This window comes from Serratia sp. DFXYC6, from assembly GCF_057196085.1.
This window is the reverse complement of the sequence record NZ_JBXUNV010000001.1, coordinates 731,082-845,635: the sequence shown is the minus strand read 5'-3', so window position 1 is coordinate 845,635 and position 114,554 is coordinate 731,082. Positions and strand designations below refer to the sequence as shown.

Below are 114,554 nucleotides of genomic sequence, written 5' to 3'. Positions count from 1 at the left end.
TTAACATAGCTTTGTTGCAACGGCGCCAGCTCGAACAGGCCGCTGATGGGAAAGACGGCATCCACCAACGCATGCTGCTGCCAGAGCGCCGCCAACTGCCCGCCGGCGGAATGGCCGCACAGATAAACCGGATGGGCATAGTGCGGCGGCAGGCGGCGCTGAATGGCATCCAGCGCCACCCCGATCTGTCGGCATATTTCGTCGAGATCCACCGCCGGCGCCAGCGCATATTCCACCAACACCACGTCAAAACCCAACGCCAGCGGCCCGGCGGCGATAAAGGCGAAATCCGCCTTATCGCAGAATTGCCAATAGCCGCCGTGAATAAAAATTAACGTCCCCTGATGCCGCTTTGCAGAATAGAGCCAATCAAATGTTTCTCGTTCGCCGTTGCCATAAGCAATATTATTTTCATGGCGCGTCTGTTTATAAATAGCCGCGCTGCGAGTTTGAAATGAAGTCAAAATAGCCGCTTCATTGTCCACCGTGGCGCCGTTATCATAACTCCCCGCAAGTGGTTTCATATATTAAACTTCGTTTATTATTTAAAATGTAAATTAACTATTAGCACCGGCAACATTATTGTCAAGACGGGCGCATCAGCAATGCGCGCCCGGTAAAATAAAACCTGATGAATAATGAAAAAGTTTAACCCATGAAACTTTTTGCGCTTATTTCCCCCGCCCGTCCGGCTGAATTTGCGGCAAGGCGCTGAGCCGTTCAAATGCATAATCCCAAAAGGCGCGCACCTTCAGCGGCATGTGCTGCGCCTGCTGCGCCACCAGCTGTACCGGCATCGGCAACGGCTCATGATCCGTCAACAGCCGCACCAGCGTACCGGCGGCCAAATCGTCCGCCACCTGATACGAGAGCAACCGGGCGACGCCCTTGCCGGCGCGCACCGCCAGCAGTTGCGCTTCCACGTCGTTGAGCAACAGCCGGGGAGTCAATCGCACGCGCTCGCCGTTTTCCTGCGGGCCGAAGCGCCATTCGCGCAGCGACGGCCGCTGGGTGCCGACGATGGTGGCGTGCTCCGCCAGCTGCGCCGGCGATCGCGGTTCACCGCAGCGCGCCAGGTAATCCGGGCTGGCGACCGTCACCCGGCTGACCTGCCCCAGCCGCCGCGCCACGCGGGAAGAGTCCTGCAGATGACCGATGCGCACCGCGATATCCAACCCTTCGTCAATCAGATCGAGATTGCGATCGTTCAATACCATTTCGATCTGCATCTGCGGGTAGTCATCGAGAAACGCCATCACCACCGGCGCCACGTAGCGGCGGCCGAACTGCACCGGCGAAGTAACGCGCAGCAAGCCGCTCAGCTGCGCTTCTGCGGTATCCTGCACCACCGCCTGATAATCCTGCAGCAGCTGTTGCGCGCGCTCCAACAGCCGCGCGCCCGCTTCGGTAGGCGCCAGCCGCCGGGTCGTGCGCTCCACCAATCGGGTGCCGAAACGCTGTTCCAATGCGGCGATCGCCCGGGTGACCGCCGGCGCCGAACGCCGCAGTTTGCGCCCGGCCGCCGCCAGGCTGCCCTGCTGCACCACCGCCACGAAGATGGCCAACTCGTCTAGCCGATCCATAGATTCTTCCGAAAAGTGAAATTATCAATTTCCACATTGCCGGATTTCGCTCGTTCAACGCAAGAGTATGCTGACAAAAAGCACTGAGGAGAAACGCCATGTCCACCATCACACTCTACGGCACCCCGCTTTCCGGCCACGTTCATCGCGTGGCGTTGCTGCTGCGCATGCTGGCGCTGCCCTATGCATGGGTCGAAGCCTCGGCGGAGGTGCGGCAGAGCGCAGCCTTCCGCCGGCTCAACCCGTTCGGCCAGATCCCGGTCTTGCAGGATGGCGATCTGACGCTGGCCGACAGCAACGCCATTCTGGTCTATCTGGTGAAGCGCTATGCGCCGGACAGCCACTGGCTGCCGGAACAGCCGGCGGCGGCGGCGCGAGTGCAGGCCTGGCTTTCCAAAGCCGCCGGTGAAGTCCGCTACGGCCCGGCCTCTTGCCGACTGATCGCCCAATTCGCCGTGCCGGAGGACTATCAGGCGGCGCGAGCAATCAGCGATCGTTTTCTGCCGCAGATGGAACAGCACCTGAGCGAGCGCGACTACCTGGCCAGCGAACACCCGACCATCGCCGATCTGGCCTGCCACAGCTACGTGGCGGTCGCGGCCGAAGGCGGCATTTCGCTGTCGCCTTACCCTGCGATACGTCGCTGGGCGGCGCGCATCGCTGCACTGCCCGGCTTCTTTGCCATGCCGGCCCTGCCGGAACCGGCGGGGAGCTGACGCCATGATCCCGCAACTGTTCCATCCCGATGAGCTGCGCGCGCAGACGCTGGCCGGGTTTGGCGGCGTAGGCGGTGGCATCTACCCTGCGATGCCGGATCAGCACCGCGCGTTTTTCGCCGCGCTGCCCTACCTGTTCGTCGCCACGCTGGATGAACAAGGCTGGCCCATCGCCACCCTGTTCACCGGCCCGCCCGGATTTTTACGCACGCCGGACGACACGCACCTGCGTATCAGCGCACCGCGTCGCAGCGACGATCCCGCCCAGGCGCTGTTGCTGCCCGGCAAACCGGTCGGCGCGCTCGGGCTGGATTTCAGCAACCGGCGGCGCAACCGCGCCAACGGCACCGTCGGCCGCACCGACAAAAACCGGGTGGAGATCGTCGTTCAGCAAAGCTTCGGTAACTGCCCGCAGTACATTCAGCGCCGCGAACTCTACCCGGTGGACAGCCGGCCACAGCCGGTTGAGCATTTAGCCTCGCTGGATGCGGCGGCGCAGGCGCTGATCCGCACCGCGGATACCAGCTTCGTTGCCAGCTGCGCGCACCTGGCACTGGCGCAGGGCGGCGTCGATATTTCCCATCGCGGCGGCCGCCCCGGCTTTATCCACCTGGAAGGTGACACGCTGTGGATGCCGGACTTTCGCGGTAACCGCTATATGAACACGCTGGGCAATCTGCTGGCCGAACCGCGGGCGGCGCTGCTGTTCATCGATTTTGAACGCGGTGACGTGCTGCATCTGCAGGGGGAGACGCAGATCCTCTGGCAAGCAGAGGGGCATCCCGGCGTTGAAGGCGCAGAACGCTATTGGCGGTTTGACGTTCGCCGCGCCTGGCGTTTTACGGCGGCGTTGCCGTGGCGGGGGCGTAATCTGGAGTATTCGCCGGCGACGCTGGCGACCGGGGTGTGGCAGCGCTGAAATGAAAAGCCCCGCTGCGGCGGGGCTGGTTCGGAAATTACAGGCTGTGTTCGGCCGCCGATGCGGCCTGATAAAGCTGACGAAAATAATTCAACCGCGCAAAGAACAGGCGGCTTTGCTGCTCCGACATATTGCCGGCCACCTGCCCGGCGTCAATCTGCCGCCCTTGCCATTCCATCAGGGCGATGCTCGACGCCAAAAAATCCATTTCGCTGCCGTAGGCCGCGAGATGTCTGTCCACTGATTTCATCATTCGCACACTCCTTTTAATTACATCGAAAAGGGTCATATGCCTGCTCTTTCAGTATCGGCCCGGCGAAGGATATTTTTTGTACAGAAGGTGCGCATAAAGAAAACCACCATCTTGTTGCCGCGTGGGCAAACGGCGGCGGCAAAATTTGCTAGGGTAAAGGGTAGCCGTATGGGATAGACCACTCTGTTGAACTCAGCAAAGGAAGAGACTCATGAGCACCAGTATCTGCGCTACCCTCAAGGATCCCACGCTGTTCCGCGAGGCCAACTACATCGACGGGCAATGGTTGCCGGCCCAGGAAGGCCGTTCGATCGCCATTCATAATCCCGCCAACGGCGAACGGATCGGCCACGTCCCGGCCTTCGGCGCCGAAGAAACCGCACGCGCCATCGCCGCCGCCAAAAAAGCGCTGCCCGCCTGGCGCGCGTTAACCGCCAAAGAGCGCGCCGGCAAGCTGCGCCGGCTGTTTGAATTGATGATGGAAAATCAGGAAGATCTGGCGCGCATCATGACGGCGGAACAGGGCAAACCGCTGGCCGAAAGCCGCGGTGAAATCGCCTATGCCGCCTCCTTTATCGAATGGTTCGCCGAGGAAGGCAAGCGGGTGTATGGCGACACCATTCCACAGCCCCAGGCCGGTCGCCGCATCATCGTGCAAAAAGAGCCGATCGGCGTGTTCGCCGCCATCACCCCGTGGAACTTCCCGGCGGCGATGATCACCCGCAAAGCCGGCCCCGGCTGGGCCGCAGGCTGCACCGGGGTGATCCGCCCCGCCAGCCAGACCCCGTTCTCGGCGCTGGCGATCGCCGTGCTGGCGGAGCGCGCCGGGCTGCCCGCCGGGGTATGCAACGTGATAACAGGCCCCAGCAAAGGCATCGGCGGCGAACTCACCGCCAACCCGGACGTGCGCAAACTCTCCTTCACCGGCAGCACCGAAGTCGGTGCGCAGCTGCTGGCCCAGTGTGCGCCCACCATCAAGAAAACCAGCATGGAGCTGGGCGGCAACGCGCCGTTTATCGTGTTTGACGACGCCGATCTGGACGCCGCCGTGGCCGGCGCGGTCGCCTCGAAATACCGCAACGCCGGCCAGACCTGCGTCTGCACCAACCGTTTTCTGGTGCAGGACGGCGTATACGATGCTTTCGCCGCCAAACTGAAAGCCGCCGTCGCCAAGCTGAAAGTCGGCAACGGCCTGGATGACGGCGTCACCATCGGCCCGTTGATTAACCCGGACGCGGTGGAAAAAGTGCGCGAGCATATCGCCGACGCCGTCGAGCACGGCGCCTCGGTGCTGCTGGGCGGCAAGCCTGACGCGCTGGGCGGCAATTTCTTCACCCCGACTATCCTGACCGATGTGCCGCGCACGGCGAAAATCTTCCGCGAGGAGACGTTCGGCCCGGTGGCGCCCCTGATCCGCTTCAGCCAGGAGGCCGACGCAGTCGAACTGGCTAACGACACGCCGTTCGGCCTGGCCGCTTACTTCTACAGCCGCGATATCGGCCGAGTGATGCGCGTGGCCGAAGCGCTGGAGTACGGCATTGTCGGCATCAACGAAGGGTTGATTTCCACCGAGGTGGCGCCGTTCGGCGGCATGAAACACTCCGGTTTGGGCCGCGAAGGATCGAAGTACGGCATCGAGGACTATCTCGAAATCAAATACCTATGCCTTGGCGGCGTGGATGCCTGATGCGTTCGGCCCCCGCACCTGCGGGGGTTCTGTCTGGCGTTTGCTATCTTTAGGTTAGGCATCTTTGTGCGGTTAAAAGGGATTGTCTCTATGCGGCCCATCTCGGTACATCTGCCCGGCTTTTACGTCGCCGGCCAAACAGTCAGAACCACCAACCAGAACGAAACCCAAGCCGAAACGGCAAAGATTCCCGCGCTGTGGTCAGATTTTTTCGCTACCTCACCCGCCCTGCCGGTATACGGGGTCTATTCCAATTACGCTTCCGACGCCAGCGGGCCGTTTGACGTCACCGCCGGCAGTGAGGCACAGAGCGGTTTACACATCCAACCCGGCCGCTATCTGGTCTTCTCCGCCCGTGGCGCGATGCCGGCGGCGGTCATCGCAAGCTGGCAGCGCATCTGGGCCTACTTCGAACAACACCCTGAGATCGAACGCCGCTTCCTGACCGACTTCGAAGCCTATACCGGCCCCGACGCGGTCGATATCCACATCGGCTGCCGCTAACGCGACAATGAGGTCAACGATGATCACCTTCTCGCCCGCCATTCCGATCCTGCGTATCTTTTCGGTCGACAAGGCCAAAGAGTTTTACCTGGATTTTCTCGGTTTCACGCTGGAATGGGAGCACCGTTTCAGCGAAGACCTGCCGCTGTACATGCAGATTGCCCGCGCCGGGCTGACGCTGCACCTGAGCGAACACTACGGCGACAGCACGCCCGGCGCCGCCATTTTCATTCCGATGCAGGACATCGATGCGCTGCACCGGGAGCTCACGGCCAAAAACTACCGCTATGCACGGCCGGGCCTGGAGATTGTCGATTGGGGCAAGGAACTGAACCTCACCGATCCGTTCGGCAACCGCCTGCGGTTCTGCGAACAGAACCGCAGATCCTGAGCGCCGTTATTGCCGGTACTCCGCCTCGCTGACCGGCTCCAGCCAGGTCACCGGAGTGCCGTCCAGCGCTTCGGCGATGGCGATATGAGTCATGGCGGAGTCCGGCGTCGCACCGTGCCAGTGTTTGACGCCAGCCGGGATCCAGACGATATCGCCGGGGTGCATTTCCTGCGTGGCCTCGCCCCACATCTGGATCCAACCGCGCCCCTGAGTGACGATCAGCGTCTGGCCGAGCGGATGCGTATGCCAGGCCGTGCGGGCGCCGGGCTCAAAGGTGACGGTTGCGCCGCCCACTCTGGCCGGCGCTTCGCCGGCGAACGGCGCGTCGATGCGCACCTGCCCGGTAAAATAATCCGCCGAACCGCGCTGTGATGGGATCGAACCGCTGCGTTGTATTTTCATCTGTTTTATCCTCCGCGCCGGCTCTCACAACCGGCGCTGATAGTCATAAGTGAGTGATGCCAAGATAGCGCCATGCTTTTCCGCCGACTAGCGGGTAAAATGCGCAAGGAGCTATGAGCTAAATTCATAAATCTACGCGCAGCCGCGCCCTAACCTTGCTCTTCGGTGCCGATATGTTGAAAGAAAACGTTAACGACCTGATCGCTTTCCTGATGGTGGCCAGAGAACGCAGCTTCACCAAAGCGGCGGCGCAGCTTGGCGTTTCCCAATCGGCGCTCAGCCACGCTATACGCGGGCTGGAAGAGCGCCTGGCGCTGCGCTTGCTCACGCGCACCACCCGCAGTGTCGCCCCTACAGAGGCCGGTGAGCGGCTGCTCAACAGTATCGGTCCGCGCTTTGCGGAGATAGAAAACGCGCTGAACGCGCTGGGTGAAATGCGCGATCGCCCGGCCGGCAACATCCGCATTACCGCCGGCGAACATGCAGTGGATGCGGTGCTGTGGCCGGTGCTGCGCACTTTCCTCATCGATTACCCGGACATCAACGTGGAAATCACCGTCGACAATAGTCTGGCCGACATCGTCGCCGGGCGTTTCGACGCCGGCATCCGGCTGGGGGAACAGGTGGCGAAGGACATGATCGCGGTGCGCATCGGGCCGGACATGCGCATGGTGGCCGTCGCCTCACCCGCCTATTTCGCCCGTCACGGCCTCCCCGCCACGCCGCAGGCATTGCAAAACCACCGTTGCATCAACATGCGTTTGCCCACCCTCGGCGGGCTGTACGCCTGGGAATTTGCCCGCGATGGCCGGGAGATCAAAGTACGTGTGGAGGGGCAACTGACCTTCAACAGCCTGCGCCAGCGGATCGACGCTGCGCAGCTCGGCCTCGGTATCGCCTTTGTGCCGGAAGACAGCGTCGCCGAGCCGTTGGCCGACGGGCGGTTGCAGATGGCGCTGGACGACTGGTGCCCGCCGTTTCCCGGTTATTACCTCTATTATCCAAGCCGCAGGCAACACACCACCGCCTTTGCGCTGCTGATTGAGGCGTTGCGGCGCGGGGCTTAACGCCCGACGTTTTTCTGCAGATGCGCCGGGTAACGATCGCCGATCACGTCGATAGCGGAGAGCGCGCGCTCAATCTCGCCCAGTTCGTCCGCCGCCAACACCACCGACGCCGCCGCGAGGTTCTCTTGCAGCCGATGACGCTTGGTGGTTCCCGGAATTGGCACGATCCACGGCTGTTGCGCCAACAGCCAGGCCAAGGCGATCTGCGCCGACGTCACGCCCTTGCGCTGCGCTATCTGCCCCAGCACGCTCACCAGCGCCTGATTGGCCCGGCGTGCTTCGGCGCTGAAGCGCGGCACCAGGTTGCGAAAATCGCCGCTGTCAAAGGCGGTGTCTTCGGTGATGGCGCCGGTGAGAAAGCCCTTGCCGAGCGGGCTGAACGGCACCAGACCGATGCCCAATTCCGCCAGCGTCGGCAAGATTTCACGCTCCGGCTCGCGCCACCATAGCGAATATTCGCTTTGCAGCGCCGTAATCGGCTGCACCGCATGGGCTCGCCGGATGGTTTGCGCTCCGGCTTCCGACAAGCCGAAGTACTTCACTTTCCCTTCGCGAATCAGTTGCTGCACCGTACCGGCCACCTCCTCGATAGGCACTTCGGGATCGACGCGATGTTGATACAGCAAATCGATCGTCTCTACCCGCAGGCGCTTCAACGAACCTTCCACCGCCCGGCGAATATGCTCCGGACGGCTGTTCAACACCTGTTGCCCCGCCGGCTGCGGCAGATCGAAACCGAACTTGGTGGCGATGACGACCCGATCGCGCACCGGCGCCAGCGCTTCGCCCAACAATTCCTCGTTGGTGAACGGACCATAAATCTCGGCGGTATCGAAGAACGTCACGCCCTCGTCAACCGCGGCGCGGATCAGATCGATCGCCTGCCGTTTGTCGGTGGCCGGGCCGTAGCCAAAACTCAGCCCCATACAGCCCAGACCCAACGCCGATACTTCCAGCCCTTCTCGCCCTAACTTGCGTGTTTGCATCTTCACTCTCCCACTGAATGATACCGGCTCCGCCTGACGCGACGCCGCTCCGGTGTGGTGACTGTAAAAGGCGGCTGCCGCCATGACTATGGGGCAAAATACGCTTGAGCTTATGAACCAGGCTCATGAATCCGTTAACCGTTGCTGGGACCAGCGTTTTTGCGGGAACGTTCCTGCCCGAGATACTCTATACTGATGTCAGGATGCCTTACCCTTTTCGTTTAGCGTCATGTAGATGGAGCGACAGATGGCTAACTCTGAATCGACCTGCGATTCCCTTTCAATACCAGTGGCAGATTTATTCCATGACCAATAAGAAAAGCGCCGTGCTTACCCCGGCTGCAATGCTATTGCTACAACCCATGTTTGCCAGCCAGGCACTGGCGGCAGAAAATAATGAAGAGAAAAGCGACACCCTGGTGGTGATGGCGCAACCCATCGGATTGACCGAGCTGGGATCGCCGGTGTCCGTCAGCGTGATCGACGGGCAAGACCTGCGCAACGCCGCCCCGCAGATTAACCTGTCGGAAAACCTCGGCAGCGTGCCGGGCCTGCAGCTTCAAAACCGGCAAAACTATGCGCAGGATCTGCAGTTGTCGATACGCGGGTTCGGCAGCCGCTCGATGTTCGGCGTGCGCGGGGTGCGCATGTACGTCGACGGCATTCCCGCCACCATGCCCGACGGCCAGGGGCAAACCTCCAACATCGACATCAACTCCGTCGAGCGCATCGAGGTGCTGCGCGGCCCCTATTCCGCGCTGTACGGCAACGCTTCGGGCGGGGTGATCAACGTTGACACCCAGACCGGCGCCCAGCCGCCAACGCTGGAGGCCGGCAGCTATTTCGGCAGCGACAACACCTGGCGCTACGGGGTGAAAGCGACCGGCGCCACCGGCGACGGCACCCAGGCCGGCGACGTCAACTACGCCATCTCGGGCACCCGCTTCACCACTCAGGGCTATCGCGATCACAGCGCCGCGCGGAAAAACCTCGGCAACGGCAAGCTCGGCGTGCGGCTGGACGACGTCAGCACCCTGACGCTGATGTTCAACAGCGTCTCCATTGACGCCGGCGATCCGGGCGGCCTGACCGAAGCGGAATGGAAGGAAAACCCGCGCCAGGCGCCGCGCGCGGATCAATTCAACACCCGCAAATCGCTCGATCAGACCCAGGCCGGCCTGCGCTATCAGCGCCAGATCAGCGAGCGCGACGAACTGACGCTGACCGCCTACCACGGCGAGCGCCACACCACGCAGTACCAATCCATTCCACGCGGGCCGCAGCTCAACCCTACCCACGCCGGCGGGGTGATCGTGCTGGAAAGAAAATATCAGGGCATTGACACTCGCTGGAAGCATGAGGATACTCTCGCCTCGTTACCGGTAACACTGATCGGCGGTCTGGATTATGAAACCATGACCGAACGCCGGCAGGGGTTTGAAAACTTTATTCTGCGAGACGGCACAGTGGACTACGGCGAGAAAGGCGACCAGCGGCGCAACGAGAAAAACCGCATCTGGAACCTGGATCCTTACCTGCAAACCTCCTGGCAACTGACGCCGCACTGGACGCTGGACGCCGGCCTGCGCTACAGCACGGTCAGCTTCGACTCGACCGACTACTACATCACGCCGCGCAACGGCGACGACAGCGGCAGCAAACGCTACCACCAGTGGCTGCCGATGGGTTCGCTCAACTATAAAATCAATCCGGCGTGGAACGTTTATCTCTCCGCCGGCCGCGGCTTTGAAACCCCGACCATCAACGAACTCTCCTACCGCCCCGACGGCCAGGCCGGCCTGAACATCGGTCTGCAGCCGTCCACCAGCGACACCGTCGAACTGGGCAGCAAACTGCGCCTCGGCAACGGCCTGGTAAGCGCCGCCCTGTTCCAGACCGATACCGACAACGAGCTGGTGGTGGCGGAAAGCAGCGGTGGGCGCACCAGCTACGCCAACGCCGGTAAAACCCGGCGGCGCGGCCTGGAACTGGCGCTGGATCAAGAGTTCGCGCTGGACTGGCGCCTGCATATGGCCTGGACGCTGCTGGACGCCACCTACCGCAGCGAAATGTGCGGTAAATCCGGCTGTACCTCCGCCGGCAATCGCCTGCCGGGCATCGCCCGCAACATGGGCTACGCCTCGCTGGCCTATGCCCCGCCGGAAGGCTGGCACGCCGGCGCGGAGCTACGCTACATGAGCGACATTCAGGCCAATGACGCCAACAGCGCGCAGGCTCCCTCTTACACCGTGGCCGGCGTAAACGCCGGTTATCGCTTTACCTGGAACCGCTGGGCGCTGGACGTGTTCAGCCGGGTGGACAATGTTTTCGATCGCCGATACGTCGGTTCGGTGATCGTCAACGAAGGCAACGGCCGCTACTTCGAGCCGGCGCCGGGGCGCAACTGGGGTGGCGGCGCCACCTTGTCTTATCGCTTTGAATAAGGCAAAGCACCTTAAGGTTAAAAAACGGGATGGGTTTTACGTCACCCTAGCGGCTTCTCGCTGAAATAATAGGGAGAAACCGCGTGTTTTTTCCGATTTGGCTTAATCTCTAAATCGGGGACTTTCATTTTTGGTAAGGGTATTGCTATGCAAAATAAAGCGTCACTATCGCCGCTTATCGTCATAACGGCGCTGTTTGCCGCGCTGAGCGGGCTTTATCTGCTCGGCGGCGGCATCTGGCTGGCCAAGTTGGGCGGTTCGCTGTATTACATCATCGCCGGGCTGGTGCTGCTGGCGACCTCCTGGCTGCTGTTCCGCCGCCGCGCCACCGCGCTGCTGCTGTACGCGGTATTTCTGTTGGGCACCACTATTTGGGCCCTGTGGGAAGTGGGCCCGGACTTCTGGGCGCTGACACCGCGCCTGGACGTCACCTTCTTCTTCGGCCTGTGGCTGGTGCTGCCGTTTATCTACCGCAAGCTGGTGGCCAACGGCAAATTCGCCTACGGCGCGCTGAGCGCGGCGCTGGCGATCACCGTCATCGCGTTGGCCTATGCCGTGTTCAACGATCCGCAAGAGATCAACGGCACGCTCGACGCCGCGCAGGTACAGCCGAAAGACGCCACCGGCGCCGACTGGCCGGCCTATGGCCGCACCCAGGAAGGCACCCGTTACTCGCCGCTGAGCCAGATCAACGACAAAAACGTTGGCCAGCTGCAAGAAGCCTGGCGTTTCCAGACCGGCGATCTGAAGACCGCCAACGATCCGGGTGAGATCACCAACGAAGTCACGCCGATCAAAATCCGCGATACCCTTTACATGTGTACGCCGCACCAGAAGCTGTTTGCGCTGGATGCCGCCACCGGTAAAGAAAAATGGAAGTTTGATCCGCAGCTGAAGTACAACCCAACCTTCCAGCACATCACCTGCCGCGGCGTGTCTTACCACGAAACCGCCGCAGCCGCAGGCGCCACAGGCGATGCCGCACCGGCGATGTGCGCACGCCGCATCATTCTGCCGGTCAACGACGGCCGTCTGTTCGCACTGGACGCCGAAACCGGCAAACCCTGCCCGGACTTCGCCAACAACGGTGAGCTGAACCTGCAGAGCAATATGCCGTATGCGACGCCGGGCCACTACGAGCCGACCTCGCCGCCGGTGATCACCGATAAAGTGATCGTCATCGCCGGCGCCGTGACCGACAACTACTCCAACCGCGAGCCTTCCGGCGTGATCCGCGGCTTCGACATCAACAGCGGCAAGCTGCTGTGGGCCTTCGATCCGGGCGCGAAGGATCCGAACGCCATCCCGGCGGACGAGCACCACTTCGTGCCGAACTCGCCGAACTCCTGGGCGCCTGCCGCCTATGACGCCAAGCTGGATATCGTTTACCTGCCGATGGGCGTTTCCACTCCGGACATCTGGGGCGGCGATCGCACCCCGGAAATGGAACGCTACGCCAGCGGCCTGCTGGCGCTGAACGCCTCCACCGGCAAACTGGCCTGGTTCTATCAGACGGTCCACCATGACCTATGGGATATGGACGTGCCGGCGCAGCCGACCCTGGCAGACATTACCGACAAGAGCGGTAAAAAAGTGCCGGTCATCTATGTGCCGACCAAAACCGGCAACATCTTCGTGCTGAACCGCACCAACGGCGAGCTGGTAGTGCCGGCGCCGGAGAAACCGGTACCGCAGGGCCCGGCCAAAGGCGATCGCCTGTCGCCGACCCAGCCGTTCTCCGAGTTGACCTTCCGTCCTGAGAAGAAACTGACCGGCGCCGACATGTGGGGCGCGACCATCTATGATCAGCTGGTCTGCCGCGTGATGTTCCACAGCCTGCGTTATGAAGGCACCTTCACTCCGCCTTCCGAGCAGGGCACGCTGGTGTTCCCGGGCAACCTGGGCATGTTCGAGTGGGGCGGCCTGGCCGTCGATACCGATCGCGAAATCGCCATCGCCAACCCGATCGCGCTGCCGTTCGTCTCCAAACTGATCCCGCGCGGCCCAGGCAACCCGATTGAGCCGCCGGAAGGCGACAAAGGCGGCAGCGGCACCGAGTCCGGCGTACAGCCGCAGTATGGCGTGCCGTTCGGCGTTACCCTGAACCCGTTCCTGTCGCCGTTCGGCCTGCCGTGCAAACAGCCGGCCTGGGGTTACATTTCCGCCGTGGATCTGAAAACCAACGACATCGTGTGGAAAAAACGCATCGGCACCGTGCGCGACAGCTCACCGCTGCCGCTGCCGTTCAAAATGGGCATGCCAATGCTGGGCGGCCCGGTGACCACCGCCGGTAACGTGTTCTTCATCGGCGCCACCGCAGACAACTACCTGCGCGCTTTCAGCGTGACCAACGGTGAAAAACTGTGGGAAGCGCGCTTGCCGGCCGGCGGCCAGGCGACGCCGATGACCTATGAGGTCAACGGCAAGCAGTACGTGCTGATCTACGCCGGCGGCCACGGTTCCTTCGGCACCAAGCTGGGCGACTACGTGGTCGCTTACGCTCTGCCCGATCAGAAGTAACCACCGCCGTTAGTACCCCGCAAAGCACGCCGCAAGGCGTGCTTTTTCTTTTCCCGCCCGCCGGCTGTCCCCTCGCAATACCCTTAATTTTTTCACTCGCATTATTGATAATGGTTATCATTCGCAATATTATACCTCTGCGGCCCCGGCAGCGGCTGCGATCCTCTCCAGCTTAATGGGCAATACAACGATCGGCCGCCTTCGGGCGGCCCTATTCGGAGGCGCATGGTCGACCATACTCGGAAGCATCGAAAGAAGATCCTGCAAGCGGCGGTGAAGACACGGCGTGCCGGTCTGCCGTTCACGGCGGACTCCCCAGCCACCCCGCCCTTTATTGGTTTGCCGCATCAGCCGAAGGCGGTGCTGGTGCATCTGGTCGGCCATGATAGCGCACAGGAGGAACATGAATGAATCTGCAGCCCTTTACCGCCATGTTGATGTTCGCCTATGTGCTGCTGATGGTGCCGCTGCTCTACGTCATCGACAGCCGCCTGAGCGCCAGCAAGCTGGTGCGCAAAGCCACGCAAAACCTCATCATCATCGCGTTGACGCTGCTGTTCTTCAGCGCGATGACGCTTTTATACTGAGGCCATCTCGCCGGTGCCCCGCGGCCGACGTTACCCGGCCTCCCGGCGTTTGGCCCGCGGATATTTCCACAGCCAGCGCCCGCTGACCATGCGCCAGTAGAACAAGGCGCCGCGCACCGCCCAATCGAGGAACATCCCCAACCAGACACCCACCACGCCCATGCCCAGTTCGATACCCAGCACGTAGCCCGCCACCACGCGGCAGCCCCACATGCCAAGCATCGTCACCCACATGGCGAAGCGGGCGTCGCGCGCGCCTTTCAGCCCGGCGGGCAACACCCAGGAAGCGGCCCAGATCGGCATAAAGGCGGCGTTGAGCCAAATCAGGGTTTTCACCACCGTTTTCACGTCATCCTGCGAGGTATAAAACGCGGCGAATACCCCGGCCAACGGCGCCGTACCCCAGGCGATAGCGGTCAACCCGAGGGTAGACAGCCAGAAAATATGGCGCAGCTGCCGTTCCGCCTGACCGATCTCGCCTTTGCCGAGCCGCCGGCCGACGATGATGGTCGAAGCCGAGCCCAGCGCGTTGCCCGGCAAATTGATCAACGAAGCGATGGAGAAGGCGATAAAGTTACCGGCGATCACGTTGGTGCCCATGCCGGCGACGAACATCTGCGTCAACAGTTTGCCGCCGTTGAACAGCACCGACTCGACGCTGGCGGGAATGCCGATCCCCAGCACTTCCCACAGGATGCTCATCTTCAGCGGCGTGAAATAGCTTTTCAGCGTGATGTGCAGCGCCGGATTAAAACCGATCGCCAGCACATAGAGGATGGCGATGGCGCCGATATAGCGGGAAATCGTCAGCCCCAGCCCGGCGCCGACGAAGCCCAGGCCATGCCAGCCCAGCATGCCGTAAATCAGGATGCTGCTGATGATGATATTGAGGATATTCATGCCGCCATTGATAAGCAGCGGGATCTTGGTGTTGCCTGCGCCGCGCAGAGCGCCGCTGCCGATCAGCGCAATCGCCGCCGCCGGGTAGCTCCACACCGTGGTTTGCAGGTAAGAGAGCGCCAGCGCTTTCACCTCCGGCGAGGCCGCGCCGGCGATCACATCAATGATCGGTTCGCCCGCCAGGTGAATGCCCGCCGCCAACAGCAGCGCCACGCCGGTCATCAGCACCAGCGACTGACGCGCCGCCGCCCGCGCCCGCCGGCGATCGCGCTTGCCGAGGCTGAAAGCCACCACCACGGTGGTGCCGAGATCCACCGCGGCAAAAAAGGCGATGATCACCATGTTGAAGCTGTCCGCCAGCCCCACCCCGGCCATCGCCTCTTTGCCGAGCCAACTCACCAGAAAGGTGCTCAGCACCCCCATCAACAGAACGCAGGCGTTCTCCAGAAAAATCGGCACCGCCAGCGGCGTGATTTCGCGCCAGAACAGCACGCGGTAGCTTTTCCGTTTGGCGTACCAGGGCGTATTTTCCACGCGCTGACGCAGTGCGGCATACAGGTTCAAGGTGGGCTCGATGGATAAAAGTGAAACATCATTTCAAATGATGAGCGATAAATCGTTATCCTGCAAAGAATTTTTGGGCGCCCGTGGCGAGCGCCCGACAGGCACACCGTAGCGCTACTCCATGTAGTCTTCCTGATCGGCCTGCGCCGCCGCGATAAAGCGCGCGGTGCTGCGGCTGAGCGTGGCGCATTTGTCCGTCAGCAGCTGATTGTCCTGTTGCAGAGTCAGGTAACGCGCCTGGGTGAGCGCCGGCAACTGCCGATACCCTGCCGCCTGCGTATCCCAGCCGCGGTGCTGCGCTGCACGCATCGCGGTGCGTTGCAGCTTCACGTCGTCCGGTATCTCGCTGCGCCCGCAGTCCACGCGCAGGAAATGCCCACCGGCCAACATCAAAGCGATGTGATCCAATTGCGCCTGCAGCGGCAGCGGCGGTTGATGCGCCGTCTGCTGACAACCCGCAAGCAGCAACAACGCCGCTACGCCGCAAAGAGACGCGCGAAACAGAGTAGACATGGACGCTCCCAGAAACCTGTGGGTGATGCAATGATCTTAGGTGAGCGGATGCCGGGCGGCAAGGCGGGCAGCACGCTTAGCGCCGGCCGCTGCTGACCTTAGTAGCGCGGGCGGGGTTGCCGGCGACGAATTCCAGCGTGGGGGAATAGTAAAACGGCAACCAGGCGTTATAGCCGCTCTCCCACTCCCATTTGACCGGGCAAGGCCACAGCATGTCTTCATGCAGGATGTAATAGATCCACCGCCCGGGCGGGCGGCGCGGTTTGCGCGTTTTCATAGCGGGTTCGACGGCCTGATGGAGTGCGATAGGGTCAACTGCTGCATTTTACCGCGATTTGGGCTGCGGGGACAGCCTGCGTTGCCGGCTTCGCCTCCGGCGCCGGCAAGCGCCCTTTATTCACCGCCGCCTGCCGGCGCGCCGCTCCCGGCCCCCAGCACCACCACCCTGTCGGCCGAGTCGATGGTCGACTTTCTGTGGGCGACGATCACGCGCGTAATATTCAGCGAAGATATCGCCCGGTTGATCGCCGACTCATTCTCAACGTCCAGATGGCTGGTCGCTTCATCCATAAACAGCACGCTCGGGCGGCGATAGAGGGCGCGCGCGATAAACAAACGTTGCTTTTGCCCGCCGGAGATGCCGTTGCCCAACTCGCCGATCAGGGTTTCGTAGCCCATCGGCATCTGCATGATTTCATCGTGGATATTGCTGTGTATCGCGCAGGCCATGATCAGCTCTTTATTGGCATTGACCTCAAACCCGCTGATGTTTTCCGCAATGGACCCGGAGAACAGCCGGTCGTCCTGCAGCACGCAGGCGATCGCGTTACGGTAGTTATTCACCCCGACTTTATGGATATCCATCGCGTCGGCCAAAACCTGGCCGGAAGTGGGGCTGAGCAAACCGCACATCACCTTCAGCAAGGTGGTCTTGCCCGCGCCGGAGGCGCCCACGACGGCCACGCTTTCACCGGCCGCAATGCGCATGTTCAGGTCTTTGAAGATCGGCCGCGACAGCGCGTCATATTGATACGTAAGATTTTTTACCTCAATGGCAATCCCCGTGCCCGAGGGGAAAACCTGTCGCGGCGCGGACTCCGTCTCCGCATCGGTAAAGACGATGTCGGATATCCTCTCATTGTGCAGCGACAGCATGCGCAAGCCGATCGCCAGGTCGATCAGGCTCGAGGCCCGCTGAGAGAACTGGCCGCGATAGGCATTGAACGCCATGAACATGCCGAGCGTCATGGAATTGTCGATGACCATCATGGCGCCAAGCCACAGGATCGCCACCTGATCGAGCGTCGTGATAAAGGTATTGATCCCGCCGAACATCATATTGAATCGGGTGATTTTGATATTGGTATTGGCGGCGTCGACGTTCAGATTGAGCCAATAGCTGGAGCGCGTTTCCTTGATGCCCAGCGCCTTGACGGTCGAGATGCCGTACAGCGTCTCCATGAAATGCGAGTTGGCCTTGGCCGCCTTGACGATCTGCTCCTCCGAGAATTGACGGTAGGTTCTGTAAGTCATCATCCTGATGAGGATGTAGATCAGAGTGAAGCCCGCCACGACCCAGACCAGCCAGCCGCCGTAGACCATCATCATCGCGAACAGCCCGACCGTCATGATGCCGTCGATGATCCCGCTGACGATATTATTGGTAAAGGTGGTTCTGATCGCATCCAGCGAGGAAAAGCGCGATTGAATGTCCCCCAGGTGCCGTTTTTCGAAAAAATCCAGCGGCAGCTTCATCAGGTGTTCAAACAGCGTCGTCTTCCACTGAATATCGGTCAGCGTCCCGAGCACGATGGAGATCCAGGCCCTGGCGATGCTGACCACCGCGCGGAACAAGGTGAAGAAGATCAGCCCCAAACAGATGACCGTCAGCAGGCTGTAGTCATGCGCCTGAATGACATGGTCGGTCACCAGTTGCGTTCCCACCGGCAGCAGCAGGTTGACCGATTCGATGACTATCGATAACGCAAAGATCTTGAGCAGCGTCCCCGGCAGGCCCTCGATGTTTTTCATCAAATCCAGCAGGCGCAAACGGGTCTTGAGGGTCTCTTTTTGAAATGCCCTGTCGGGCCACAGCTCCAACGCGATGCCGGTAAAATGATTCGACATCTCCTGCAGCCCGATCACTCGGCGCCCGAAGGCCGGATCGTGAATGACAAAACCGGCGCGCTGCACCTTAACCAACACCACGAAGTGGTTCATATTCCAGTGCAGTATGCAGGGCGTTTTCAGCTGATTGATTTCGTCGATGTCCAAGGACAAGGCGCGCGTCTTCAGCTGGATTTGCGACGCGATTTGAGAGATCGTCCCCAGGGTCGCGCCCTGGGTGGAAATGCCGAATCGCTGCCGCAGGCTCAGCATATCCACATTAAACCCGTAATAGGAGGCGATCATGGCGAGGCACGCCAGGCCGCATTCCGATGATTCCGACTGCAAGATGCTCGGCACCCGCTTGCGCAGTGAGAAGGTTAACTTCTCGTTGATCCGTTCAAAGAGATTATTGTCCTTCATCGACTCGCCCCACAACGCTGTTTTTTATGTCATACAAAGGCGCGACCGCCCACTGATAAAGCGGTTTCTTATCCAGGAAGACGATGACCCTGGCCTGCAGCCCGCTGCTGATTTCGAGATATTTGCCTTTATCGCTGAATTGCGTGTCGCTGATGGACGCCAGCACTTTGTAGTAGGCGTTCCTTTCCCTTTTATTTCCGCTGCTGTATTCCGACATTTCCTGCGGGGAGGCGGGGACCGACGAGATGGATTCTATTTTTCCCGGAAACTGACCGAATTTATCCGACGGGAAGGCTTCATAGCGAATGTTGATGCCATCGCCGATTTTCACGTAGGGCAAACTGTTATTCGGCAGCCATAAAACCAGATAATATTTGATGTTATCAATCGGCTTGATTTGCGCCAGACTGCTGCCGCTCTCGACCACCTGCCCGGCGGTCACGCTCAGCGACTCGATTTTCCCCTTGAGCGGCGCTTTGATAATGACCTGGCCGCCGGCATTGGACTCCGCCAGCTGGCGTTGTAAATCACTGCGTTGCGATTCGCTTTGCGATATCTGATTGTCGTAATCGGCGGCGCGAATCAGCAAATCGCTGCGCAACTGCGACAGCTGAATATTTTGCTGGATCTTTTGGCTGTAGAGCGCCTGATACGAGCTTTGCTGTTGTTGAAAGAGCGAACGCTGATAATTTAACTGATCTTTGGTGATCAGGCCTTTCGTCAAATAGTGTTCGTAATTTTTCAGGCTATCCCGCATTTTATCCATCCCCTCTTTGGCGCTGAGGTTCAGTTTCTCGGTTTCTTTATAGGCGTTTTCATAGCTATTGATCTGTTTGCGCAAATTATCCAGCATGGCGGTTTTATTTTTATTCAGCTTGCTGATTATCGAATCCAGATTGCTAATCTGTTTGCTTATTTCGCTGGCCGCGATATGGCTGACATTGCCGGACGTGGTGCTTCTCGAGACATCAATCACATACAGCGGCTCGTCCTTTTCCACGATGTCACCGGCTTTATGGAATGCCTGGCTCACGTAACCGTATTGGGAGGAAAACACATTGGTGGAATGCGGGATGCTGATCACCTCGCCTTCAACATCGACCCGGCGCGTGTACTCGCAAAAATAGAGTGCGCCCGCCAGGATCAGAATAAAAGTGAAACAGGTGGCGGCAATCACATGGCTCGACGCGCCGGAAATTAACAGCGCTCTGCCGGTCCATCTTTGACGTTGATAATTGACCGCCTCCTGGCGGAAAATATTCCTGCTCTTATTATCACTCATAGGAAGAACCTGCGCTTGCCTGACCGGGAGACAGCCGCAGCGAGAGCGCTGCGGCTTTGGACCGCATATGGATTTAGCTGATGGTGCCGTTAATCAGCCCATCGAGGCCTTTTTTGGAGTATTCCAGCGTGGTGTCCCAGCCAATAACGGCTGCGGCCACGCCGCTGGCTACGCCGCCCAGAATGCCGCCGGCGACCATGCCGACGCCCTGGCCAATCGAGCCGACGCCCAGCAGGCCGCCGCCGTCGCCGCCGTGCTTACCGCCGATGACGGCGCCCGCCATGCTGCCCACGGAGGCGCCCAGAGCGATGGATGAAACGGCTTCCGCGGCATTGGAAACGGCGCTGCCAATCAGCCCCGACAGTCCATTGCTCATATCCCAGGAATAAGCGCCTGACACTTCATTCATTTCGATAACAGACAGTTCTTTCATTGGTTAATCTCCATATTTAAACGGACAAACACGGCCATACATGCGTGTTGTCATTGCATTGGCATCGGCCTGCAGCGCCTGATGCCACCAATAATGTCGCGCGAACAGACGACATTATATTTTTAATGGGGGTCTCTTTAATTCTGCGTAATGGTGAATGTCATCACCGCGTCGGCCTGCCCGGGGCTAATGGCTCCCGTTTGCTTATAGCGCGCCATCAAGGGGATCCTGATCTCTTTTTCAGCCGCGGTGTGGTAATTGATCGGTCTGGAAAACGTTAATGGATTACGGTTCTCATCCAACACTTCCACGGCGACGCCCTTCGCCGCATCGGCACCGTCGGCGATATCAATCATTCCCACGCCTGGCGAATTTCCGGCCGCCTCGAACGTGACCTGAACCGGAATATTGTCCTCCTGACATTGCAGAACCACGGAAAAATTGCGTTCGGAAGACGCCGCCGTGCTGCCGACGCCGTTAAACTCGCTGCGTTTAGGGCTGCCCAGATTCACCGTTTGATTTTTATAGTTCAAATCAACCAGGCAACTTTTCTGAATGACCTTCATGCCGGAAATACTGAGATCCAAAATGGAGGTCGAATCCAGATAATATCTGGCGATAATTTTCCCGCCCATATCGCCGCCGGTTTTGATCGGACCGGTTTTAATAAACGTCAGCCGAACATCGTTTCGATTGATCCATGGCGTCAGCAAGTTGGGCGAAATCGCCGTGTTGACGGGCACGTTCTTATTGCTCTGCCATAAGTCTGAAATCGTCACCCCCACGCCCTCGATGCCCGTTTCAAATACGCCGGGCAGCGCGCTCGGCGTCAGCGGCGACATGGAGCGATAGGCGACCGAGCCGGAACAAAGAAAAGAAAACGTCGTGCCGTTCATGCTGTTCTCGGTTCGAACAGCCAGCTGCTCGCCGACTTCGATGCGCGGATCCACGGCCAGCGTCAGCAACCCCATGCGGGCGGTTTTCGCGTTGGTGGTACAGGTGCCGGCATAAACCGCCGTCGTGAGCGTCGCCAGCCACACCAGGGCGCCGTAACCGAATATCCTGAGAAAAACGTTCATTTTCACTCTCACTTAAAAGTCATGATGGAGATAGAGCGAGATCTATTGGCAAACGCCATTTAGGGTTTGGAGACCCGCTGACGGCGGCTCCGCCGGCAACTGGTAACGGATGCGGCATTGGTTCTCGCCATTCCTGCCCCACTGCGCGATGAGCAGGCCCTTTTCCGCCATGCCGCTCAGATAGACCACGCCGTCGCCGCCGACCAGAAACGGCTGAGTCGCCCCCTCGGCAAGACGCAGGCTGGCGCCCAGCGGCAGAGGAGCCCCCTGCGAGTCCGTCACCTTCATCAAAATCCGTCTGCCGACGTTGGCTTTGAAATTCGCCCGGCTCACCGCGCCGCGAGTCGGCGTGACCGACTGGTTCGTCAACTCGAGATCGACATCATCCGGCAAGCTGTCGACATCGAGGCGAATCGAATTGTTGCGATAAGGCGTGGCGTAAGGAACGATCGCGTAGCCGCGCCAGTCGGTTTTCACCCCGACCTGATTGCCGACCGCCACATCGCTCGCGCCGGCTGCCTGTACCAGGGCGACGGTTTCGCCGAACGGTTGACCGAAGGTCACGCCGTCTTCATGGGCGATCACCCCGCCCTTCACCCCGTAGTTGACGCGCTGTTGACTGCGATCGTAGGCGTAGCCCGCCGTGAGTTCGCCGTACGTCGCGCGCCAGTCGGCGTTGGCGTTGCCGCTGTTGCCCTGGCCCTGGCTGCCATACCCTTCCTGTACGCTCCAACTGAGGTTGCCGCCGGCCAGCGCCGTGCCGTTGAGGCCCGCCGTATGGCTGGTATTGCCTTTTTTGCTGGTGTTGAGGTTGTAGGTGGCGTAGGTGTTGCTCAGCCATTTCTCTAATGGCACGCTGATGTTGAAAGCGAAGATCTGATCGCGATCGTAAATGCGCCCGCGGTTCGAATCGCCGTAAATAGCCTGTGAATTCCGGCTGTAGCTGTAGTTAAAACCGTAGCTGATGCCATTCCAACTATTGTTGTAACCCGCGCTCAGCGACTGCATATTGCGCTCGGAGCCCCAATAGTCTTCGGAGACCGCGCTGAGTGAAAGCGACCCCGCCCCTTCCCATAAATTCTGGTTCAGCGTGATTTCGCCGCGATTTTTGCGGCGGTCTATCGGGGCGTAACGGTTGCCGCTGCGATAGGTGTCCAGCACTTCCTGCAGCCCATAGTAGCCGCTGGTCGAATAGCGGTAGCCGGCGATGGCGAAGTTCGTCCCCGTCTCGACGATATTTTTGCTGTAGCGCACACGCCACGACTGACCATCGCTTTTCGGCTGATGCTCCTGCTTTGCCCACGCCTGGGTGACGTCGGCCGACAGGGCGCCGAACTCGCCCAGGTTCTTGCCCAGACCCAATGCCAGCGATTGATACGGCCCGGCGAATTGGCCGCCGCCATACAGGGTGAAACCGGCGGGCAAGCCATAAATCAGGCTGGCCTGCGAGAAGATCTTTTTATCCACGCTGTGATCGTAAGTGCGGTATTGCCCCGAGGTCAGCGCATATTTCAGCCGCCCTTCGCGTTGCAGCACCGGCAGGCTGGCGAAGGGAACGGTCAGGTGCTGTTCGCTGCCGTCCGCCTCCTTGATAGTCACCTCCAAATCGCCGCTGCCGCCGGTCGGGTACATGTCCGAAATTTCAAACGCGCCCGGCGCAACGTAACTCTGGTAGATGACATAGCCGTTTTGGCGAATGACCACTTGCGCATTGCTGCGCGCGATGCCGCGCACCACCGGCGCATAACCACGCAGGCTTTCCGGCAACATGTCGTCATCGGAAGCCAGCTGCGCGCCGCGAAACGACACGCTGTCAAACACATCGGACGGGCTGCTGCTTTCGCCGAGCGTCAGCAAGCTTTTCAGGCGGATGATATTGCGCTGGGCGTAGGTATAGACGGAGTCCCAACGATCCTCCGACGCTCGCCCGCCGCCGGCGCTGTTGTAGCTCCAGGTGGTGTAGTTGCGCACTCGCCAGGCGCCCAGGTTGAAGCCCGGCCGCAGGTTGAGGTAATAACTGCTTGCGCTCTGGGTGAATCGATCGCGCCCCTTGCTGTTGCTGCCGGTGAAGCCGTAGTTCAGCAGCATCGCCGGCAGGCCTTCATCCCATTGTTCCGGCGGAACGTATCCGCGCACCTTATTTTCCAACGCCGCCTGGGGGATACTCAGCATCAGGCGTTGGCGGTTAAATTGAAATTGCGCCGAGGCCTGTGGGATCGCGGCCAAATTCGCGCAGCGATCGGCGCCGGCCAAACCGGGAAACAGCTCAACTTTCACCCCAAGCCGTTTCAGATCTTCCCGCGTCAGACAAGGCTGCAGATCGGCCTTCTCGTCGCTGCCGGCCCGCAGAACGAACGACACCTCGCGCGTTTCCAGCAGCATGTCGTTCACCCAAATATCGACCCGATACGTGCCGGGAACCTGCTGGCCATTTTCAAAAATCGACAGATCGACGTGCTGCTGGCCTGAGCGCCCGGTTTCCAGCAACGCCGGATTAAAATAGTCACGAGAGAAGGCGGGTTTAGCCATATTGCCGCATACCGCCGTTGTTACCGTGAATAAGGCTATGCGTTTCAGCCAAGCATCCCGCTTCGCTAATATACGCTTTTGAGTTATCATTCATTAGCTCCATTATTGAAATGTTTTATCCCTTTTTCTGCCTTCCCTTACAGATTAAATACCTGACTGATGTTCTTTACCTGTGCCGCCATAATCATTAATTAATTTCCAGCTTACCGACGTTGCGCCCGCCACGGGCAATGCAAACATTTCGCTGCTCATCGGCGCGATATACGCCACCTCTTTCATTTCCCGCCCCCCGATACGGACATAATGGAAGTTCATATAATAAGGCGTTGGGTTGGTGAGTTTTAATTCTGAACCGACACGCTGCCATTTCAGCTGCTGCGTCACCTCTTCGGGTACCTGACGGAGCAGCGGCGCCGGCCGATAAATCAATTTAATGCGGGTCTTGACCGCTATTTGCAGCGTATTCGATTTACCCGTCTGGGTTGTTGAAGGAATGGATTTAATATTCATCCAATACAAGCTTTCTTTATCTTTCGGTAAGTCATCGCCCACTTTCACGATGCGCAGCATATTTTCCTGGTTGCCGTCCAGCCGAAATAAAGGCGGCGTAACGATAAACGCGATTTTATCCACCCCGCTTTGTTGATTCTCCAGCCAGGACTGAATCAAATACGGTTCTTTATCCGGATTCTCCACGCTGATTGACGCTTCTTTTTTTTCGCCGTTGAATATCACCCGCGTCCCGCCAATCACCACGCCGGCGTGAACCGTAGACGCAAACAATAAAATAATGAAAGCCGCTAAGGCGCCGTAGCGATTAAAACGCATAATATTATCTCCGAGGCAATACAGCCCGCTGTGAACCAGCGGGCAAGAAAATATTATCAGTTATAATTCAGCGTAAAGGTGGCGACGCTATTGGCTTTACCGGCGGTCACATCTGCCTGCGTGGAAATATAGCGGGCGGTAAAATCGAGGTTATTTTTTACGCCGCTGCCGGAAGCCAACGGATAAGCCGTCGACGCCGTGTAAAGCGGCAGAACACTGTTAGAAATATCAGACAGTTGGATACCGACGCCGGTAGCGACATCCGTTTCCTGGGTCAGCTGCAATACGTTGCTGTCGCCGTTATCGGCCGCGCCGTCAAACTTAACGGTGGCGCTGTTTACCGTATCCGGACAATCGGTGACTTCCAGCGTGAATTTTGTCGCGCTGGACGTTGATCCCTTGCCACCCGCAAATGCCGTTCGGGCCACATCACCCAAAACAACATTTAATGGATTACTCAAGTCATTCGTGACCTTGCACGCAGCATCGACAATATTCCCGGTAAAATTAACCTGACCATCTGCTGCCAGAGCAGGTAAAGCGCTTGAACAGGCTGCCGCGACAAATGCCAACATAATCACTTTTTTTTCCATCATGGGTACTTCTCCTTTTGATTAGACAGACTTCAAAATATCCCCGCCACAGAGATCCCGGACAGGGAGAATAGGAGCCCCGCTCCTTTCACAGTTAATTATGCTTAGCTTTCCCCCTTTAGCAATACATAAAATCAATGTAAAGATGAGAAAAGATAATTACCCCAAATAGAATTAGCATCATTCTTAATTTTATTTTGAAAAAACCGCCAAATCGGCGTTTCTTGATTCATTCATCTGGCAGCAAGAGAATTTATTCTCGCGCTATTCGAAGGCGCTTTCGCCAGATCCTCCTCATTTCCCCCTCAGGCGAAAAATCAGGTGACATCGCCGTAAAATGAAAACCGGGCGAAAAAACTCGCACTGAAATAAATGACATTTATATTACGAAAGACATCACGACGCGGCGACAGCAAGAGGGGAAGCAGAATAGCAAAAGCATGGCGATAAAGGAGGGAGAATAAGGAATTCGCCGTTCGTGAAACCGGCGCGATCATATGACAACGAGAAAATGGCGTTACGCAGAAATATTCTGTCTGGCGCCGTTCACTATTTCGATAATAAGGCGACAATGCGCTCTGTCGCGCATAATAACGCATTGCCGCCTTATTGTTTTTCGGCGCCGCTAATTAATCGTCATGGCGATAATCTTCACCCAGCCCTCTGCCGGGTAGGGTTTCACACGCCAGGCCATCGCCCGCGGGAACGGCGGACGGATAGTTATCGTCCGGCGTGATAAAGACCGGCGTGGTCGCGATAAACCCATCGTTGAACACCGCCTCGATAAAGGTGGCCTCCCAGCCTTGCGCCGGGACGGCCAGACGAAACTCGCCGCGATCGGCCTCCGCTGCGGCCAACGGCTCCGGGGTAAAGCGTACGCCGCACGAATAACGAAAATCTCGCGCCGTGCGGTTGTGCGCGCTCCAGCGCCGCACGGTGGCCGGCGGTTCGGAAAAACGCAGCGTGCGCACCGCAGCATCCGCGGCGCTGCCTTGCACCTCGATCGTCGGCAACGCGATATCGCGCTGGCGGCGCTTGATCATCGCCAGTATGGCGCGTTCGGCGGCCGGCCGGCTTGCCACGCGATCCCCGTCGGCAATCGCGCGCAGCGAAGCCTCTCCCGCTGAGGCGCTGAAATAGAATCGCGTGCTGTCCGGCGGATAACGTTCGTCGCCGCTGGCGATGATGACATATTTCGGTACAGCTGGCCGCGCTCCCGCCGTCGGCGGCGGATAAGCGGTGGGATCCGCTATTTGCATCAGTTTGTCGAACGCCGACGTCTCTATGCGCCGATCGATGCCGAGTTGGTAATAAGGATGAAACGCCAACGGCCAACGGCCGCCATACGTACGATAGGTATGCTTCAAGACCTGCCGCGCCGCGACCCCATCCGGGAACATGGCGACGACGGCATCGATGCGCTCATCCGACAATGACGCCAGCCACGCCGCGGTTGCGCCGCTCGCCGCGCCCGCCACGATGAATTTATCTATCCCCCACCGGCTCAATTCGCGCTGCGCCAGCGTCATGGTTTGCGACAAGGCCGCCGTCATGGGGATCGCCAGCGGCATCATCAAGTATTCATCCGCATCGTCCAGGAACAATCGCCAGCCTCTGGCCTGGCTGTCCTCCCCCGCACGATGCCGCCCCTCATTTTGATATTCCAGGTACGGATAAGGTAACCGGTTGACGACAATCACGATGGTGTGACTTTCCGCCGCCAAGGCCGCTGGCGTAGTGACGGAAAACGCCGCATTTTGCTTGCCTGCCCCGCTCGCCCCTGCGGCGGCGCAAGCGCAGTCATCGCTCATCAGCACCAACGCTTTACGGGCAAGCGCCCCGTTGGGGATATAAATATCCACATCGTGCCACCATTGCGTCGGCCGGATGGCGTCTTGCGGCGACCAGGATTGCGACATCAACCGATAATGACGTATCGACACGTCATGGCCGTTATCCACGCCCTTTAACGAATATGACAGAGGCAACATCGCCAACTGATTGTTATAACAAGGAATAACGGTGTGCAAGGCGGAATGTTCGTCCGCAAAGCAGCGATCTTCCTCTGCCGCCATAGCCTGCCGGCCGCCGATTAAGGCCAGGCAAATCAGCGCGATGTATCCGATGCGTTTTAGCATTTTTTCCTCCCCCCTTTGTCCGTGGCAAATCCCTTGTACGCCGCCTGGCGGCAGGAAACCTTCCGCGCGCCTAGAGCACCTGATGAAAGCGTATCGGATAGCCAAAGCTGTCCTTTTCGAACGCCACGTCCCTGTCGTTCTCGCCCAGCAATAGGCTGTAAACGCCGTTTTCCTCATAACGGCTCATGGCGATATACAGCACGACCTCCCGATGGTCAGCGATCGTAAACTGTTTGCGCCTGGCGTTGATTTCCAACGTAAACGCCACCACAGGATTGTTGTTCAGAAATACCGAGGTCTGCTGCATGGAGACGATCCTGCCCTGCGCTTTCTCGGTCACCTGAAAGGGCGTGGCGTCATTGGGGGCGCGTATATCCACCTTCTTTTGGATATAGATAAAGTTAAACACCGCCAACGCCACCGCCACGAACAGATTGATGGCCATGATCAAGATGATTTTATTCGCCATGAACTCTCCCTTTGCCGTTCTTCCGGCTCCCGACATGTGCGAGGTAAAAGTGCCCTTGCGGGCACTTTTCATTAAGGGCCGGGCTTATGACGATTTACGGCCAAACAGCTGCGAAAAGGCGCTAATCCCGGCATCGATGACGGCGCCAATGCCCTCACCGAGTTTGGCGCCGGCGCCCGCCGCATCCGCGTGGATCCCGAATAGACCGGTACCGGCATCTACGATGGCGCCAATGCCATTGCCCAGGATTTTGCCGGCATCGGAAGCGATGCCTGCGCCGGAAACCGCCATGACTTCTGCTTCAGTCAGTTCTTTCATACTGTCTCCTTTGTATTTATCGACATGTTTAGTAATGAAAAAATGAAACCCTCACTGTTTGTTCACCTCCTTGTTATCTGCCCACGAAAGACCCTGTTGCCAATGCGTTCACCCGCGCGGCGGTGACAATGTCAGAACAGGCCGAACTCACGGCAGAGATAATCGGCAACGCCATTGCGGCTGTTGGGCAACGCAATCGGGTTAAACGGCAGCGCGCGCTTCAATTCGCCCATCGCATTGCCCATCACCACCCCCGTTCCGGCCCAGCGCAGCATGTCCAAATCGTTCATCGCATCGCCGAAAGAGAGGCAATCGCGCATCGCTATCTGTTTGGCGCTCAGATAGTCGGCCACGCTTCTGGCCTTGGAAATATGCTTATCCATGATGTCTATCGTTTCCGCAGAGGACTTACAGATGGACAGCGTTTTTCCGAAAGCCTGACTGACCTCGTCGTAAAACCGCTCGATCAGCGCCGCTTCCCCCTGCAGCAGCACTTTCAGGATCGGTTGCCGTTTCATCGCCTCCGGCTCGACATAGCGGCAAGCGACGCCCGAGGCTTTGATATAGTCGGCAAAATGCGGATTCTCTTCGGCCATCATCCATCCTTCCTGGGTGAACAACGTCACGTGAAGCGGACAGGCGAAGAGGTAATCCATCAACATCATTTGGCTGTCGCGAGGCAGGAAATAGCTTTTATCCGCCACCGGCCGCCCCTCGATATTGACCATCGCGCCATTGCAGGAGACGATCGCCGGCGAGAACCCCAAGCCATCCACAATCCCGCGCGCATCCGCATCGCAACGGCCTGTCGCGATGACGATTTCCAGTCCGCGGGCATGCAGGATATTGAGCGTTTCCACCGTCAGATCAGACAGATTTCCGGCAGGATCCAGCAAGGTTCCGTCAAGATCGCTCACGATCGCCCGGTATTTTATTTTGCCGTCGATAGCAAGCCACATATCACGCCTCCTCCGCCTGGATAATCCCGTCTTCGGCGCGGATTTCGCTGTCGGGCGGAAGGTGGGCGATCGCGAGCGCAATGGCCTGAAAACGGCGTCCTACCGCAACGATGGTCTCCTGAGCTATCTCGTGAGAATCATAAAACAGTGAAATGGCGAGCCGTTCCGCTTCGGGGAACAAGCACAGCACCGTCTGGTGGTTGCTGCCGCTGACGATATCCGTCACCTGGAACGTAAACGGCAAGCGCGGATCCTTCTGCGGTTGTGGCATGTTTTCAAACACAAACAGGCTGCCGAACGGCGAAGTGGGCACCCATTGTTCGTCGTAGCGGTTCAGTTCGGAAAAGGCGTACTTCTGCCTCAGCGTCTGGGAAGCCGCGATATCGGTCAGCAACGCATAAATGGGCCGGCGGCGAATCGCCTGCAGGCGCAGCACCGGGCTGGCGACACACAGGCCAAACAGCGTCTGCACCTGCTCAATGTCCGCCGGGCGCTCGCTCATGGTCGTGCCGATCGCGATATCGTCACAGGCCAGCGCTTCGGCCAGCGCCAGCATCCAGGCCAGCTGCGTCAGTTGATTGACCGTGATCCCCTGGCGCCGGCAAAACGCAGTGAGGCTTGCCACCTGTTCCGCGCTGAATTCCGCGCCATATTGCCGCATGCGTCGCCCCTGCGGCGCGGCAGCCGGCGAAGCGCTCAACGGCAAACGTTGGTTGACCGGCGCCCCGCGCAAATAGTCCGCCCAGAACGCCTGCGCCTCGGGATCGTCGCCGTGCGCGCGCACATAAGCGGCGAAAGGCTCAAATCGGTTAATTTCCAGCGCCGGCGCGCCCCCTTCCAGCAAGGTGAGATAGTCGTTGAACCAGTGTTCGAACAGAACGCCGAGGGACCAACCGTCGAACAAGATATGGTTAAAGGTCTGCACCAGATAGTGCTCATCGGCGTTCAACTTGATCAGGCGCCAGCGGATCAACGGCGGCGCATCCAGCTCAAACGAGGTTTCTCGTTCCCGGGCCAACAGCGCTTCCATCCTTTCTTCCAGCGAGGACGGCGGCGCGTCGGTCCAATCCTCGATCGCGATCGGCGCCTGCAGCGTCTCGCAGATGAAGACGTTGGGCCGCCCACGGCGGGTTTGATCGCCAAACCCTGCGCGCAGCATTTCAAATCGCTGCAGCGCCAGCGACCAGGCCTGGTTCAACACCTCCGGCTGCAGCGGGCCGGCCACCTCATAAACGGCCTGATCGATCTGATACTCGCGGTTAAGCCGGTTGAAATACATCAATTCCCGCTGCGTGACCGTAGCCTCGAAAACGGCGGCGATGCGATGACGTTGCTGCCAGCGGTCCAACTCGGCGAGGCTGACGTTGGCATGGGGGAAGTCCCCCGGGCTGGCGAGGCGAACGCCCTGGCTCGCCTCGTGGCAACAGTGTGCGACCAGCGCCGACAGGCTCTCCCGATAGTGCGAACCGATCCGGGCCAGCGTCGCCTGCGGCAATAAGCCCGACATCACGATGCTCAGCCGGTCGCCGTGCACGTAGAGCACCAGATCCAGCACATTGTCGCTCGCCGGCAGCGCGCCGTTTTCCAGATCCGCCGTTTGGTCGATCAAGGCCCACAAGGCGTCGTCAGTCTGTTCGTTAAAGACCCCGAGATAGTTGAATGAAATGGCCGGCAAGCGGTGGCGCCGCAGGCAGGCTATCGCTTCGTCGTCCGACGCTGAACCGTATTTCAGCGCCGAATAGCCGATGCCGTGATCCGGCATCTTTCTTAATGCGTCCTTGATGGCGCGCAGCGTGTGTTTTGGGCTCTGATGGGCGGTGATGCGCAAAGGCAGTAAGGCGGTGAACCAGCCGACGGTGTCGTCGAGCTGGATCTTATCGTCATTGATATCGCGGCCATGGTGTTCGAGCGTCAGGTAACTGTCCGCACGGCCATGCCAGGCCTGCAACACCGGCGCCAGCGCCGCCAGCAACACATCGCGGATCGAGGTGCGGTAGGCCTGATGACAGCTGTCCATCAACAGCGTCGTCAACGCCGCGTCGCACTCGAAGCGGCAAAACGCCGGACTCTGCGCCCCCTCGCTGAGCGTGGCGTAATCGGGTTGCCCGGCGATCATCGCCAACCAGTAAGCGCATTGGTCATGCCGGCTCGCCGCGTAGTGCCTTAACGTCTCGCCCCACTGCCGGTAGCTGGTGCCTTTCGCCGACAGCGATTCCCCCTGATGCAATCGTCGCATGTCTCTGACGATGATGCGCCAGGACACCACGTCGATGATCAGATGATGGAATGCGCAGAACATCAGCGCGTAGCCGGGCGCGCTGCTGTCGAAAATGTAGACGAAGCGGCACAGCGGCCCTTCTACCGGATCAAACCCCGATTGCCATTGATGCAGAAGTTCGGCGCGGCTTTGGCGACAAAGCGCCAGGTCATAGTATCCCCATGAAGGGCCGCCGTCGGCCACCGACAGATAGCGCTGCGCGACCAGCGCGCCGGCGTCGTCGGCGCTAAACCGCGCGCGCAGCATGTCATGGCGCGACGCCAGCCCGTTCACCAGATCGGCCACGCGCTCGGCGGACATCGGCGGCACCCGCACCAAAAAAGTCTGGTTGAAGAAGGCGCGATGTTGCGGCGGCTGCTCGTTGTACCAGCGCTGAATCGGCAGCAATTCGAATTCGCCCTGCAGCTCGCCCTGTTCATTGAGCGGCGCAATCGCCTCCCGTTGCTGCAAAATGCGCTTGGCCAGCGCCCGCGCATTCCGGGTTTCGAACACCGCACGCGAGTTGCTGTGATAGCCCGACTTGCTCAATTCGCTGGTGAACACGATGCTTTGGATCGAATCGCCGCCCAAACGAAAGAAGTCGTCATCCACCCCTACCCGTTCAACGCCGAGGATCTCCGCCCACAGGGCGCAAATCAACGCCTCCAGCGCGTTCTGCGGCGCGGCATATCGCTCGCCTTGCGCGAATTGCGGCGCGGGCAGCGCCGTGCGATCCAGCTTGCCGTTCACCGTCAGCGGTATCTCGTCGAGCGCGACATAGCTGGACGGCACCATGTAATCCGGCAGGATCCGCTCCAGCCGGGCGCGCAAATCGGCAGGATCCAGCGGCTCGCCCCGCGCCATCAGCACATAAGCGGCAAGGCGCTTGCTATCGCGATGGACGACATCCACCACGACGCATTTCTCGACGCCCTCCAGCGCATTGATCGTATTTTCTATTTCGCTGAGTTCAATTCTGAAACCGCGGATTTTTACCTGGCAATCGTTTCTGCCGAGATACTCCAGGTTGCCGTCGCGCAACGCTCGCACCCGATCGCCGCTTTTATACAAGCGTCGCCCGTTCAGCGTAATGAAACGCTCTTGCGTCTGCTGCGGCTGGTTGAGATAGCCGCGCGCCAGCGCGTCTCCGCCGATATACAGCTCGCCGGCCAGCCCTGGCGGCAACGGCTGCAGCCAGCGATCCAGCACATGAAGTTCGCGCCCCGGTATGGCTCGCCCAATCGGGATGCTGCTGCGGGTTTCGTCCGCCGCGATGGCGTACATCGTGGTGAACGTGGTGCATTCCGTCGGGCCATAGCCATTGATGACCTGCTGCGGGCGGTTGGCTTGCCGCACCAGGCGCTGCATCAGCGTGGCGGTCAGCGCCTCCCCGCCCACCAGCAGACAGCGCAGCCCGGCGAACAGGTCGGGGTGACTGAGGTAAAGATGATCGAACAGGCTGCGCGTCGCCCACAGAATCGATACCTGCTGCCGACGCAGCAAGGCTTCCAGCTGCGGCACATCGCCGGCGATATCCTCCGTGTCGCGCACGACGACCAATTTGGCGCCGTTGAGCAATGCGCCCCACACCTCGAACGTCGCCGCATCGAACGCCGGGCTCGAGAGGAAGAGCAACGCGTCATCGGGCGTGACAGCGATGCCGGACGCGGTCGCCAACCCGCACATCGCGTGTTGCTCGAGCATCACGCCTTTCGGGATCCCCGTCGATCCCGAGGTATAGATCACCGCGCCGAGCCGGTCGGCGCCGGTGACGGCCGGCAGATTCTGCCGCTCGTGTGGCAGGCGGTTCAGATCGCCCAGCGTGAGGACGGACACGGCGTGCGGCATCATCGCCGCCAGCGCCTCGGCGGCCGACTGCAGGCTTTCCCCGGCGATGAGCACCGGCGCGCGCGTTTCTTCGAGAATATGCCGAATGCGCGCCTGAGGATAATTGCAGGAGAGCGGCACATAGGCCGCACCGGTTTTCAGCACCGCCAGCAGCGCCACCACCATTTCCAGGCTTTTCTCGCTGTACAGCGCAATCAGCGTATCCGCCTGGGGGGCGCCCCCGGTCAGCGCTTGGTAGCGGAGCGCAATTTCGCGCGCCAGGCTATTCGCCATGCCGTTCAGCTCACGGTAGCTGACATGCAGCCCCTCAAACTCCAGCGCAATCTTATCCGGATAACGCAGCGCGATCGCCTCAAACCGGGCGCTGAGGGTTTCTCTCGGCAACGCGGGGGCCGCGTCGTCATCTGGCGGCATGTCGGCGGCGGGATAAAAGGCGAGGTGGCGTAAAGGCGCGTCAGGCGCGCGCATCGCCGCTTGCATCAAGCGCATGAAATGTTCCGCGCAGCCGCGCATATCTTCTTCGTCAAACATGTCCTGACGAAAACGCAGCCGGAACTGCAAGGCATCGCTGTCGGCCCGATCTTCATATTCCAGGGAAAGCGACGCGCTGGCCATATCGTGGTTGGCTTCAAACAGCGGCGAAGTGGCGCAATCGGCCAGCGCCAAGGCCGCATCGCGCAGGTTGGTCTGGGCAAAGGAAATCGGCATCGCGCGGATCCCCAGCGCCTGCACCACCTGTTGCGTGGGCAGTTGGTTAAACCGTTGGCGCGAGTGCGGTGCCGCGGCGGTAATAAACGCCAGCGCGCGTTGATAAACGGCGGCGAAGCCTTCGCCATCACGCAGCGAGAGGGGCATCACGCTGGTGTTTACATGCCCGCCAAGCGCAAATCTTTGCCCCTTTTTTATCGACACCGGATAGCTGATATAGACCGTTTCCTGATTGCCGCTGCGCGCCATCAAGATGCCCCACAGCACCAGCAACGCCAGAAAGTCATTCATTCGCCGTATTCCCGCGCCCTGCTTCAGCGCTTTCCATTGCGCTTTGGGCACCTGGAAACGCAGCTCGGCCGCCTCATCGTTTCGCACGGCGCCGCTTTTCTCAAAGGGCACGTCTATCGCGCCCAAATTTGCCGCTTCGGCCCGCCAGTGCGCCAGCGCTCCGTCGGCGGCCAGTTGTTCAACCTCGCGCTGCAGCTGCCGGTTGATGGCGGCAATCTCGGCCGCCTCGAGGCGTGTCGACAGCCGCTGTTGACCATAGTAATGGCTCACCAATGAGAAAAACTCGTCGGAAGACGCGCCGTCGATCACCAGATGATGGCCCACCAGCGCCAGGGTATAGCGCCCCGCCCCCTCGGCGAAAAGCGCCCAACGATAAAGCGGCCCGCGGTAAATGTCGAAGGGCTGGCGAATCACTTGGGTCAGCAGCGTGCGGTCCGTGTAATGCTGCAAAGGATGGATTGCGTCATTGCGACGCCAATACAGCTCGCCATTCTGTTCATGAATATGGCTGTTCAGCAGGACATGATCTTGCACCAGCGCATTCAGCGCAGCTTGTAATCTGATGGGATCCAGCGCGCCCTCAATACGCTGCAGCACCAATACGTTGTAATTACAGCCCTCTGGATGGCGGTCATATTCATCGATAAAAACTTTTGAATAGGGTGATACAGGAATCTCTTCCATGACAAACACTCCATTTAGAATACACGTGCCCTGCTTAACGGCGATCCATGCGGCATACCCAAACCTCTTTCGGCATCAGCTCGCTTATCTTTTCTGAGTAATAACCGATCAGCATGTTGATGCGCTTTTCTGCAATGACCTCCGCCGCCTGAGCGCAAATCGACTTGTAAAAACCAGTAGGGATCATCACTTTGCAACGGCTATGCAGGTGCCGACAAACGCCGATGGCCCAGGAAAAACACTCCCTGGAAGGATTGGAAATATCCAAAAGTTCGGCACACTCACTGGAACAGCCAATCACAGCGTAGAGATTGCCTTTATTGATATAATGAATTTTATGATACAGAGGATGTTTTTCAATATATTCAAATGCGCGATGATCTTTTTCTCGCCCCAGATTATTGATAAAACTGGCCTGCCGCGCTTGGCCGCCCTCGGTAAAACGAAAGGCCATAAACTTATCAGGCTTTAAGGTTAATTCGACGAAGGGATAGATTTGCGTATTGGTGGTTAAATACTTTCTGAAAATCTTTTCATAAACCCTGATCTTCCTGTCATCGGAAAAGCAGATATCCGCCGCCACATCCGAACGCTTAGCCTGCAGGAAAAAGTCTTTCAAGACGGTGGAAGATTTGACCTGACGGTGGATCCCAAGATCGCCAAGCATATTGACATTAAAAGACAATTTGTTGATTTTAAAAGGATAAAAACTGGATACAAACATCCCGAGATAACGTTCTTGATCCTTGTAAAATATGCCCGTTTTTTCCATCGGCGCCCCACAATGCGGATCGAGCAAATGCTTCCAGTGCAGGAAACGCTCCCCGCCCAAATCTCTGCCATAAAGCTCCTGCAATAATTTGAAATGATTATGAGAAACCGCTTCCCTCACAAAGACAGCCATGTTTTATCTCCCTATAAAACCGATTCCATGCTAGGCGGAAATCAATAAAAGATGACCGCTCAGCGCCGTTGATAATACGGCGCCGGACCGTTCGCTTCCTTTCCCTGATTAACAAGAGTCGCTGTGCATTTTTAGCCAGCGCAAAAATTCAATATTATTATCGATGTTCAGTTTTCTCATGGCCGAACGTTTATGAATACTCACCGTTTTCGGGCTGATGCCGAGCAACATCGCCGTTTGGTTTTGTGAATAGCCCAAATGGATCAAACGGCACACTTTCCCCTCGCTAAAGGTCAGCTGGGTACGACAACGCGGGCAATAGCTTGAAACCAAACTATTTTTCTTGCGATAGCAGAACATGACCTTGTCCACGATCGCCGCCACGCTGTCTTTGCGCGTAATACTTCCGGCCTCCAAATTGCAATGAATTTTAGGGAATGTCTTTTTATGCTCCAATATTGAAAAATAGAGCGGAATAGAAGAAAAGTTGCCCTGCAAAAGCTGGGTATGGCAAAAATTTATGGACACCCGCTTGTCCGGCGCCCTGAATATGATGTTGGCACGTTCTTCTCCCGTGATCTTGGCCTTAATGCCATTCGTGAGAAAACCTTCTTGCAAGGCAAGACTCAACCCCAGCTTGAAGAATTGATTTTTATCCACAATAGCGATATTGACGCGCTCCATTAACAAACCTCCCTTTTGACTACGCTTGCTCACTCTCCTTACTGCAATATCATTGCTGTGATTATTTTTTGTTTTAACGTGCTTTTTAATAAAAAAGCGTTATAGGCGAAGCAAAAAAGACCATGCCTCGCAAAAGTGCATTTTATATAGGGTTATATAAATCATCTGCCCTGGAGAGCATACAAAAGCAAGACGCGGTAAGCTGCCGCGCTTCGCAAGGGAAATTGTTATCGTAAGATATATTTATAAGGCATCATTGCCATCAGCATCACGGTGCTAAGATTTTTCTCTGATACGTTAATTTTACTCCAAGAGCGCAATATATCCAGATAAATATCGAAAAAACACATAATATAGAACATAACATTGCGCGACATTGATTGTTAAGAGAATCCGTTTATGCATTAGGAATTTACTTATGATAAAGGCAGGATAATGCTTTTTTCGTCCGTGGCGGCGGGGTCATCGCAGACCCTATTAAACAGAGTATAACCATATTCATTTTATTGTAAAAAAATTGCATAAAAAAAAGCTACACTTTATGGCAGTAAGTGATTCCCGCCCTTTCATGTAGACGGCAACAAAAAAGAAGGAGGCGAACCCATCGGCCGCCCGCGCAAGAAATGCCTGGTAGGAGTAACGATTTTTCAGGAGTGATGCGCAGCGCAGAAAGATAACGCGGCATCGTTGACGAGCGGGATGAATTATATTTTTTTGATCCTCATCAGCTTTTTGGCCTCCAGACAGGAAACCAATCCGAGGTGATCTTTTTTTAGCTGCTTGTCGCTCCCAAGAGGAAGAATGACTTTGAACGTTTGCAACTTACCGTGATTATTATAGATATCAAAGACTATCACCGGCGGGCCATACCCCAGGATCATGCAGTCTAAAAACCGCAGAACGGCGCACCCCAAGCGGCTCCTGGCCTCCCGGATAATTTTATCCGCAAGCTCATCATACCGGAAAGGTCTTTCCGGCGTCGTCAATACCTTCATAAGGTCTCCCTTCTGGTATATATCATTCCGATTTAAAATAATAACCTCATAAAACCGCCGCCGTTCAAGGCGAGTGAGATATAACAATCCAGGCTTCGGCAATATATAATCTAACGATGCAAAATCAATCTAACAAAAAACACAATAGTATAAAAAAACAGCGCGAGTTTTATTGAAAAAATGACCTGATTTGCAATAATGAAATGGCCTGAAGTAAAGGGCTAACTGAAAAAGGAGTTTCAATCATGAAAGAACTATCCGCAGTAGAAATTGAACAAGTTAACGGTGCTGGTTTTTTTGGTGACGTAGGCACACTGATTGGCAGTGCGGTAGGTACAGGTATTGATACCATTTCCGCGATTGCCGGTGTTAACCCGGATGCAAAAACCGTTGTCGGCACCATCGGTAAAGGTATTGGTCTGGCCGTCGATGCGCTGATTTCCAGCGGATTGCAGATCATCTCTAAACTGTAATAACAATTCATAATCATCCCTTCCTTTTTTTAATTCGTTTCATTTTAAGCACCTTCGCGGGTGCTTTTTTTTACATCAAAGAATCAAAAAATAGATAAGGTCAGAAAAACCATTATCCAAAAAAACAAGCTGGGTATCACTATGATGAAAAAACCCATGCGTTTATTGGCGTTTTTAAGCATCCAGTCATAGATCATCGCATCACTCCTTGTGAATACCGGGAGGCATTTCCACCTCCCGGTATTTTATCCATCGAGTTGTTGATTACAGTTTCGGCACTTTGGAAAAGAAGTCCGCCATTTCGTGCGGGAACCCTTTCGCAATCGCCGGACGAAGATCGTCCATGGAAACATTAAAATCTTTCGGCTGCTCGCTCGTTTGCATTTTCTGGTGTGCGTTCACATTTGATTGCAGACCATTAAAAATGCCCTTCATATTGCCGAACATATCATCGCAAGATTTTGTCACGTTACTCATGACCGACTTGGCCGCATCCGGCCCCGACATTTGAATATTGCTGACGCCTTGCATAAACGGTTGACTCAGCGACGATTGGGAGTTGGTGCCCAAATTGCCGCCGGCCTTCATGGTTTCTAAAATTTTGGCTGGATCTAACATGTTTATCACCTCTTTACGGTTGTGTTTACATCGCTTTCGGGCACGAGAATCCTCGCAACGCCCGTGACCAAAGTGGGAAATCTTTCATCGTCGAGCGCAATTCCAGTTTGAGCACGCCCACCACCGACGACATCGACATCGTCAGCTCTCGTCTGTCGCTGGCGAGCGGCACGGGATTGCTGGCGTCGAACATCCGGAACAAGGCCCAGGGCCCGTCGAAACTGGCGACCTGGATCTGGCCGGTGCCGGTGCGGAAGGTCAGTCGAACATAGCTGCCGCCTTTCGGGCCCGGCCAATCGATACGGGTAGGCTGGCTGAAACCATGGCTGTAGTTAATCACCTGCCCGTCGATATCCAGGGTCGCTTCCGTAATGGTCGGCGTCAGGGACAACGGCCTGATGAACATGGAGAAGGACAGCTTGTCGCCGGCGGTGAAGAAGGTATCGCGGATCAGCCGGGCATTTTCAAACGCGCCCAGCGTGCTGGCATTGACGATCCCCTCTGAACCCGGTTTGGCATTCCATTTCTGCGCGTTGACGTCCACATAAGGGGCCAGGTTCTCATCGAAGAACTGCTGCATCGCGCCGCTTTGGCCAAACATGCGCGAGAAGTCCTCGATGCCGACCTCCGCTCTGGCGTTGCGCGAGAACGGATAACGCCCGCTGATGCTGCTCTTGCACAAGCCGGAGGCCAGCGACGAAGCGCCTTTGCTCAGGTTCTTCTGGCTTTGCTGAATCGTCTGGCTGTCCCCGACCTGCAACAGATCCATCATCACGCTGCGCACCGGTTCCGGCTGGCGCGCCGCATCCAGCTGCAGGCGCTTCAGCGTGCCTCCGGCGGGCACCACCTGGCCGCCGCGCAGCGAGGTGGACAAGGTGGTCAACTGGCTGTACAGCGCTTCGAAACTGCGGCTCAGCGGATCGTTGCTGGCGTTGGTGGTCTGCAACAGCTGATAGCCCAGACGGCGCAGCAGCTCGAAGCGATCTTCCACCGCGCGCTCCGGCGTGAGACGAAAACGCGCGCGCTCGCCGGAAATCTCGCCCAGGATGTCGCGCCGCTGCTGCTCGATGCGGTTGCGCTGGCGGTCGAACCAGCTTGCCGCATCGCCCTGGTTGGTGCCGGTCATGCTGGTTTCGCGCGCGGCGAAGCGCACCAGATTGGCCAGCGGGGAAGAAGGGTCGGACAGTTGACGCGCCAGGATCGCCGCATCCTCAAGCCCGTTGACCGGCCGGGCGCGTACATCGCGCATGAACGCATCCCATTTGTCGGCATACTCGATGAGATAAAGCTTCCTCGCCTCGTCGGCCAGCTTCTGCGCCGAGGCCAGCGAGTTCACCGCGTTTTTCCCTTCCCCACTGTCGCGCAGCACCCAGGACTCTTCTTCGATCATGTCCTTGGCGGCGTCATCGAGCTGCGCCAGGAAAACGTCGCGATAGCTGGCGCGGGTATAGAACCCCGGCACGGCGGTATCGGTGACCGTCGCCTGGCTCTTGCGGCGCAGCATCAAGGAGACGTTCGGTCCGGCGGCGTCGGCCAACGAAATATCGTTGATCGCCGCCGGCAACGGTTTCTCTTCGATGCGGCGCACCACCCGCACCTGCATCGGAATGTTCATCGCTTTCACCCGCGCCAGGCGCAGCAGATCGCCGTTCATCTTCATGACCGGCGCGTCCGGCAAAGAGAACATCTCCCGCAGATGGTAAGCGAAGATGCCTTTGTTCATGTCGGTGTAACCCTGCGGCATAAAGGTTTCCCAGCGCGCCATGAACCAGTCGACCAAGGCTTCGGCGGAGCGATGCGAAGGTTCGCCCATCATCAGGTACACTTTCAAAGTACCGTAGACGTCCTTGTTGGACGCCGAGACGTCATTCTTGAGTTCGTCCGCGATATAGTTTTCCACCGCCGGCCAGAAGATCTGCAGCAAATGGCGTTGGTAGGTTTTTTGCGCCGCGCTGTTGATCAGCTTGTGCTCGAAATAGGGATTCGGCACCGGCGACACTTCGCCGCCCAATTGCGCGTTCATGTAGCCCAGCTGCTCATAGGCGGAAATGACATCGTCGCTGACGCGGTTAGTCACCGGTATTTCGCGCACGATGCGCTTCGTTTCGTCAAAGCGCGCCGCAATGTAAGAGATGTAATCGCTCTCCCACAGGTAACGCATCGCCAGCAGGTTAAACGAGACCGCCAACAGAATGAGCACCAGCACATAGCGGCCCAGAGAGCTCATGCGGCTGCCGAGCGGCCTGGCGTGCGAAGACTGCTGCATCACCCCGCGTTCTTGCCGGGCGTAATCCAGCTCCGGGTGATAAATGCGCCCGGTCGGGCGAGCTTCATAGATATCCGCCGCTTCCGCGTTGTAGATCGCCCCCTGCGGCGGCAAGGCGATGGTGCTGCCCAGCCACACCTGCTGCAGATGGCAGGCGTAGCCCACCGGCGTTTGCGGGAAGATCTGCTCTAACAGGGAATACAGCGGGTTGCCCAGCGACCCCAGCGACTCGGTGAAGAACAGCAGCTGCTGGCGGTTTTGGCCGTCCGGCGCATCGTGCAACAGTTCGAGCACGTGATGGCTGACGCGCGCCACCATCTCCCGGTAGAGGGTTTCATACTGCTCGAAGGGGGTTTCTCCCTGTTCGGCGCGGTTCAGGCTGAACCCCATGCCTTTTTGCAACAGATCGTCGCCCAGCATCGACAGGAAGGTCTCGCCGCCGACCAGTTGATCGAGGTGGCTGATGGTAAGATAGACCGGCAGCTCGCTGCGGAACCACGAGGCCATCTCCAGCAGGCGCACGCGCAGCGCGTCGGCGACCGACTTTCTCTCCGTCAGCGAGGCGTGCAGCAACCAACGCGCATCAAGACACAGCATGATGCCGTCGATGCCCGGATGGCGGCGATGGCGGCGGATCAGTTTGAACAGGGTGTCGCGCGCCCTGGCGCCCTCTTCCCCCAGACCGTTCAACTGCAGCCATTCGCCGGAAGTGTCGACATACACCGAATTCTCCGCCAGCCACCAGTTGCAATCCTGGGTCGGCCCGACGTCCACCGTCTGCTGCAGGCCATAGTGCTCGGCCAGCAAGAAGCGTTCGCCGCTTTCGCCGATCAGCGAGGTTTTGCCGCTGCCCGGCGGCCCGATGACCAGAAACCACGGCTTTTCGCTGACGTAACGGCGCGTCAGGCGGTATTTGAAGCGCTGCCAGGGGGTGCGCTGCTTCGCCGTGCCGACGTACTGCAAGGTGCGCAAAGCGTCGTAAAAGCGCGAGGTCACGCGATCTCGCTGGGCGGTCTTGCGTTTGGCCGGGGCCGGCGCTCGCGCGTGGCGGAACACCCAGGATAAGAACGTCGCCACGAACGGCCACAGCGCCCAGCACAGGATCAGCGCGATGATGATGCCCCTGACCCAGACCGACAGCAGCGGCCGATAGGTGCCGATGGCGATCAACGGCCCAATCCACCACACCACCGCACACAGCAGCAAGGCAATCACCAATATGAATGATCTACGTATCATATAATTTCCTTATTATCTCTACGCCGGCGGATGTCTTAGTTATCCTCGGGGACCTCGGCGGCTACCCCTGCCTGATTTAACGTTGCAGACGGTGAAGCCATCTCCCTCTCGCCGATTTTCCAAAGGATGTCCACGCGGCGGTTGCGGCGGCGCCCTTCTTCCGTCGCGTTGTCGTCCAGCGGCTCCTGATCGCCCTTGCCGACCGAGGTCACGGTGCGGTTGTATTTACTGTTGGCCAAGGATTCGCGCAGCTTGTCGGCGACCGTCTGCGCGCGCGCCTCGGACAGTTTCAGGTTGGAGTTGTTGGAGGTGTTGCGATACGGTTTGTTGTCGGTATGCCCGATGACCTCCAGATCGCCCGGCCACGGCGCCAGCGCTTCCCCCAAACGCTCGATGTTGCGTTTCTTTTTAAACTCTTCCGACAGCTTCGACTGCCCGGTGGCGAATGCGCCGTCGGAGGTGAAGATCAACAGCCAGCCGCGCGGATCGGCGCGCACCTCCAGCCACCCTTCGCTGAGGATTTGCGGCAGCGGCTGCGGCAGCGTCTCCATGATGTTGATTTTGCGCGGCTGCGGCGGTGTCCAGGCCAAAATGGCGTTGCGCAGCGCGCGGGACTGATCGTGCAGATACCAGGCGGCCGAGGCATACGCCAGCAGCGCGATGGCCAGGCCGTAGCACAGCAGCTTCAGCGGCGTGATGCGGGTCGCCTTGCGCACCACTTTGCTCGGCTCGGCATCGGCCAGCGTCTGCGTCGGGTTCTGGCTGTACAGATAGCCGTCAAGACGGTTGCGCACGTCGGCCAACAGCACCGCGCCGCGTTCCATTACGTGATATTGCCCTTCGAAGCCCAGCGACAGGATCAGATCGTAAAACGCCAGGATCTCCTTGTTGCGCGGCGAGGCGGCCAGATAGGCCTGCAGGTGCTCGAAGCACTTTTCCCCGCCCCAGGCGTCGCGATAAAACTCCACCAGCAGGCTGAGATTCAGTTCGCCGGATTCGAGCGTGCTCATGCAACACTCATCCACGTAGGAGCACAGCAGATAGGCCAGCTTGTCCACATCGCTCGGCGCGATGTGATCCGCCAGCAGCGTCTGCTGGAATTGTTGGATCTCGCGCACGATCTGCGCGCGCACCGCGCCCGGATTCAGCTGTTTCTGATCGCGCACCCGCTCCACCTGCAGCAGAACCGGGATGGCGGCGGCGATCAGCGGGTTGTCCCAATGGCCCATCATCACGCCGGGCTTGCTCAGCGCGGCGCGGCCGAACAGCCCGCTCGAGGTCGGCGCGGCCTCGGCCGGGCGCTCGCCCGGCGCGGGCTCGCTGCTTTCCGGCGCAACGCTTTCAGCCTCATAAGGCTTGGGTTCGGGGGGCGTCGCCACCCCGGCGCTTCCCGGCCGCAGCTTGGCGGCCAGCGCCCGCGCGCCGAAGGACAGCGCGGCGATCTCCGCCGTCGTTTTGCCCACAGAGCCGGACGCGGGAAGGCGCGGCGTCGCGTTATTGCGCGTTACCGCCATCGCCTCGCGTATTTTTCTCTCGAATTCGTTCATCCCACCCTCCCTTGCCTTAATCCCCAGACGTCAAAACGCAGGTCGGGGAAATCACCCACGATGCTGAGCGCCATCGCCGAGCCGGCCATCATTTCCTTATAAATCGGGTCGGCATGATCAACCTCGAAATAGATGCTGTTCGGGTAATACGGTATGTGCCGCGGCGGCGAAGCCATCGGCAACAAGCGAGCGCCCGGCAATTGCAGATCGATCAGCTGAATGATTTTCTCGACCGGCCCCAGTTTGACCTGCGCGGGGAAATACGAGCGCAGATGCTCGATGGACAAACCGCAGCTGACGGCGAACACCAGTTTTTCCAGGCGCAGCTGCGAGTCGTTCGGGCACAGATAAATGCTGTCGCCGCGATCGACAAACGGCAACGCCACCGCCGGCGCTTCGATCACCAGCGACAGCGCGCGGCGAATCGAGGCGAACAGCTGGAAGTAGCAGTTGTGCGGTTCATCGTGCAGATACACCAAATCGGCCCGATCCCAGAGGCGTTCGCCGCCGGGAATGATGCTGAGCCGCCCCAGCAGGCTCAGCAACGTGTCGAACAGGGTTTCAGGATGCACCTGCGGGCTGGCCAGCAGTTGGCTGATGCGCAAATTGAACTCGCTCAAGGTTTGCAGCAACAGCAGTTCCAGCAGCTCGGAAAGCCCGCCGATCGTCATATGCACGTCCGGGCGGAAAACCGACTCCAGACGCTGGCTGATCAGCCCAAGCAATTCGGTGGTGAAAGCGGGCAGCCAGCCGATGGCGCGGAAATCCAGCATCGGCGGCAAGGCGCGCTCATCCAGCAGCACCCGACGATCGCTGGTCAGCTCGCGCACGAAACCGACCGGCAGCACGCTTTCCGCGCTGCTGACCGCGTCCTCCAGGCTTAGCCGCGTCACCAGGCTGCCCAGTTGCATCGTGCACACGCGCGGCGTTCCCTCCAGGCTGACGCCGTGGTTGCGATCCGGCACCTCGGCGTCCATGGTGCGAAAACGGCTGCTTTTTCGCGCATCCTGGATAAGATCGATCTGGGCGTTGCCGGCGATGTCCATCAGCACGGACAGGCACACCACTTTCCCCTGGCAGCCTTCTCCCAGCACCAGCGGCGGCGGCAGCGGTATATCCTCAGGCATGCTGAACGCCGTGCCGTCGGGGAAAACGCCCTTGGCTTTCTTCAGCGCAAACTTGCCCTGTTCCAATAGCCCGTTGTCGATCTCCAGCGTCAGGAACCCCCAGGTGAAGGTTTCGACGCTGCGCAAGCGCGCTTCAATCAAGTGCTCGAAAAAACGTTCCTGCTGCTGGAAATGCTGCGGTTCCATCAACATGCCTTCTACCCAGGCGACGCGTTGTTTAGGTAACATGTCATTCATCCATTTTGTCGTTAGTCACTATGCTGAGTGACGTCATCCCCACCATCACCTTCATTTGCGAATCAGCCTGCGCAGGGGACTTTTGCTCGGCGAGCGGCAACACGCCGCTGATTTGCTGAAACTCCGCCCCGACGACGACCCATCGCTCTTGCCCCGCCGGCACCTCGAAGCGATAACGCAACGTCTCCCTCGGTTGCAAAATGCTCTGCTGCCGGCTCAGCGCCCCTTCCGACGGCGCCGTCTCGCGGCAAGGAGCGCCGTCGCCAATCCCCTCGGGCATCCACCCCGAGCGATTGGTTTCTATCACGCATACCTTGACCGGCTGCGCCTCCCCGGCGGCATTCGGGTTCACGTTGTCGTTGGCGGTCACCTCGACGTCGATAAACCGCAACCGGCGCCCCGCATCCGCAGCCTCGTCGTGAGAAAACCAGCTGCATCCGCCGAGCATCCCCACCGCCAACAGTCCCCCTGTCGCCATCCCCCGGAGCGTTTTCACCATGCTGAACTCCTATGCATTAACGAAACATTTGGTCTGGCTCGGCGCGACCTGAGTGGCGACCATGTTGTTATTGTTCGTCGTGCTGGAATCGCCTAGCCGCGTGACCGGCATGCCGCCGGTGAAATACTTGCCCGATCCCTGCACCGGCTGCATCTGGGCCGAATGCGTCCCGGAGGCGGCGCCGATCACCCCGCCCGAATCGACGGTGGCCGCGCGAATGCTGCCGAGATTCTGTTCATTGCCGCCGCAAAGGAAACAGTTAGGCACGTTCGGTATGCCGGTGTTGTTGGGCGCGGTGTTCGGGCCCGGCGCCGGTATCATCGGGTCACAGCCGGCAAAGCTGATCCCGGCCATGTTGTTATTGGCTGCAGTCATGGTGGTTTACCCCATATGTATCTGGCCGCCGTCGATCTTCAGCACCGCCGAAGACTTCAGAGAACCAATTTCACTGTTGATGACGAGGGATTGCCGCGCATCCTGAATGATGTGCTTCGCCAGCACCTCGTCGGTTTCCTCCACCCGCCGGCTCGCGTGCTTGCTGCGCACAAACAGGCGTTGAGAGATTTGGTGCAGCGTTTCGGCCACCCAACGGCTGCTGCGCGTCAGCAGCGTGAAGTGCGGGCTGCGCAACGTCAGCCGCTTGCCGCCCTGCAGCTCGATCTCCGGCGCCACGATGCGCAAGTTGGCGCAGCGGCTGTCCAGCGTCATGACGGCGTGCGCCTGTTGCCGCGACAAGATCTCGGTAATGACCAACTTGTCGCCGTCGGCGATGACGCAAACGCGATCGCCCGCCAGCGGCTGAACCAGGCAGCTGGTGGCGACCGCCAGACAATGGGCTCGCATGCCGTCGACATACAGACTGCCGTTGGCGTCGGCCGCCAGCGTCACTACCTTGCGCCCCCCTTGTTCGGGAAGCGGAGCGCTGCGCACCAACTGCAAAGGCGTCACCCTGGCGTTGGCATAGACCTTCTGATGCTCTCTTCTGGATTTATACATATCTGCTTACTCCTGTTGGCCGTTGATACGACGGTTGCCGCGGCCCCGGTTGTTGATGCGCATACCAGGCGTCGATCGCACTCAAGAACGGATCGGCGGTAAGCGGCACGTTTTCGGCGCGATGACGCTGCGCGCCATGCAGGCGAGCACTCTGTTGCTGAGCGGCGGTCAACGGCTGTTCGATCAGGTTCGCTTCCCGCAGTTCGGCCTGCTCAAGATTGGCTAACGCCAGATCGCACGCCCTGAATTCCGCTTGCGGCAAGATGGCGCGCCCCCAGTTGGCGCCGCCCATCGCGCATTCGCTGAACCGGGCCTTCTGCCCCTGCGCCAGGGTCAGCGTCGCGCGTTCGAAATCGCAGCGCTGTACCTGCGCTTCGGCGAAGATCGCCGAGGTCAGATCGCTGTCGGCGAACGAACACCCCTCCAGCTCGCTGCGGTGAAAACTGGCGCCCTGCAGCTGTAGCTGCGCCAAAGTGCAGCCCGACAGGCGGCAGGTGAACCAGATGCGCGCCTGCCCCGCGATCGTCTGCCAGCTGCACGTCTCCAGCTGACAACTGCCCATCACCTGACGATCCAGGGTCGACGCCTGCCACAGGCACTGCGTGAGTTGGCAGGCGTACCAGTTGGCGTCCTGTATCACGTCCTGGTGAAACATCAGGTTGGTCAGGGTGCTGGACTGCACCGCCAGATGCCCCAGGCTGCTGCGTTCAATTTCCGCGCCGTTGACCTCGCACCGGATCAAACCGCAGTCATCCAGCAGACAATCGCCGACGTAACACCCCTGCAGCGCGGTGTCGTTACACGCCAAATTGCACAGCAGCCCCTGTTGCAGCGTCAGGTTGTCAAACCGGCATTCGTTGAACGACAGGCGCATCAGGCTGCCACCGACCACGTTGACCTGCTGCAGGGTGCAGCCCTCAAAGCGCACCGCCCGCAAATCACAGCCTTCAAACGTGACGCGTTCGAAATGACAGTCGATGAAAAAGCAGTCGCTCAGCGTCAACCCTTTCAGCTCGCGATCGTGGAACCGGCGTTTCTTGAAGATCCGCGGCATGGGCGGCGTCTGCGCCACCGCCTGGGCGACCTCCAGTTCGATCGCCTCTCGGTCAGGCAGCGCCTGTTGAATCACGCGGCTTTCAGTTTTCATGCGCATAGTCCCCATGAATGATTCTGCGCGGCACCCAACACGCACGCTCCAGCAGACAACCGCTGAACCGCGTGCCGGCGTCCTGCCAGGTCATCGCCAGATGCGCCGCCGCCAGATTGCACTGGTCAAATGCCGCATCGCGCAGATCGGCGTTATAAAACAGGCCTTGCTGAGCGCTGCTGTTTTGCCAACGTGAGTGCGTCAACAGGCTGTCTTTAAACCGCACGCCGGCCAGATCGCAGCCGGCGATCGCGCAGGCCGTCAGATCGGCCTCGTCAAAGTTGCATTCAGTGAAAACGCTGTACTGCAGTTGGCACCTCTCCATACGCGCCGCTTTCAATCCCACTTTGGTGAAACAGCTATCGCTGAACACGGCGTGGGAAAAGTTCGCCTGCATGCCCGCCGTCAGGCTCTCGACACGGCAGCGTTCGAACCGCACGCCGCGCCAGTTGCCGCCAAGGAACGAGTTTTTGGTGAGCGTCATCTCCAGCGCAACCGCCTCTTCGGCGAGGCAGCGGTTAAACACGCACGCGTCCAGCTCGCCTTGCAGAAACTGCGCGCGGATCAGCGTTGCGCCATTAAACATGCCGTTGCCGATCGCCGCGTGTTCAAAGCGGCTCGCGGTGAAATCGCCCCGCTCGAAAACGCAGTTATCCAGCTTCACGTGGTCGGCGCGCAGGCCTTGCCCCTGAGGCTCCGCCAGCGTCACCCGTTCGAAGACCGCCTCTTGCCACACGCTTTCCGCCAGCAACGGCTTTTGCAGCGTGCACGAGATCATGCGGATCTGGCGCAGCGCCGCCTGCGTCAGGTTGACCCCATCAAAAACGCAGTTTTCGAAGGTGCAGTTCTCAAAAGAAGCCTGCGAGAAATCGCAGCGCTCAAAGCGGCACTGCAGAAAATGCCTGCCCGACAGCGCCTCGCAGCGCAAACCGCTGAAGGTCTTTCCTTCCACGGTCGCGCTATCGGGGAAAAACGCGTCATTGCCGTCTTCGGCGGGAAGATCCGGCACATCGGGCAGCGTCACGGAAGCCGGCTCCGCCGACGTTTGTTGCTGGTGCAAGGCGATCGCCTCGCGGATGCGTCGATAGAACACGGCGGAATCGCCCAGAGAGGTGGGCGACGGATCGTAACGCAAGTCGCTGGGGTGATCCGACACCGCCTGGATGACGTTCAACCCCATCTCCGCCGGCATCAGATCCGGATCAAACAGAAACTCAAAGGGCGAGGCGTCATCGTCGCTGCGCTTGCGGAATACCTGTTGGAAATAGTCGAACGAGCGCGGCGCATCGCAGCGATCCAACGCCAGCATGACGGACTCGATGGACTCGTCCAGCAGATGCGTCAACGGCGCATTGCCGGTGAAGATAAGCAAAGCGATGTCGCTGTCGGGCAGGAACCACAGCGTTTTGCGCTGCAGCTCGATTTCCTCGAGGCTGTCGCTATCGTGACGGCGGATGAACGCCCGTCCGCGCACCGCCGGCAGCTCGCCGCGAATCGCCTCGCTTTGCGCGCCGACGCCCTGCAGCTCGAAGGGCACCCGATCCGGCCACGCCGCTTCCGGCAACCACTGCGCCGGCGGCGCCATCTGGAAATAACGCCGATCGATATTGGCCGGCAGCCCGGGGAATACCGTCTCGAGATAGGCTTTGCCGGCGATCTGGCCCGCCACCTTATCGATGTGCGCCTTGCGCAGCGCAAACTCGTGCGGCACCGGCGCCGGCGCCGCCAGCGGAGAGCGCTCCTGCGCGGTCCCCTCGGCGGACAGCGTCATCAGCAGCGGCCGCAGCCCGTCATTGCAGCCGCGGCCAAACGGGTTCTCCTTGTTGTCTTTGCCGCCCCAGGCGGAGGTGTGATCCAGCGGCACGCTGAGGAAGGGTTCCACCTCCATCGCGCCGCGCCGTCCCTCGCCCTCGACCCGCCAACGGCGCTTCAGCCCGCCGATGTCGGCGCTGACATTCAGCGTTTTCACCGGCTGACCGATACCGGCATGGCCGGCGATCAGGTATTCGGCGAACGGCTTCGGCTCGGCAACATCCAATATCGGCAGGCTGAGCGGCACGCGCTTCCACGCCTCCCAGATTTCGGCTTCGTTCACGAAGTGTTCAGGCCGGGACAGGTAGCATCCGGCCACGACGCTGATGCCGAGCCGGCTGTCTGTCCCGATCTGGTAACTTCCTTTAATCGCCACCAATTGCTGTGGCCGTATGATTCTCATTGCCGCGCCTCGTTAGTTTTTGCTTTGCATCCCGACTTTTTTCAAATCGACGCCGGTCTCGGACAGTGACGCGCCGGTATAGCTGATCGACACCCCTGTCGTGCTGGTGCTGCTGCCGGTATTGCTGACGCTACTGCCGGTATTGCTGACGCTGCTGCCGGTGCTGCTGACGCTGCTGCCGGTGGTGCCGACGCTGCTGCCGGTGGTGCTCACGCTGCTGCCGGTGGTGCTGATGCTGCAGCCGGTGGTGCTGGTCGACGATCCGGTGGTGCTGATGCTGCAGCCGGTGGTGCTGGTCGACGATCCGGTGGTGCTGACGCTGACGCCGGTAAAGCTGGTGCTGCTGCCGGTCTGGCTGGTGCTGACCGTGGTGTAGCTGTTGCTTTCGCCGGTCATGCTGTTGCTGATGCTGGTGAAGGAGTTGCTTTCGCCGGTCATCGAGTTTGATACGCCGGTGCAGCTGGTGCTCTGCCCGGTGAACGAGGTGCTCAGCCCGGTGAACGAAGTGCTGACGCCGGTAAATGACGTGCTCACGCCGGTGAACGAGGTGCTGACGCCGGTGAACGAGGTGCTCACGCCGGTGGCGGTGAGGCTGACGCCGGTCATCGACGCGCTGACGCCTTTAATCGAGGCGTCAAACCCGGTAATGCTGAAGACGTAATCCTTGTAAGAGACGTGGTTGGTGAACCAGTCGGTAAAGGTGCGGCGGATGATGTCGAACTTGTCCATTCCCACCTCGGTGGCCTGGTTGCGCTCCACCGTGGTTTGCAGATCGCGTTCGGCATGCAGCATGACGCGTTCGTTGTTGCGGTTGTCATCGAAGGTCAACTGGCTGGCATGCTGCGGCTTGCCGAAGCGCAGCGAACGCGACACCATGCCCGAGTAGTTGATGTATTCAGGCAACTGATAAGGCGGCGGGTTGTCGCCGTTATACACAATCCCGGTCACCATCGGACGATCGAGATCGCCGTCGACATAGGTCACCAGCACTTCCTGGCCGACGCGCGGCATGGCGATCACGCCCCAGCCTTTCCCCGCCCAGGCCTGCACCACACGGATCCAGCAAGAGCTGTCTTCCTCGGTGGTTTTGTAGCGATCCCAGTGGAAATGCACGCGGATGCGCGCAAATTTGTCGGTATGCACTTCGGAGTTGGGCGCGCCGACCACGGTGGCGCTCTGGATGCCCGGCATCTGCGGTTTTGGCGTTTCGCGCAGCGGGCGGAACGGCACGTCGTCGTTCAACGCATTGAAACGGCAGGTGACGTTGCGGCCGTCGCTGCTGCTGTCCGGGCCGTCTTGCACGAACACATAGTCGCAGCGAGTCAGCTTGAAGCGGCGGTTGCGGTTGGCGTCCGGATGCAAAATCAAGGAGAAATCCTTGCCGGCCATCAGCCCGACGGCGTTGCTCTCGCCAAACAGCAGATGGCCGTCGCTTTGCATTTCTTCCAGGCGCAGCCGCGCCAGGTTTTCACCGCGTTCGGTATCCACATAACCCGCCGCGTAGTCGTACCACTCCAGCGGGGTGTTCTGCAGGCCGAGGCGGCTCTCTTCCACCTTGGTTTGCAGGTTCTTGCGCGGGTTCTGGAAGTCAAAGTCGCGCAGCACGATTTCATTCGGGCGCACTTTGCGGGAGCGCTGGATGCGCTGGATCCCTTCGCGGATGGCGCGGTTTTCTTCGCTGTCTGGCATGAACGGCAACACGGCGTAACCGAAATCCAGATCGTCGAAATTCTGCCGGTCGGTGATCACCAGCGTGTGTTTATCCTCGGCGTGATCGAAGTAATACCAGATGCCTTCGTCTTCCAGCAGGCGGCTGATAAACGCGAAATCCGTTTCGGAAAACTGCACGCAATATTCACGCGTCGGATAAGTGCCTTGAATATCCAGACGGTAGTCGGCAAAACCGTAGCGCGAGAAGATTTGCTCGATGATGTCGAGCACGTTCAAATCCTGGAAAATGCGGCTGTTGCGGTTTTGCATCAAAAACCACAGCCAGGTGCTCAGCTCCAGCTTATAAACGAACTTATCCTGATGCTGCCCCGAATCGGAGGCGCCGATCACGTAAGCGTAAAACGGCCGCGCGCCGAAATCCGGCCTTTCTATTTGAATGCTGATCCCTTGACCCAGCAGAGATTCATAATCAACGTCCGCCTGTTCACATTCGAATTCGAGCGTATATTGCGAGTTGCTCGACAACCCTTCTTTGGTGGTGAAGCTGAGTGGAAACGCATTTAATTCGGCTAACACCGGGTTATCAATTTCGATTAAAGGCATAACAACCTCTCTGATCCGATATCGAACCCCGCCCCGCGTTTACGGGCCGGCGGCAAATTAAAAATCAGTCGAAATAAACACTTAAACTATCGTTCTCGACCATGAGTTGGATATTCTGCAGTTCCTGTCCCGTCCGTTTGCGCTGCAGCACTTCATTGCTGATGGGCGGCAAAATCGCCTGCTGCAGCAGCGACTCGACCGCTCTGCCGCGCGAAGGATGGGCGCTGATGCGTTTGGCTATCCAGCCTGGAATGTCGCCTTCCAGCACCAGCGACACGCCCACTTCTTTGTGCAAACGCTGTTGTAAACGCGAAATCTGTTTGGTGGCGATATGGGTTATCGCTTCGGTAGAAAGCGGCACGTAGGGAATGACGTTCATGCGCGCCAACAGCGCCGCCGGGAAGAAGCGCGCCAGCACGTCGTGCAGCATCGGCCGCAGCGCTTCGGTTTTCAGATCCGGCGTTTCCGCCAGCGTCGCTTCTATTTCGCCGGCGCCGATATTGCTCGTCATTAAAATGAAACACTGGCGGAAGCTGATCATGCGGCCCTCACCGTCTTCCATCACGCCCTTGTCGAAGACTTGATAAAACGCCTCGTGGATATCGGGATGCGCCTTGTCGAATTCGTCGAGCAAGACGATGGAATAAGGTTTGCGGCGCACCGCCTCGGTCAACTTGCCGCCCTTGCCGTAGCCGACATAGCCCGGCGGCGCCCCTTTCAGGGTGGAAACGGTATGCGATTCCTGAAACTCGCTCATATTGAAGACGATCAGGTTGTGCGCGCCGCCGTACATCGCCTCCGCCAGCGCAAACGCGGTCTCCGTTTTGCCGACGCCGCTCGGGCCGGACAGCATGAAAACGCCCAATGGCCGATCGTGCGCCTGAATGCCGGCGCGGGAGATGCGCACCGCCTGCGCGATTTCATCGATCGCCGTCTGCTGGCCGAATATCTGGCGGCTCAGCAGTTGATTGAGATTGAGCGCATTGTCCAGATCGCTTTGCAGCATGCGGCCGGTGGGGATGCCGGTCCAATCCGACAACACCTCCGCCACGACGCGGTCATCCACCCACGGATACACCAACGGCAGGCCGCCGTCTTGCAAGGCTCCCAGCTCGGAGGCCAACTGCGGCAAGCGCTCCGGCGACTGCCGCTCCGCGTCGAGCAAGGTGGTGACCGCCTGTTGCTCCTGCGCCTGCCGCTGACGCAGCGCAGCCAGTTCGCCTTCCATATCGCTGAGGGTCTGCTGCAATTCAGTGATGCGGCTGAGCGCCAGATCGTCGAATTTGCTTTCCTCCTGCAGGCCGTTCATTTCGGTGCGCTTCACCGCCAACCCGGCCTCGAGCGACTCGATTTTTTCAGGCAGCGCATGCTGGCTCAGCGCCACCCGCGCGCAGGCGGTGTCCAGCAAGCTGATGGCTTTGTCCGGCAGTTGCCGCGACGGCAGATGGCGCAGCGACAAATGCACCGCCGCCTGCAGCGCCGACTCGCGGATCTTGACGCTGTGGTGCTGCGCAAAATGCGGGGCGATGGCGCGCATCATGTTCACCGCATTCTCTTCGTCGGGTTCAGAAACCAACACGTACTGGAAACGGCGCGTCAGCGCGGCGTCCGGCTCGATAAACTGTTTGTATTCCGACCAGGTGGTCGCCGCCACCATGCGCAGCGCCCCCCTGGCCAGCATCGGTTTCAACAGGTTGACGGCGTCGCCGGTGCCGGCCTGCCCGCCGGCGCCCACCAGCGTATGCGCCTCGTCGCAAAACAGGATCACCGGCACCGCCGAATGCGCGATGGCGTCGATCAGCGCTTTCAGGCGCGATTCGAATTCGCCCCTCATGCTCGCCCCGGCCTGCATGCGCCCCAGATCCAAAGACAGCAGCCGGGCGCCCTGCAGCAGCGGCGGCACCTGCCCCTGGGCTATCTTGCAGGCCAGCGCTTCCGCCACCGCCGTTTTGCCGACCCCGGCTTCGCCCACCAAAATCGGGTTGTTCTGCCGGCGACGCAGCAAGATGTCGATCACCTGGCGCAGCTCCGCTTCGCGGCCAATCACCGGATCGATTTCACCGTCGCGCGCCTGGCGGGTCAGATCGGCGCACCATTTATCGAGAATATCGACCGTCTCGGACGTCTCCGGCGCATCGCCGTGGGCGCTGTAGACCTCTTCTTCCTCTTCCTCATGCTCGACGGACTCCGCCAGAATCGCCGGATAATCGTCGAACAGCTGCGGGATCGGCAGTTTTTTGAACTCGTCGCTCAGCCGGTACAGGCTGCGCTGCAACGTGGGATCCTGCAGAATGCCGACCAGGATATGAATGGTGCGCACCCCGCCGGACGGCGTTTCGGCGAGCTGGCTCATCAGCAGCCCTCTTTCCACCACCGTTTCCAGTTGCGTCGACAGATCCACCACCGCATTCGTGCGGTTCGGCAAGGTATGAAGAATGCGATCCAACGCATCGCTGATGCGCTGACTGTTGATGGCGTAGTGCGCCAGGATCAGCGGCAGGTCGCCGCGCTCCTTGTCCACCAGGACTTTCAGCCAGTGTTCCAGCTCCACGTATTCGTGCCTGAAGGTTCGGCACAGCTTGGTCGCTTCGACGAACGACTGATAGGCAAAGTGGCCCAATCGCGAAAAAAGACGTTCTCGTTGATACACCTTAAATTTCCTTATATTAAGTTGTTGATTGATAAACCAGCTGCCTAAACGTCCCTGTCTTAGGTTTCAGCCAGCTGTCTTTACTCAGCGACTTGCCGCCCAGCTGCGCCGCCATGCCCGGCTCCGTGGCGATCAGCAGGCTGACATCCAGCATCAACTGATGGCTCGTAAAGTCATGACAGATGCTCACCAGCGCCTGCAGCCGCCGGCTGCCGCGCTGATACTGCTGATACTGCGGGGCCCCCAGCGGGCCGATCTGAATATGCGCGCCGTACTGGGCATCGAAAAAGCGGCTGCCGATGCGCGTGCTGCCCAACTTGCCCAGCTTTTGGCTGCCGCTTTGCTTGCCGTCGTCGATCCACTTGGCGTAGCGCGGCGTAATCGTGATGGGAACGGCGAAATAGGCCGCCAACATCTTGTTGAGCTGCCGCAGCGAGCGGCGACCGGGCAGATAAGTGCCGGGGTACGCCTCGCGCAGGCGCTGGATATGCGGGTTCACCGTCAGCGCCGTATCGACGCCCACCGTCTGGCGCAAATGGCGCAAGAACGGGTTTTTGTCATCGTCATGCTCATGGCCGATCATCGCCTTCAGCTGCGCCCATGCCCGGTAGTGCAATACGGCGAAGCGCTGGCTGACGATGCCGACGAACTGCTGGAACGCCTGGTTGCGTCTGGCGATGACTTCGGTGCGCGCGTGCTCGGTCACATGGATCGGCAGCGGGCCGTAGGGGGCGAACATGCCGAAATGCCGCGCCTGGATCAGCACTTGCTTAGGGCGCTGCACGATAGAGGCGATTTCACGCGAAGCGAACGCCATATCCGCCGGCTGGGTAATGCAGAGCCTTTCGCGGCTGCGATCGTTGGAGACGCCGAGCCGCGGCGCATCCGGCTGCGCGCGTTCGATACGCCGCAGCAGCTCGAAAAAATCCTGTCGATTGGACAGCCCGCGGATTTCGGCCTGGCCCGCGCTTTCGCTCTGCGCCCCCGGCGTTGGCGCCTGTTCCAACGAGAGCGCCGTTTCACGCATCAACGACATATCAGCCATAGTAGAGCGCCCCCCAGTCGGCGTGGGTTTCCCCATCCAGCAACAGCTTCATGCTTAACGTTTGGTTCAGGTCGCCGTATTGGCTCAACGCGTGGTGCAATATTTTGCCGAACAGATAGGCGCCGTGGTCGGCATGATGGTTGGCGCTTAAGTTGACGGCGATCTCGGCCCCGCGGATCCAGGCCAGCGGCCCCGGCCCCTGATTGCGTTCGAAGTGGTGCTCCACCCAGGCGTTTTTGATGCTGGCGATGCGCTTGCGCTGGCTGGAGTCATCCTGATGGCAGAACAACGACAGCCAGTCGCGCAACAGCGCCGAACAATCCTGAACGTCGGGGCGCGCATGGCGCAGAGGATTGGAGGCCAGCATCTGAATCGCCTGCCACGCCTGGCTGATGTTCGGCACCGCGACCGGGTTGCTCGGGTAGCGGACGATCTCCACCTGGTGGATCGGCATCGCCGTTTCCAGCTGGAAATGCGGCTGCTGAAGGTGCGCCGGCACCAGATGCCGTTCGCAGACCAGCGCCTCGACGCTGAGCGACGTGATGTCGTCGATGTCGATGCCGCTTTTGCCCGGCGAGATGGCGATGAAGGTATCTTCGTTGGGCAGGTGCGGATTGTTGTACTTGGAGGGCGACGGCTCCCGACGACGGTGCAGCGTATAACCGGCCGGCTCCCGCTCGCAGTCGTACTGCACGTCGGCCTGCAGCGAAGAGAAAATCACCGGGTTGCCGTCGGGCAGCATGCCTTTCACCTGTTTTACGCTGTGTATCTCATACAGCGAGGTGTTCAAACGATCGACCACCAGCTGGTGCTCCGTGCGCTCATCCGTCAGCAGCACCGGCGAGCAATGGCGGCGATACAGGTTGATGACCGGGGTCGCGAAAAGATGAAAATCCCTGGCGTTGACGCGACCGATCAGAGTGAGTGGGCGTTGCTCCAGCGCGAACAAGATCTCGAACTCGTGAACGCGTTCACATTGGCGCAGAAAATCCTGCACGCCATGCAGCTCCAGGCTGAAGAAGCGGCTTGGCGCGGCGAAGTATTCGCGCATCAGCCGGTTGCCGGGCAATTCTCCCACCACGGTGGGCAACAAGGCTTCTTCATCGCTGACGCCGCCCAGGCGCAAGCTGTCCGGCGGCAAGACTTTGACGATTGGCCGGTCGTCGCTTTTCGCCCATAGCACGATGCGCAAGGTGCGATTAAGCAACGCGGCCAGCAGTTGATTGGCCCGCACCGTATCTTCCGCCAGCGTCAGGTGCAGCGGCTCGAGATCCAGCTCCGAGACGGGAAGCACGCCGTGGGTCGTCAGGCATATCCTGACGTAGGCCGAGCAATCCTGCATGTGTCTGGCGGCGCCGTCAGGCAAATGGTGCGGCGGCAAAATCTCGCATTCCGCCAGTGAAATCTCAACCGGCTGCACTTTAATATGCCGCGCCGTGGTGAACGTGGCGGGTTTGTTGTTCAGCGAGATATCGTTGAGGGTCATGCGGCTCCCGCGCGGCAGGTCAACCTGGCTGTGCCACTGGGGAAAAGAGAGATCGGGCTTAATCGCGACGGTGGCGATCGCGGGAACCGGCGTATACCACAGCGGCGCCAGGCGTGAGAGCATTTGCAGGGCAAATTCCGGCTGCTCATTGTTCAGCTTTTCCTGGATGCGGGTGCAAAGGAACGCGGAGCCCTCCAACAGACGCTCAACGAAAGGATCCAGCACGCCGTCGATATGCATGCCTAAATGCTGGGCGACCTGGGGATGAGAAGAGGCGAACTGACGACCGGCCTCGCGAAAATAACGCAGCTCATCATTATATAATTGGAGAAAGCGCTCACTGAACATAGTCACCCCTATTAATCAAATACGTGTACGGCGCCACAGGAATAATCAAGAGCGATGCGCAAATTAACCAGCATTTCGTCACCCGGTAATGAGCAGGTGCCATAAATATCGAATAAAATCGCCAGCACATACGATTGGCGTTCATTCACTACAGGCACCACACGAATCGTTTTCGGATCCAGACGCGGCTCAAACGAAGTAATGATTCTTTGTATATGTCTCGCCAGCGTTAACGGATCGGTATTAATCGGTATGCGTTGGCTCAGCGACGGCAGGCCATAATTCAATACCGAACTTTCGCTGTGCGCATAATCATGAAGTTTCAAATCAGCGCTGCGCGATGCGTCATTCAGTAAAAATTCGATATCACGCACCAAAACACGCCTCCAATTATCGGCGCTGGCGCTTTGATGTCTCACGCTGAGCTTATCGAATAGCATGGGCAATGACGCTTTCATTTAACACCTCGCGATAAGGCTTATGTCTGCCCGCAATCGCTGCGGGCAGACAGCCTGCAATTAGTGTTGTGACATCAATGATCAGATACGGGCATTAAGCTTGAGGTCATACCCCGTCTTAATTACCGCGCCCATGGAGCCATCATTGTTTTGCTCTTTGTACTCAACTTCGATACGTGCGAAATTCAGCTTGATAACGTCGGTTGGCAGCACGGTATCGATTTCAGTACCGATGGTGGAATTCAGCGGCATATTACCCACGGTCTTGAATGAGGAAACCAGGCAGTTGCTGAAGGTCACGGCAATGAAGTCTTGCTGACCCTGGCCTGATTTACGGCAAACAAGTTTTGCCTGAGGAATATGCTCGCCGGTGGCGCACATCAGGAACAGTTTCGGCGAAGCCTTATTGCTCACCATGCGAAACTCAAAGTCTTTCATCTCGACTTTGCCTGAACCGCCGCCGCTCCCGAACCCCCAACGGCCGGCGTTTTCTTCCGCCCATTGCCAGGCTTGCAGCTGAATCCAGCCAGGGTAGGTTTGGTCGGGTGATTCACCATCAACACCCTCAATTTTCAAAAAATAGTCTACTAAAGCTTTCGTGCTCATTTTTTGTCTCCTTGACTGATAGGTCTACTTCGTTAATTGAAAAGTCTATTCAGATAAGTCGTTATATTGCCTACGCGATCATTGAAATAGCGACAATGAGAACCCATTAGCCATTAATAAATAGCAATAGCGTAAAAAACAGCGCCACTAAATTTCAATGAAATATCAATTCCCACCAACGCCATTTAATAATTAACGTCGGCAATATCCAAACCAATGACCAGCCGTAACTTATCTGCTCCCATCTTTTTTGGCTGACGGAAGTTTTGATACAAGTCGCAAGGACACGGTCATGCCTTCCAACTGGTAATGCGGGCGCAAATAGAAATGCGCGCGGTAATAACCCGGATCGTCTTCCACATCCTCAACGCGCACCTCGGCGGCGGCTAATGGACGACGCGCCTTGGTCGCCTCGGTCGATACGGAAGGATCGCCATCGACGTAGTTCATCAGCCAGTCATTCAGCCACAGCTGCATATCGTCTCTGGAACGGAAAGAACCGATTTTGTCGCGCACGATGCATTTCAAATAGTGCGCGAATCGGCACGTGGCGAAAATATAAGGCAAGCGCGAAGACAGCTTGGCGTTGGCCGTCGCGTCGGGATCCTCGTATTTCGCCGGCGCGTGCATGGTGCAAGAACCGATAAAAGCGGCGAAATCGGAATGCTTGCGATAGACCAGGGGCAAGAACCCGGCGTCGGAAAGCTCTTGCTCGCGCCGATCGGAAATGGCCACTTCCGTCGGGCACGTCAGTTCATATCCGCCCTCATCGGAAGGAAACGCGTAGGCGGGCAGTTCTTCCACCGAGCCGCCGGATTCGATGCCGCGAATCTTCGAACACCAGCCGTACTCATGGAACGCGCGGTTGATGTTGACGCCCATCGCATACGCCGAGTTGGCCCAGGAAAAATCATCATCCACATCCGGCCTGACGGACTCCTCGAAAGCGAACTCTTCGATCGGGTTGGTTTTCGCCCCGTAAGGCAAACGCGACAGGAAACGCGGCATCGTCAACACCAGGTAACGCGAGTCGTTGCTTTCGCGCAGGCGGCGCCAGGACGCATATTCCGGCGTGGTGAAAATCTTGCCGATATCCCGCGGGTTGCCCAGTTCGTTCCACTTGCTCATCTGCAGCAGCGACGGCGACGCGGCGGAAATGAACGGGCAGTGCGACGCCGCGGAAATTTTCGCCAACTCGGTCAGCAGCGTGACGCTCATCGGGCTGTGATCGAATTCAAAATCGCCGATGATGCAACCGAACGGCTCGCCGCCGAACTGACCATATTCCTGTTCGTAAATCTGTTTGAACACCGGGCTTTGATCCCAGGCGGAGCCCCGATAGCGGCGCAAATTGCGCGTCAGCTCATCCTGACTGATGTTCAACACCCGGATCTTGAGCGTTTCGCTGACGTTGGTGTTATCGACCAGATAACTCAGACCTTGCCAGGCGGACTCCAGCTTCTGGAACTCCTTGTGGTGCAAGATATTGTTCATCTGTTGCGAAAGCTGTTCGTCGATCTGGGCAATCAACGATTCAATGGTCAATACGACATCCTGGCTGACCTTGACCTTGCCTTTGTTGGCATATTCGGACAGCGTGCCGATAGCCCGACGAACCGCTTCCGAAGCCTCGTTCGTTCTGGGCCGGAATGAACGCTTGAGCAAACCGTCAAGCTCATTTTCCGTGTCCTGCGTTTCAACTTCAGCGACTGCCGTAGCCTGCTGCTTAGCCGAATAGCGTCGTTGCCTCGCTCTCATTCCTCATCTCCTTTATTGCCGGGATCCTGCACATCCTGTTCCGCATCCGCGACCGTTTTACGCGCATCCGTCACCAAACGATGCAGAAAATCGGGTTTCTCCAGCAGATTCTTCACCACTTCTTCCGCGCTGGATTTACCATCCATATAGGTGATCAGCTCCGTGAGATGCTCCCGGGCTTCAAGCAGGCGTTGCATCTGCGGAACCCGTTTGGCGATGGCGCCAGGCGTGAAGTCATCCATCGATTCAAACTCCAATTCCACGTCCAGCAACGCATCGTCTTCGCTCAGGGTGTTCTCTACGTAAAATTGCAGACGAGGCTTGATGGCGCGCATGCGATCGTTGAAGTTGTCCTGATCAAAGGTCAGGAATTTCCGCTCTTCGATCGGCAGCAAAGGCTTTTTCCGATGCCCAGAGAGATCGGACATGACCCCCGTAACAAAGGGCAACTCCACTTTCTTTTGTGAACCGTAAAGCTCTACGTCATATTCAATTTGCACGCGCGGCGCGTTATTTTTACCGATAAATTTCTGAGAGCTTGAGTCCTTAGCCATTGGAAAACTCCTTTGTGATAAAAATTACTTCCCGGACAATTGATTTAACGAGGCCAGAGATTCCGGCAAAAGCTCCTCAACAATCGTCGCGAAGTCCATACCGATCATTTTTTGTGAACGTCGAATAAGAATGGGGGCCGGATGGCTGGGCTCATAGTTTTGGAAATAGTCCAAAACCTGATCCAACAGCAAGATGACATCCTGCCGGGAACGGATATATTTGCCGGGCATGGCGACAGGCGCGTCAGCATCCGGCGAGTCAATCTCCGCGTCATCCCGTTCAGCCGGCAATTCCTGCTGTTCCAGTGAAGCCAGCTGGCGGCTGAACTGTTTCAAATAGTCGCGTACCTGCCGGCAGTCCAAACGATAATCTTCAGCCTGCAGATTGGCGTAATTCTCGACGCGCTCCAGCGCATCGATTTCCAGCGCCAATTGCTCTTTCAGCGAAGGCAGATTTCTGCCGGCAAAATAACTGTCGGCTTGCCCCAGCACCTTTACCACCTCCGAAAAATGCAGGCTTTTGCCTTCCTGCTCGTCAAGCCGCATATTCAGCAGCTCGTCGGTGGTTAACGGCGTGTCGGGAAAAATCTTGCTGTTCTTGATTTCGTGCAGACAGGACGATGTGGCGAGCCACCCTAATGCGGCCGCATGAAAGCTGTCCGATGAGGGTTCCATGTCCGCCTGAGGGAAAATGGTGGCGCCCTCCTCGGCATATTTGGCGTCAATATCCTTAATGCCCTGGTAGAAGGCCGAAAAACCGTCGATATGAAGATTGGCGCGCATAAACCACAGCACGACATGTAAATCGAAGCACTGTTCCAGCAACGCGGCAGACTGCTCGCGAATGGCGTGCCAATTGATATCACGCGCATTGTCTACGGCATTAAGCGGATCGGTTTGGCTGTCATATTCCGAAAGCGTGAATTCAATTTCACTGTATCGTGGATCAAATTCGACGCCATTCACTTCCGTTGAGATGACTTCATTCATGGCCTGATATCCTTTTCAATCAGCACTAGAAACATAAAGCCTAATAAAGCGGGCTTTTACGTTCGCCAGTCTTTCCCAGAGTCCTTTTAGCGTAAGTTAGTCGTCACCAAGCTCGCAAATTGTTTAGATGTATTAATATTAACAACAATAATAGATTGAACCTATCAATAGAATCACAGTGATCGGTTTAAACTATTTTACATTTACATATTTATTTTTTACTTTTAAAATCAATAAATTGCAAACAATAATTATGCAAGCTAAGAATAGGAAAAAAATCAAAAACTGCCCTAAAAACAACGTTCCATCCTTGGTAGGATAATTCCAGTAATACCACTGGATACAAATAATTTAATTAGCAAATGATAACCACAGTAAATAGTGAAATTTTTTCATAAAACCATGACAGCCAGTCGTTTCTTGCAAGCGGGTAGCACGCAATGATCAATAGAAGACGATGGCAGTGTGACTTTCATTTCCAGCACTCAGTACTTACACATGCGAAACCTGGTGTGAAAATAAACAATTTGGCGAGAGTTTTGATTATTAATTTTAAAGCTAAAGCACAGATTAACATTCCGCCGTGGTGCACCGAATACCTATTGGTACACAAACAGCCTGGTGGATAAAGCATCATTCTTTTATAGTTAACTCAGGGTAATGATCAGAATCATTTAAGATTCAATTCCCCTTCGTGTGTGTTCTCATACGGCTTACCGCGGCAAAAGCATCACTGCGGTAAAGAGTCTCGCAGACTAAAGTGGCATTAGAGATATCATTTACTATAACGGCAAAATAACCACGTAAGCGCTGCAACGACAGGAACCGTGTTAAGACCAGCGATCTGTTCCATATACAAGAAATGTTTCCCTAACTGATAAGACCACTAATTTGATACTAGCAAAGGCAAACCCAATATCAAGAAAAAATATTATTTTTTTAATAAAAAAATAACAAATCAATATACATAAAACAAACAATTCAATAACTTAAAACAGCGCTGAATCGATTACTTTTACGCCAGGAAAAATAGTTCATGGGAATTTACACCCCCTTCATAACCCTCTCAGTCAATCTCCCTCATTCTCTTCGGCATTGAATTGTCATCAAAAAATAAGAAAATCTATAAAAATAAAACCCGCCACAGGCCGTACGCCCCACAGGATCAACTTTCGCAAGGCAAAATAAGCAAGATAATTCCCAATAAAAAGGCCGAAAAAAAGCGTTAATGATTTAGCGGTTCAAAATAAAAATAAAGGTAACTCTATTGGGTTATTAAAGCGAAAACGCGCACCTTTTCATTGCTGCAAAAAAACCTTATGAATCTTTACGTTGCCTGTCCTTTGACAATCCTTGATGAAAACGCAAATCGGGTAGCCAACACATACAGAAAAGAGATGGGCTACGCGGCGGGCCACCTCTGCCGATGACTTTTCTCATCCCCGGTTCGGCCCGTGCGCACAGGTCATTCCACCTAAAGATCAGGCCGCACCGCCGGCCTCGCCCGGCGATTTAACGCCAAGCCGCCGTTTTCCTGATCCAGAACAGCTTTCGCATTCATCCGACTGATATATTGATTGAAAATCATTCCTATTCAGGAGAAAAAGCCATGGTTAAGTCACTCAATGCGGTATTCACTCGCTTTTTTGACCACCCGGACGCCGGCAAATTGGCGCTCAGGCTAACCTTCGGCGGACTGATGCTGTTTCACGGCGTGGCGAAGATTCAGCACGGCGTCGGCTGGATCGCCGGGGCGTTGCAGGAACAGGGGCTACCCGCCTTCATCGCCTATGGCGTATATGTTGGGGAGATCCTGGCGCCGATACTGATCATTTTGGGGCTGTTCACCCGCCCCGCCGCGCTGGTTTACGCCTTTACGCTGGTGGTGGCGTTTTTGATGGTGGGCACCGGCAAGGTCTTCACCGTCACCGACGTCGGCGCCTGGGGCATTGAAAACGAGCTGGTGTTCTTTATGGGTGGACTCGCCATCCTGCTGCTGGGCAGCGGCAAATACGCGATCGCGCGGAATGAAGCCTATCGGTAAGCGGTAGCATTAATAAGGAGGTTCTTGGTTTGAACCTCCGCTGTGCGGAAGCGGCGTTTAACGATCGGCCAACCGGTATACCGGAACCTGGCGCGTCGTGCCGGTCAGGGTGTCGAAAATCTCCGTTTCCGCCGTCACGATCGTCATGCCGGTTTTTCTTAGCCTGCGCACTTCGGCGGCGATGCGCTGTATGCCGAACCAGAACAGTCCGTCCAGCGCCGTGACGCGCAGCCCCTGCTCCAGCGCCAGCTTAAGCCGCTCACGCGGCGCCTTGAGCGCTTTGGCGATTTCCCGGTAAGGCAGCGCGTCCACGCCCGACGCCGAAGTTCGGTGAATACGGGTCGACAGGCCATATTGGAAGGCCTCAGGCACGTCGCTTAAATCGCTTTTCAGGCTGTAAACGCAGCCAAAGCGCTTACCGTTGAACACCACATTTTTTTGACTGATCGACAGCTCATCGCGCAGGCCGGCAATCAGCTGCGGCGCCCGCACCAGCAATAAGCGAAACGGCAATTCGAAACTGGTCACATAGTCCACGTTGAGCAGCGCAATGCGCAGACGCTGTTCCGCCCCGGCCTGCGTCTGGCGACACTCGTTCAACACCTCGCTCCACTGGCGCGCGAGCCGCGGGGCTTCATCCAGCGGCGCGAAGTGGTATTTCTCGATTTGGTAGTCGATCCTTTCATTCATGTCCGTTGGCCCCTGCCTCAGTCATCATGCCCTCAGCAAATTACCTTACCCGCGGGCAACAGTACAACACCGCGATGAGGTCACTCGGGAAATACGGCGCTGGCTTTCGCCGGAACGGACTACGCGGGCTCGATGAACAGCATCATGCGTTGCAGTGCGTCATCCAGGGCACTGAGCCCGGCATCATCCAGACAGGCCATCAGCTGTGCGTCATAATCCGCCACCCATTGCCTCGCCTGGTCAAAAATGGGACGAGACGCCGGCATGACGCGCAGATATACCGCGCGCTTATCTTCCGGATCGGGGAAGCGCGCGACCCACCCCCGATTAACCAGTTGGGTGATCGTACGGCCTAGCGCGGTGCGATCGGTCTGCGAATGCGCTATCACCTCGCTCATGGCCACGTCGCCTGGAAAACTGTAGAGAATGCGCAACGCGCGCCACTCATGGAGGCTGAGTCCTTGCAAAGCGAGTAACGCAGACAGCCGTTTTTCGCGGTGACGCACCACCTCCGTCATCCTGTAAAGCGCACCATTGGGCAATCCCATTCCCCGTCTGCCACTCTGCGTGCCTTTTTTTTCAGAATCCATACTGTTTCCAATTAGCCTCGACTTTTGCCCTGACCTGTTCCGGATAAGAGTGCCTGAAAGAGGCGGTACCCGCACGTGTTACGCCGCTGAACTGCTCGGGGAACAGGCAGTTGATGATGGCTTTGCCGCCGCTACCGCGCGCCTTGTCTTCTTCCGTCAGGTACGGCACCATCGGGAACTCGCGTACGTCCGGGAAGATAAAATGGTCGCGCGCCGGATGTGAACGCGTGGCCAACGCCCAAACCACCTGATCGATATCGACAATATCAATGTCATTGCCGACCAGGATCAGTTTGGGGATCAGGTAGCCCGCATGCGAGCCGAAGACCACCTCCGCCACCTTGCCGGCAAAATCCGCCGCGGTGGTATTCATTCCGGCCAGTTTTTCGATATCGACGGAGACCACCGCCCAACAGGTCGCCGCCTCATAGGAACACCAGACAAAGTCAACGGGCAAGGCCGCGCTCTGCAGGGTTTCCAGCAGCTGAGCCGAGATCATGGTGCCCCAGATCGTATGATTTTCTTCCGGCGGCGTGCCGGCGACGCAAATCGGCAAAATGGGGTCATCGCGAAACGTCACCGCACGCACATGAAACACCGGCTGTTCATGGCCTTGCTGGTGTTGATAGCCGTGATACTCCCCCATCGGCCCCTCCAGCGCCGTCTCCGTCAGGCTGATTTCACCTTCCAGCACAATTTCCGCATTGGCCGGCACCCAGAGATCGTTGGTTTCCGCTTGGGTGAGCGTAACGCTTTTACCGAGCAGCGCGCCGACATAGTCAGGCTCACTGACGCCGGCCGGCAACGGCATCCCCGCGACCGCCACCGCGGCAGGCGGCGCCCCGAGCACCATCGCCCATGGCGTAGGTTTCCCTTCTCGGCGCCACATTTCACGGATCATGCCGATGTGTTGGGTGGGTATCGCCGGGCCGGTGAGACGATTGCGATCGAGCATCATGAGCCTGCCGACTCCCCAGCTATGCCACTTTCCGTCCGGGGATTGCACGACATGGAACCCGTAAGTGCCGAAATAGCGCCCGCCATCCCGTTCATGCAACAGCGGTACCGGGAAGCGTTCCAGATCAACCTCGTCGCCACGCCAAATATTCTCTTTCACCGGACCGGTCGAACAATAATCCGGCGCAAACGGCTCCGCCTTCACCGCCCGGCGAATCGCCGCCACGATATCCCGCGGAGCGCTCTCCGGCGGCAGCCCAAAATGGAGGGCGAGGCGAGAATAGGCATGTTCCGCAGAAGCGAGCATGCCGGCCGGCGCGCCGAGGATGCGGGCTCCCGGCATCGCGCCCGCCACATGATGAAATAGCGGAGCCGAAAGCCGTTGCTCATAGACCCGGCGGCAGACAGCCGCTATCTCCAGGTCGGCGGAAACTTCCTGATGCACGTCGACCAAATCGTTTCGGCGACGCAATTCCTCAATGAATTGACGAAAATCCAGTGCGCAATCGAGCAAACTCATGGCAAGTCCTCCAGTCTCCAGGCGGTCAGCCCCTTCTGTCGCCCTCGTTTCGGGCAGGAGACTGATCATTTATGTGCATGTGCACACATATTAGTGCGCAAAAAATCGCGTGTAAATACACACTATCCTGGAGGCGTTGGGCATGTTTTCAGTCTGGCAAACTTTTCAAGGGATAGCGGACTCAGACCGTGCACGCCCCTGCCGGCAGGCATTATCGCCGTGACGGTTTCACACCTTCAGCGTGATTGGCATGCATAGCATTGGGCTTGCCGCAGGCGCCATACCGGATCCAAGCGCAACGTGGCTCACAAAATGAAGAACATAATCGCAAAATGCTATTCGTTGATATTGCACGAGTTATAATGCGAGAAAGGATCTCGGCCAACGCAAACCGGTTTCATATCCAACGGTTTACAAGCATTAGCGAAAGAAAAGGATTTTGATTCAATGGGGGAATAACGCGGGGTAAAGTGGCGGAGAGAGGGGGATTTGAACCCCCGGTAGAGTTGCCCCTACTCCAGTTTTCGAGACTGGTCCGTTCAGCCGCTCCGGCATCTCTCCTGACAACGCTTGCTATCATGCCCGCTTTTGCGGCATTTTTACAGCATTAGCATACCGCTGAACGTTCAAGTGATGAGTTTACGAGCAACCTGATGATTAAATGGCCGTGGAAAGCGACTCAACCCTCTCAATCCCAGGCAGACATCGAGGCCCAGTGGCAGGACGCGCTGGCGATCCCGCTGCTCTCGCCGCTGAATGAGCAGGAGCGGCAGCGGCTGGTGGCCGTCGCCGGGCAAATATTGCAGCAAAAGCGCATCGTGCCGCTGCAGGGGCTGCAGCTCACCTCGCAAATGCAGGCGCGCATCGCCCTGCTGTTCGCCTTGCCGGTGCTGGAGCTGGGCGCGGAATGCCTCGACGGCTTCAACGAAATTCTGCTCTACCCCACCCCGTTCGTGGTGGAAGACGAATGGCAGGACGAGATCGGTCTGGTGCACTCGGGGCCGGTGGTGCAGTCGGGCCAAAGCTGGGAACAGGGGCCGATCGTGCTCAACTGGCAAGACGTGCAGGACTCTTTTGACCTCTCCGGTTTCAATCTGGTGATCCACGAAGCGGTGCACAAACTGGATATGCGCAACGGCGGCGTCGCCACCGGCGTGCCGCCGATCCCGCTGCGCGAGGTGGCCGCCTGGGAACATGATCTGCACGCCGCGATGGAAAGCCTGCAGGACGAGATCGACATGGTCGGCGAAGAGGCCGCCAGCATGGATGCCTACGCCGCCACCGATGCGGCCGAGTGCTTCGCCGTGCTGTCGGAGTATTTCTTCAGCGCTCCCGAACTGCTGGCCGAACGCTTCCCGGCGCTGTATCAGCACTTTTGCCGCTTCTACCGCCAGGATCCGCTGGCGCGCCTGCTGCGAGACCAGGCGGAAAACGACGCGCAATGGGCTGATTGACGGGCGCATTGCTCAGATACCGAGCAGTCGCACCGCCTGGGGCAATTTAGCGTTGACACACCCGGAGCCGCTGGATATGATGCGCCCCGTTCACACGATTCCTCTGTAGTTCAGTCGGTAGAACGGCGGACTGTTAATCCGTATGTCACTGGTTCGAGTCCAGTCAGAGGAGCCATATTTAGAGAAGCCCGCTTAAGGAAACTTAAGCGGGCTTTTTGCTGTTGGGCGTTTAGAGCCCGCGTTGTTCCATCAGCAGCGCCAGATCGACCAAGCGGTTGGAGAAGCCCCACTCGTTGTCATACCAGGCGAGCACTTTCACCAGGTTGCCGCCGATCACCAGCGTGGACAGGCCGTCGATGATCGACGAACGCGCATCGCCCCGATAGTCGCTCGACACCAGCGGTTCATCGCTGTACCCCAGGATCCCTTTCAGCGGGCCGGACGCCGCCGCCGCGCGGAAAGCGGCGTTGATCTCCTCCACCGTCGCCGGGCGTTTCAGCGTCACCGTCAGATCGACGATGGAAACCACCGGCACCGGCACCCGCAGCGAATAACCGGTCAGGCGGCCGTCCAGTTCGGGGATCACCTTGCCGAGCGCCTTGGCCGCGCCGCTGGAGTAAGGCACGATCGATTCCGCCGCCGCCCGCGCGCCGCGCAGATCTTTTTCCGGCTGATCGTGCAGCGCCTGGCTGTTGGTATAGGCATGCGTGGTATTCATCAAGCCGTATTCGATGCCAAACGCCTGATGCAATACCTGCGCGGCGGGCGCCAGCCCGTTGGTGGTGCAGCTGCCGTTGCTGACCACCTTATGCAGCGCCGGATCGTAGAGCTGGTCGTTAACCCCCATGACGATGGTGATGTCGTCGTTCTTGGCCGGCGCCGAGATAATCACCCGCTTGGCGCCGCCGTGCGTGATGTGCACTTCCGCCTTGGCTTTATCGGTAAAGAAGCCCGTCGCTTCGATCACCACGTCCACGCCCACGCTGCTCCAGGGGATCTCGGCGGGATCGCGCTGTGAAAACACCTGAATCGGCCGGCCGTCCAGCAGCAGCTGGTTGTCGCCGGCTTCCACCCTGGCCGCCAGCGTGCCGGAAAGCGTGTCGTATTTCAGCAGGTGCGCCAGCGTCTTGCTGTCGGTCAGATCGTTGATCGCCACCACTTCAAAATCGCTGCGCCCCAGCGCCGCGCGCAGCACGTTGCGCCCGATCCTGCCGAAGCCGTTAATGCCTACTCTCACCATGATGCACTCCTCATTTGTGGACTTTGCCTAAAATCTAGCGCCGACCAGAAGCGGCGTAAATGACGTTTACCAATCAATTTACGCCAAATTGCGCGCATGAAAGCGTTCGCGGTATTCGCTCGGGGTCAGCTGCAGTTTGCGCTCAAACACCCGCCGCAGGTTAAGGCCGTTGCCGAAGCCGGTGGCTAAGGCAATCTGCTCGATACCTTCCGCGCTCTGTTCGAGGCGCTGCCTGGCGGTATGCAACCGCCCCTCTTCGACGAATTTGGCGGGAGAAATGCCCGTCTCGCGGGTGAACACCCGGGTAAAGTTGCGCGGGCTCATCGCCACGCGCTCGGCCAACCGATCGACGCTGAGATCGTCGGCGAGGTTTTCCAGGATCCAGGATTGCAGGTCACGGATCGGCCCCGGCGATTTGGCCTGGTTGAGCGGGTAGCGGCTGAACTGCGCCTGCCCGCCGGGGCGGCGCAGAAACATCACCAAGTCCTGCGCCACTTCGCGCGCCTGCACGAAGCCGTAATCATCCTCCACCAGCGCCAGCGTCAGATCGAAGCCGGAGCTGACGCCGCCGGAGGTCCAGATCGGCCCGTCCTGCACGTAGATTGGGCCGTTTTCGACCTGCACCCGCGGGAAGCGCGCCTGCAGCGTTTCCGCCAGCCGCCAGTGGGTGGTCGCCCGCCGCCCGTCCAGCAACCCGGCTTCGGCCAGCAGCAGTGCGCCACCGCAAACGGAAGCGATACGGCGCGCCTGCGGCGCCGCGCGGCGCAGCCAATCGGCGACCAGGGCACCCTCTTCTTCGGTCGCCCCCTTGCCGGCGACGATCACGGTATCGCGCGGCAGGGCCGGATCGAGATCCGCCAGGCGATGATCGGCCAACAGGCTCAGCCCGGACAGGCCGTGCACCACCCGGTGAGATTGCGTGGTGGCGACCGCGATCTGATACAGCGGCGTCTCGGCAGGGCTCAGGCGATTGGCCTGCATCAGGATATCGGCGATGCCCGCCGCTTCGAACAGCATGCCCCCTTCAGGGACGATAATCAGGAATGAGTGCATGGCGATAATATAAATAACAATCAAAACAGGCCAGGCGACCACTGTATAAGAAAAGCCCCGTCGGTTCACCCTGCGGGTATAAAAAAGCCCGCCGATAATCACCGACGGGCCAGGAAGGAACGGCCATCAAGCCTGCGGCAGGTTCACCCCGCCGGCGCGTGCCAATTGCGCCAGCAGCGCCGTTTGAAACGCCTCGTCGTGTACCGCGGCGTGAGGCTCGAACCGCTGCTGATGATGCCAATAGCCGCCGGAAATCAGTGCCTGCGGCTCATCGCTGCTCACCAGCCACGCCTGCGTCACGTGTCCCAGCGCCAGATCGTCGGGCGCATCCGCGCCGCCCATTTTGGTTGGCACCCAGCCGGGATCGACCGCGCTGCTGATGACGCCGGGCCACAGGCGCGCCACGGCGGCGGCCAGCGCGGTGACGAACAGCTTGCTGTCCGAATAGGAGCCGGCTGCGCCGCCAAGCCAGTCCACGCCGTTCAGTTCCGCCACGCCGTCAAAGTGCATGCTGCTGCTCAGGTAGACGATGCGATCGGGGCGTTCGATCAGGGCCGTCAGCAGATAGGGCGCCATCACGTTCACCGGCATCACCTGCGGCCCGGTGAACATGCCGGCGTTGTGGATCACCGCATTCGGGCGGCCAAGACGATTCACCTGCTCGGCGACCTGCCGGATCTGCTGCACCTCGGACAGATCGCCAATCACCGCCTGCGCGCCCTGATCCAGCAGATCGCGCACCGCCTCCAGACGGCCGGGGGCGCGCGCATGCAGGATCACCTGATGCCCTTCCTCCAACAGCGTTTGCGCGGCGGCGCGGCCCAGCCCGTCGACCGAACCGGTAATGAAAATGCGTGACATGCCACTCCTCCGTTTAGCGCCAGCCGAGCGCCGGCGCGACATGGGTTAAAATCGATTCGATAACGTGGGCGTTATAATCCACGCCCAGCTGGTTAGGCACGGTCAGCAGCAGCGTATCCGCTTCGGCGATGGCCTCGTCCTGCGCCAGCTGCTCGATCAGCGCGTCCGGCTCGGCGGCATAGCTGCGGCCGAAGATCGCCCGGGTCTGCGCGTCGATATATCCCAGCTGATCGCCCTCTTTGCCGCTGCCACCGAAGTAATTGCGATCCCGCTGATCCACCAGCGCAAAGATGCTGCGGCTCACGGAAACCCGCGGCTCGCGCGCATGGCCGGCCTCTTGCCAGGCGGCGCGATAGGCGCGGATCTGCTTGGCCTGCTGGATATGGAAGGGTTCGCCGGTCTCGTCATTCTTGAGCGTCGAGCTTTGCAGGTTCATGCCCAGCTTCGCCGCCCAGACGGCGGTGGCGTTCGAACCGGCGCCCCACCAGATGCGATCGCGCAGCCCGGCGGAAAACGGCTCCGGCCGCAACAGCCCGGGCGGATTGGGGAACATCGGCTGCGGATTGGGTTCGGCGAACCCTTCGCCGCGCAGCGCTTCCAGAAAGACTTCGGTATGGCGGCGGGCCATGTCAGCGTCGGTTTCGCCCTCGGCCGGGGCGTAACCGAAATAGCGCCAGCCGTCGATCACCTGCTCCGGCGAGCCGCGGCTGATGCCGAGCTGCAGCCGCCCGCCGGCGATCAGATCCGCCGCGCCGGCGTCCTCCACCATGTACAGCGGATTTTCATAGCGCATGTCGATCACGCCAGTGCCGATCTCGATACGTTGGGTTTTGGCTCCGATGGCGGCCAGCAGCGGGAACGGCGATCCCAGCTGACGCGCGAAGTGGTGCACGCGAAAATAGGCGCCGTCCGCCCCCAGATCTTCGGCGGCAACCGCCAGATCGATGGACTGCAGCAGCGCATCCGCTGCGGAACGGGTGCCGGACTGGGCGGAAGGCGTCCAGTGGCCAAACGAGAGAAAACCAATCTTTTTCATCGGGCATCGTCCTCAAAAGCAAAATCATCGGCCTACAGTGACAAAAACCGCGCGCCTTGCGCCAGCAAAATCGCCCCCGATCGCACTAAACGAACCGATTGCCGCCGCGCCGCCCGGCGATTGTAATCAAAAAACAAATGTCGTATAACAGGCAGCTCCGAGGGGTGTCCTGTTACGGGCTGAGATGGCGCAAGCCGAACCCTTTGAACCTGATCTGGGTCATGCCAGCGAAGGGACGGTTAGGCAACAACGCGATTACCCGTTGCCTGTTCATACCTCAGCGTGCCCGGATCTCCACTGACTCAAGGAGGTCCCATGTCCATCACCACCCTGTTCGAAAGCGGTCTTTACGGCCGGTTGCGCCACCATGCCGGCAGCCACTGGCAGGACTACGTCGATCACCCGTTTCTGCAGCAGCTGGCCGCCGGCACCTTGCCTGAACGCGCTTTTCGCCGCTACCTGACCCAGGACTATCTGTTCCTGCTGCACTTCGCCCGCGCCTACGCGCTGCTGGTCAGTAAGCTGCGCACCCTGCCGGAGATGCGCGCCGCCACCGCCTCGCTCAACGGCATCGTCGCCGAGCTGCCGTTGCACGTGGCCTACTGCGCCGAATGGGGGCTGAGCGAAGCGCAGATCGCCGCCCAGCCGGAGGCGGCGGAAACCATGAACTATACCCGCTACGTGCTGGACATCGGCCATGCCGGCGACGCCCTCGATCTGTTGGCCGGTCTGCTGCCCTGCGTGGCCGGCTATGCCGAAATCGGCCTGCGGCTGCTGCACGATCCCGCCACCCAGATGGAGGGCAATCCTTACGCCTCCTGGATCCGCAACTACGGCGACGAGGGCTATCTGGCCGGCGTGCGCGCCGCCATCGAGCTGCTCGAGACCGTCGGCCACCAGCGCGGCGCACAGGATCGCTTCACCGAGCTGGCGCAGATTTTCACCACCGCCACCCAACTGGAGTCGGCATTTTGGCAGATGGGGCTGAACGCCTCATGACCTCTCCGCTTCTCCCGCCCGGTATCCAGGTGCGGGATCTCAGCCTGCGTTTCGGTCAGCACATCGTCTTCGACCGGCTGAGCTTCGACATCGCCGGCGGCAGCTTCGTCGCCCTGCTCGGCGCCAGCGGCGCCGGCAAAACCAGCCTGCTGAAGATCATCGCCGGCCTGGCGCAGGCCAGCTCTGGTTCGGTGACCGGCAGCGACGGCCTGCCGATCGCCGGGCGCATCGCCTACATGGGGCAAAAAGATCTGCTTTACCCGTGGCTGACCATCGAGGAGAACGTCGCCCTCGGTTCGCGGCTGCGCGGCGAAACGCCGGATCGGGCGTGGGCGGCGCACCTGCTGGAGCGCGTGGGCCTGGCCGCGCATGGCCGCAGCCTGCCAGCCTCGCTGTCCGGCGGCATGCGCCAGCGCGCCGCCATCGCCCGCACGCTCTACGAACGCCAGCCGATCGTGCTGATGGACGAACCCTTTTCCGCGCTGGACGCCATTACCCGCGCCGAGATCCAGAGCCTGGCCGCCGAGCTGCTGGCGCAAAATACCGTGCTGTTGATCACCCACGATCCGATGGAAGCCTGCCGCCTGAGCCACCGGCTGCTGGTGCTGTCGCCCTGGCCGCTGGGCCTCGACGATACTCATCGCATCAGCGGGCTACCGCCGCGCGCGCCGGATGACGCCGACCTGCTGAAAAGCCAGGCCGAGCTGCTGCAGCAGCTGGTGAGGGCAGCACAATGAATAGTGCCCAAGAGCGTGGACTCACCCGCCTGCGGCGCGGGCTGACGGTATTCGTCGGCCTGCTGCTGCTGTGGTGGCTGGCGGCGCAAAGCGGCATCCCGGCCTTTCTGCTGCCCACGCCGGGCGCAGTGGCGCAGGCGCTGTGGGACGGGCGCGGCTATCTCGCCTGGCACACGCTGGTCACCGCTTCGGAAATCGTCAGCGGGCTGGTTCTGGGTGTGTTGCTCGGCGCGGCGCTGGCGCTGTGCATGATTTTCTCGCCGCGCCTGCAGCGCTGGCTGATGCCGCTGGTGCTCACCAGCCAGGCGATACCGGTGTTCGCCCTGGCCCCGCTGCTGGTGCTGTGGTTCGGCTTCGGCATGAGCGCCAAGGTGGCGATGGCGGTGCTGGTGATCTTCTTCCCGGTGGTGTCGGCCTTTTTCGACGGGCTGCGCCGGGTCAACAACGACTACCTCGATCTGGCGCGCACGATGCGCGCTTCGCGCTGGGCGCAGCTGCGGCACGTGCGGCTGATGGCGGCGCTGCCGGCCTTCGGCTCCGGCCTGCGCATGGCCGCCGCCGTCGCGCCCATCGGCGCCATCATCGGCGAATGGGTCGGCTCGGCCGAAGGGCTGGGCTATGTGATGCTGAACGCCAATGCGCGCATGCAGACCGACGTCTGCTTCGCCGCACTGTTTATTTTGGTGCTGATGACCGTGCTGCTGTGGGCCGCGGTGGATGCGCTGCTGCGGCGCCTGATCGCCTGGGCGCCGGAAAACGACTGATGATTGCAACCATAACCAGGGATAAAGGAACGACCATGATCAAACAAACCGTCTGCGGGCTGTTGCTCGGCGCCGCCATCACCGGCCAGGCCGGCGCGGCCGACAAGCTGACGCTGGTGCTCGACTGGTACATCAACCCCGATCACGCGCCGATTATGGTGGCCGAGCAGATCGGCGCCTTCAAGGCCGCAGGGCTGGACGTCAAGATCGTGCCGCCGTCCGATCCGGCGCTGCCGCCGCGACTGGTGGCCGCCAAACAGGCCGACCTCGCCATCACCTATCAGCCGCAGCTGCATTTCTTCGCCGATCAGGGCCTGCCGCTGATGCGCGTCGGCACGCTGATCAACACGCCGCTGAATACGGTGATCGCGCTGGATAAAAACATCACCTCGCCGGCGGATCTCAAAGGCAAAACGGTGGGTTACTCGGTCAGCGGCATCGAACAGGCGACGCTGGCCACCATGGTCGAACACGAGCATCTCAAACCGCAGGATATCAAGCTCATCAACGTCAACTTCCAACTGACCAGCGCCCTGCTGGCGGGCCAGGTCGATGCGGTGATCGGCGGCTACCGCAATATCGAAGCGCTGGAGCTGAAGCTGCAGGGCAAAAAGCCTGTGGTGTTCAACGTCGAAGACTACGGCGTGCCGGCCTACGACGAGTTGATCATCGTCGCCAACCGCGATGCGGTGAACGAGCCGAAAATTCGCAAATTCCTCGCCGCGCTGAAGCAAGGCAGCGACTACCTGCACGCGCACCCGCAGGACACCTGGTTGGCGTTCGCCAAGGCGCACCCGGAGCTAAATACCGAGCTGAACAAACAGGCGTGGCAAGCCAGCCTGCCGCTGTTCGCCCGCGATCCGGCCAAGTTGGATCGGGCCCGCTACCAGGCTTACGAACAGTTCCTGTTCGACAATAAGCTGATCAAGAAAATCACCCCGGTAGACCAGTACGCGGTGGAGCTCGACTGATCACGCCGAGGCGGCCGGCGGCGCCACCGTCACCTCGCCCTGGCCGCTGCGCTGCAGGGCCGCCTTCACCAGCCCATTGGCCTTGCAGCGTTCGATAAACGCGTTCACGTAGGCGGCGCCCTGCGTGTTTTGCCGCGGCACCGCCATCGCCTGGCGGATGGCGGTAAAATGTCCGTCCAGCACTCGGTAGCCGGGATGGGCGGCCGCGGCGGCCAACAGCGGTTGACGCACGCCGGCCGCCGCCTCCAGCCCCCGTTCGAAAAACAGCGCGATCGCCTCGGCGGAGGTTGCCGCCCGCACCAATTGCGCCTGCTGCAGCGTGCGCGATAAAAACAGATCGTACGCCGCCCCCTGCCCGACCGCGATGCGCACCTCCGGCCGGTCGAGCTGCGCCACCTCAGAGTAAGGCGCGTCGTTCGCCACCAGATAAGTCCCCTCGATGATCACGTAGGGTTCGCTGAAGGCGATCTGCGCCGCGCGCACCGGCTCGATGGCCATAAACGCCAGGTTCCAGGCGCCGCTCTCCAGATCGGCGAACACCTTGCCGGCCGCGTCATAGGTCACCAGCTCCAGCGCCACGCCCAGTTCGCGAGCCAGCGCGGCGGCCAGCTCCACCGAAGCGCCTTGCGGTTTGCCATCAGCCCCGGCCTGCGCCAGCACCGGATTGCCGTAGTTGATCGCCGCGCGCAACACGCCTTGCGGGGCCAGATCGTCGAGTACCGCTGCGGGGATTGTCTGCATACTTCCTCCTGAATGGCTGATGGATGCACCGTCGTGGCGCTCATTAAGCGTAGAGCGAAACCTCCGACCAGCAAGCTTTCGCCGCCGCGGCCGCCGTCGGCGTGATTAACGTCACACTATTGTCATAAAAATGTACAATAGCCGCCGCTCGTCGGCCGTAGCGGGAGATCGCGCGTTGTTCCGCCGCCGGCAATAGGCTATACCCTTCACTTTTCGCGCCGCGGCACGCTCGGCGGCGCAAACCAGGGCAGCAACGGTTTTATTTCAATCAGACAAGGTTTGGCGGATGGTTTTAGCAGTCGTTTCGTTTGTTCTCTTTTTGGCGTCGATTTTGATTTATCGCACCCGGGCCGCCGCCAACCGCTGGTGGTTCGCCATTCTGCTGACGCTGCTCGGCAGCTATCTGGTGCTGAACGTCATCCTGATCGCCAGCAACTACTTCACCGGCGACGGCATCACCGATGCGGTGATCTACACCGTCACCAGCAGCCTCAAAGGCGCGGGCATCAGCAAATACGTGCTGCCGTTTATCGGCCTGCTGGCGGCGCTGGGGGTGATTTTCGCGGTGCTGGCCCGCAGCCTGCTGCGCCGCAAGGCCAAAGGCAGCAGCGTGGCCTACAGCGTCGTCGCCGTGCTGCTGGCGCTGTTTTCGGTCGGTACCACCCCGGCGTTTCAGGACATCTCGCTGCTGGTCAAGAGCCAGATCGTCGGCGATACCGCCGATTTCACCACCTACTACAAGGCGCCGAAAAAGACCGTGCAGGGCAAACGGCCGAACCTGGTGTACATCTATGCCGAGAGCCTGGAGCGCACCTACTTCGATACCGAGCTGTTTCCCGGCCTGGCCGACGAGCTGAACGCCCTGCGCACGGACAGCATCGATTTCAGCAATACCCAGCAATTGCCGGGCACCGGCTACACCATCGCCGGCATGGTCGCCTCGCAGTGCGGCATTCCGCTGTTCGCGCCCTTCGACGGCAACGCCTCCAGCGCGGTCTCCACCTTCTACCCGGAGAACGTCTGCCTGGGCGACGTGCTGAAGGCCGCCGGCTACAGCAACTATTTCTATCAGGGCGCCGAGCTGGCGTTCGCCGGTAAAGACACCTTCCTGAAATCCCACGGTTTCGACCACGTTTACGGCTTCAAAGAGCTGCGCGATCGGGTCGCCGATCCGAGCTACAAAAACGACTGGGGCTGGTACGACGACAGCGTGCTGGACGTGGTGTACGGCAAGTTCGTCGAGCTGTCCAAACAGCGCCAGCCGTTCTCGCTGTTCACCCTGACCGTCGATACCCATCACCCGGACGGCTTTATCTCCGCCGGCTGCAGCAAGAAAAGCTACGCCTGGCAGAACAAGGAAAACCGCTCGCTGAGCGCGGTAGCCTGCAGCCAGCAACACATCGCCGCGCTGATCGACAAGATCAAACGCTCGCCCTATTTCAGCAATACCGTGATCGTGGTGTCCTCCGATCATCTGGCGATGAACAACACCGCCTACGATATCCTGACCAAACAGAAGCGCCGCAACCTGTTCTTCATCATCGACGGCACCCGGCCGCTGGCGGAACAGCGCAACGAGAAGCGCAGCACGCTGGACAACGGCGCCACGGTGCTGGACGTGATGGGCGGCGACAACTACATCGGCCTTGGCCGAAGCAGCCTGTCGGCGCCGTCGCTGTCTACGGTGTTCCTGAATATCGAAGAGAAGATCAACGGCTGGAAACCGGCGGTGATCAATCAGTGGGGCCTGCCGAACCGCATCAGCGACTACAGCGTGGATACGCGCCAACGCAGCTTCAGCTTCTCCGGCGTCACCTACAAGGTGCCGTTCATCCTGCGGGTGGGCGACAACCGCATCGAACCGATGTTCAACGTCTACCTCTCCACCCCGCTGCGCAAGCAGCTGGCCGGGCTGGGGGCGGGGGAGAAATTCGTCTGGGTCGATAAATGCTACGAGATCGGCCGGGTCTGGGCGCCGCAGCTGGCGCTGAGCACCGACATCTGCGTGGCCTCGGGCACCCTGGCCTCGCCGCCGCAGATCGCGCAGGCCAGCGGCGAACGCTTCAACGGCAAGGTGAACTTCACCGGCCCGGCGGCGGACAGCGTCGCCGATTATCAAAACGCCGTCGCCCGCCTGCAGGTGGACGACGCGGCGGTGAAATACCGGGCGGACACCATCGAGTTCATGCTGCCCGGCATGCCGGAACAGGTGAAAGCCATCACCGGCGTCTCCGCCGTCGAGGAATGGGGCCGCTGGTCCGACGCCAATCTGGCGCCGGCGGTCGACATCGATTACGTCGATCCGCTGCCGAAGCGCTTCGATCTGGTGCTGCGCGCCCGCGCCTACGGCAACAACGTCGGCGAACCGATTTCGGTGCGCGTCGGCGACGAAGAGCGCTTCGTGTCGCTCGGTGAACAGGACAGCACCGTCACCCTGCGCTTCGACAACCCGCGCGGCGCGCAGAAGATCAGCATTACTCCGCCGGCGCCGACCGAGCCAAAAGAGAGCGCCAGCGGCGGCTTCACGCCGAAGAAGCTGGGCATCGGCCTGGTGTCGCTGAAGGTCGAAGCGGGCGCTCCCGCCTCCTGATCCCCCGCCTTCACGGGCGCGGTATTTTCTTTGCCGCGCCCGTCATTTCGACCAAGCTTTTACGCCCTTCTTCGGCTAACCTGTGACGGTAAAACGCCGCAACCCCGCCACAGAGCCGGGACATCCAAGGAGAAAGTATGAGCTATGCCCCACCTCGCAGCGGCCTCAGCGCCGATCAGGCACTCGATCAACTGGAAGCCCTGTATGACGCCGCGGTAGACGCGCTGCGGCAGGCGGTCAGTGACTTTATCAGCCACGGCACGCTGCCGGATGCACAAGCGCGCGCCGCCGGGCTGTTCGTGTATCCCGAACTGCGCGTCAGCTGGGACGGGCAGCAATCCGGCCCGAGCAAAACCCGCGCCTTCGGCCGCTTTACCCATCCCGGCAGCTACAGCACCACCGTGACCCGGCCGCAGCTGTTCCGCCACTATCTGGCCGAACAGCTGGCGATGCTGGAACACGATTACGCCGCCCATATCGAAGTGGCGCCGTCGCAGCAGGAGATCCCGTTCCCTTATGTCATCGACGGTTCCAGCCTGGCGCTCGATCGCTCAATGAGCGCCGGCATCGCGCAGCATTTCCCCACCACCGAGCTGGCGCAGATCGGTGACGAGACCGCCGACGGCCTGTACCACGCCACCGACAACCATTTCCCGCTGTCGCATTTCGATGCGCTGCGCGCGGATTTCTCGCTGGCGCGTCTGCGGCACTACACCGGCACGCCGGTGGAACATTTTCAACCGTTCGTGCTGTTCACCAACTACACCCGCTATGTGGACGAGTTCGTGCGCTGGGCCTGCGCCCAGATCGCCGATCCGGCCAGCCCGTACATCGCGCTCTCCAGCGCCGGCGGCACCTACATCACGCCGGAAACCAGCGCCCCGGAGCAGGCGGTGTCCGATCTGGCGTGGAAAAACCACCAGATGCCGGCCTATCACCTGATCTCGCGCACCGGCCAGGGCATCACGCTGATCAACATCGGCGTCGGCCCATCCAACGCCAAGACCATCTGCGATCACCTGGCGGTGCTGCGCCCGAGCGCCTGGCTGATGATCGGCCACTGCGGCGGCCTGCGCGAAAGCCAGAAGATCGGCGATTACGTGCTGGCCCACGCCTATCTGCGCGACGATCACGTGCTGGATGCGGTGCTGCCGCCGGATATCCCGATCCCGAGCATCGCCGAGGTGCAGCGCGCCCTGTATGACGCCACCAAGATGGTCAGCGGCATGCCCGGTGAAGAGGTCAAACAGCGTTTGCGCACCGGCACCGTCGTCACCACCGACGATCGCAACTGGGAGCTGCGCTACTCCGCTTCGGCGCGCCGCTTCAACCTCAGCCGCGCGGTGGCGGTCGACATGGAGAGCGCCACCATCGCCGCTCAGGGTTATCGCTTCCGGGTGCCGTACGGCACGCTGCTGTGCGTCTCCGACAAACCGCTGCACGGCGAGATCAAACTGCCGGGCCAGGCCAACCGCTTCTACGAAGGGGCGATCTCCGAGCACCTGCAGATCGGTATCTGCGCCATCGATTTGTTGCGCGCCGAGGGCGATCGCCTGCACTCGCGCAAGCTGCGCACCTTCAACGAACCGCCGTTCCGCTAACGGTGCTCAGGCCCGCTGCGGCGGGCCGTTTTTTCCTCAACGCACCAGCGCCAGCGCGCGCTTCTCCTGGCTGCGGCCGCCGGCGATCGACAGCAACAGGTCTTTCACCAGCAGCGCCGGGGCGGACAGCCCCTGTTGGCTGGACATGCACAGTGACAGCGGCACCGACATCGTCGGCGCATTGATGCGCGCCATCCAGGCCTTGGCCGGGCCGATCATCGCGCGCGCCACCGATTCCGGCAGCACGGTCGCCCCCAACCCGCTGGCGATCGCGGCGCTCAGCGCGCCCGAGGATTCGATCTCCCCCACCACGTTGGCAGCCAGCTTGCGCAGCGCCATCGCCTCCTCCAGCTGGTTGCGCACCGCATCGCCCTCGCGCGGCAGGAACAGGTTCAGCCGCGCCACGTCCAGCAGCTCGACGCTGTTGCCGGGATGCGGCACCGCGCGCGTCGCCACCAGATAAAGATCTTCCCGCATCAATGCGATGGCGTGCAGACCGGCGGGCATTTTGGCGCCGTAGACCATCGCCATGTCCAGCGTCTGGTTAGCCACCTGCCCGGCCAACGCCGCGCCGCCGTTTTCATGCAGGCTGAGCAGGATGCCCGGCTGCTGATCGCGCAGGGTCTGCAACAGCGGCAGCGCCAACTGCGCCGCTGTGCTGCCCGACGCCAGCCCGAGAGACACCTGGCCGCTCATCGCCTGCCCGGCGCTGTTGACCGCGCTCTGCGCCTGTTCGCACTGGCGCAGAATGGTCTGCGCGTGGGCATACAGAATGTTGCCGGCCTCGGTCGGCTGCACCCCGCGCTTGGTGCGGATCAGCAGTTGCTGCTTCAGCTCCCCTTCCAGCGTCGCCAACTGCTGGCTGAGCGCCGGTTGGGCGATGTGCAACACCTCCGCCGCCTGGGTCAGGCTGCCGATATCGACGATTTTCACGAAGTACTTCAGACGTCTGAAATTCATAGTGCCTCCAGCGAGCCGCTAAATTGAGAATGCCGAAATCCGGTCATGCAATCACAGCAAGATCCAGGCCAGAGTCGGTAAACGGCCGTGGAAGCGGGGTACAAGGCGGTAAATGGCCGTTCGCCGGGCGGCGCGCGCCACCGCGCAGGGCAACCGTTGCACCATCGGCAGGCAACGGCGCCGATCAACGGGCAATTCGACGGCGCTGCGCGCGGGATAAGCGACAAAAGCGAGAAAAAGCAGCAGGTTGGGCAATCTTGCAGCAAACGAACGCATCGGGCGTTTTCACGCTTTACAAGCCGCAACCGCCCCGCTATTATTCGCCCCGTTCCAACGATTCCTCTGTAGTTCAGTCGGTAGAACGGCGGACTGTTAATCCGTATGTCACTGGTTCGAGTCCAGTCAGAGGAGCCAAATTTAGAGAAGCCCGCTCAGGGAAACCCGAGCGGGCTTTTTGCCTTTCAGCCGCCGTCAAAAGCTGCGTTTCGCCACCAGATAGGCGCCCGCCACCAGCAATAAGGCGCCGACCAGCGCCGGCAGATTCTCACGCAGCGCCGCCGGACCGGCGCGATAGGCATCGGCCAACAGCCCCATGCACAGCTGGCTGGCGACCAGGATCGAAATGGTGGCCGCCGCCCCCAGCTTCTGGTAACCCAGAATGCCGGCGAACACGAACAGCGATCCCAACAGCCCCGGCAACAGCATCCACCACCTGGCGGCGCCGGTCACTTCCGCCACCGCGCCGAGGCCGTTTTTGGCCAGCAGCAACCCCACCAGCAACAACAAACCGACGCTGGAGTTGATCACCAGCGTAATGAGGATGGTCGAAACGCTTTCGGTAATGCGCACCATCAGCAGATTCTGCACCACCAGCCCCATTCCCGCCGCGATCAGCAGTAACAGCATATTCATCGCCCTGTCTCCCGGGATCAGCGCGCGGGCGGCGTCGCCCGCTCGTCGAGCCTCAGCTGCAGGAAGGTCAGATCCAGCCATTGGCCGAATTTGGCGCCCACTTGTTCCATGCGCCCCACGTCGCGAAACCCCAGCGCCAGATGCAGCTTAATCGAGGCCTGATTGCCGGATTCGATGCCGGCCACCATCACGTGCTTGCCGATTTCCCGCGCCCGTGCGATCAGCGCCAGCAGCAACGACTTGCCAATCCCTGCGCCACGATGCGCCTGATGGACATACACCGAATGTTCCACGGTATGGCGATAACCATCCCAGGCGCGCCAGTCGCCGAACGACGCGTAGCCGATCGCCTCGTCCGCGGCGTTCACCGCCACCAGCACCGGGTAGCCCGCCGCCTGCCGCTCGCCGATCCACGCCGCGCGGTTGGCCGCATCCACGGTTTGTTCATTCCAGATGGCGGTGCTGTTCAACACCGCGTCGTTATAGATAGCGGCAATCGCCGCGCTATCGTTGAGCGTCGCATTTCGTATAATCATGGTTTACCCCGGCCAATTGTCCACTATAATACTACGATATGAATATTAAATTAGACAATCTAAATCAGCTGATCGGCGCGCGCATTCGCATTGAACGCGAGGCGCGCCACTGGTCGCTGTCCGATTTGGCCGAACGGGCGGGCGTATCGCGGGCGATGGTGCATAAGATCGAACGCGGCGAGAGCAGCCCGACGGCGATGCTGTTGGGCAGACTGGCGGGGGCGTTCGGTCTCAGCATGTCCAAACTGATCGCCCGCGCGGAAACGCAGGAAGGCCGGCTGCTGCGCCGGGAAGATCAACCGGTCTGGGTCGATCCGGAGAGCGGCTACGTGCGGCGCCACGTGTCGCCGCGCACCGATCTGCCGCTCGATCTGGTGCGCATCGAACTGCCGGCCGGCGCAGCGATCCCGATGCCGGCTTCGGTGTATGCCTTCAAGCGTCAGCTGATCTGGGTTTTATCCGGCGAACTGGTCTTTCTTGAGGGCGACGCGCGCCATGAAATGGCCGAAGGCGACTGCCTGGAGCTCGGCCCACCGGCGGACTGCCGCTTTGAAAACCAAAGCGATGAGGCATGCGTGTATATGGTGGCGGTGCTGAGCGCCGCCTGACGGCTCACCGGCGCTACCCCGGCGTCGGCTGGTTATAGCCGGCGTGGAAAAACTTCTCCGCCAACCGGCTGTCGCCGCCGGAGAAGAACTCGCTCATCGGCTCGCGGCCGAGGCCATAGGCGCGGCTGAGCTGCCCGGCCTCGAACGCCGCCCGGTTCTCGTCGCCGCAGCGCTGCGCCAAATGGTGCGCATAACCGAGCACGAAACCGCGCTTGTAGTCGGAGCAAAAGCGCGACAGCTCCGCCTCCGGCTTCAGGTTCTCTACCTTTAACCCCGCCAACAACCCTTTGCCAAAATGATCTCCCACGGGTTCCTCCTCACCGCACAATCGCTATATAACAAAATATACAGCGAATGAGCGAACGAGAACATACTCCCTAAGTTTTACTCGCCGCATAAAAAAGGCCCGCCAAGCGGGCCTGCGAGAAAGCGGGCAATCACAGCGTGAAATTCAGCCCTTCGCTGACGGTCTTGCCGAGCGGCAGACGGCCCGACGGCGCTTCTTTCTCCTGCAGGAAATCCGGCAGGCGGGCTTTGTCGCCCGGCTTGCCGATCGCCACCATGGCGTGCACCGCATAGTCGTCCGGCAGCTGCAACGCCGCTTTGATCTTATCGTGGTGAATGCCGCTCATGCAGTGGGTCAGCCAGCCTTTCAGATGCGCCTGATGCGCCAGGTTGGCCCAGGCCGCGCCGGTGTCGAATGCATGGGTCGGGTTGTCCACCAGACGCTCGCCGTTCAGGCTGGTGGTTTTGGAGACGATCACCACCAGCGCCGAGGCGTGTTGCGCCCAGCCGCGGTTGAAGTCGATCAGGAACTCCAGGTAGTTCTCCCAGCTGTCGGAGCCGTGCTTGCTGTAGGCAAAGCGCCACGGCTGAATGTTGTAGGCCGAAGGCGACCAGCGCGCTGCTTCAAAGAAGCTCAGCAGCGTTTGATCGTCGATGGCGTCGTTGGTCATCGCGCGCGGCGACCAGCGCTCGATAAATTGCGCGTCAATCGGGTAATCGGAGATTCTTGGCTGGCTCATGATAGGTTCTCGCAGTGAAGTAAAAACAAAAGTTCGCTGATATTCCCACAGCTTAGGACGGTAAAACTTTTATTTCGTGCCATTGTCCTGCGGCAATTCCTGCCGCAGCCAGGCCAGAAACGCCCTGACCGGCGGATGCCGCTCGCGCCCTGGGGCGCACAGCACGCTGTATGCGGCGCCCGGTACGCGCACCTCCGGCCGGTACGCCACCAGCAGACCGTTGTCCACCATCTCGGACACCATCACCGAGCTGGCGAGCACCCATCCCTGCCCGGCCACCGCCGCCTGCAGGGCGTAATGCTCCTCGTGATAGCTGCGCATCGCCGCATGGCGCTGCCACCAGTCCACGCCGGCGGCCCGGCACCAGTCATGCCAGCCGCTGTCGTACAGCGCCGAATCCCCCCACTTGACGGTGATCAGCACCGGATTTTCCGGCGGAGCGGCGGCCAGCCCCGGCGCGGCGTAGACGCCAAAGCTTTCCTCCAGCCGCGCCGCCTGATGCAGCGCGGGATAGTGCGCGCGGCTGTAGCGCACCGCCACATCCACGCTGGCGTCCTGCTGCAGGTCGATCACCTCGGCGCAGGCCTCCAGGCGCACCAGATAGTGCGGATGCGCCTGGTAGAAACGCCCCAGGCGCGGCACCAGCCACAGCGCCGCGAACGAGTGCGTCACCGAGACGCACAGCGAGCCGCTGCTGGGCTGCGGCCGCAGGCCCTCAAGCGTGGCGGCGACATCAAGCAGCGCGCCGTGCACTCCGGCAAACAGCGTTTCGCCCTTCGCCGTCAGCCGCACGCCGCGCGGCACCCGCTCGAACAGCGCAAAACCCAGCTGCTGTTCCAGCGCCTTGATCTGGTGCGAAATCGCCGTCGGCGTCACCGCCAGCTCGGCCGCCGCCAGCTTGAAGCTGCGCAGGCGAGCGGCGGATTCAAAGGTGCGTAACGCGTTGACGGGCAGCGTAGCGAACATGGCGAAGCCTCTTGGGATGAGTTGAGTTCATCCTGGCAGAAAAACCGTCATTTGTCGCCTGCAGACGTTCGCTTCTAGATTAAGGCTGAGTTCACTTCACACCAAGGAGCATGACATGAATACAGCTCATCAATCCAAGCGCCTGGTGGTGCTGGTCGGCAGCCCGCGCCGCGACGGCAACAGCGCCACGCTGGCGCAGGCGATCATGGCGGGCGCCGCCGAAGCCGGCACCGTCGCCAGCCTGCATTTTCTCGACGATTACCTGAGCGGTTTTCTCAGCGATGAGCGCCACGCGCCGCCGCCGGCCGATCGCTACGCCGAGCTGTTCCTGGAGCACTTCCTGCCGGCCGACGGCGCGGTATTTTGCACGCCGATTTACTGGTACGGCATGTCGGCGCAAACCAAGGCCTTTTTCGATCGCTCGTTCAGCTTCTATTCCAACGCCTACCCTCAGGCGGAACAGGTGCACCAACGCATGAGCGGCAAACGCATCGGGTTGGCGGTGGCGTCGGAAGAAACTTATCCCGGCGCGGCGCTGGGCATCGTGCATCAGATCCAGGAGTTCAGCCGCTACACCCATTCCGCCTTCGTCGGGCTGGTGCACGGCGCCGGCAACCAGCGCGGCGAGATCGCCCGCGATCCGCGCAACCCGCTGCGGGCCGCCCGCGAGTTGGGGCGCGAGTTCTTCACCCGCCCCTACTCGGATTATCAGATGGACAGCCCGCGCAGCACGCAGGTTTGGACGGAATAGCCACGGCCTCAACCGCCACTGCCGATTTGCCAGATAAAGGTCGGCGTATGGCGGTTAATTTCCCAGTCACCGATATTGCGCGCCTTGTAGATCACCGGATTATGTGAAGAGAGCGTGCGCGCATTGCGCCAGTGGCGATCCAACGCCTTGCCGGTACGGGTATCTGAAGCGCCGAGCGCATTGAACAATTCACCGGCGGCGCGCTGCACCCACTCCCCGGCGATGACCTGCGCCCTGGCGGCGTCCAGCTCCGCCGTCACGTTAAGCGCCTGCAGCAGCGCTTCATCGCCGGATCGATGCGCCTCATAAGCCTGCTGCAGCGAGGAAGTCGCTTTTAGCACCGTCGCCTCGACCGCATAGGCCCAGGCGCTGATTTGCCCCACCACCTGCTGGATCTGCACGTCGTCCTTCACCCAACCGGCGTTGCCGTGGCTATAGATCCTTTTACGTTGCCTCACGCCCTCGCCGACGTCTCGCAGCACCGCGCGGCCGATCCCCGCCAGCGTCGCCAGCAACACATGCTGATAGAACGCAGTTTGGTAGCGGAAGCGCTCGGCAAAGTCATAGACGTGCGCCTGCTCGACCTGCGCATCAATAAAACGCGTGGTGCCGCTGCCGGTAGTGCGCTGGCCAAATCCGTCCCAGTCGTCGTCGCGCTCTACGCCCGGCTGGGCGACGTTAACCAAAGCGATCACCGGGCCGCCGCTGTCGCTGCGCTCGGCATACACGTCGATCCAATCGGCAAACAGACTGCCGGTGCTGTAAAATTTCTCGCCGTTGAGCGACCAGCCGTCGGCCTGCGGCGTTACCCGGGTATTGACCTGCCCCAGCTTCACGCCGCCGATCTCGGTCCAACCGCTGCCGACCAGCTCGCCGTCGAGAAAGCGTTCGAACCAGCGATCGCGCTCCGGGCCGTCCGGCGCGTTCAGCCGATCTTCCACGAAGGCGAAATGCGCCCGCAGCGCCTGCGGCAGGTTAGAGTCCGCCTCCGCCAGTTCGGCCAGCAGTTCGAACAGCTGCGGCAACGAAGCGCCGTCGCCGCCCTTTTCACGCGGGATGCGCACCCTGCCGAACCCCGCCTCTTTCAGCCAACGGATCGGTTCATGCGGCAGCGTGCGCGACAGCTCGCGCTCCACCGCCCCAGCGGCGATTTCGGCGAAGATCGGCCGAAAACGCGCGGCCAGCTGTGCGTAGTCTGCTCCGGTGGATAACAGGTGTTGCGTCATGTCAGTGTCCTCTGTGGTTAAGCGCGATCGGCCAGATCGTCGATATCGCGCGCCGTCGGTTCGAAGCGAATGATCAGCAGGAAGACGATGGGGATCGCCGCCGCCAGTGAAACAATCCAAAACATGTCGGTGCCGAAGCGCGCCTGCAAAATCGGCAGAATAAACAGCGCCAGCGCGCTGCCGATACCGGACAGCGAACGGCCGAAACCGACGCCGGTGGCGCGGATCGCCGTCGGGTAAGAGAGCGCCGGGTAAATCATCATCTGCGCGCCGGGGCCGAAGCCTTCGGCGAACAGCCATAGGCCCAACATCAGGATCGCCAGCCCAACGCCGAACGCCGCCTGCGGATGCCCGATCAACGCCAGGGCAATCAGCGCGATAAACTGCAGCGCAAATCCGGCGATCGCCACGTGGCGCGACGGATACTTCCATGCCAGACGCATGCCGAGCAGGCCACCGGTAAAGGCGAACAACACGTTCAGCCCGAGCGAGGCGGAGAGGGTTTCAAACACCCCGGCGCCGAGAAACTGCGCCAGAATCGACGGCAGAAAGAAGGCGATGGCGGTGTATTCAAAGGAAATGCAAACGTTCATCACGCAGGAGACCAGAGTGCGCTCGCGGTACGGCTTGCGGAACAGCACGCGGAAGCTGACCTTCGCCGCCGCCGGTTGGGCGGCGTCAGGTTCCGCCTCATGGGCGGCGATGCCGTATGACTTGCGCAGGATGCGCGCCGCCTCTTTCAAATCGCCCTGGTTAGCGGCCCACAGCGGCGACTCGTTCATAAACTTGCTGCGCACCATGATGATCAGCAGCGCCGGCACCGCGCCGAAAATCAACGAGGCGCGCCACAGCCAGTTCGCATGTTCGGCCGGCAACAGAAAATAGAGCGCAAAGATGATCAGAAAACACATCGACGAAGCGGCGTACCACATCGGGCACCAGGCCGCCAGGCGCGACGCCTTGTTGGCCTTGCCGGAGAATTTGGAGAATTCGGCCAGATAGGCCATCGCCACCGGCAAATCGATGCCGACGCCGATACCCATCAAAAAGCGCGCGCCGATCAGCACCCAGACGTTGGGCGCCAGCCCGGCGGCGATGGCGGAAACCACAAAAAACAGCATATCGGCCATAAACACCTGATAGCGGCCGTACTTGTCGGTCAACCAGCCGCCGACCAGGTTGCCGAGAATGGTCCCGACCATGATCGAAGAAGTTACCACCCCGGTCAGCAGCGGGCTGAGGCTGAATTCACGCACCACGTCATCGATGCCGTAAGACAGCGTGGTCAGATCATAGGCATCGAGAAAAACACCGCCCAGCGCCAACAGCACGATCATGCGCGCATGGGTATTTTTCTCGCTGCGTTGGTTAATCAAACGCGCCACATCGCTGGCGGAGCCGATGGGCGCAGATAACGGCGGCGCGGTATCGATATTTAAGGTACTCATAGCTTCCTCGTTGTAATTGGCAGGTGACACCTCGTTTATAGGGTGAAAAAATTACGCCGACAAACAACAAATTATTCTATAAATATCATTAAAATCAATAAATTAAACACAGTTACAGCGTAACGAAAACGCCGGATTAACACGCGTTAATCCGGTCTTTATCACGGCCATTTCGGGCGGGGATTATTCTGCCGAGACCGGCACCAGCACGCCTTTCACCAGCGGGTCGTCGGTGTTTTTCAGCCACGCCTGCAACCTGGGATCGGCAAACGCCCGCTGCAGCTTGCGAATATTTTCGTCCTGCAGATAGGGCGTGCCAATCACCAGCTGCGAGGCGAAGGTCTTCGGCGCCGGTGGGAACAAGATGCCCTTCTCACGCGGCACTTTGCCGGCGTCGAACTGCGACACATAGCCAATGGCCGCATCTACCGAATTCAGCGCGCGCGGCATGGTCAGCAAATCCAGCTCCTTGAAGTTAAAATGGCGTTTGTTCTCGCGAATGTCTTTCAGCCTGGCGGTGCGCGCCTCGATCGCCGGATCCAGCCCGATCAGTCCAATGCGCTGCAGCAGCCACAACGCCTGCCCCTGATTGGCGCCGTCGTTGGGCACCACGATCTCCGCGCCGTCCGGCAACTCGGCGATCGACGTATAGCGGTCGGAATAGATGCCGAACGCCCACTGAAACACCGGCAGCGTCGGGGTCAGCTTAAAACCGTTGGCCTCCACCACCTGCTTTAGCCACCACTGGTGCTGGTAGATCGTGGCGGCGTACTGCCCCTGCGCCACCGCACGATCGGCCTGCACCGGGTCCTGCAGGCCAACCGCCTCCAGCCTGAGGCCGTAATCCGGCGCGATATGCTCGCCGACGTACTCGATCACCCGCTGCTCTCCGGCCATCGCCGGCTCAAAGTGCACTTTCAGCGTGCTGCCGAACTGCACCGTCTGCTGCTGGCGGGCGCTGAAGTGCCAAACCGCGACGGCGATAATCGCCACCGCCGCGATACCCACCGGCCACGGCCAGCGTTTCTTCTTCACTATCTCAAAATCGTGATTAGGCATGATTAAAGGGTTTCCTGATGATGACGCAACGCGGCGACCAGGCGGTCACCAATAAACTGAATCAGTTGGATCGTGGCGATCAGCACCACAATGGTGGCGATCATGATGTGATTGTCGAAACGCTGGTAGCCGTACACCACCGCCAGATAGCCGATGCCGCCTGCGCCAATGGTGCCGGCGATGGCCGAATACTCGATCATCGAGATGACGTTCAGCGTGGTGGCGGCGACGATCGCCGGCAGCGCCTCGCTGAGCTGCGCGCGGGTGACTATCTGCCAGATCGAACCGCCGGACACCAGCCCCACCGCCGTCACCTCCGGCGGCAGTTCGCGCAGCGCGTTCTCCACCAGCCGGCCGAAGAACGGAATACCGGCGACGATCATCGGGATCACCGCCGCCGGAATGCCGATGGTGGTGCCGGTCAACCAGAAGGTGAACGGAATAATCGCCGCCATCAGCACCAGAAACGGCAGCGAACGGCCCATGTTCACCAACCAGCTCAGCGCGCGATTCAGCGCCGGGCGCGGAAACAAGCCGCGCGATGAGGTGTTGAACAGCACCACGCCGACGGCGCCGCCAATCGCCACCACAAACAGCATCACGATGCCGACCATCAGCCAGGTTTCGCCGTAGGCCGGCAGCATCAACCGATGGATCTCGCGCCAGGGTGTGTCCTGGCTCATCACGCTGTCAGACAGATTTTTCATACCGCCTCCTTCAACGCCGCCGGCTGTTCCAGCACCTCGGCGAGAATGCCCAACCGCCGCAGCTCGTCCTGCAGTTCAGCCACCGAACGCGAACCGCCGCCAAAACGCACCGCAATCTCCAACCGCCCGGCCAGGCTGCCGCCCACCACTTCAACGTGGCCGCCCAACAGATCGATCTGCAGGTCGAGTTGGCGGCTGATGCGGCTGATCCAGTCGGTGGCCGCCGGCTGACGGGCGCAGTAGGTTACCTGCAGCCGCAACGCGGCGTCGGACGCCAGCGTCTTCAGCGGGAACAGCCGGCGGCCCAGAGAGGAATCGGGCGCTGCCAACAGCTCGCGCACCGGCCCTTGCTGCACAATCACGCCGTCGCGGATCTCGGCCACCGCGTCGGCGGCGTCGCGCACCGCATCCATCTCGTGGGTGATCAGGATGATCGACAGGCCATACCGATCGCGCAGCTGTTTAAGCAGGCTGAGAATGGCCCCGGTGGCGTCCGGATCCAGCCCGGAGGTGGCCTCATCCGCCAGCAGCACCGACGGATTCAGCGCCAGCGCGCGGGCGATGCCGACCCTTTGGCGCTGGCCGCCGGACAGCTGCGCCGGGTAAAACGCCGCCTTGTCCGCCAGCCCCACCGCCGCCAGCAGGCTCTTTACCCGCTTGTCGATATCGCGCGGCACCACGCCCAGATAGGTCAACGGCAGCGCCACATTCTGCCAGGCGGTTTTGCGCTGCAGCAGCGCGGAAGACTGGAACACCGTGCCTATCGCCCGCCGCTCCCTGCGCAGCGCCTCGCCCGCAAGCCGCGACAAGTCCTGGCCGTTCACCCGGATACTGCCGCTGCTCGGCCGCTCCAGCAGGCTGATGCATTTCGCCAGCGTCGATTTGCCCGCCCCGCTGGGGCCGACCACGGCGGTAATCGATCCGGCCGGCACCCGCAGCGAAACGCCCTTCAGCACCTCAATCCGGTGCCCGTCCGGCGCGCGGTAAGCCTTGTGCAACTCCTCAATCTCTATCATCGCATCCTCACTTGACGCTCAGTGCATCGGCCAAGGACGCGCCGGCCGGCCAGCGGTAGCCCACCGCCGGGTGCGGCTCCGCCAGGCGCGGCCCCTGGTTGAATAATTTTTCTCGCAGAGTGCCCGCCGTGTAGTCGCGCTTGTACGCTCCGCGTTTTTGCAGCTCGGGGATCAGCAGTTCCACCACGTCGGTGAAGCTTTCATGGGTAACGGCGTAGGCCAGATTGAAACCGTCAACATCCGTTTCCTCCACCCACGCCTGCAGTTCGTCGGCCACGGTTTGCGGGCCGCCCACCAACAGCGGGCCGAAACCGCCGATGCCGACCCATTCGGCGATGCCCTGTACTGTCCATTCACGGCTGGGATCGGCGCTGGAGAAAGTTTCCACCGCCGACTGAATGGCATTGGTGTGCAGATGCTTCAGCACCTGATCCGGCTGATACTGGCCGAAATCGATGCCGGTCCAGCCGGACACCAGCGCCAGCGCGCCTTCGTAGCTGGTATAGGATTTGTATTCCCGCCATTTTTCCTGCGCCTGTCGGTCAGTTTCACCGACGATCACCGTCTGCAGGTTGAAGATCAGGATGCTGCGCGGATCGCGCCCGGCCTCGGCGGCGCGGCGGCGGATATCGGCCACGGTTTTTTTCAGCAATGTTTTCGAAGGAGAAGCGACAAACACGCATTCAGCGTGTTCCGCAGCAAACTGCTTGCCGCGGCTGGAAGCGCCGGCCTGATACAGCACCGGCGTGCGCTGCGGCGAAGGCTCGCTCAGGTGAATGCCCGGTACCTGGAAAAACTCGCCCTTGTGGTTGATCGGATGAATTTTCGCCGGATCGCTGAAGATGCGCCGCTGACGATCGCGCAAAATCGCGCCGTCTTCCCAACTGCCCTCCAGCAGCTTGTAAACCACCTGCAGGTATTCATCGGCGTAGTCGTAGCGCGCATCGTGATCGGTCTGCGCCCGGTGGCCAATATTGCGCGCGCCGCTCTCCAGGTAAGAGGTGACGATATTCCAACCGATGCGCCCCTTGGTCAGGTGATCAAGCGTCGACAATCTGCGGGCGAAAGGATAAGGGTGCTCGAATGACAGCGAGGCGGTCAGCCCGAAGCCGAGATGTTCGGTAACCAGCGCCATCGGCGTCACCAGCGCCAGCGGATCGTTAACCGGCACCTGCGTCGCCTGGCGGATCGCCGCGTCGCCGCTGCCGTTAAGCACGTCGTAAATCCCCAGCACGTCGGCGATAAACAATCCATCGAACTTGCCGCGTTCCAGCAGGCGCGCCAGATCGGTCCAATATTCGAGATCCTTATACTGCCAGGAACGGTCGCGCGGGTGCGCCCACAGCCCCGGCGACTGATGGCCGACGCAGTTCATATCAAAAGCGTTAAGACGAATTTCACGTTGCGATGACATAGCGAGCTCCACAATTATCTGCCGGCCACGGGCGGAGCCGGGCCGGATGGGGGGGCTTAGGGTGTTAAAAACGGGAATGGACGATCAGTTTGCAGCCGGACATCGCGCCAGCAGGTATTGCGCGACGCTTTGGGCGTGTTCCGCCACCTGCGGCAGCCCCATCAGTTCGCCGAAGCGGCCGCGCGCCGCCGGGCCGGCCACCAGCAGGCGCGGGTTGGCAAGGCCGTCGCCGCCGATCGCCTGGCTGTCGGCATTGACCCACAGCCCCAATCCCAGCGGATCGGCGCGCAGCGCCCCCTGCTCCGCCAGCGAACTGAGCAACGGGCTGGCGGCGATCAGGCCGGCATGAGCCGGCCCCGTAGCGATCAGCAACCGCTGCGTCTGCAGCGCCCGCTCTGCGCCCTGGCGCGGCTGAATCGTCAAGCGCACGCCCTGCGGCATGGGTTCCGCCCGCCGCAGACGAGCGGCCAATACCTGCAGCGTGCCCGCTGCCTGTTGCTCCATCAGCAGCGTGCTCACCTGCGGCGCAAGGCGATAGCGGTGCACGTCCCAATAGGCGCGCAGATGCCGCAGAAAGCGCTGCTGTTCGGTCGGCGTCAACGCTTGCCACAGGCGCTGGCCCTGGGCGCGCACCGCGTCCAACACCGCCTGCCACGGCACCCGTTGCCGAGCGGCGCGCGCCACCTCAAGGCGCACCTGCCGCACCCCGTCACGCAGTCCGGATGGCGGGGTAAACGACCACGTCGGGTACTCCCCTTCGGCATTGGCACGCGGCAGCAAGCCGTGACGAGAGAGCGCGGTAATCGGCCCGCGATGCCCGCGGCGGTACAACGCCGCCACCGCATCGGCCATCGTCAGCCCGCTGCCGACGATCGCCAACGATTCATCGGGTTCAATCTCATCCAGCGCCCCCTCCGCCCAGGGATTGGCGATCAAACGCGCGTCGCGCGCCAGTTCCGGGGCGATCTGCCGCAGCAGCGCGGGCGGCGGATGGCTGGTCGCCAACACCACATAATCGCCCCACAGCCGTTCGCCGCCGGCGGTGATGACGGACGCGCCCTGCGCCTGCGGCTGCAGGTGCTGCGCCCGATCGCGCAGGTGCCGCAAGCGGGCCTGGCCCGACTGCGCCGCCTGATGAAAACGTTCCTCGACATAGCGGCCGAAGGCGCCGCGCTGCGGATAGGCTTTACCGTCGCGCCACAACGCCTGCGGATCGGCCGCCAGCCCGCCGCTCTCGCGGAACCAGCGGTCAAAATCCCCCGTCGGTTCATCCGCCAGCTGCATCCTTTCGGCCGGGACGTTGATGCGGTGAGTCGGCTCGGTGGTCGAATACGCCACGCCATAGCCCGGCGCGGCGCGCGGTTCGATCACCGTGACATCCACCGCTCCGCGCGCCAGCTGGATCGCCAGTGCCGCGCCGGTGAAACCGCCGCCGATAACGATAATATGGGCACGCTTCGCCATCAGCCCTCCCGCTGCGCCGGGCCGGGACGACGATCGCCGCCGATGGTTTCGCCAAATGGGCCGGTATTGATCGTGCGAGCCGTCTGATGAGCCGACTGCGCCAGCGGCAGCAGCGGCATCACCAGCTCGGCGAAGCGGTGAGCCTCTTCCAGATGCGGATAGCCGGAAAGGATGAAATTGTCGATGCCCAGCGCCTGATACTCGCGTATGCGCGCCGCCACCTGCTGCGGGTTGCCCACCAATGCGGTGCCGGCGCCGCCGCGCACCAGGCCGACGCCGGCCCACAGGTTGGGGCCGATGCGCAGACTCTCGCGCGAGCCGCCGTGCAGTTCGCTCATGCGGCGCTGGCCGGTAGAGTCCATGCGCGCAAAGATCTGCTGCGCCGCCGCGATGGTGTCGTCATCCAGATGCGCAATCAGTCGCTCGGCCGCCGCCCAGGCTTCGTCTTCAGTTTCGCGCACAATAACGTGCAGGCGAATGCCATAGCTGAGTTTACGCCCCTGCCGCTCGGCGCGCTGGCGCACCGCCGCCAGCTTTTCCGCCACCTGAGCCAGCGGCTCGCCCCAGGTCAGGTAGGTGTCGATCTGCCCGGCGGCGATGTCGATCGCTTCCGACGATGAGCCGCCGAAATAGAGCGGCGGGCCGTTTTCCTGCACCGGCGGGAACAGCAATTCGGCGCCTTCGACGCGAATATGCTTACCGCTGAAATCCACCTTCTCCCCTTGCAACAGGCGTTGATACACCGTGAGAAATTCCTGTGTCACCTCATAGCGTTCGGCATGGCTGAGGAAGATGCCATCCCCTTTGTTTTCCACCGGATCGCCGCCGGTCACCACGTTGATCAGCAGGCGTCCGTCCGACAGCCGATCCAGCGTCGCGGCCATGCGCGCCGCCAGGCTCGGCGGCTGCAGGCCGGGGCGCACCGCCACCAGGTAGCGCAACCGGCGGGTGATCGGCGCCAGCGCCGCCGCCACCAGCCAGGAATCTTCGCAGCTTTTACCGGTTGGGATCAGCACGCCGTAATAGCCGAGGTTGTCGGCGGCCAGCGCCACCTGCTGCAAATAAGGCAGGTCCACCGGGCGCCCGCCCTGCGCCGTGCCCAGATAGCGACCGTCGCCGTGGGTCGGCAGAAACCAGAAAACGTTGATGCGATCTTTCACTGACTCAGTCATTTATGCCTTTCCTATATAACTATTTTCATTATTTATCGATAGAAAAACTTTGCTTGGTTATAAAAAGAAAAGCAGGATGCGTGCCACATTGCAGATTAAAAAAAACCAATGCATATCAATATATTGATGAGATATCGACGTCAAAACGCTGCTGCATTGGCAGCAGGCGGCGGCGGTAAGCTGTTGCCAATGCAGCACCGTGCGCCTTTTATCCTCTCGCGGCGACTCATTGGCTGGGATAAGATTTTTTTCCCCATCGTCGTCAGACAGGAGACGCCCATGTACGATCCCCAACCGTTCGCCGCCGACAAACCGGTGCTGATCGATCCGGCGTCGCTCGCTCTGCAAAGCGTGCTCGATCGGCTGGCTCCCACCGACGCCACCGTGCTGATCGTCGGTGAAACCGGCACCGGCAAAGAAGTGGTGGCGCGCTATCTGCACCACCACAGCGCGCGCCGCCATCAACCTTTCCTGGCGGTCAACTGCGGCGCGCTGACGGAAAGCCTGGCGGAAGCCGAACTGTTCGGCCATGAGAAAGGCGCCTTCACCGGCGCCGTCGGCACTCATCAGGGCTGGTTCGAAGCGGCGGAAGGCGGCACCCTGCTGCTGGACGAGATCGGCGAGCTGAACCTGTCGCTGCAGGTCAAGCTGCTGCGCGTGCTGCAGGAACGGGAGATCACCCGCGTCGGTTCGCGCAAACCGCTGAAGATCGATGTGCGGGTCATCGCCGCCACCCACGTCGATCTGGCCGGCGCGATTCGCCAACGGCGGTTCCGTGAAGATCTCTATTACCGCCTGAACGTGGCGGCGGTGACTTTACCGCCCTTGCGCCAGCGGCCGGACGATATTCCGGTGCTGGCCAGACATTTTCTTGCGCTGTACGCCCGCCGTCTGGAACGGCCACTGCCGCGGTTGACGGCGGAAGCGCAGCAGGTGCTGTTGGACTACCCCTGGCCCGGCAACGTGCGCGAGCTGGAGAACACGCTGCATAATGCGGTCTTGCTGAGCCAGGAGGGGGCGATCGCCCCGCAGCAACTGCAGCTCACCCATCGCCTGACGGATAACGACGGCGGCGGCGATGACGTCATCGATCGCTTTGTGCAGCAGCAGTTGCAAGGCGACAGCGCGCAGCTTTACCAACGGGTGCTGGATGCGCTGGTGCGCAACGCCTTCGAACGCAGCGGCGGCAACCAGCTGCAAGCGGCGTCGTTGCTCGGCGTCAGCCGCAATACCCTGCGCACCCATTTGGCGCATCTTGGTCTGATCAAACCGCGCCGCCGCAGCGCCGGCGCCCCCTCACATTCACCGGCCATCAGCGCAGCGCCGCTGCCCGAACGCGAACTGCGCATCGGCTATCAAAAGTTCGGCAACCTCGGGGTGCTCAAGGCGCGGCAAAGCCTGGAACAGCTCTTCGCCACACAGCGCATCAGCGTGCTGTGGAGCGAGTTTCCCGCCGGGCCGCAGCTGCTGCACGCGCTCGACGGCGATGAGATAGACTTCGGCACCACCGGCGAAGTGCCGCCGATCTTCGCCCAGGCACAGGGCAATGCGCTGGTGTACGTCGGTTTTGAGCCGCCGGCGCCGCAGAGCGTGGCGATGGTGGTGCCGCAAGACAGCCCGATACACAGCGCCGCCGATCTGCGCGGCAAACGCATCGCGCTCAACAAAGGCTCCAACGTGCACTATTTATTGCTGCAGATGCTGGACGAACAGGGATTGACGTTGAACGACGTGCGTATCGTCTACGCGCCGCCGAAGTATCCGCTGTCGGCGACCGATCTGCAGGCAGTGGACGCCTGGATGATGTGGGATCCGCTGCTCAGCGACGCGCAACGCAACGGGGAACTGCGCGTGATCGCCGACGGCACCCAGCGGGTGCTCAATCAGCAATTCTACCTGGCGCGCCGCGACTTCGCCGAGCGCTCGGGCGATCTGTTGCAGCCGCTGATGCAAGCATTGCAGCACACCGGCCGCTACATCACTGCGCAGCCGAGAGAAGCCGCTCGTCACCTTTCCAACGAACTGGGGCTGGCGAGCGCCTCGCTGGAACTCGCGCTGTCGCGCCGCAGCCACGAGATCCGCGCCATGGATTTGCAGGTGATCCGCCAGCAGCAAAGCATCGCCGACCGCTTCTACGCCCTCGGGCTGCTGCCCAGAGCGATCGCCGTGCGCGAGGCGGTCTGGCCGTTGTGATCCCCTGCCAAAAGCGCCGACGCCAGATGTCCGGCGGATCCCGGGCGGCAGCCGACAATGCCGCCGCCTGAAAGAGGGCAGAGATCAGAGATAAGGTTCGCCCAGCGTCAACATCAACCGGTTGGCCCAGGCGAAAAACGCCGTCGCCTGCACCAAATCCAACAGCGCCAGCTCATCCAGGCCCTGAGCGCGCAACGCCGCCAGTTGCCCGGCGTCAGCCTGCGGCGGCGTGGCGGATAGCGCGGCGGCAAAGGTTATCTGCGCTTGCCAGGCGTCATCCTGCCCCTGGCTCAACGCGCCGCCCGGCGCCACCGCCAGCAACCGATCTATCTCGGCTTCGCGCTTCGACAGCTGCGCCGCCTTGCGCGCATGCACCGAGGCGCAGTAGATGCAGCCGTTCACCTTGCTGGCGACCGTCGCCGCCAACTCGCGATCCTGCCGCGACAGCCCGCCGGAGGTATAAAAAATCGCCCGGTCAGCCAGCGTGCGTTGTTCCAGCACCGGATGGTTGCGCGCCAACAGGCGGAAGTAATCGGAATCGGCGTGGCCAAACCGCTCTAGCAACGCCCGGCCGGCGTCATCGAATTCCGCCAACGGCTTGGCGGCGATCCACGGCTCCCACCCCAGTTCTTGCCGGGTAAACGCCGGCGGCGCGTGACGGCCGCCTCGCGTCGCGCTCTCCGTTCGCCAGCGGCCGGCCGTTACCGGCTGATGCGCCGCAGCGTCGTCCGTCTTGCCGCCCAACAACCGGTAGCCCCGCAGCAAGCGGCTTTGGAAACTGACAAAGGCGATTAACTGCGACAATGTGACGATGGCGTCCAGCGACCAGCCGGCCTGCCGCAGCGCCTGCAAGTGCTGGGCGTTGGCGTTGGCCGGTTGAAACGCCAAACGTTCTGTATGCGCCAACGCCGCCGGCAGCCGCTCGTCTTCCGGCGCGTCGCCCTGACGTTCCAGCAGAGCAGCGTAATGCGCGGCCAAGCGCGGCTCGCCATGCCATTCACTGATGCGCTGAGCCAACCGCAGCCGCTGCGCCAACGGGAAATCGCCGGCGTCCGCAGGCGCAAACAGCGCCAGATAGCTGGACTGAACGGCATCGGTCGCCGCCTGCCGGGTGGCTCTGGCCTGCGCCAGCGTGGAATCCGGCGCAATCTCGGCCAGTTCGGCCAGCAGATCGACCTGGTGCGGTAATGTCGTCATAGCTTTTCCTCAACGTGATATTCATAAGCAACGGCGGGCGTGCCGCGCCGCCAGCCCAGTTCAGGGGCCACGTGGCGGGCGATAAGATCGATAGAACGCAGAATATGGGCGTGCGGCGGGTCGATGGAGTGCACCTGAAACGCCAGATCGGTGACGCGCGCCAGCGCGCTGTCCCGTTGCAGCGAGGCTATTACCTGATCTGGCGTGCCCAAGTGCACGTCGAAAGCGCGGATCAGGCCGTCGAGCGACGTATCGGCCAACCGGTGGCCGCTGGCGCGCATCCGCTCCAGCCCACGGCTCAACCCGGCCGTGGCGAAGTCGCGTGCCTGCTGGCCGTTCTCGCTGACAAACGCAGTGCGCGACCCCATGATGCGCGGCGCCACCCCTGGCGGCAGCGCCGCCAGATAAGCGTCAATGATCGGATTCTGCAGTTCGTCCAGCGGCAGGTCAGGCGCGTCCGCCGGGCGCGGCTGCGTGCGCGACAGCATCAGACCGTCACCGGCGCGGCCGGCCCGTTCGCCCCCTTCCACCGAGAACGTGGCCTGCCAGACGCGCTGCGCCAGCTGCGGCGCCGCCGGGTACAGCCGGTTGTCTTCGCCTCCCAACGCCTCTCCGCGCCAGGCGCTCAGCAACGTGCGCAAATTCTCGGCGAATGCCGTGTTGCGCTGCCCGGCGTCGAGACCGAAAGCGGCGAAAGAAGACGGCGTGCCGCCGCCGGCCACGCCCACCTCCAGTCTGCCGTCGGACAACAGATCCAGTACCGCAGTGTCTTCCGCCACCCGCAGCGCCGACTCCATCGGCAACGTGATCACCCCGGTGCCCAGCCGGATACGGCGGGTGCGTGCCGCCGCCTGCGCCAAAAACACCAGCGGTGATGGCAGACCGCCCTCATCGGCATGAAAATGGTGCTGCGCCACCCAGGCGGTGTCGAACCCGGCTCGTTCGGCGTGCACGATCTGTTCGGTCGCCAGCCGGTAGCGCTCCTGCGCGCTGCCCTGATCCAGCAATCGGGTGAAGAAACCGAGTCTTTTTCCGCTCATATCGCCTCCTCGAATTTTGGCTGTCCGGCATGCGATGCGCGGTCGGGAATGGCGGCGATCAATTGGCGGGTGTAATCGCTCCCCGGCATGGCGAACAACTCGGCGGTGGCGCCGCCGTCTACCCGTTCACCGCGGTGCAATACCGAAACGCTGTGCGAAATCCGCCGCACCGTCGCCAGATCGTGAGAAATAAACAGGTAGGTCAGGTCCCGCTCCTGCTGCAACTCTTGCAACAAATGCAGGATCTGCGACTGCACCGTGACGTCGAGCGCCGACGTGGCCTCATCCAATACCAATATTTGCGGTTGCAGCACCAGCGCGCGGGCAATCGCCACCCGCTGACGCTGGCCGCCGGACAGTTCGTGCGGCCTGCGGTTCAGCAAATCGGGCGGCAGCGCGACCCGTTCGAACAGCTCACGCACCCGCCGATCTCGCTCCGGTTTGCCGATCGGCGCGAAATTCAGCAGCGGTTCTTCAATCACCCGATAAAGAGTCTGTTTGGGATCGAGCGAGCCGAACGGATTCTGATAAACCAGCTGAATGCGCTGCCGAAACTGACGCAGCGCTTCGCCCCTGAGACCGATAACATTGACGCCGTCGATCAGGACCTGCCCGGCATCCGGCCGCTCGAAACCCAGCAGGCAACGCGCCAGCGTGCTTTTGCCCGACCCGGACTCTCCCACCAACGCATGGGTGGTGCCGCGCGGCACGCTGAATGACACGCGATCCAGCGCGCGGAACCCCTGGCCGCCGGACAGCCGAAAATCCTTAACCAGCGCCTGAACCACGATCGCCGGCGGCTGCCCGCTGCGTTTCGGCGGCGGCGCAACGGCGCCGCTCAATGAAGGCGCATCGGCTAACAGTTTACGGGTGTATGCGCTGGCAGGCGCGCGCAGCACCTCGGCGGTAGCCCCCTGTTCCTGCACCCGGCCGTGGCGGAACACCAGCAGCCGATCGGCGCGTTCCGCCGCCACGCCCAAATCGTGCGTCACCAGCAGCACTGCAGTGCCGAATTCGCGCCGCAGCTCGTCGATCAGATCGAGAATGCGTTTTTGCACCGTCACGTCCAGCGCGCTGCTCGGTTCGTCGGCAATGATCAACGCCGGCTGCAGCGCAATGGCGATGGCGATCAATACCCGCTGCTTCATGCCGCCGGAAAGTTGATGCGGAAACTGGCGCGCCCGCAGTTCCGGGTGCGTCAGCCCGACGCGGGTCAGCAGTTCCGTCACCCGCTGTTGTACCTGCCCGCGCGGCAACCGGCGGTGAATATTGACGATCTCCGCCACCTGCTCGCCGATGGTTTTTACCGGGTTGAGCGAGCTGGCGGGATCTTGCGGGATCAGGCTGATTTGCGCCCCTCTCACCGCATCCAGCCGCCGCGATGACCAGCCGGCGATATCGGTGCCGTGCAGCCGGATGGCGCCCTGTTCAAGGTGGCCGTTGTCGGCCAGCAAGCCGATGATCGCCTGCGCCGTGGTGGTTTTGCCGGAACCGGATTCGCCAACCAGCGCCACCACTTCCCCCGGCTCAATCGTGAACGACACCTCATGCACCACCCTTCGCCTGCCTTCGTTGCCCTGATAGGCGATGGAAACCTTGTCCAGCGCCAGTACCGGCGGCCGCGCCGCCCGTTGCCATGCCGCTTGCATGCTCATCGCGCTTTTCCTCCCAGCGAACGGCTGATGCGGTTAGCCGCCAACACCACCGCCACCACCACCATGCCCGGGAAGGTGGTCAGCCACCAGGCGGTGGAAATGTAGTTGCGCCCTTCGGCGATCAGCAGCCCCCATTCCGGGGTTGGCGGCGGAGTGCCGTAACCGAGGAAGCTCAGGGTGGCGATCGCCAGGATCGCACTGCCGAACTGCAGCGCCGAGAAGGCGATCACCGAAGTCAGCGAGTTCGGCAGGATATGCCGCCACAGCACCGCCCAAAAGCTGCCGCCGCTGCCGTAAGCCGCTTCAACGTAATCGCTGTGCCGCACTCGCACCACTTCCGCCCGTGCCAGACGGGCAAAGTTGGCAACCGAAGTGACGCCCACGGCGATGGCGGCGTTGACCGTACCGAAACCAAGCAGGATGATAATGCTCAGCGACAGCAGCAGGCCGGGGATCGACAGCAGCACATCGACGACGCGCATCACCGCGTCGTCCGCCACGCCGCCCAACGCGCCGGCGATCAGGCCGAGCGCGGTGCCGAACACCAACCCCAGCGCCACCGCCACTACCGCGCCGGCCAGGGTTTGCGACGCGCCGTACACCATGCGCGCATACAGGTCGCGTCCCAGTTGATCGGTGCCAAGCCAATGCTCACCGCCGGGCGCCAGTCGCTGCGCGCCGGCAATGCCTTCGGTGCCGCTGTAGGCGGTAAACAGCTGCGGCGCCAACGCCCACAGCACCACCAGCGCAATGACCGCCCAGGCCAGCAAAAGCGTCAGGGGGACACGGCGGCGGCTCGAACGACTGGCGGGCAGCGCGCCTTCACTTTCAGCGCCGGACAGATCGCGCTCAGGAACCGTGGCTTTTTCAAAGGAGATACTGCTCATAGGGATGCTCCTGCCTGGGTTTTCAGCCGCGGATCCAGCAGCGGGAACAGCAGATCCACCAGCAAGTTGATGATGACGAAAGCGGCGGCCGAGATCAGCACTATCGCCTGCAGCACCGCCACGTCCTGATTGACCACCGCTTGCTGGGTCAATTGCCCCAGTCCGCTGCGGCCAAACACGGTTTCGGTGATCAGCGCCCCGGCGATCAGTTCGCCGAACAGCATGCCGGCGATGGTCAGCGCCGGCAGCATGGCGTTGCGCGCCACATGCCGCCACAGCACCCCGCTGCGGCTGGCGCCCTTGGCCCGCGCCACCGCGACGAACGGCTGGGTTTGCACCGCATCGATGCTGCGGATCAGAATTTGCGCCAGCGGCGCGGAGATCGGCAGCGCCAGCGTCGCGATCGGCAAAATCACCCCCTGCCACTCGCCGGGGTTAATGATCGGGATCAGCTTCAGGCGGAACGAAAAGAGCTGAATCAGCACAATGCCCAGCCAGAAGGTGGGCACTGAAACGAACAGCGACGGCAGCATCTGCAGCGCCGAACGCAGCCAGCCGAAGCCGGTCAGGTTGGAAACAAAAGCGATAATCAGCGCCAGCAGCAACGCCACCGCAAAGCCCAGCACCGCCAACTGCAGCGTGGCGGGCAGATTAGCCGCCAGCAGCGCGGTAACCGGCACCCCGGCCTGCATTGAGAAGCCCAGATCGCCATGCAGCACGCTGCCCAGGGTATGCAGATACTGCCGCCACAGGGGGACATCCGCGCCATAGGCCGCGCGCATGTCGGCGATCTGCGCCGGACTCAGCCCCATGTCCGGGTTCTGGAATTTGATCAGGATCGCATCGCCCGGCAGCACCTGCAGCAGGATGAACGACAGGGTAAAGGCCGCCCACAGCACCAATGCCGCCTGCCCGATGCGCCCCGCCAGATATCGCTTCATTGCGCCCCCTTAATGTTTCTCTAACCAGGCGCCGTAGAAGCTCGGGCGACCGACCGCTTCGAAACTCACCCCCTTCAAATAAGGCGCACCAGCGAACACCTGCGGCTCCTCAAAAAACGGGATCACGTAGGCCTGGTCAATCAGGTAGTTTTGCGCCTCGCCGGCGATCTGCAGGCGTTGTTGCGCATCAACCTCGGAGGCAATGCCGAGCAGCAGGGCATTCAGCTTGTCATCGCTAAAGTTGCTGTTGCTGCTGGTGCCGCCCTTCTGCAGCAGCCCGTCGCGGTTGGTTGGGTAAAACTGACTTTTAATCACGTCCGGATCGGCGCGCCCCACCTCCACCACCGTCGCCGGGGTTTTCTGTGGGTCGAGATTATCCGCCACCCGGCTGCCGGCGTCGCCCGCCAGAATGTTCAGCCGCGCGCCGACTTTCCCCCACTGCTGAGAAACCAGCTGCAACACCGCCTTGTTCTGCGGCTGCGGCAACGATTCATACACCGTCAGCACCAGCTTCTTGCCGTCCTTTTCCCGCAGCCCGTCGCCGCCCTTTTTCCAACCCGCTTCATCCAACAGCCGGTTGGCCTGCTGCGGGTCAAATTTCAGCTTGTCGGACAGATCGACAAAGCCGGCGGCCGAGGAGGCGATCACCGATTTGGCCTGCGGGTAGTTGGCGGAGAACAGCGTATCGACGATCTGCTTGCTGTCGGTGGCATGCAGCAGCGCTTGACGCACGCGCAGATCGGCCACCAGCGGGTTATCCGGCCGGAAAGCGATGCTGTCGTTGACGCCGCGCGTCGGTGCGGCATAAATGATAAAGCCCTGATCCTGCGTTTGCTTCTCGTCATAGGCCTGGATCTGGCGGATAAAATCCGCCTGCCCGGCCTGCAGCGCACCGATGCGCACGCTGTCCTCGCCGGTGACGATCACCTTGATGCCGTCCAGATTGGCTCGCCCTTGTTGGGGCGATTTGACCGGCCCCCAGTCATAATCCTTACGGGCGCTAAGCTCGACCTCACGCCCCAGCGTTTCGCCGCTGACCACAAACGGACCGGAACCGATGATATGGCGCGCATCGCCCAGTTCGTCGTAGCTGCGGTTCAGCGTGCTGAGCGATACCAACCCGGAGCCGATAGTGGCGGTGCCCTGCAGGAAACCCGGCGACGATCGCGTGAAATGGAATTTAACCGTCAGCGGATCCACCACTTCACTGCGCTGGTAGTTATTGATCACCTCGGAAACCGGCAGGCGTTTCTCCTTGTTGCCCAGCCCGTAGGTGTCGAAGTTCTTCGCCACCGCGTTGGCGTCCAGTGGCGTGCCGTCGGAGAAAGTCACGCCTGGGCGCAGCTTGAAAGTGTATTCGGTTTTGTCGGCGTTGCTGCTCCAGGACTCGGCGATCCAGGGTTCAATCTCCAGCGTCTTGGGGTTCTGGTAAGTCAGCTTGTCGGTGATCTGATTGAGAATACCGCCGTTGGGGTAAAACCCGCCGGAAGGCGGATAAAGATTGGTGTGCGCCTGTTGTTCGAGGTAGATCAGCGTGCCGCCCTGCACCGCCGCCAACGCCGGGCTCATCGCCGCCGCCCCTCCTAACGCCACCGCTATTCCACCGGTTAATACCTTGAAAGAAAACTTAAACATTAGTGCCGCACCCATATTATTTCTGAAAGTTATGGGTTAGATAACAAACCAAATCGGCGGGGAATTGAACGAACTAATTTCGCTAACCAATGGTGTAAATCGCACAAGACGCGTCGCTTGGCGGCGAATGCAATCTGTTATAAAGTATCAAAACCTCAGCCAAAGGAAGACGACGATGAAAATCCAGCTGTCGCTGTTGTTTCTCAGCCTGCTGGCCGGCAAGGCCGCAGCGTTTCAGTCGAAAGTGCCCGAACCGCGCCCGGAGCAGGCGCGGGTGGCGGAACAAAACATCGAAAATCTGTTTTACGGCTTTCACGCCATGGACGCCCAGCCGGTGAGCATCGGCAGCTGCGCGGCGGTGCCGGTGGCGGGATGCCAATGCGCATTCTGCACCCAGCTGCGGCAGGCCGGGCGCTGAGCCGCCCCCTTATTCAACCCAGCTCATATTGCACGTTCAATTGCCCTTTCTTCATCTTTAGGCCGGTAATCGCGATCGCGCCCACCTCGCCCAGCGCGGCGACATGGGTGCCGCCACAGCCGTAGGCGGGCAGCTCGCCGAAGCCGACCTGGCGCAGGCCGTCCACCGCCTGCTGGCGGCGCGGCAGATCGGCGGCGATCAAACGCATCAGCTCCGCCTGCAAAAAGTCCGCTTCTATCGTCTGCGCATCCGCTCCCGGCGCGAAAGTGATGCGCCCTTCCCCCGGCCAATGATGCGCCTTGACCGGCCGCCAGCCCCGGGTTTCGCCCAACCAGCCGATCAGATGCCCTGCGGAGTGCCAGCGGGCGTGCAGCCGACGCTGCGCTTCATCGATTTGCATCGTAACCGGCCCGTTCGGCAGCGGCGCGGCGGTAAAGTGCACCACGGTATCCCCCTGCTGCTGCACTCGCAGCACGGTAACGCCGCCTAACGACCCCACATCGGAAGGCTGGCCGCCGCCCTGCGGGTGGAACAGCGTGGCGTCCAGTTCCACGGCGTAAGCGCCCGCCTCGGCCGGCGCACAGCTCAACACCCGCGCCTGGCCCTGTAAATCGTCGCTGTAGTAATAACGTCGCTCGGTCATCATTTTTTCTCCTCTGTTCGGAGAGCCATTATATTCATGTCATAATCGGAGCATAATCCGCCGCCATCACAATGGACTTTTGCGTCATGAGCACAAATCTTTCTTACGCGCTGTTGGCCGAAATGGCCGTTTTCGTTCAGGTGGTAGAGAGCGGCAGCTTTTCCGCCGCCGCCCGCAAGCTGGGCGCTTCGCCTTCCGCCGTCAGCCGCAGCGTGGCGAAGCTCGAACAGGCGTTGACGCTGCAGCTGCTGCACCGCACCACCCGCAAACTGCGGCTGAGCGAAAGCGGCGAAGAGGTGTTTGCGCACTGCCGCACCCTGCTGGCGGCGGCCGACGCGGTCATGGCGATCGGCGGGCGCGGCGCCGCGGAGCCCGAAGGGCTGGTCAGCGTCAGCGTACCCAAAGCGGTGGGCCGCTTCGTGCTGCATCCGCACATGCCGGAGTTCCTGCGCCGCTACCCGAAGGTGGACGTGAGGCTGCGGCTGGAAGATCGCTACATGGATTTGATAGACGATCGGGTCGATCTGGCGCTGCGCATTACCGATCGCCCCTCGCCCGGGTTGATCGGCCGCCAGTTGATGAGAATAGACCATCTGCTGTGCGCCACGCCGCACTACCTGGCGCAGCACGGCGCACCGCAGCATCCGCACGATCTGGCGGCGCACAGCTGCATCTATCTGGGGGAAACGCCGAGCGACGCGCAATGGAAATTCCGCCGCAGCGGCAAAACGGTGACGGTCAACGTGCGCGGCCGCTACGCCGCCAACCACACCGGCGTGCGGCTGGACGCGGTGAAACAGCATATCGGCATCGGCAGCCTGCCGTACTTTACCGCCCGCCAGGCGCTCGAAGACGGCGAGATCGTGCAGGTGTTGCCGGAATGGGATTTCCTCAGCAGCTATCACGGCGGCCTGTGGTTGCTCTACGCGCCCAACCAGTATCTGCCGCCCAAACTGCGGGTGTTTATCGACTATCTCGTCGCCTGCCTGGCGCAGGAGCCGCAGCTAAAGCGCCTTGCGTAGCGTGATGTTGATGCGGTGCGGTCCCACCAGCGAGTGGTAGCCTTCCTTGACCGGCAGGATGCCGTGAAAACAGAGCCGAGATGGGCCGCCCCACACCACCACATCGCCGTGCGCCAGCGGAATGCGCCGCGCCCGGTCGCCGCGCTGCAGGCCACCGAACTGAAACACCGCCGGCAGCCCGAGCGACACCGAGACGATCGGCGCGCCGAAGTCGTGTTCGTCTTTATCCTGATGCAGCGACAGCTTGCTGCCCGGATCGTAACGGTTCATCAGGCAGGAATCCGGCACGAAGGGGCCGAAGCCCGCCTGCTGCGCAGCTTCGTCCGCCAGCGCCATCAGGATGGGGGGAATGGCCGGCCAGCGTTTGCCGCTGCGCGCGTCGCGTTCCGAATAGCGGTAGCCCCGGCTGTCGCTGGTCCAGCCGTTGCCGCACCAGCTCATCGCCACCGACATCACGTGCCCGCCGGGGGTGGTCAAATGCCGCCACGGCACCTGGGCCACCACGCCCTGCACCGCCGCCAGCAGTGCCGGCCCGTGATCGCGCACGAAGCCGTGCATCACCACCGCGCCGGGGGCGATCTCTTCGCGCCACGGCGGCGGCAGCGCGTCTTCAAAAAGATCGATTGTCATCGCCAAAGCCTGTATGAATACACAGTATCCATTGTAACCCGCCGCCGCCGATTGTCCAGCGCCCGGCGGCGCCATTGTTGTTGGCGGCAAATTTCTCTACAGTAGCCGCCATAAAATCAATCACTCACCAGGAATGCGTGTGATTAAGGGCATCACTCTTTCAGTCGTCGCCTCCATCTTGTTCGGCGCGATGTATTACTTCACCTCTACCCTCACCCCGCTGAACGGCGAGCAGGTCTACGGCTGGCGCACGCTGCTGACGCTGCCGTTCCTGACGCTGTTCATGGCGCTGTCCGGCGATTGGCGCAAGGTGGGCGACACGCTGGCCTGGATCGGCCAACGGCCGCCGCGTCTGCTGGGCCTGCTGCTCACCTCGGCGCTGCTGGGGGTGCAGCTGTGGCTGTTCCTGTGGGCGCCGCTGCACGGCAAGGCGCTCGACGTATCGCTCGGTTATTTTCTGCTGCCGCTGACGATGGTGCTGGTGGGCCGTTTGATTTACCGCGATCGGCTGTCGCTGCTGCAAAAACTGGCGGTGGCATGCGCCATGGTGGGGGTGGGCAATGAGCTGTATCAGGCGGGTGGCGTGTCGTGGCCGACGCTGGTGGTGGCGCTGGGTTATCCGCTCTACTTTATTTTGCGGCGGCGTTTCGGCACCGACAATCTCGGCGGGCTGTGGTGCGAGCTGGCGCTGATGCTGCCGGCTGCGGCCTGGTTCGCCTTCGGCGACGGTGGCGCCGCGGCGTTGCAGAGCAATGCCGAGCTGTATTGGCGCATTCCGCTGCTCGGCGTCATCAGCGCCGTGGCATTGGTGTGCTACATCCTCGCCAGCCGCCTGCTGCCGTTCAGCCTGTTCGGCCTGCTGAGCTATGTGGAACCGGTGCTGCTGGTGATCGTCGCGCTGCTGCTCGGCGAGAGCATCAGCCAAAGCGAGTGGCCAACCTATCTGGCGATCTGGCTGGCGGTGCTGCTGCTGGCGGCGGAGGGTGCGCAACACTTGCTGCGCCGCCAGCGGGTCTGACTCAGGCGGCCAGCGTGGCGCCGCCGTCGATCACGATATCCTGCATGGTGATGTGGCTGGCCAAGTCGGAGGCCAGGAACAACACCGCGTTGGCGATCTCGTCCGGGCGGGCGATTTTACCCAGCGGGATCCCCAGTTTGAACAGCTCGGGGAAGCCGGCGATGGTGCGCTGCTGTGCATCGTCGGTCTGCCACATGCCGCGCTGCATCGGCGTGTCGGTCGAGCCCGGCGACACCAGATTGCAGCGCACGCCGAACGGCGCCATCTCCAGCCCCACGCAGTGGTTCAGGCTGGTCAGCGCCGCCTTGGAGGCGCAGTAGGCCGCCATCTGCGCGCGCGGCACGTGCGCGGCGTTGGAGCCGATGCTGACGATCGCGCCGCTGCGCTGCGCCTTGAAGTGCGGCAGCACGGCGCGGAACAGGTAAAACGCCCCCGAGGCGTTGACGTTGATGCACTGGTGCCAGTCATCCACGCTCAGATCTTCAGTATTGCCCATGCGCAGAATGCCGGCGGCATTGACCAACACGTCCAGTCGCGGGTTTTCCGCCAGCTGTTGGCGGCACACCGCCTCCACCTGCTCCGGCCGGCTGATGTCCAGCGTCACGCAAGGGTAAGGCAGATCCGGGTTGGCGAACTCGCGGTCAAACCCCACCACCTCGGCGCCCTGCGTCAAAAAATGCCGGGCGATCTGCTCGCCGATGCCGCGCGCCGCGCCGGTCACCCACACGCGTTTGCCGGTGAAATCCATCTGAATGCTCATGCGCGCACCGCCATCCGGGCGCACAGCCGGGTCATGTTGTTGTTCATCGTTGTCTCCTGCGAAAAGCATATGATGCGGCGTGCTGCGCCGCAAAGTGGCCCTACAGCGCGCCGCTGTTCAGGCCGAAAGCGTTGAGCATGGTGCCCAGTTTGGCGGCGGTTTCCATCCACTCGGACTGCGGCGTCGAGGCGGCGACGATCCCCGCGCCGGCGAACAGCCGCACCCGGTTGCCGCGCAGCAGGCCGCTGCGGATGACGATCGCCCACTCGCCGTCGCCGTTGGCGTCGCACCAGCCGACGATGCCGCTGAACAGGCCGCGATCGTGCGGCTCCAGATCGGCGATCAGCTGGCGGGCGCTCTCGGTCGGGAAGCCGCACAGCGCCGGCGTCGGATGCAGCAGGCAGGCCAGCTGCATCACGTTGAGCGCCGGATTCAGCAACTCGCCGCGAATGCGGGTGGACAGGTGCCACATGGTGCCGGTGCTGAGCAGCGACGGGCCGCTCGGCACGCTCAGGCTGGCGCACAGCGGCGCCAGGCGCCGACGAATGTCGTCGATCACCAGTTTGTGTTCGTATTTGTCTTTGGTCGAGCGCATCAGGCGCTCGCTGCCGAGGCGATCCTGCCGCGCATCGTCCTGACGGCGCGCCGACCCCGCCAGCGGATTGGTGTGGATCTCGCCGCCCTGCTTGCGGATCAGCAGCTCCGGGCTGGCGCCGAGCAGCACGCCGCCATCGGCCAGCGGCAGGGAGAAGTGGTATCCGGTCGGGTTCTGCACCATCAGGTTATTGAGGATTTGGTGGCCCGCCACCGGCTGCTCCAGCTCGATGTCGAGGATGCGCGACAGCACCGCCTTGTCCAGCTTGCCTTGTTTGAAGCGGCTGACCGCTTCCGCCACCGCGTGCTTGAAGCGCGGCTCGTCCGGAATGCTGGTGCAGGCGACCAGGCGATGCGGCTGTTGCAGCATCGGGCGCGCGGCGCGGGTAAAGCTGTCGTTGGCGACAAACTGGCAGTTTTCAGGCACGTACAGGCTGGAAGGCCGGCGCGTATCGAACGGAATGGCGCCCACCACCACCGGTGCCGCCTGGCCGGCGGCTTTGGCGCGCGCCAACGCCTGGCGGATATGCTGCGCCAGCGCGCTGTCTTCCTGCTCGCCGCCGAACGCCGGCGTCTCAATGCGCTCGAACACGCCGCTGGCGGAGAGGGAACGGAATTCGGATCGGTACAAAAAGGTCGATTGTTCGGCGTACGCAAACCCGGGGAAGGTTTGGTTTTCTGTCGTCAGTGTCGCCACAAGACCACTCCTTTGTTGCGCCTCACCAATGATAATGTTTATGCGAATAGTTATCATTAGCTGTAAAGGGATGGTAAATTACACCGGTTCCCCACCGTGGGTCAATCTCCGATGAATGAATCTTTCCGCCCGCTGCGTCAAATTCGCGTTACGGCACGAAAAGAAATAACACATTGTTATTATTGAATTTTAGCAAAAAATAAAGGTCGTGACGTCGTCACCTTCACGCCAAAAATGCCCGCTGAACCGGCGCCCGGCGGGGCAATGCGGCGTCAATGTCTTAAGCAGCTCTAATACGAACGTCTGCCGCTGCACATCCACGGCCGTCATGCGCGCATCAAGAAAATCGAAGTAACAACGCACCTGCGGATACAGCGCCTTAAACAGGCTCTCTTTGGCGGAAAACGTCAGCGTCAGCAGCGCGTTGAACGGCAGCGTTTCGCCCAGCAACGCCTCGCGCTCCGCCGGTGAAACGATCGCGCTCCACAGCTCCTCAGCTCGCTCCACGGACAGCAACGTCTCCACGTCCAGCCCAACGCCGCCCAGCCCGCTCTCGCGGTGCACGGCGCACAGCGCGGTATGCGAATTATGGCTCAACGCCCCGGCAATGCCCGGCGGCCACTGCGGCGCGCGGTCTTCGCCGCGCGCCAGGGTGAAGTCGGCGAAACCGAGTGGCGCCAGCAGCTGGCGCGCCAGAACACGTCCGGCCAGATACTCCGCACGGCGTTTCGGCACCGCGCGCGCCAGATGGTCCGGCAACGTAAAACCTGCCTCGGGATAACTCTCGTCGCGGTAATCCGCCAGCGCAAAATGGCAGCGCGCCACCTGGCCCGGATAACCGTCCGGCGTGAAAAATTCGATATTGCGGATAAAAGTGGGCAACGGCGGTATCCATGATAAGCAGGCAGGCTGATGATGTTAGCCCCCGAAACGGCCTGCAACAATGACCCTGGGCAAAATAAATGGCGTTAAGTCCCGCGCGGCGGCGCGTTGGACGAAGTGGGGAAAATGCCTCTCCCCCGCATTCGGGAGAGAGGCCGGGCATTACAAGATGCCTTTCATGGTCTTCTCGAAATCGCTCCAGGCGCAGAAACCGTCTTTATCGATCGGGCAGCCTTTCAGCGCCAGCGTCACGCGCTGCGGCGGGGTTTGCAGCGTCAGCGGCGTCGCCTTGCGCAGCTGTTCGGTGGACTGATAGACGTACTCGATCTTCAGCAATTCACGGCTGTTCTGCGCGTCGCGCCAGCGCTGGAACACCAGCTTGCCGCCGATCGGCGTTTTCTCGTACTGCTGCGGCAGCTGATACGGCTGGAACTGCATGGCCGACAGCAACGAGGCGATATTGGAATCGTGGCCGACCAGCACCGTCAGCTTCGGCGCGTCCGGTTTACGCTCGCCGAGCAGCGCGTTGTTGATGTAGGTCAGCAGCGGCTTGGCGACGTTTTGCGCCACCACTGGCGAGGTGAACAGCGAATCCTGATAGCCGTCTTTCAACTGCGCCAGCTGCTTCCACTGCTGCGGGGTGACGATTTTGCCCCAGGCCACCTCTTTCATCGGGAAACCTTCGTAGTACTGCAGCATAAAGGCGTCCACCAGCGAGTTGCCCACCCGCAGCGGGCCGGAGACGCCCGGCTCTTTGCCCGGCACCGCGCTCATCACGCTGGCTTCTTTGGTCAGATCGCAGTGTTTGTCGGTCTTGCAGGCGGCGGAATCCTTGTAATCGATGATCTTCGCCAGCTGTTGATAAGAGGCGTCCAGCTTCAGCGATCCCAGCGCGGCGTTCATCGCCGCCAGCGCCTGCTGGTTGAAGGCTTCGCCGGTGTCGGTGATGATCGGGTTGAAGGTCGGATCCATCTCGCCCATCTTGTCCTGATGGTGCACGCTGACGTCGCAGCCCGGGAACGCGCCGTTGCTGAAGAACTGCGCGGTGGCCACCGTGCGCTGCAGGCTGTTGGCGTAGACGTACACGCTGCCGGCGGTCGGGCAGCCCTCTTGCGGCAACAGGCCGGTCTGCTTCAGCCAGGCGTTGAAGTAGTGCCCCATGTACACTTCCAGCACCCCGCCCTTGGTGGTCAGCTGGCCGCCCGGCGTTTCCCAGGCCGGCCAGGCCTTCGGCGTGGACTGCGCCAGCACGCTGCCGTTGTTGGCCAGCGGCGCGCGCAGGTTATGGCGGCTCATCACCAGCACCTGTTCCAGTTGATAACCGCCGGCTTCCGCCAGCGCGTTCCCGGTGAATAACAAGGGCAGGCACAGCAATAACGTTTTTTTTCTCATCCGCAGAGGCTCCCGGAAAATGATTATTTTTAAGGTGTTAGCGTTTGCCTGAGTATGATGGCGGGGTTAGTGTGACAAGTGTGTGACAGGGTTCACGGGAAAAGATCGTACCAGCGGCCACCGGGCGGCGGCCGCTGTGCGTCAACTCAGTACCACAGGCTCATGATCGGCCAGCCGATCAGCAGCAGCGCGGCGATGTACACCACGCCGAGAATGCCGCCCAGGCGCCAGTAGTCTTTCGATTTCACGTAGCCGCAGCCGTAGATGATGACCCCCGGCCCGGTGGCGTACGGCGTCAGCACGCCCATGATGCCGATCGACAGCACCAGCAGCATCGACAGCTGCTCCATCGGCACGCCCGGCAGCCCTTTGCCGACCGCCAGGATCACCGGCAGCATGGTGGCGGTGTGCGCCGACAGGCTGGCGAACAGGTAGTGGGCGAAGTAGAACACCAGCACCAGCGCCACCACCGTCATGTTCGGCGAGAAGCCGTCCAGGTGGGTGCTCATGGTCTGGGCGAACCAGTCGATAAAGCCGGAGCGCGTCAGGCCGTTGGCCATCACCACCAGCGTCGCCAGGTTAACCAGCGTATTCCAGGCGCTGGAATATTTGGTGATTTCTTTCCACGACACCACGTGCAGCGCCAGCATCAGCGACACCGCCAACAGGCACACCGCGGTGGCGTCCAGCACCTTGCCGCCGAACACCCACAGGCACAGGCTGAGCAACACCAGGCCGATC

Annotated in this window: 102 protein-coding genes, 3 tRNA genes and 1 riboswitch (2 of these 106 cut by a window edge); of the genes, 27 read left to right on the top strand and 78 right to left on the bottom strand. The window is 60.7% G+C overall.

Translation table 11 applies throughout. The features are described from left to right. Positions 1-524, bottom strand: partial view of an alpha/beta hydrolase gene (locus AC2CGQ_RS04140; protein ID WP_088381725.1) — the 5' portion only. The gene continues 274 nt to the left of window position 1, outside the view; 524 of the gene's 798 nt are visible here — the first part of the coding sequence; its start codon is at positions 522-524; the stop codon falls past the left edge of the window. Positions 525-671: 147 nt separating this feature from the next. Beyond that, positions 672-1,583, bottom strand: a complete 912-nt coding sequence (locus AC2CGQ_RS04135) for a LysR family transcriptional regulator (protein WP_049240732.1) — start codon at positions 1,581-1,583, stop codon at positions 672-674. A gap of 98 nt (positions 1,584-1,681) precedes the next feature. Between AC2CGQ_RS04135 and AC2CGQ_RS04130 the strand changes: the two genes are divergently transcribed. Both AC2CGQ_RS04130 and AC2CGQ_RS04125 read left to right on the top strand, forming a co-directional pair. Further along, positions 1,682-2,299 (top strand): glutathione S-transferase family protein, encoded by a 618-nt coding sequence (locus AC2CGQ_RS04130; RefSeq protein ID WP_075685143.1) that lies wholly within the window; start codon positions 1,682-1,684, stop codon positions 2,297-2,299. A gap of 4 nt (positions 2,300-2,303) precedes the next feature. Further along, the gene (locus AC2CGQ_RS04125; protein ID WP_015378363.1) at positions 2,304-3,218 is read left to right on the top strand and encodes a pyridoxamine 5'-phosphate oxidase family protein; all 915 of its coding nucleotides are present in this window, start codon (positions 2,304-2,306) and stop codon (positions 3,216-3,218) included. Between the two features lie 37 nt (positions 3,219-3,255). Here the strand turns inward: AC2CGQ_RS04125 and AC2CGQ_RS04120 are convergent, their stop codons facing one another. Next, positions 3,256-3,471 (bottom strand): glycogen synthase, encoded by a 216-nt coding sequence (locus AC2CGQ_RS04120; RefSeq protein WP_004935234.1) that lies wholly within the window; start codon positions 3,469-3,471, stop codon positions 3,256-3,258. Between the two features lie 211 nt (positions 3,472-3,682). Between AC2CGQ_RS04120 and gabD the strand changes: the two genes are divergently transcribed. From gabD to AC2CGQ_RS04105, 3 genes are all read left to right on the top strand, one after another. Next, complete coding sequence (gene gabD, locus AC2CGQ_RS04115) at positions 3,683-5,158, top strand: NADP-dependent succinate-semialdehyde dehydrogenase (RefSeq protein WP_015378365.1); 1,476 nt, start codon at positions 3,683-3,685, stop codon at positions 5,156-5,158. A 90-nt stretch (positions 5,159-5,248) separates the two neighbouring features. After that, entirely contained in the window at positions 5,249-5,662 is a 414-nt protein-coding gene (locus AC2CGQ_RS04110) for a GyrI-like domain-containing protein (protein ID WP_021505800.1), read from the top strand. 22 nt (positions 5,663-5,684) lie between these two features. Then, positions 5,685-6,053, top strand: a complete 369-nt coding sequence (locus AC2CGQ_RS04105; RefSeq protein WP_180295518.1) for a glyoxalase superfamily protein — start codon at positions 5,685-5,687, stop codon at positions 6,051-6,053. 6 nt (positions 6,054-6,059) lie between these two features. On the opposite strand, the gene AC2CGQ_RS04100 is transcribed toward AC2CGQ_RS04105, so the two are convergent. Beyond that, on the bottom strand, positions 6,060-6,455 hold the full coding sequence (locus AC2CGQ_RS04100; protein ID WP_015378368.1) for a (R)-mandelonitrile lyase: 396 nt from the start codon (positions 6,453-6,455) through the stop codon (positions 6,060-6,062). A 173-nt stretch (positions 6,456-6,628) separates the two neighbouring features. Here AC2CGQ_RS04100 and AC2CGQ_RS04095 point away from each other — a divergent pair, with 173 nt between their 5' ends. Next, positions 6,629-7,522, top strand: coding sequence for a LysR family transcriptional regulator (locus AC2CGQ_RS04095; protein WP_048325047.1), 894 nt, complete (start codon positions 6,629-6,631; stop codon positions 7,520-7,522). Here the strand turns inward: AC2CGQ_RS04095 and AC2CGQ_RS04090 are convergent. Further along, complete coding sequence (locus AC2CGQ_RS04090; protein WP_015378370.1) at positions 7,519-8,508, bottom strand: aldo/keto reductase; 990 nt, start codon at positions 8,506-8,508, stop codon at positions 7,519-7,521. The two genes, AC2CGQ_RS04095 and AC2CGQ_RS04090, sit on opposite strands and share 4 nt — an antisense overlap. A gap of 305 nt (positions 8,509-8,813) precedes the next feature. On the opposite strand from AC2CGQ_RS04090, the gene pqqU reads away from it, so the two are divergent. From pqqU to AC2CGQ_RS04070, 4 genes are all read left to right on the top strand, one after another. After that, the gene (gene pqqU / locus AC2CGQ_RS04085; RefSeq protein ID WP_484593490.1) at positions 8,814-10,952 is read left to right on the top strand and encodes a TonB-dependent receptor PqqU; all 2,139 of its coding nucleotides are present in this window, start codon (positions 8,814-8,816) and stop codon (positions 10,950-10,952) included. Positions 10,953-11,099: 147 nt separating this feature from the next. Then, positions 11,100-13,472 carry a glucose/quinate/shikimate family membrane-bound PQQ-dependent dehydrogenase gene (locus AC2CGQ_RS04080; RefSeq protein ID WP_004935255.1) on the top strand — a complete coding sequence of 791 codons (2,373 nt, stop codon included), beginning with the start codon at positions 11,100-11,102 and terminating at the stop codon, positions 13,470-13,472. Between the two features lie 225 nt (positions 13,473-13,697). Beyond that, positions 13,698-13,883: a hypothetical protein gene (locus tag AC2CGQ_RS04075; protein WP_049240746.1), complete on the top strand. Its 186-nt coding sequence runs from the start codon at positions 13,698-13,700 to the stop codon at positions 13,881-13,883. Beyond that, entirely contained in the window at positions 13,880-14,059 is a 180-nt protein-coding gene (locus tag AC2CGQ_RS04070; protein WP_015378373.1) for a hypothetical protein, read from the top strand. Before AC2CGQ_RS04075 ends, AC2CGQ_RS04070 begins: the two co-directional genes overlap by 4 nt. Positions 14,060-14,089: 30 nt before the next feature. Here AC2CGQ_RS04070 and AC2CGQ_RS04065 read toward each other — a convergent pair whose 3' ends face one another. From AC2CGQ_RS04065 to AC2CGQ_RS03980, 18 genes are all read right to left on the bottom strand, one after another. Continuing rightward, complete coding sequence (locus tag AC2CGQ_RS04065; protein WP_021505806.1) at positions 14,090-15,523, bottom strand: EmmdR/YeeO family multidrug/toxin efflux MATE transporter; 1,434 nt, start codon at positions 15,521-15,523, stop codon at positions 14,090-14,092. A 114-nt stretch (positions 15,524-15,637) separates the two neighbouring features. After that, the gene (gene gspS / locus AC2CGQ_RS04060) at positions 15,638-16,036 is read right to left on the bottom strand and encodes a type II secretion system pilot lipoprotein GspS (protein WP_075685153.1); all 399 of its coding nucleotides are present in this window, start codon (positions 16,034-16,036) and stop codon (positions 15,638-15,640) included. Between the two features lie 76 nt (positions 16,037-16,112). Next, positions 16,113-16,313 carry a hypothetical protein gene (locus AC2CGQ_RS04055; RefSeq protein ID WP_015378375.1) on the bottom strand — a complete coding sequence of 67 codons (201 nt, stop codon included), beginning with the start codon at positions 16,311-16,313 and terminating at the stop codon, positions 16,113-16,115. 116 nt (positions 16,314-16,429) lie between these two features. Continuing rightward, positions 16,430-18,565, bottom strand: a complete 2,136-nt coding sequence (locus AC2CGQ_RS04050; RefSeq protein ID WP_021505808.1) for a peptidase domain-containing ABC transporter — start codon at positions 18,563-18,565, stop codon at positions 16,430-16,432. Continuing rightward, on the bottom strand, positions 18,552-19,847 hold the full coding sequence (locus AC2CGQ_RS04045; protein ID WP_075686604.1) for an HlyD family secretion protein: 1,296 nt from the start codon (positions 19,845-19,847) through the stop codon (positions 18,552-18,554). The genes AC2CGQ_RS04050 and AC2CGQ_RS04045 overlap by 14 nt, the downstream gene beginning before the upstream one ends. 73 nt (positions 19,848-19,920) lie before the next feature. Beyond that, on the bottom strand, positions 19,921-20,280 hold the full coding sequence (locus AC2CGQ_RS04040) for a hypothetical protein (RefSeq protein ID WP_004935280.1): 360 nt from the start codon (positions 20,278-20,280) through the stop codon (positions 19,921-19,923). Between the two features lie 137 nt (positions 20,281-20,417). Further along, positions 20,418-21,359, bottom strand: a complete 942-nt coding sequence (locus AC2CGQ_RS04035) for a fimbrial protein (RefSeq protein ID WP_004935283.1) — start codon at positions 21,357-21,359, stop codon at positions 20,418-20,420. Positions 21,360-21,401: 42 nt separating this feature from the next. Then, on the bottom strand, positions 21,402-23,978 hold the full coding sequence (locus AC2CGQ_RS04030) for a fimbria/pilus outer membrane usher protein (RefSeq protein ID WP_131164890.1): 2,577 nt from the start codon (positions 23,976-23,978) through the stop codon (positions 21,402-21,404). A gap of 54 nt (positions 23,979-24,032) precedes the next feature. Further along, positions 24,033-24,716, bottom strand: a complete 684-nt coding sequence (locus AC2CGQ_RS04025; RefSeq protein WP_004935289.1) for a fimbrial biogenesis chaperone — start codon at positions 24,714-24,716, stop codon at positions 24,033-24,035. 56 nt (positions 24,717-24,772) lie between these two features. Next, positions 24,773-25,312 carry a fimbrial protein gene (locus tag AC2CGQ_RS04020; protein ID WP_075201887.1) on the bottom strand — a complete coding sequence of 180 codons (540 nt, stop codon included), beginning with the start codon at positions 25,310-25,312 and terminating at the stop codon, positions 24,773-24,775. 626 nt (positions 25,313-25,938) lie between these two features. Further along, complete coding sequence (locus AC2CGQ_RS04015) at positions 25,939-27,447, bottom strand: PhoPQ-activated protein PqaA family protein (protein ID WP_172574807.1); 1,509 nt, start codon at positions 27,445-27,447, stop codon at positions 25,939-25,941. Positions 27,448-27,517: 70 nt separating this feature from the next. Further along, positions 27,518-27,916, bottom strand: coding sequence for a hypothetical protein (locus AC2CGQ_RS04010; RefSeq protein ID WP_004935300.1), 399 nt, complete (start codon positions 27,914-27,916; stop codon positions 27,518-27,520). 84 nt (positions 27,917-28,000) lie between these two features. After that, positions 28,001-28,234 carry a hypothetical protein gene (locus tag AC2CGQ_RS04005; protein ID WP_004935304.1) on the bottom strand — a complete coding sequence of 78 codons (234 nt, stop codon included), beginning with the start codon at positions 28,232-28,234 and terminating at the stop codon, positions 28,001-28,003. Positions 28,235-28,365: 131 nt separating this feature from the next. Further along, entirely contained in the window at positions 28,366-29,193 is an 828-nt protein-coding gene (locus tag AC2CGQ_RS04000; protein WP_049240761.1) for an HAD family hydrolase, read from the bottom strand. Position 29,194: 1 nt separating this feature from the next. Continuing rightward, positions 29,195-34,981, bottom strand: a complete 5,787-nt coding sequence (locus tag AC2CGQ_RS03995; protein WP_484593489.1) for an amino acid adenylation domain-containing protein — start codon at positions 34,979-34,981, stop codon at positions 29,195-29,197. Positions 34,982-35,015: 34 nt separating this feature from the next. Continuing rightward, the gene (locus AC2CGQ_RS03990) at positions 35,016-35,885 is read right to left on the bottom strand and encodes a hypothetical protein (protein ID WP_033632663.1); all 870 of its coding nucleotides are present in this window, start codon (positions 35,883-35,885) and stop codon (positions 35,016-35,018) included. A 108-nt stretch (positions 35,886-35,993) separates the two neighbouring features. Further along, complete coding sequence (locus AC2CGQ_RS03985; RefSeq protein WP_004935315.1) at positions 35,994-36,569, bottom strand: helix-turn-helix transcriptional regulator; 576 nt, start codon at positions 36,567-36,569, stop codon at positions 35,994-35,996. 704 nt (positions 36,570-37,273) lie between these two features. Next, positions 37,274-37,564, bottom strand: a complete 291-nt coding sequence (locus tag AC2CGQ_RS03980; protein ID WP_004935318.1) for a hypothetical protein — start codon at positions 37,562-37,564, stop codon at positions 37,274-37,276. Between the two features lie 245 nt (positions 37,565-37,809). Between AC2CGQ_RS03980 and AC2CGQ_RS03975 the strand changes: the two genes are divergently transcribed. Further along, positions 37,810-38,037 carry a hypothetical protein gene (locus AC2CGQ_RS03975; protein WP_004935320.1) on the top strand — a complete coding sequence of 76 codons (228 nt, stop codon included), beginning with the start codon at positions 37,810-37,812 and terminating at the stop codon, positions 38,035-38,037. Between the two features lie 264 nt (positions 38,038-38,301). Here the strand turns inward: AC2CGQ_RS03975 and AC2CGQ_RS03970 are convergent, their stop codons facing one another. The 18 genes from AC2CGQ_RS03970 to AC2CGQ_RS03885 form a co-directional block, all read right to left on the bottom strand. After that, on the bottom strand, positions 38,302-38,655 hold the full coding sequence (locus tag AC2CGQ_RS03970; protein WP_033632662.1) for a DUF6277 family protein: 354 nt from the start codon (positions 38,653-38,655) through the stop codon (positions 38,302-38,304). 25 nt (positions 38,656-38,680) lie between these two features. Continuing rightward, positions 38,681-42,160, bottom strand: coding sequence for a type VI secretion system membrane subunit TssM (gene tssM, locus AC2CGQ_RS03965; protein WP_004935326.1), 3,480 nt, complete (start codon positions 42,158-42,160; stop codon positions 38,681-38,683). Positions 42,161-42,195: 35 nt separating this feature from the next. Then, a complete protein-coding gene (icmH, locus tag AC2CGQ_RS03960; protein WP_004935328.1) occupies positions 42,196-43,707 on the bottom strand; it encodes a type IVB secretion system protein IcmH/DotU in 1,512 nt (503 codons plus the stop codon). Beyond that, complete coding sequence (gene tssK / locus AC2CGQ_RS03955) at positions 43,704-45,062, bottom strand: type VI secretion system baseplate subunit TssK (protein ID WP_004935332.1); 1,359 nt, start codon at positions 45,060-45,062, stop codon at positions 43,704-43,706. The genes icmH and tssK overlap by 4 nt, the downstream gene beginning before the upstream one ends. Position 45,063: 1 nt before the next feature. After that, the gene (locus AC2CGQ_RS03950) at positions 45,064-45,549 is read right to left on the bottom strand and encodes a type VI secretion lipoprotein TssJ (protein WP_099982554.1); all 486 of its coding nucleotides are present in this window, start codon (positions 45,547-45,549) and stop codon (positions 45,064-45,066) included. Positions 45,550-45,579: 30 nt separating this feature from the next. After that, positions 45,580-45,945, bottom strand: coding sequence for a PAAR-like domain-containing protein (locus AC2CGQ_RS03945; RefSeq protein ID WP_031300673.1), 366 nt, complete (start codon positions 45,943-45,945; stop codon positions 45,580-45,582). A 6-nt stretch (positions 45,946-45,951) separates the two neighbouring features. Next, positions 45,952-46,566 carry a DUF3540 domain-containing protein gene (locus AC2CGQ_RS03940; RefSeq protein WP_021505818.1) on the bottom strand — a complete coding sequence of 205 codons (615 nt, stop codon included), beginning with the start codon at positions 46,564-46,566 and terminating at the stop codon, positions 45,952-45,954. After that, positions 46,559-47,713, bottom strand: a complete 1,155-nt coding sequence (locus tag AC2CGQ_RS03935) for a pentapeptide repeat-containing protein (protein WP_015378387.1) — start codon at positions 47,711-47,713, stop codon at positions 46,559-46,561. The genes AC2CGQ_RS03940 and AC2CGQ_RS03935 overlap by 8 nt, the downstream gene beginning before the upstream one ends. Continuing rightward, a complete protein-coding gene (locus tag AC2CGQ_RS03930; protein ID WP_484593488.1) occupies positions 47,703-49,928 on the bottom strand; it encodes a DUF2169 family type VI secretion system accessory protein in 2,226 nt (741 codons plus the stop codon). The genes AC2CGQ_RS03935 and AC2CGQ_RS03930 overlap by 11 nt, the downstream gene beginning before the upstream one ends. A gap of 12 nt (positions 49,929-49,940) precedes the next feature. Further along, positions 49,941-52,202, bottom strand: a complete 2,262-nt coding sequence (gene vgrG, locus AC2CGQ_RS03925) for a type VI secretion system tip protein VgrG (protein WP_004935351.1) — start codon at positions 52,200-52,202, stop codon at positions 49,941-49,943. Positions 52,203-52,266: 64 nt separating this feature from the next. Continuing rightward, the gene (tssH, locus tag AC2CGQ_RS03920; RefSeq protein ID WP_021505820.1) at positions 52,267-54,852 is read right to left on the bottom strand and encodes a type VI secretion system ATPase TssH; all 2,586 of its coding nucleotides are present in this window, start codon (positions 54,850-54,852) and stop codon (positions 52,267-52,269) included. 16 nt (positions 54,853-54,868) lie between these two features. Next, the gene (tssG, locus tag AC2CGQ_RS03915) at positions 54,869-55,897 is read right to left on the bottom strand and encodes a type VI secretion system baseplate subunit TssG (RefSeq protein ID WP_004935359.1); all 1,029 of its coding nucleotides are present in this window, start codon (positions 55,895-55,897) and stop codon (positions 54,869-54,871) included. After that, positions 55,890-57,731, bottom strand: a complete 1,842-nt coding sequence (tssF, locus tag AC2CGQ_RS03910) for a type VI secretion system baseplate subunit TssF (RefSeq protein WP_004935363.1) — start codon at positions 57,729-57,731, stop codon at positions 55,890-55,892. Before tssF ends, tssG begins: the two co-directional genes overlap by 8 nt. An 11-nt stretch (positions 57,732-57,742) precedes the next feature. Next, positions 57,743-58,189 carry a type VI secretion system baseplate subunit TssE gene (locus AC2CGQ_RS03905; RefSeq protein ID WP_015378391.1) on the bottom strand — a complete coding sequence of 149 codons (447 nt, stop codon included), beginning with the start codon at positions 58,187-58,189 and terminating at the stop codon, positions 57,743-57,745. 81 nt (positions 58,190-58,270) lie between these two features. Next, positions 58,271-58,795, bottom strand: a complete 525-nt coding sequence (locus AC2CGQ_RS03900) for an Hcp family type VI secretion system effector (RefSeq protein WP_004935369.1) — start codon at positions 58,793-58,795, stop codon at positions 58,271-58,273. A gap of 231 nt (positions 58,796-59,026) precedes the next feature. Then, entirely contained in the window at positions 59,027-60,553 is a 1,527-nt protein-coding gene (tssC, locus tag AC2CGQ_RS03895; protein ID WP_004935371.1) for a type VI secretion system contractile sheath large subunit, read from the bottom strand. Further along, complete coding sequence (gene tssB / locus AC2CGQ_RS03890; RefSeq protein ID WP_004935376.1) at positions 60,550-61,107, bottom strand: type VI secretion system contractile sheath small subunit; 558 nt, start codon at positions 61,105-61,107, stop codon at positions 60,550-60,552. Before tssB ends, tssC begins: the two co-directional genes overlap by 4 nt. A 24-nt stretch (positions 61,108-61,131) precedes the next feature. Further along, positions 61,132-62,097 carry a type VI secretion system protein TssA gene (locus tag AC2CGQ_RS03885; RefSeq protein ID WP_004935378.1) on the bottom strand — a complete coding sequence of 322 codons (966 nt, stop codon included), beginning with the start codon at positions 62,095-62,097 and terminating at the stop codon, positions 61,132-61,134. A 1,609-nt stretch (positions 62,098-63,706) separates the two neighbouring features. Between AC2CGQ_RS03885 and AC2CGQ_RS03880 the strand changes: the two genes are divergently transcribed. Then, complete coding sequence (locus AC2CGQ_RS03880; RefSeq protein ID WP_076740686.1) at positions 63,707-64,141, top strand: DoxX family protein; 435 nt, start codon at positions 63,707-63,709, stop codon at positions 64,139-64,141. 57 nt (positions 64,142-64,198) lie between these two features. Here AC2CGQ_RS03880 and AC2CGQ_RS03875 read toward each other — a convergent pair whose 3' ends face one another. The 4 genes from AC2CGQ_RS03875 to AC2CGQ_RS03860 form a co-directional block, all read right to left on the bottom strand. Then, entirely contained in the window at positions 64,199-64,831 is a 633-nt protein-coding gene (locus tag AC2CGQ_RS03875; RefSeq protein ID WP_484593487.1) for an ECs1377 family protein, read from the bottom strand. 119 nt (positions 64,832-64,950) lie between these two features. Beyond that, positions 64,951-65,421: a MarR family winged helix-turn-helix transcriptional regulator gene (locus tag AC2CGQ_RS03870; RefSeq protein ID WP_015378395.1), complete on the bottom strand. Its 471-nt coding sequence runs from the start codon at positions 65,419-65,421 to the stop codon at positions 64,951-64,953. Continuing rightward, positions 65,411-66,898, bottom strand: coding sequence for a UbiD family decarboxylase (locus AC2CGQ_RS03865; RefSeq protein WP_015378396.1), 1,488 nt, complete (start codon positions 66,896-66,898; stop codon positions 65,411-65,413). The genes AC2CGQ_RS03870 and AC2CGQ_RS03865 overlap by 11 nt, the downstream gene beginning before the upstream one ends. Before the next feature lie 471 nt (positions 66,899-67,369). Then, a tRNA-Ser gene (locus AC2CGQ_RS03860) sits at positions 67,370-67,459 on the bottom strand. A 92-nt stretch (positions 67,460-67,551) separates the two neighbouring features. Between AC2CGQ_RS03860 and mtfA the strand changes: the two genes are divergently transcribed. Both mtfA and AC2CGQ_RS03850 read left to right on the top strand, forming a co-directional pair. Then, entirely contained in the window at positions 67,552-68,352 is an 801-nt protein-coding gene (mtfA, locus tag AC2CGQ_RS03855) for a DgsA anti-repressor MtfA (RefSeq protein WP_004935401.1), read from the top strand. Between the two features lie 99 nt (positions 68,353-68,451). Beyond that, positions 68,452-68,527 (top strand) — tRNA-Asn (locus AC2CGQ_RS03850). 54 nt (positions 68,528-68,581) lie between these two features. Here AC2CGQ_RS03850 and gap read toward each other — a convergent pair. The 4 genes from gap to AC2CGQ_RS03830 all read right to left on the bottom strand — a co-directional run bounded on the left by gap (position 68,582) and on the right by AC2CGQ_RS03830 (position 72,542). Next, entirely contained in the window at positions 68,582-69,592 is a 1,011-nt protein-coding gene (gap, locus tag AC2CGQ_RS03845) for a type I glyceraldehyde-3-phosphate dehydrogenase (protein WP_015378397.1), read from the bottom strand. A gap of 78 nt (positions 69,593-69,670) precedes the next feature. Beyond that, a complete protein-coding gene (locus AC2CGQ_RS03840) occupies positions 69,671-70,645 on the bottom strand; it encodes a GlxA family transcriptional regulator (protein WP_004935441.1) in 975 nt (324 codons plus the stop codon). Positions 70,646-70,771: 126 nt separating this feature from the next. After that, positions 70,772-71,506, bottom strand: coding sequence for an SDR family NAD(P)-dependent oxidoreductase (locus AC2CGQ_RS03835; protein ID WP_004935444.1), 735 nt, complete (start codon positions 71,504-71,506; stop codon positions 70,772-70,774). A 13-nt stretch (positions 71,507-71,519) separates the two neighbouring features. After that, positions 71,520-72,542, bottom strand: coding sequence for an LLM class flavin-dependent oxidoreductase (locus AC2CGQ_RS03830; RefSeq protein WP_015378399.1), 1,023 nt, complete (start codon positions 72,540-72,542; stop codon positions 71,520-71,522). Positions 72,543-72,692: 150 nt separating this feature from the next. After that, positions 72,693-72,795: riboswitch (TPP riboswitch) on the top strand. A gap of 62 nt (positions 72,796-72,857) precedes the next feature. On the opposite strand from AC2CGQ_RS03830, the gene tenA reads away from it, so the two are divergent. Genes tenA through AC2CGQ_RS03810 form a run of 4 tightly spaced genes read left to right on the top strand, consistent with a single transcriptional unit; the run spans position 72,858 to position 76,013 of the window. Further along, on the top strand, positions 72,858-73,541 hold the full coding sequence (gene tenA / locus AC2CGQ_RS03825; protein WP_025303400.1) for a thiaminase II: 684 nt from the start codon (positions 72,858-72,860) through the stop codon (positions 73,539-73,541). Then, positions 73,538-74,278, top strand: coding sequence for an ABC transporter ATP-binding protein (locus AC2CGQ_RS03820; RefSeq protein WP_033632644.1), 741 nt, complete (start codon positions 73,538-73,540; stop codon positions 74,276-74,278). The genes tenA and AC2CGQ_RS03820 overlap by 4 nt, the downstream gene beginning before the upstream one ends. Beyond that, a complete protein-coding gene (locus AC2CGQ_RS03815) occupies positions 74,275-75,042 on the top strand; it encodes an ABC transporter permease (protein WP_015378402.1) in 768 nt (255 codons plus the stop codon). The genes AC2CGQ_RS03820 and AC2CGQ_RS03815 overlap by 4 nt, the downstream gene beginning before the upstream one ends. Positions 75,043-75,077: 35 nt before the next feature. Further along, positions 75,078-76,013, top strand: coding sequence for an ABC transporter substrate-binding protein (locus AC2CGQ_RS03810; RefSeq protein ID WP_484593486.1), 936 nt, complete (start codon positions 75,078-75,080; stop codon positions 76,011-76,013). On the opposite strand, the gene AC2CGQ_RS03805 is transcribed toward AC2CGQ_RS03810, so the two are convergent. Next, positions 76,014-76,754 (bottom strand): transporter substrate-binding domain-containing protein, encoded by a 741-nt coding sequence (locus AC2CGQ_RS03805; protein WP_015378404.1) that lies wholly within the window; start codon positions 76,752-76,754, stop codon positions 76,014-76,016. 286 nt (positions 76,755-77,040) lie between these two features. Between AC2CGQ_RS03805 and opgB the strand changes: the two genes are divergently transcribed. Continuing rightward, complete coding sequence (gene opgB / locus AC2CGQ_RS03800) at positions 77,041-79,344, top strand: phosphatidylglycerol--membrane-oligosaccharide glycerophosphotransferase (RefSeq protein WP_166445234.1); 2,304 nt, start codon at positions 77,041-77,043, stop codon at positions 79,342-79,344. Between the two features lie 137 nt (positions 79,345-79,481). Then, the gene (locus AC2CGQ_RS03795; protein ID WP_015378406.1) at positions 79,482-80,945 is read left to right on the top strand and encodes an AMP nucleosidase; all 1,464 of its coding nucleotides are present in this window, start codon (positions 79,482-79,484) and stop codon (positions 80,943-80,945) included. A 36-nt stretch (positions 80,946-80,981) separates the two neighbouring features. Here AC2CGQ_RS03795 and nac read toward each other — a convergent pair whose 3' ends face one another. Beyond that, a complete protein-coding gene (gene nac / locus AC2CGQ_RS03790) occupies positions 80,982-81,905 on the bottom strand; it encodes a nitrogen assimilation transcriptional regulator NAC (RefSeq protein ID WP_015378407.1) in 924 nt (307 codons plus the stop codon). Between the two features lie 51 nt (positions 81,906-81,956). Next, the gene (locus AC2CGQ_RS03785) at positions 81,957-82,181 is read right to left on the bottom strand and encodes a hypothetical protein (RefSeq protein ID WP_134954186.1); all 225 of its coding nucleotides are present in this window, start codon (positions 82,179-82,181) and stop codon (positions 81,957-81,959) included. A 62-nt stretch (positions 82,182-82,243) separates the two neighbouring features. Here AC2CGQ_RS03785 and AC2CGQ_RS03780 point away from each other — a divergent pair. Then, positions 82,244-82,319 (top strand) — tRNA-Asn (locus tag AC2CGQ_RS03780). Between the two features lie 57 nt (positions 82,320-82,376). Here the strand turns inward: AC2CGQ_RS03780 and AC2CGQ_RS03775 are convergent. Further along, entirely contained in the window at positions 82,377-82,817 is a 441-nt protein-coding gene (locus AC2CGQ_RS03775; protein ID WP_015378408.1) for a DMT family transporter, read from the bottom strand. 17 nt (positions 82,818-82,834) lie between these two features. After that, entirely contained in the window at positions 82,835-83,353 is a 519-nt protein-coding gene (locus tag AC2CGQ_RS03770) for a GNAT family N-acetyltransferase (protein ID WP_015378409.1), read from the bottom strand. Between the two features lie 38 nt (positions 83,354-83,391). Between AC2CGQ_RS03770 and AC2CGQ_RS03765 the strand changes: the two genes are divergently transcribed. Continuing rightward, the gene (locus AC2CGQ_RS03765) at positions 83,392-83,961 is read left to right on the top strand and encodes a helix-turn-helix domain-containing protein (RefSeq protein WP_015378410.1); all 570 of its coding nucleotides are present in this window, start codon (positions 83,392-83,394) and stop codon (positions 83,959-83,961) included. Between the two features lie 13 nt (positions 83,962-83,974). Here AC2CGQ_RS03765 and AC2CGQ_RS03760 read toward each other — a convergent pair whose 3' ends face one another. The 3 genes from AC2CGQ_RS03760 to AC2CGQ_RS03750 form a co-directional block, all read right to left on the bottom strand. Beyond that, complete coding sequence (locus AC2CGQ_RS03760; protein WP_015378411.1) at positions 83,975-84,268, bottom strand: DUF2623 family protein; 294 nt, start codon at positions 84,266-84,268, stop codon at positions 83,975-83,977. Positions 84,269-84,398: 130 nt separating this feature from the next. Next, the gene (locus AC2CGQ_RS03755) at positions 84,399-84,986 is read right to left on the bottom strand and encodes a nitroreductase family protein (protein ID WP_015378412.1); all 588 of its coding nucleotides are present in this window, start codon (positions 84,984-84,986) and stop codon (positions 84,399-84,401) included. A gap of 69 nt (positions 84,987-85,055) precedes the next feature. Further along, on the bottom strand, positions 85,056-85,952 hold the full coding sequence (locus AC2CGQ_RS03750; protein WP_082996628.1) for a LysR substrate-binding domain-containing protein: 897 nt from the start codon (positions 85,950-85,952) through the stop codon (positions 85,056-85,058). A 115-nt stretch (positions 85,953-86,067) separates the two neighbouring features. Here AC2CGQ_RS03750 and AC2CGQ_RS03745 point away from each other — a divergent pair, with 115 nt between their 5' ends. Further along, entirely contained in the window at positions 86,068-86,703 is a 636-nt protein-coding gene (locus AC2CGQ_RS03745) for a flavodoxin family protein (RefSeq protein WP_075685225.1), read from the top strand. Positions 86,704-86,711: 8 nt separating this feature from the next. Here the strand turns inward: AC2CGQ_RS03745 and AC2CGQ_RS03740 are convergent, their stop codons facing one another. The 8 genes from AC2CGQ_RS03740 to ssuD all read right to left on the bottom strand — a co-directional run bounded on the left by AC2CGQ_RS03740 (position 86,712) and on the right by ssuD (position 96,209). Further along, positions 86,712-87,929, bottom strand: a complete 1,218-nt coding sequence (locus AC2CGQ_RS03740; RefSeq protein WP_015378415.1) for an acyl-CoA dehydrogenase family protein — start codon at positions 87,927-87,929, stop codon at positions 86,712-86,714. A 17-nt stretch (positions 87,930-87,946) separates the two neighbouring features. Further along, positions 87,947-89,377, bottom strand: coding sequence for an MFS transporter (locus AC2CGQ_RS03735; RefSeq protein WP_172574818.1), 1,431 nt, complete (start codon positions 89,375-89,377; stop codon positions 87,947-87,949). A 183-nt stretch (positions 89,378-89,560) separates the two neighbouring features. Further along, complete coding sequence (locus tag AC2CGQ_RS03730; RefSeq protein ID WP_076740683.1) at positions 89,561-90,436, bottom strand: MetQ/NlpA family ABC transporter substrate-binding protein; 876 nt, start codon at positions 90,434-90,436, stop codon at positions 89,561-89,563. Between the two features lie 2 nt (positions 90,437-90,438). Then, positions 90,439-91,143: a methionine ABC transporter permease gene (locus tag AC2CGQ_RS03725; protein WP_484593485.1), complete on the bottom strand. Its 705-nt coding sequence runs from the start codon at positions 91,141-91,143 to the stop codon at positions 90,439-90,441. Then, positions 91,140-92,159 (bottom strand): methionine ABC transporter ATP-binding protein, encoded by a 1,020-nt coding sequence (locus AC2CGQ_RS03720; RefSeq protein ID WP_088381739.1) that lies wholly within the window; start codon positions 92,157-92,159, stop codon positions 91,140-91,142. Before AC2CGQ_RS03720 ends, AC2CGQ_RS03725 begins: the two co-directional genes overlap by 4 nt. Positions 92,160-92,166: 7 nt before the next feature. Next, complete coding sequence (locus AC2CGQ_RS03715) at positions 92,167-93,573, bottom strand: LLM class flavin-dependent oxidoreductase (RefSeq protein ID WP_021505841.1); 1,407 nt, start codon at positions 93,571-93,573, stop codon at positions 92,167-92,169. A gap of 84 nt (positions 93,574-93,657) precedes the next feature. Then, positions 93,658-95,037: an FAD/NAD(P)-binding protein gene (locus AC2CGQ_RS03710; protein ID WP_484593484.1), complete on the bottom strand. Its 1,380-nt coding sequence runs from the start codon at positions 95,035-95,037 to the stop codon at positions 93,658-93,660. Continuing rightward, complete coding sequence (ssuD, locus tag AC2CGQ_RS03705; protein WP_021505843.1) at positions 95,037-96,209, bottom strand: FMNH2-dependent alkanesulfonate monooxygenase; 1,173 nt, start codon at positions 96,207-96,209, stop codon at positions 95,037-95,039. The genes AC2CGQ_RS03710 and ssuD overlap by 1 nt, the downstream gene beginning before the upstream one ends. 279 nt (positions 96,210-96,488) lie before the next feature. Between ssuD and AC2CGQ_RS03700 the strand changes: the two genes are divergently transcribed. Then, positions 96,489-98,402: a sigma-54-dependent Fis family transcriptional regulator gene (locus AC2CGQ_RS03700; protein ID WP_021505844.1), complete on the top strand. Its 1,914-nt coding sequence runs from the start codon at positions 96,489-96,491 to the stop codon at positions 98,400-98,402. Between the two features lie 84 nt (positions 98,403-98,486). Here AC2CGQ_RS03700 and AC2CGQ_RS03695 read toward each other — a convergent pair whose 3' ends face one another. Genes AC2CGQ_RS03695 through AC2CGQ_RS03670 form a run of 6 tightly spaced genes read right to left on the bottom strand, consistent with a single transcriptional unit; the run spans position 98,487 to position 105,691 of the window. Further along, on the bottom strand, positions 98,487-99,599 hold the full coding sequence (locus AC2CGQ_RS03695; protein WP_021505845.1) for an alkylhydroperoxidase domain protein: 1,113 nt from the start codon (positions 99,597-99,599) through the stop codon (positions 98,487-98,489). Further along, a complete protein-coding gene (locus AC2CGQ_RS03690) occupies positions 99,596-100,639 on the bottom strand; it encodes a putative FMN-dependent luciferase-like monooxygenase (protein WP_015378423.1) in 1,044 nt (347 codons plus the stop codon). The genes AC2CGQ_RS03695 and AC2CGQ_RS03690 overlap by 4 nt, the downstream gene beginning before the upstream one ends. Continuing rightward, the gene (locus AC2CGQ_RS03685; RefSeq protein ID WP_021505846.1) at positions 100,636-102,294 is read right to left on the bottom strand and encodes a dipeptide ABC transporter ATP-binding protein; all 1,659 of its coding nucleotides are present in this window, start codon (positions 102,292-102,294) and stop codon (positions 100,636-100,638) included. Before AC2CGQ_RS03685 ends, AC2CGQ_RS03690 begins: the two co-directional genes overlap by 4 nt. Then, the gene (locus tag AC2CGQ_RS03680; protein WP_004940835.1) at positions 102,291-103,181 is read right to left on the bottom strand and encodes an ABC transporter permease; all 891 of its coding nucleotides are present in this window, start codon (positions 103,179-103,181) and stop codon (positions 102,291-102,293) included. Before AC2CGQ_RS03680 ends, AC2CGQ_RS03685 begins: the two co-directional genes overlap by 4 nt. Beyond that, positions 103,178-104,122: an ABC transporter permease gene (locus AC2CGQ_RS03675; protein WP_004940833.1), complete on the bottom strand. Its 945-nt coding sequence runs from the start codon at positions 104,120-104,122 to the stop codon at positions 103,178-103,180. The genes AC2CGQ_RS03680 and AC2CGQ_RS03675 overlap by 4 nt, the downstream gene beginning before the upstream one ends. A 9-nt stretch (positions 104,123-104,131) precedes the next feature. Then, positions 104,132-105,691: a TIGR04028 family ABC transporter substrate-binding protein gene (locus AC2CGQ_RS03670; RefSeq protein WP_229705516.1), complete on the bottom strand. Its 1,560-nt coding sequence runs from the start codon at positions 105,689-105,691 to the stop codon at positions 104,132-104,134. A 241-nt stretch (positions 105,692-105,932) separates the two neighbouring features. Here AC2CGQ_RS03670 and AC2CGQ_RS03665 point away from each other — a divergent pair, with 241 nt between their 5' ends. Then, the gene (locus tag AC2CGQ_RS03665) at positions 105,933-106,175 is read left to right on the top strand and encodes a hypothetical protein (protein WP_004940831.1); all 243 of its coding nucleotides are present in this window, start codon (positions 105,933-105,935) and stop codon (positions 106,173-106,175) included. 13 nt (positions 106,176-106,188) lie between these two features. Here the strand turns inward: AC2CGQ_RS03665 and AC2CGQ_RS03660 are convergent, their stop codons facing one another. Then, positions 106,189-106,818: an alanyl-tRNA editing protein gene (locus AC2CGQ_RS03660; RefSeq protein WP_049186193.1), complete on the bottom strand. Its 630-nt coding sequence runs from the start codon at positions 106,816-106,818 to the stop codon at positions 106,189-106,191. A gap of 86 nt (positions 106,819-106,904) precedes the next feature. On the opposite strand from AC2CGQ_RS03660, the gene AC2CGQ_RS03655 reads away from it, so the two are divergent. After that, complete coding sequence (locus AC2CGQ_RS03655) at positions 106,905-107,840, top strand: LysR family transcriptional regulator (protein WP_015378429.1); 936 nt, start codon at positions 106,905-106,907, stop codon at positions 107,838-107,840. Here the strand turns inward: AC2CGQ_RS03655 and alkB are convergent. Further along, positions 107,823-108,470, bottom strand: coding sequence for a DNA oxidative demethylase AlkB (alkB, locus tag AC2CGQ_RS03650; RefSeq protein ID WP_004940828.1), 648 nt, complete (start codon positions 108,468-108,470; stop codon positions 107,823-107,825). The two genes, AC2CGQ_RS03655 and alkB, sit on opposite strands and share 18 nt — an antisense overlap. A 139-nt stretch (positions 108,471-108,609) precedes the next feature. Here alkB and rarD point away from each other — a divergent pair, with 139 nt between their 5' ends. Continuing rightward, positions 108,610-109,488, top strand: coding sequence for an EamA family transporter RarD (gene rarD, locus AC2CGQ_RS03645; protein ID WP_021505849.1), 879 nt, complete (start codon positions 108,610-108,612; stop codon positions 109,486-109,488). Position 109,489: 1 nt separating this feature from the next. Here rarD and dhbA read toward each other — a convergent pair whose 3' ends face one another. From dhbA to AC2CGQ_RS03620, 5 genes are all read right to left on the bottom strand, one after another. Then, positions 109,490-110,248, bottom strand: coding sequence for a 2,3-dihydro-2,3-dihydroxybenzoate dehydrogenase (gene dhbA, locus AC2CGQ_RS03640; RefSeq protein WP_031300685.1), 759 nt, complete (start codon positions 110,246-110,248; stop codon positions 109,490-109,492). 100 nt (positions 110,249-110,348) lie between these two features. Beyond that, the gene (locus AC2CGQ_RS03635; protein ID WP_015378432.1) at positions 110,349-111,539 is read right to left on the bottom strand and encodes an isochorismate synthase; all 1,191 of its coding nucleotides are present in this window, start codon (positions 111,537-111,539) and stop codon (positions 110,349-110,351) included. Positions 111,540-111,728: 189 nt separating this feature from the next. After that, the gene (locus AC2CGQ_RS03630) at positions 111,729-112,421 is read right to left on the bottom strand and encodes a 4'-phosphopantetheinyl transferase family protein (protein ID WP_021505851.1); all 693 of its coding nucleotides are present in this window, start codon (positions 112,419-112,421) and stop codon (positions 111,729-111,731) included. A 162-nt stretch (positions 112,422-112,583) separates the two neighbouring features. Next, positions 112,584-113,813, bottom strand: coding sequence for a bifunctional glucose-1-phosphatase/inositol phosphatase (gene agp, locus AC2CGQ_RS03625; protein ID WP_004940823.1), 1,230 nt, complete (start codon positions 113,811-113,813; stop codon positions 112,584-112,586). Between the two features lie 146 nt (positions 113,814-113,959). Then, a protein-coding gene (locus tag AC2CGQ_RS03620; protein ID WP_015378437.1) for an anion permease crosses the window boundary here: on the bottom strand, positions 113,960-114,554 show its 3' end. The gene runs 869 nt beyond the window's last position; only the last 595 of its 1,464 coding nucleotides appear in the window; its start codon lies beyond the right edge, outside the window — the gene reads right to left on this strand; it ends in the stop codon at positions 113,960-113,962.

Coding starts and splice junctions, on each gene's coding strand:
- AC2CGQ_RS04135 (WP_049240732.1), bottom strand. CDS start 1,583: ATGGATCGGCTAGACGAGTTGGCCATCTTCGTGGCGGTGGTGCAGCAG.
- AC2CGQ_RS04130 (WP_075685143.1), top strand. CDS start 1,682: ATGTCCACCATCACACTCTACGGCACCCCGCTTTCCGGCCACGTTCAT.
- AC2CGQ_RS04125 (WP_015378363.1), top strand. CDS start 2,304: ATGATCCCGCAACTGTTCCATCCCGATGAGCTGCGCGCGCAGACGCTG.
- AC2CGQ_RS04120 (WP_004935234.1), bottom strand. CDS start 3,471: ATGATGAAATCAGTGGACAGACATCTCGCGGCCTACGGCAGCGAAATG.
- gabD (WP_015378365.1), top strand. CDS start 3,683: ATGAGCACCAGTATCTGCGCTACCCTCAAGGATCCCACGCTGTTCCGC.
- AC2CGQ_RS04110 (WP_021505800.1), top strand. CDS start 5,249: ATGCGGCCCATCTCGGTACATCTGCCCGGCTTTTACGTCGCCGGCCAA.
- AC2CGQ_RS04100 (WP_015378368.1), bottom strand. CDS start 6,455: ATGAAAATACAACGCAGCGGTTCGATCCCATCACAGCGCGGTTCGGCG.
- AC2CGQ_RS04095 (WP_048325047.1), top strand. CDS start 6,629: ATGTTGAAAGAAAACGTTAACGACCTGATCGCTTTCCTGATGGTGGCC.
- AC2CGQ_RS04090 (WP_015378370.1), bottom strand. CDS start 8,508: ATGCAAACACGCAAGTTAGGGCGAGAAGGGCTGGAAGTATCGGCGTTG.
- pqqU (WP_484593490.1), top strand. CDS start 8,814: ATGACCAATAAGAAAAGCGCCGTGCTTACCCCGGCTGCAATGCTATTG.
- AC2CGQ_RS04080 (WP_004935255.1), top strand. CDS start 11,100: ATGCAAAATAAAGCGTCACTATCGCCGCTTATCGTCATAACGGCGCTG.
- AC2CGQ_RS04075 (WP_049240746.1), top strand. CDS start 13,698: ATGGTCGACCATACTCGGAAGCATCGAAAGAAGATCCTGCAAGCGGCG.
- AC2CGQ_RS04070 (WP_015378373.1), top strand. CDS start 13,880: ATGAATCTGCAGCCCTTTACCGCCATGTTGATGTTCGCCTATGTGCTG.
- gspS (WP_075685153.1), bottom strand. CDS start 16,036: ATGTCTACTCTGTTTCGCGCGTCTCTTTGCGGCGTAGCGGCGTTGTTG.
- AC2CGQ_RS04055 (WP_015378375.1), bottom strand. CDS start 16,313: ATGAAAACGCGCAAACCGCGCCGCCCGCCCGGGCGGTGGATCTATTAC.
- AC2CGQ_RS04050 (WP_021505808.1), bottom strand. CDS start 18,565: ATGAAGGACAATAATCTCTTTGAACGGATCAACGAGAAGTTAACCTTC.
- AC2CGQ_RS04045 (WP_075686604.1), bottom strand. CDS start 19,847: ATGAGTGATAATAAGAGCAGGAATATTTTCCGCCAGGAGGCGGTCAAT.
- AC2CGQ_RS04040 (WP_004935280.1), bottom strand. CDS start 20,280: ATGAAAGAACTGTCTGTTATCGAAATGAATGAAGTGTCAGGCGCTTAT.
- AC2CGQ_RS04035 (WP_004935283.1), bottom strand. CDS start 21,359: ATGAACGTTTTTCTCAGGATATTCGGTTACGGCGCCCTGGTGTGGCTG.
- AC2CGQ_RS04030 (WP_131164890.1), bottom strand. CDS start 23,978: ATGATAACTCAAAAGCGTATATTAGCGAAGCGGGATGCTTGGCTGAAA.
- AC2CGQ_RS04025 (WP_004935289.1), bottom strand. CDS start 24,716: ATGCGTTTTAATCGCTACGGCGCCTTAGCGGCTTTCATTATTTTATTG.
- AC2CGQ_RS04020 (WP_075201887.1), bottom strand. CDS start 25,312: ATGATGGAAAAAAAAGTGATTATGTTGGCATTTGTCGCGGCAGCCTGT.
- AC2CGQ_RS04015 (WP_172574807.1), bottom strand. CDS start 27,447: ATGCTAAAACGCATCGGATACATCGCGCTGATTTGCCTGGCCTTAATC.
- AC2CGQ_RS04010 (WP_004935300.1), bottom strand. CDS start 27,916: ATGGCGAATAAAATCATCTTGATCATGGCCATCAATCTGTTCGTGGCG.
- AC2CGQ_RS04005 (WP_004935304.1), bottom strand. CDS start 28,234: ATGAAAGAACTGACTGAAGCAGAAGTCATGGCGGTTTCCGGCGCAGGC.
- AC2CGQ_RS04000 (WP_049240761.1), bottom strand. CDS start 29,193: ATGTGGCTTGCTATCGACGGCAAAATAAAATACCGGGCGATCGTGAGC.
- AC2CGQ_RS03995 (WP_484593489.1), bottom strand. CDS start 34,981: ATGGAAGAGATTCCTGTATCACCCTATTCAAAAGTTTTTATCGATGAA.
- AC2CGQ_RS03990 (WP_033632663.1), bottom strand. CDS start 35,885: ATGGCTGTCTTTGTGAGGGAAGCGGTTTCTCATAATCATTTCAAATTA.
- AC2CGQ_RS03985 (WP_004935315.1), bottom strand. CDS start 36,569: ATGGAGCGCGTCAATATCGCTATTGTGGATAAAAATCAATTCTTCAAG.
- AC2CGQ_RS03980 (WP_004935318.1), bottom strand. CDS start 37,564: ATGAAGGTATTGACGACGCCGGAAAGACCTTTCCGGTATGATGAGCTT.
- AC2CGQ_RS03975 (WP_004935320.1), top strand. CDS start 37,810: ATGAAAGAACTATCCGCAGTAGAAATTGAACAAGTTAACGGTGCTGGT.
- AC2CGQ_RS03970 (WP_033632662.1), bottom strand. CDS start 38,655: ATGTTAGATCCAGCCAAAATTTTAGAAACCATGAAGGCCGGCGGCAAT.
- tssM (WP_004935326.1), bottom strand. CDS start 42,160: ATGATACGTAGATCATTCATATTGGTGATTGCCTTGCTGCTGTGTGCG.
- icmH (WP_004935328.1), bottom strand. CDS start 43,707: ATGAACGAATTCGAGAGAAAAATACGCGAGGCGATGGCGGTAACGCGC.
- tssK (WP_004935332.1), bottom strand. CDS start 45,062: ATGTTACCTAAACAACGCGTCGCCTGGGTAGAAGGCATGTTGATGGAA.
- AC2CGQ_RS03950 (WP_099982554.1), bottom strand. CDS start 45,549: ATGGCGACAGGGGGACTGTTGGCGGTGGGGATGCTCGGCGGATGCAGC.
- AC2CGQ_RS03945 (WP_031300673.1), bottom strand. CDS start 45,945: ATGACTGCAGCCAATAACAACATGGCCGGGATCAGCTTTGCCGGCTGT.
- AC2CGQ_RS03940 (WP_021505818.1), bottom strand. CDS start 46,566: ATGTATAAATCCAGAAGAGAGCATCAGAAGGTCTATGCCAACGCCAGG.
- AC2CGQ_RS03935 (WP_015378387.1), bottom strand. CDS start 47,713: ATGAAAACTGAAAGCCGCGTGATTCAACAGGCGCTGCCTGACCGAGAG.
- AC2CGQ_RS03930 (WP_484593488.1), bottom strand. CDS start 49,928: ATGAGAATCATACGGCCACAGCAATTGGTGGCGATTAAAGGAAGTTAC.
- vgrG (WP_004935351.1), bottom strand. CDS start 52,202: ATGCCTTTAATCGAAATTGATAACCCGGTGTTAGCCGAATTAAATGCG.
- tssG (WP_004935359.1), bottom strand. CDS start 55,897: ATGGCTGATATGTCGTTGATGCGTGAAACGGCGCTCTCGTTGGAACAG.
- tssF (WP_004935363.1), bottom strand. CDS start 57,731: ATGTTCAGTGAGCGCTTTCTCCAATTATATAATGATGAGCTGCGTTAT.
- AC2CGQ_RS03905 (WP_015378391.1), bottom strand. CDS start 58,189: ATGAAAGCGTCATTGCCCATGCTATTCGATAAGCTCAGCGTGAGACAT.
- AC2CGQ_RS03900 (WP_004935369.1), bottom strand. CDS start 58,795: ATGAGCACGAAAGCTTTAGTAGACTATTTTTTGAAAATTGAGGGTGTT.
- tssC (WP_004935371.1), bottom strand. CDS start 60,553: ATGAGAGCGAGGCAACGACGCTATTCGGCTAAGCAGCAGGCTACGGCA.
- tssB (WP_004935376.1), bottom strand. CDS start 61,107: ATGGCTAAGGACTCAAGCTCTCAGAAATTTATCGGTAAAAATAACGCG.
- AC2CGQ_RS03885 (WP_004935378.1), bottom strand. CDS start 62,097: ATGAATGAAGTCATCTCAACGGAAGTGAATGGCGTCGAATTTGATCCA.
- AC2CGQ_RS03880 (WP_076740686.1), top strand. CDS start 63,707: ATGGTTAAGTCACTCAATGCGGTATTCACTCGCTTTTTTGACCACCCG.
- AC2CGQ_RS03875 (WP_484593487.1), bottom strand. CDS start 64,831: ATGAATGAAAGGATCGACTACCAAATCGAGAAATACCACTTCGCGCCG.
- AC2CGQ_RS03870 (WP_015378395.1), bottom strand. CDS start 65,421: ATGGATTCTGAAAAAAAAGGCACGCAGAGTGGCAGACGGGGAATGGGA.
- AC2CGQ_RS03865 (WP_015378396.1), bottom strand. CDS start 66,898: ATGAGTTTGCTCGATTGCGCACTGGATTTTCGTCAATTCATTGAGGAA.
- mtfA (WP_004935401.1), top strand. CDS start 67,552: ATGATTAAATGGCCGTGGAAAGCGACTCAACCCTCTCAATCCCAGGCA.
- gap (WP_015378397.1), bottom strand. CDS start 69,592: ATGGTGAGAGTAGGCATTAACGGCTTCGGCAGGATCGGGCGCAACGTG.
- AC2CGQ_RS03840 (WP_004935441.1), bottom strand. CDS start 70,645: ATGCACTCATTCCTGATTATCGTCCCTGAAGGGGGCATGCTGTTCGAA.
- AC2CGQ_RS03835 (WP_004935444.1), bottom strand. CDS start 71,506: ATGTCACGCATTTTCATTACCGGTTCGGTCGACGGGCTGGGCCGCGCC.
- AC2CGQ_RS03830 (WP_015378399.1), bottom strand. CDS start 72,542: ATGAAAAAGATTGGTTTTCTCTCGTTTGGCCACTGGACGCCTTCCGCC.
- tenA (WP_025303400.1), top strand. CDS start 72,858: ATGTCCATCACCACCCTGTTCGAAAGCGGTCTTTACGGCCGGTTGCGC.
- AC2CGQ_RS03820 (WP_033632644.1), top strand. CDS start 73,538: ATGACCTCTCCGCTTCTCCCGCCCGGTATCCAGGTGCGGGATCTCAGC.
- AC2CGQ_RS03815 (WP_015378402.1), top strand. CDS start 74,275: ATGAATAGTGCCCAAGAGCGTGGACTCACCCGCCTGCGGCGCGGGCTG.
- AC2CGQ_RS03810 (WP_484593486.1), top strand. CDS start 75,078: ATGATCAAACAAACCGTCTGCGGGCTGTTGCTCGGCGCCGCCATCACC.
- AC2CGQ_RS03805 (WP_015378404.1), bottom strand. CDS start 76,754: ATGCAGACAATCCCCGCAGCGGTACTCGACGATCTGGCCCCGCAAGGC.
- opgB (WP_166445234.1), top strand. CDS start 77,041: ATGGTTTTAGCAGTCGTTTCGTTTGTTCTCTTTTTGGCGTCGATTTTG.
- AC2CGQ_RS03795 (WP_015378406.1), top strand. CDS start 79,482: ATGAGCTATGCCCCACCTCGCAGCGGCCTCAGCGCCGATCAGGCACTC.
- nac (WP_015378407.1), bottom strand. CDS start 81,905: ATGAATTTCAGACGTCTGAAGTACTTCGTGAAAATCGTCGATATCGGC.
- AC2CGQ_RS03785 (WP_134954186.1), bottom strand. CDS start 82,181: ATGCGTTCGTTTGCTGCAAGATTGCCCAACCTGCTGCTTTTTCTCGCT.
- AC2CGQ_RS03775 (WP_015378408.1), bottom strand. CDS start 82,817: ATGAATATGCTGTTACTGCTGATCGCGGCGGGAATGGGGCTGGTGGTG.
- AC2CGQ_RS03770 (WP_015378409.1), bottom strand. CDS start 83,353: ATGATTATACGAAATGCGACGCTCAACGATAGCGCGGCGATTGCCGCT.
- AC2CGQ_RS03765 (WP_015378410.1), top strand. CDS start 83,392: ATGAATATTAAATTAGACAATCTAAATCAGCTGATCGGCGCGCGCATT.
- AC2CGQ_RS03755 (WP_015378412.1), bottom strand. CDS start 84,986: ATGAGCCAGCCAAGAATCTCCGATTACCCGATTGACGCGCAATTTATC.
- AC2CGQ_RS03750 (WP_082996628.1), bottom strand. CDS start 85,952: ATGTTCGCTACGCTGCCCGTCAACGCGTTACGCACCTTTGAATCCGCC.
- AC2CGQ_RS03745 (WP_075685225.1), top strand. CDS start 86,068: ATGAATACAGCTCATCAATCCAAGCGCCTGGTGGTGCTGGTCGGCAGC.
- AC2CGQ_RS03740 (WP_015378415.1), bottom strand. CDS start 87,929: ATGACGCAACACCTGTTATCCACCGGAGCAGACTACGCACAGCTGGCC.
- AC2CGQ_RS03735 (WP_172574818.1), bottom strand. CDS start 89,377: ATGAGTACCTTAAATATCGATACCGCGCCGCCGTTATCTGCGCCCATC.
- AC2CGQ_RS03730 (WP_076740683.1), bottom strand. CDS start 90,436: ATGCCTAATCACGATTTTGAGATAGTGAAGAAGAAACGCTGGCCGTGG.
- AC2CGQ_RS03725 (WP_484593485.1), bottom strand. CDS start 91,143: ATGAAAAATCTGTCTGACAGCGTGATGAGCCAGGACACACCCTGGCGC.
- AC2CGQ_RS03720 (WP_088381739.1), bottom strand. CDS start 92,159: ATGATAGAGATTGAGGAGTTGCACAAGGCTTACCGCGCGCCGGACGGG.
- AC2CGQ_RS03715 (WP_021505841.1), bottom strand. CDS start 93,573: ATGTCATCGCAACGTGAAATTCGTCTTAACGCTTTTGATATGAACTGC.
- AC2CGQ_RS03710 (WP_484593484.1), bottom strand. CDS start 95,037: ATGGCGAAGCGTGCCCATATTATCGTTATCGGCGGCGGTTTCACCGGC.
- ssuD (WP_021505843.1), bottom strand. CDS start 96,209: ATGACTGAGTCAGTGAAAGATCGCATCAACGTTTTCTGGTTTCTGCCG.
- AC2CGQ_RS03700 (WP_021505844.1), top strand. CDS start 96,489: ATGTACGATCCCCAACCGTTCGCCGCCGACAAACCGGTGCTGATCGAT.
- AC2CGQ_RS03695 (WP_021505845.1), bottom strand. CDS start 99,599: ATGACGACATTACCGCACCAGGTCGATCTGCTGGCCGAACTGGCCGAG.
- AC2CGQ_RS03690 (WP_015378423.1), bottom strand. CDS start 100,639: ATGAGCGGAAAAAGACTCGGTTTCTTCACCCGATTGCTGGATCAGGGC.
- AC2CGQ_RS03685 (WP_021505846.1), bottom strand. CDS start 102,294: ATGAGCATGCAAGCGGCATGGCAACGGGCGGCGCGGCCGCCGGTACTG.
- AC2CGQ_RS03680 (WP_004940835.1), bottom strand. CDS start 103,181: ATGAGCAGTATCTCCTTTGAAAAAGCCACGGTTCCTGAGCGCGATCTG.
- AC2CGQ_RS03675 (WP_004940833.1), bottom strand. CDS start 104,122: ATGAAGCGATATCTGGCGGGGCGCATCGGGCAGGCGGCATTGGTGCTG.
- AC2CGQ_RS03670 (WP_229705516.1), bottom strand. CDS start 105,691: ATGAGCCCGGCGTTGGCGGCGGTGCAGGGCGGCACGCTGATCTACCTC.
- AC2CGQ_RS03665 (WP_004940831.1), top strand. CDS start 105,933: ATGAAAATCCAGCTGTCGCTGTTGTTTCTCAGCCTGCTGGCCGGCAAG.
- AC2CGQ_RS03660 (WP_049186193.1), bottom strand. CDS start 106,818: ATGACCGAGCGACGTTATTACTACAGCGACGATTTACAGGGCCAGGCG.
- AC2CGQ_RS03655 (WP_015378429.1), top strand. CDS start 106,905: ATGAGCACAAATCTTTCTTACGCGCTGTTGGCCGAAATGGCCGTTTTC.
- alkB (WP_004940828.1), bottom strand. CDS start 108,470: ATGACAATCGATCTTTTTGAAGACGCGCTGCCGCCGCCGTGGCGCGAA.
- dhbA (WP_031300685.1), bottom strand. CDS start 110,248: ATGAGCATTCAGATGGATTTCACCGGCAAACGCGTGTGGGTGACCGGC.
- agp (WP_004940823.1), bottom strand. CDS start 113,813: ATGAGAAAAAAAACGTTATTGCTGTGCCTGCCCTTGTTATTCACCGGG.